The organism is Pseudaminobacter soli (ex Li et al. 2025) (assembly GCF_029892515.1).
Lineage (GTDB): Bacteria > Pseudomonadota > Alphaproteobacteria > Rhizobiales > Rhizobiaceae > Pseudaminobacter > Pseudaminobacter soli_A.
In genome coordinates this window covers 1,355,287-1,468,619 of sequence record NZ_JARXVF010000001.1, presented here as the reverse complement: position 1 = coordinate 1,468,619, position 113,333 = coordinate 1,355,287, and the positions used below count along the sequence as shown (strand labels likewise).

The window sequence follows — 113,333 nt, the reverse complement described above, 5'->3', positions numbered from 1 at the left end:
CACCACTGTGACCATGGCGCCCAGGCTTCGCCGCTTGGGCTGAAGGAGATAGATGGCGGCCATGCTCAGCGGCACGATCTGTGCCGTCGCGTAGACCACGTTGCGCGCCACCTGGCTGTCGCGCGCGACGTACATTGCGCAGACCGCAATCGCCGTGAGGCCAAGGCTGAACGTCCACCCGCCTCGTTCTCCGTGAAAGTGCAGCACACCGAGCCGCTCGACGCAAAAGCCGAATATCACCAGCGCATTGCCGCAGAGTCCGAAGAACAGGTACAGCCCGCCACCCTCGAACATCATCATGCCGCCGCCGACGGTCGTCAAAATAGAGGCCGCAAGCCAATAGCGCGCAGTATCGAAGCCGCGATAGACGACGGTGATGGCGCCCCACACCACGGTGAGGGTGAGCGAGTTGAGCAGGATGACCAGATAGAGGGTCAAAAAATCCAGTTTCATGGCGATCCGGATTGAGGGGCGCTGTGAACTTGAAAGTCTGTGCGCGAGACAATTAGCCAGCCATAGGCTGGGAATCTCACCGCGTGATGAAGGTCAAAACTCAAGTTTTAGGAAACATTGCAGCCCAGATGGCACGGAACCGCCAGTATTGCCACCCCATTTGACCGACCAGCTCTGGTCATCCGCATCGAAATTATCTATATCGAGCCCGCGTGGGACGGCCCGCGTCGTAAGACCAACGGGGACGGCCCCATTGTTTCGGAGATCCGAAGTGATGGAGCAGGTGACCTCCCGCTTTCCTGAAAATCACCAATCATCACCGCAGGCGCCTGGGCCTGCCATCGGGCAGATCTGGTCCCGCGACATCGCGCGTCGACCTGTGGTCAGCTGCGTCCAGCATTTGGAATCGTCGCTGCCGTATGCCGGCGCGCAAGCATGAGGATCGCTAAGTAATGGCCTGGATTTATCTTTTCTTTGCCGGCGTCTTTGAAGTCGTCTGGTCGTCGACCATGAAACAGTCGGAGGGCTTCACCAAGCTCATGCCCTCCATCGTCACTGCCGTCACCATGGCGGTCAGCCTGTGGCTTCTGGCGCTTGCCATGCGCACGCTGCCGCTGGGCACGGCTTACGCCATCTGGACCGGCATCGGCGCCGTCGGCGCCTTCATTGTCGGCATCATTGCCTTCGGCGAGGCCGCGACGCTGTTCCGCGTCGCCAGCGTGTGCCTGATCGTGGCGGGACTCATTGGGCTGAAGCTCAGCTCGGGGCACTGATGAAGACGTAAATGGCGGCCGCTCAGGCCGCCATTTACGATGCAGCAACCTTCCTGCAACCTTTAGCGTCTATTTTTGGTCACATGCCGACCGAAAATTGTAATCAATCGAATGCCTGCGTTCTCGACGAGGCTTTTGTCCAGCTCCACAAAGACCTAATGTCGGGCCCTTCTTCGGAAGGGGCGGAGAGCTTAACAGGCGCGCTGACGAGTGCGTGTGACTTGGTCGGCGGCGTGTAGGAGCTTTAGTGAAAGTCATTTCTGCCAGCACGCGGGGGCTTTGCCTGCTTGTCGGACTAAGTCTGGGTGCCGCGCCGGTCGCACCGGCGGCGGCGTTCGACCTGTTCGGCATGCATCTTTGGGGCGCCAAGAAGACTGATTCGTCCGAAGACATCATCGGCGAGCCGCAGAACTACACGGTCGATTTCTCCGTTTCCGGCGGCAACGAGGATGTCGAGAAGAAGCTGCAGGGCGTCTCGACCCTGTGGGCGGACCGCGAAAAGCCGGCCTCCGGTGCTGCAGGCCTTTTGGCCAAGGCTCGGGGCGACTACCGGCGCCTGCTGGCCGCGCTTTACAGCGAAGGCCGCTATGGCGGCAGCATCAGCATTCTCGTCGGCGGACGCGAGGCGGCCGACCTGCCTCCCGATACCGAGCTCCCCGACCCGGTGGCCGTGCGGGTGGTGGTCAATCCCGGCCCGATCTTCCTGTTCGGCGAAACCAGCATCATCAACCGTGCGCCGCCGCTGATCGAGCGCAACGACAAGATCAGGCTGCCCGAGGACCAGGGTTTCAGGCCGGGCGAGGTGGCTCGTTCGGGCGCCATTCTCAGCGCAGAGCGGCTTTCGGTCGAAGCCTGGCGCCAGCAGGGCTATGCCAAGGCAAAAGTAGCCGAGCGCAATGTCGTCGCCGAGCACGACCGTGACATCGTCGATGCGACACTGACCATGGATCCGGGCCGCAAGGCCTATTTCGGCCCTGTCGGTGTCGAGGGCACCGAGCGGATCGACCCGAAATTCCTGGCCTGGATGACCGGTATCGAGCCGGGCAAGGAATACGATCCCGACGATCTCGCCCGCGCCAGCAAGCGGCTGGCGCGCCTCGAAGTCTTCCGCGCCATGCGCTTCCAGGAAGCCGACGAGATCGGCAAGGACGGCTCGTTGCCCGTCAGCCTTATCGTGCAGGAGCGCCTGCCGCGCCGTTTCGGCGTCGGCGGCAGCTATTCCACGCTCGATGGTGCTGGACTCGAGGCCTACTGGCTGCACCGCAATCTTTTCGGCCATGCCGAGCGGCTGCGCCTGGAAGGCAAGGTCTCCGGGCTGGTGAATACCTTCAAGCCGGACGAGCTGACCTATCGGCTCGGCGCAACCTTCGTCAGGCCCGGCGTCTATACGCCCGACACCGACTTCATCGCCTCGGTCATCGGCGAGCGCGAGGTGCTCGACGCCTATACCCGCAATGGCGGGACCGTGCAGGCCGGCTTCAACCGCATCTTCAGCGACGAGCTGTCCGGCCGCATCCTTCTCGAGTCGAGTGCGGCGCGCTTCAAGGACGATGTCTTCGGCACGCGCAACTTCATCGACGTCGGCCTGCTCGGTGGCATCGTCTATGACAGCCGTGACAACAAGACCGACGCCACCGAAGGCTACTACGCCGAGGCGACACTGGAGCCCTATTACGAGTTCAACTACGGCAACCCGACCGTGCGCGCCACGGCCGAGGGCCGCGCCTATTACGGCTTCGGTGCTGAAAAGCGCGTCGTCGCGGCCGGCCGCATCAAGGTGGGCAGCATCGCCGGGCCATCGGCTTCCGAGATCGCGCCCGACAAACTGTTCTTCGCCGGTGGCGGCGGCTCGGTGCGTGGCTATGCCTACCGCAACATCGGCGTTCCGGTGGGCGATGGCCGCATCATCGGCGGCCGCTCGCTGATCGAAGGTTCGGCAGAACTGCGCGTCCGCGCGACTGACAGCATCGGCGTGGTGGGCTTCGTCGATGCCGGCTATGTCGGCGGCGATTCCATCCCGAACTTCAACGACCATCTGCGCGTCGGCGTTGGTGGCGGCCTGCGCTACATCACCGGCCTCGGCCCCATCCGCCTCGACGCCGCCGTGCCGCTCAACCGGGGACCGGGCGATCCGACCTTCGGTTTCTACGTCGGAATAGGACAAGCGTTTTGACCCGAATCTTTCTGGCCATCGCCCTTTTCGTCTGCGCGCTTCCGGCATTTGCGCTGTCGGCGCTTGCGCAGGAAACGGCCGATGCCGAGCGCTCTTATTTCGTCGGTTTCGTCGAGAACCAGCTTTCGACGCCGGACCGCCAGATCCGCCTCAACAACATCCAGGGCGCGCTGTCGTCTGACGCCACCGTCGGCGAGATCACCATTGCCGACCGCGAGGGCGTGTGGCTGCGCATCACCAATGCGCGCATCGTCTGGACGCGTTCGGCGCTGCTGCTGGGCCGTCTGGTCGTCGACAGGCTGGCCGCCGACCGCATCGATGTCATCCGCAAGCCGCTGCCGGCGGCTGGCGCGCCAGCGCCCGAGGCAAGCAGCTTCCAGATACCCGAGCTGCCGATCTCGGTCTCGCTCGGCGCGCTCGACGTGCCGCACGTCACTTTCGGCCAAGGCATCTTCGGCCTCGCGGCCGATGTGGCGATCACCGGCAACCTGCAGCTCGCCGACGGTTCGCTCGATACCACGCTGAACGTCAACCGCCTCGACGGACCTGGCGGCAAGCTGGCGCTCAGGGCGGCCTATGCCAACTCCACCCAGCTGCTCGACCTTGACCTGAAGCTCGATGAGCCGGCCAACGGTATCGTGGCCAACCTTCTCAATGTCGACGGCCGGCCGCCGATGGCGCTGGCGCTGAATGGCAAGGGGCCGCTCTCCGAGCTCGACCTCAATCTTTCGCTTGATGCCGATGGCTTGCGCGCGCTGACCGGCACGGCCGAGGTGCGCCACCGGGCCGACGGCTACGGCTTCAACGCCGACGTCCATGGGCCGATCGCCCTGCTTATTTCGCCGCGCTTCCGCGATTTCTTCGGTGCCGAGACGAAGCTCCAGACCTCCGGCCTCGTGCGTGACGGCGGTGGCGTGTTGCTTGAGAAGCTCGATCTGCGGAGCGCAGCGCTCACCCTGAAAGCGGCCGCCGAGACGGCAAGCGACGGTTTTCTGCAGCGCCTCACGCTCGATGCCGACATTGCTGATCCGGCCGGCAAGCCGGTGCTGCTGCCCGTGCCGGGCCAGAACACCGTGCAGCGCGCCAGCCTGAAGCTCGGCTTCGGCGACAAGCCGGGCGACGAATGGTCGGGCGCGCTCACCATAAACGACCTTGCAACCGAGAGCTTCTCGTCCAAGTCTGTCGAGGTTCTGCTGTCGGGCCTCGTTCAGAACATTTCGGACCCGGCCGCGCGCCACCTGACCTTCGCCGCCACCGGCGGTGTGTCGGGCATCGTCGCCAAGCAGGCCGATATGCGCAAGGCGCTCGGCGACCGCGTCACGCTCGACATCGGCGGTAAATGGACTGCCGGTTCGCCGGTCAGGCTCGCCAAGGCGCAGGTCGGCGCCAACGGTTTTGCGCTGTCGCTGACGGGCGACATTTCGGAATTCGCCTTCAAGGGCGACATTGGCCTCAAGGCAAAGTCGCTATCGCCATTCTCTGGTCTCGCCGGGCGTCAGCTTACGGGCGGCGCGGATCTCGTGGCCAAGGGCGAAGTGAAGCCGCTGACCGACGCCTTCGACTTGACACTCGACGGCACGGCCGAAGGGCTGGGCATCGGCACGCCCGCCGCCGACCATCTGCTGCAGGGACAGACCCGTATCACGGGCGGAGTCGCGCGCGGCGAAACCGGCCTGGTGGCGCGGCAGCTGCGCATCTTCAACGACCAGGTCGAGGCGAAGGCCGACGGCCGCTTTGCCACCGGCGCTGCCGATTTCGGTTTCGATGTTTCGGTGTCTGATCTCGCGCTCGTGTCCGACAAGGCCGCTGGCCGTCTCACCGCCAAGGGCCGCGCATCTGGCTCCGAAGGACTGATCGGGCTGACCTTCGACGCGGAAGTTCCGACCGGCGTACTCGTCGGCAAGACGCTGAAGAATGCGGCGCTTGGCTTCGAGGGCACGCTGCAGAAGGGCGATCTCAAAGGCAATGTCACGGGCAATGCCTTCCTCGATGGAGTGAAGATCGATCTCGCCTCGGCAGTCGCCCTCAATGACAATGAAAAGCGCCTCGGCGGCCTGAAATTCACTGCGGGCGGCGCGCACCTGACGGGCGACGTGACGCAGAACAAGGACGGCCTGCTCGACGGCAAGCTGTCGCTTGCCGCGCCCGACGTCTCGACTGCCGCAGCACTTCTGCTGAAGCAGGCGACCGGCGCGGTCAATGCCGACATTGCCCTTACCCATCAGGACGGCAAGCAGAACGCCACCCTTCGCGCCGACATCAATAAGCTGACCGTCGACACCATCCGCGTCGGAAAGGCCGATCTCAACGCAACGATCGCCGACCTGTTCGGCGTGCCGATTGCCGACGGCTCGCTGAACGCCAGCAAGGTTGCCGCAGGCGGGGTGGACGTTTCGACCCTTGAGGCCACCGCGCGGCAGGAAGGCCAGACCACGAATTTCCAGGCCAACGCGAAGCTCGACAACGGTGCGGTCGCCGCTGCCTCCGGCGCGCTGTCGCCTGTCGAGGGTGGCTATCGGCTCGCCCTGCAGCAGGCGCAACTGACCCAGGGCAATCTGGCGGCGAAGCTCGCTGAGCCGGCGGCCCTGCAGATGCGTGGCCAGCGGATTTCCATCGACAATCTCGTGCTCGATGTCGGCGGCGGACGCGTCAGCGCGCGCGGCGAGGTCGACGACAAGCTGGATATCGCGATCAATATTGCAAACCTGCCGCTGGCGATCGCCAATGCGATCCGCCCGGACCTGGCACTGGGCGGCACCGTCAACGGCACCGCCAATGTCGGCGGCACGCGCGAAAGCCCCGACGTGCGCTTCTCGCTCAAGGGCAATTCGCTTGCTGCCGCGGCGCTGCGCGAAGCCGGGCTTGCCTCGATCAATCTCGATGCCGAGGGCAACTCCACCTCAAGCCGGCTCAACATCAAGGCGGCCGTGACCAGCCCCGACGGCCTCCGCGCCACGGCAAATGGCGCCGTGCCGCTCGACAAGGGCGCGCTGGCACTCGATATCGGGCTCGAATCCTTCCCGCTCGCGGTGCTCAATGCCGCTGCTCCCGGCCAGCGGCTCGGCGGCAATATCTCCGGCACCGCAAAGGTTTCCGGCCAGCTCGCCAATCCGGCAGCGGCGTTCAACCTGCGCGGCACGGGTATCCGCGCTGCAGCCTTGGAAGAAGCAGGCGCAGCCCCGCTCGAAATCGCCGCCGCCGGCAGTTTTGCCGACAAGGTGCTGACGTTGTCGTCGGCCGCCGCCAACGGCCCGCAGGGCCTGTCGATCACGGCCAGCGGCCGCGTTCCGGTTTCCGGCGAGGGCGTGGACCTGACGGTACGCGGCGAGGCGCCTCTGGCACTCGCTAACCGCTTCCTGGCCGAGCGCGGCGCGGAGGCCGGCGGCACGCTTACGGCCAACGCCACCATTTCCGGCAGCCTGAAGAAGCCGTCGATCCGGGGCATGTTCTCCACCCAGGGCGCGGAATTCGTCGACCCGGAAAGCAATGTCCGCCTGCGCTCCATCGCCGTCATGGGCACCATCGACGGCGACCAGGTCACGATCCGCAACGCTTCGGCCAATCTCGCCGCCGGCGGCTCGGTCAGCGCCACGGGCACCGTCTCGCTCGATGCCGCAGCCGCTCTTCCGGCAAATATCAGTGTCACGCTCAACGATGCCCGCTATACCGACGGCGCGCTGGTGGTGGCCACGGTGGGCGGCAGCCTTGCCGTCACCGGCCCGCTCACGCGCGATCCGGTTTTGTCCGGCAACATCAGCGTCAGCCGCGCCGAGATCACCGTGCCCGACAGCTTCGCCGGCGGTTCGGCCGCGCTCGACGTCAAGCATGTCAGGCCCTCGCAGGCCGTGGCCGAGACGCTGAAGCGCGCGCGCGCCAATGACGGCACGCCGACCCCGACCGCCCGGCCCAGCGTCATGCGGCTCGACGTCAGCGTGAACGCGCCCGCCCGCATTTTCGTGCGCGGTCGCGGGCTCGACGCGGAGCTCGGCGGCCAGGTCAGGCTCACCGGCCCGGTGTCCGACATCCAGCCAGTGGGCGGCTTCCAGCTCATCCGCGGCCGGCTCAGCATTCTCAGCCAACGCATCACCTTCGATGAAGGCACGGTGACGCTGGTGGGCGACCTCAATCCGTTCCTCAATTTCGTCGCCCGTTCACAGGGCAGCGACATCACCGTCTTTGTCACGGTCAGTGGCCGCGCCAACGACATCAGCGTGACCTTCTCCTCGCAGCCGGAACTGCCGCAGGATGAAGTGCTGGCGCGGCTGATCTTCAATCGCGGCCTCAACGAATTGTCAGCCTTCCAGATCGCGCAGCTTGCCGCCGCCGCAGCCGAGCTGGCCGGCGGCTCCAACGCCTCGCTGCTGGGCAATCTGCGCAGTGCCACGGGGCTGGACGATCTCGACGTGATCACCGACAGCAAGGGCAATGCGGCAGTCCGCGCCGGCCGCTATATCCGCGACAACATCTATCTTGGCGTCGAGGCGGGCGCGCAGGGCTCGACGCGCGGCACCGTCAATCTCGACATCACCAAGGACCTCAAGGCAAAGGGCGCGGTGGGGTCCGATGGCGATTCCAGCCTCGGCGTGTTCTACGAAAAGGACTACTGACCGGCGCGGGGAGCGACCCGCGCCTAGGCTTGATCGAGATCAACGACGAGGGGCTGCAACCGGTATTTCTTCCGGGCGACAGGAATACCGGAGCCCCGAAAATGCAGCCAGATCTGATCCGCAAGCACGCAGCACCCGTGCCGCGCTACACCAGCTATCCGACCGCGCCGCATTTCCATGCCGGCATCAATGCCGGTACCTATCGCGAATGGCTCGGCGCTATCGCACCAGGCACCGCCCTGTCGCTCTATGCCCATATTCCGTTCTGCGACCGCCTGTGCTGGTTCTGCGCCTGCAACACCAAGCAGACGCGCCGCTACCAGCCGCTCGCGGACTACCTCACCTATCTTTACCGCGAAATCGCCACGGTCGCGGGCGCCGTCGACGGCCGGGTCGAGGTCGGAGCGCTGCATTTCGGCGGCGGCTCGCCCACCATGCTCGCACCGGACGACATGCGCGCGCTGAACGACGTGCTGCGCTCCGCCTTCAAGTTCCGCCCGGATGCGGAGATCAGCGTCGAGATCGACCCCAACGACATGGACGAGGCGCGCTTCGACGCGCTGGCCGAAATCGGCATGACCCGCGTGAGCCTCGGCGTGCAGGATTTCGACCCCAGGGTTCAGCAGGCGATCAACCGCGAGCAGACCTTCGACCAGACGCGCGCGGTGGTGGATGGCGCCCGCATGCGTGGCGTCTCGTCGGTCAATATCGACCTGCTCTATGGCCTGCCGCACCAGACGCGCGAGAGCGTCGAGGCGACGGTGGAGCAGGCGCTGCTCCTCAATCCCGATCGCATCGCGCTCTTCGGCTATGCGCATGTGCCTTGGATGCGCAAGCACCAGACGATGATCGACGAAGCCGCACTTCCCGATGCGCTGGAGCGTTTTTCGCAGTCCAGCCGCGCCGCTGAAATCCTTCTTTCCTGTGGCTACCAGGCCATCGGCATCGACCATTTCGCACGGCCCGACGAAACCATGGCGATAGCCCATCGCGAGGGGCGGCTGCGCCGCAATTTCCAGGGCTATACGGTGGATGACCTCGACACGCTGATCGGCCTGGGTGCCTCGGCCATCGGCAAGCTGCCACAGGGCTATGTCCAGAACAACACCGCGACCAGTGAGTATCAGCGGCTGGTGTCCGAGACCGGGCTGGGCGTGACGAAGGGCTTTGCGCTGTCGGAAGAAGACCGCATGCGCGCCTGGGTGATCGAGCGGCTGATGTGCGATTTCTCGTTCTCGAAGTCGGAGTTCGCGCGCTGCTTCGGCGCGCAGGGCACGCCGGTGATCGAGATCGCCGAGAAACTCTTGCAGGAGGACGAGGACGGCCTGATCGCTTCGAGCGGCGACCGCTTCGTCGTCACCAGTCGCGGCCGCCCCGTCGTGCGCTCGGTGGTGGCCGCCTTCGACGCCTATTTCGGCACGAACGGCGCACGGCATTCGATAGCGGTGTGACCACTTGGGGAAGGGCGCGCGGAAGTAACCCCCACCCCTAACCCCTCCCCACAAGGGGGAGGGGAACTTTGCTTTATTGCCGTTCGGCACCCTTTCACCGGTTATGGCGGCTGAGGTCGACGAAATCGTCCCCCTCCCCCTTGTGGGGAGGGGCTAGGGGTGGGGGTATAAGCCTGTAGCTTAGCGAAACATGCGTAGCCGAGGCCGCCCTAAGTCTCGATCGTCAACTCCACCAGGTCGGCCGAGAAATGCGTCTCGGAAAACTGGATCGGCCGACCGTCGAGATCGTCATTGATGGCGATCGTCACCAGCACGATGGCGCCGGGCGAGAGTTTCAGGGTCTCGAGGTCTTCGGCATCCGCATGCCGGGCCGACACCAGCGTCGAGCGGCGCACGTAGTCGTCCACGCCGAAGCGGGCGAAGGACGCGGTGATCGATCCGGTCTCGACAAAGACATCGGCAAAGCCCGGAAAGCGGCTGGCATCGATCCAGCCCGTGCCGCGTGAGACGCTGCGGCCGTCGGCTTCGCTGAGCGTCTCCAGTCGATGCACCGGCGCGCCGGCTTCCAGTTGCAGGGCCTCGGCGACGCGCGCGGGGGCAGGCTCCACAACATGTCTCAGCAGGTTCACCCGCCGTGCGCGCGTCTGGTCCTTGAGGCCGGTCGAAAAGCGCGTGCGGGTGGTGATCGGATAGGCCAGTCGCTTACGGCTCTCGACAAAGGTGCCGCGCCCTTGCTCGGCGCGCAGCACGCCTTCCTGTACCAGCGCCGAGATCGCCGCGCGCACCGTGTGGCGGTTCACGCCGAACTGCTGCGACAGCGTGATTTCCGGCGGCAGCTTTCCGCCTTCTCCCAGCGTTCCGTTGCTGATGCCAAGCCGAATGCGGTCGGCCACCTGTCGCCAAAGCGCCACGCCGCTGCGGCGTTCCATCAGGTCTTCGCCGGTCTGTTCCATTTTTTCAGCTCCGTCATCCAGCCGTCATGGACAGCAATTAGAAAGGGAGTATAATTTGTTCGGTTGTATAGAGCAATAGACAAATCTACGGAAGTCAATGGAGCGTCCATGAAGACCGATAGGCGGCACGAAAAGGAAGAGGCGCTGGCGCGCAAGGCGGCAATGGCTGCCCTCGCCAATGCGCCGGGCGAAACGCTGAAGGCGCTGTGGGACGAAGCCGGCCTGCCGCGCGAGGCGCAGCGGCTGCGCGGACCCGAGACCGGGCTCGTCACGGTGCGCGGACGCATCGGCGGCGGCGGCGCGCCGTTCAACTTCGGCGAGGCGACCGTCACCCGCGCCACAGTGCGAGTGGACGGCGGCACGGTGGGCCATGCCTATGCGCTCGGCCGCGACAAGGACAAGGCGCTGCTTTCGGCCATAGCCGATGCGCTGTGGCAGGACGCGTCGCGCCGCGACGACATCGAAACCAAGATCATTGCGCCGCTGCGTGCGGCGCAGGCCGAGGCCGACGACCGTCGCCGCGCCGAGACGGCGGCGACCAAGGTCGACTTCTTCACCATGGTACGCGGAGAGGACTGATGGAAACTGAGGCAATAGAAGGCGGCTACGCCAATCCGGTCTTCGACGCGCAGACGATGTTCCGCGCGGTGATGGACGCCATGGCGCGTCCCGGCACCATCCAGCCCTGCGGCGAGCTCACCGCTCCGCCCGCGCCGCTGTCGCCGGTTGCGGCTGCCGTCGCGCTGTCGCTTTGCGATGCCGACACGCCGGTCTGGCTCGATCCGGCCGTGCAGGCGTCGCCCGCTGCCAAGCACTGGCTCGGCTTCCACACCGGCGCGCCATTGGCCTACACCCCCGCGGACGCGCATTTCGCCATCGTGTCGGACCCGGCCGAGCTGATTGCGCTCGAGAATTTTTCGCAGGGCACGCAAGAATATCCCGACCGTTCCACCACGCTCATCCTGCAGGTGCCCAGCCTTTCCGGCGGCGAGATACTTCACCTCGAAGGCCCCGGCATCGAAACATCGGCCGCCTTCGCGCCGGTTTCCCTGCCGCGCCACTTTGTCGAGCAGTGGAAGCAGAACCGCGCCCGCTTCCCGCGCGGCGTCGACGTCATCCTGGCCGCGCCCGAAGGGGTCGCCTGCCTGCCGCGCACCACGCGCATCAAGACCACGGAGGCCTGACCCATGTATGTGGCCGTTAAGGGCGGCGATGCCGCCATTTCCAACGCGCACAAGCTGCTTGCCGACCGCCGCCGTGGCGACCGTTCGGTGCCGGCGCTGCGCATCGACCAGATCGTCGAGCAGCTTGCGCTAGGCGTCGATCGCGTCATGGCCGAGGGCTCGCTCTACGATCGCGAGCTGGCCGCGCTCGCCATCGCCCAGGCGCGTGGCGACCTGATCGAGGCGGTCTTCCTGGTGCGTGCCTATCGCACCACGCTGCCGCGCTTCGGCTACACCAACGCCATCGACACCGGCGCCATGCTGGTCGAGCGTCGCGTCTCGGCGACCTACAAGGATCTGCCTGGCGGCCAGCTGCTTGGGCCCACCTTCGACTACACGCACCGTCTGCTGGATCCCGAGATTGCCGCCGGCTCGCCGGTCGACGAGCCCGAGCAGCGCGACGTCGAGAGCGGGCGCATGCCGCGCGTTTCGGAAATCCTGGCGCATGAGGGCCTGATCGAAGGCGATGGCGACATGCCGCTGGATCACGTCACCGGCGACCTGACGCGCGAGCCGCTGGACTTCCCCATCGAGCGCGACCTGCGTTTGCAGGCGCTGGCCCGCGGCGACGAAGGTTTTCTGCTTGCGCTCGGCTATTCGACCCAGCGCGGCTATGGCCGCAACCATCCCTTCGTCGGTGAAATCCGCATCGGCGAGGTGGAGTTGGAGCTTGAAGTGCCGGAGCTGCCCTTTGCCGTGCCGCTCGGACACATCCGCGTCACCGAGTGCCAGATGGTCACCCAGTTCAAGGGTTCGGCCAAGGTGCCGCCGCAGTTTACGCGCGGCTACGGGCTCGTCTTCGGCCAGTCCGAGCGCAAGGCCATGTCCATGTCGCTGTGCGACCGCGCGCTCCGCGCCCGCGAATTCGGCGAGGATGTCGTTGCGCCCGCGCAGGACGAGGAATTCGTCATCTCGCATTCCGACAACGTCCAGGCCACCGGCTTCGTCGAGCACCTGAAGCTGCCGCACTATGTCGACTTCCAGGCCGAGCTGGACCTCATCCGCCGCATGCGTGCCGAACACGATGCCCGCCGCACCGACCATGTCGAGCAGCAGCGCGAGGCAGCCGAATGATCGAGGGCCTCTCGCACATCACCTTCATCGCGCGCGATGTCGAGCGCATGACAGCGATCCTCACGGGCGTCTTCGACGCGCGCGAGGTCTATGCCAGCGGCGACGACCGCTTCTCGCTGTCGCGCGAAAAATTCTTCCTGATCGGCGATCTCTGGATCGCGGTCATGGAGGGCGAGCCGCTGCCTTCGCGCAGCTACAACCACGTCGCCTTCAAGATCGATGAGGCCGACTTCGACCGCTACGTCGCCCGCGTCGAAGCGCTTGGCCTCGACATGCGTCCGCCGCGTCCGCGCGTCGAGGGCGAGGGGCGGTCGATCTACTTTTACGACGACGACAATCATCTGTTCGAACTGCACACCGGCACGCTGACCGAGCGTCTGGCGCGGTATGCGAAAGGTCTGGAGCCCGCGCAATGAACATAGCCGACTACAACTTCGCCTATCTGGATGAGCAGACCAAGCGGATGATCCGCCGCGCCATCCTGAAGGGCATCGCCATTCCCGGCTACCAGGTGCCGTTCGCCAGCCGCGAAATGCCCATGCCCTATGGCTGGGGCACCGGCGGCGTGCAGATCACCGCTTCCATCATCGGCCCCGACGACGTGCTGAAGGTCATCGACCAGGGCGCCGACGACACCACCAATGCGGTCTCCATCCGCGCCTTCTTCCGCAAGGTTGCCGATGTCGCCGTCACCACCGAGACGGTCAAGGCCACCATCATCCAGACCCGCCACCGCATCCCGGAATATCCGCTGCAGGCAGGGCAGACGCTGGTCTACCAGGTGCCGATCCCCGAGCCGTTGCGCTTCCTCGAGCCGCGTGAGACCGAAACGCGCAAGATGCATGCGCTTGAAGAATACGGCCTCATGCATGTGAAGCTCTACGAGGACATCGCCAAGCACGGCCGCATCGCCACGACCTATGCCTATCCGGTCAAGGTCGAGGGGCGCTATGTGATGGACCCGTCGCCAACGCCGAAGTTCGACAATCCCAAGATGCACATGTCGCCGGCGCTGCAGCTGTTTGGCGCGGGCCGCGAAAAGCGCATCTACGCCATTCCGCCCTTCACGGAAGTCGTCAGCCTGGACTTCGAGGACCATCCCTTCGAGATCCAGACCTTCGATCAGCCCTGCGCGCTGTGCGGCGCTGAAAACGTCTACCTCGACGAAGTCATCCTCGATGACAAGGGTGGACACATGTTCGTCTGCTCCGACACCGACCACTGCGAAAAGCGCCAGGCGGAAGGCCATCGCGGCCATCTCGCCCCTGAAGCCATGGAGCCTGCCGAATGACCGACGAACCGCTTCTGCGCGTCAATGCGCTGTCCAAATATTACGGCGCGCGGCTGGGCTGCGAGGACGTCTCCTTCGACCTGTGGCCGGGTGAGGTTCTGGCCGTGGTCGGCGAATCCGGCTCGGGCAAGACCACGCTGCTCAACTGCCTGTCGACCCGGCTGACGCCGAGTTCCGGCGGAGTTAGCTATCGCATGCGCGATGGTAGCTGGCGCGACCTCTACCGCATGAGCGAGGCCGAACGCCGCTTGCTCATGCGCACCGACTGGGGCTTTGTCCATCAGAACCCGGCCGACGGCCTGCGCATGACCGTCTCGGCCGGCGCCAATGTCGGCGAGCGGCTGATGGCCGTCGGCGACCGCCATTACGGCAATATCCGCTCCACGGCGATCGACTGGCTGTCCCGCGTCGAGATCGGCAAGGACCGCATCGACGACGAGCCGCGCTCCTTCTCCGGCGGCATGCGCCAGCGCCTGCAGATCGCGCGAAACCTCGTCACGGGTCCGCGCCTGGTGTTCATGGACGAGCCCACCGGCGGCCTCGACGTGTCGGTGCAGGCGCGCCTGCTCGACCTTCTGCGCGGGCTGGTCACCGACCTTGGCCTCGCGGCCATCGTCGTTACCCACGACCTTGCCGTCGCGCGCCTGCTTTCCCAGCGCATGATGGTGATGAAGGACGGCTATGTCGTTGAAACCGGTCTCACCGACCGCGTGCTCGACGATCCGCGCGCGCCCTACACCCAGCTTCTCGTCTCCTCCATTCTCCAGGTGTGACCATGGCAACTCCTCTCGTCGTTTCAGAAGTCGCCAAGAGCTTCACCATGCATCTGCGTGACGGCATCAAGCTGCCGGTGGTGGGCGATGTTTCCTTCTCGCTGGCCAGCGGTGAATGCGCCGTGCTGGGCGGGCCCTCGGGCGCCGGCAAGAGCTCGATCCTGAAAATGCTCTACGGCAACTATTCCGTCGACTACGGCCAGATCATCGTCAATCACAACGGCCAACTGGTCGATCTCGCCTCGGCAAGCCCGCGCACAGTGCTTGCCATCCGCCGCGACACCATCGGCTATGTCAGCCAGTTCCTGCGCACCGTGCCGCGCGTCTCCGCACTCGACGTGGTCGCCGAGCCGCTGGTGGCTATCGGCGAAGACAGGGAACTGGCGCGTGACAAGGCGCGCGAGCTGCTGTCGCTCCTTAACCTGCCCGAAAGGCTGTGGCTCCTGCCGCCGGCGACCTTCTCGGGCGGCGAGCAGCAGCGCGTCAACATCGCCCGCGGCTTCATCACCAGCCATCCGGTCCTGCTGCTCGACGAGCCGACTGCCTCGCTCGACGCGGTCAACCGCGAAGTCGTGGTGGGCATGATCGCGCAGAAGAAGAAGGAGGGCGTGGCCCTGCTCGGCATCTTCCACGATCAGGATGTGCGCGAGGCCGTGGCCGACTGCATCATCGACGTCACCCAGTTCGCACCCGGGAGGATTGCCGCATGAGGACAAAACTTTCCGAGCAGCCGCTGATCCATCCGACGGCGGAAGTCAGCCAATCGACGCTCGGCCGCTACACCGAGGTCGCCGACCGCAGCCGCGTGCATGAAAGCACGCTCGGCGACTATTCCTACGTCATGCAGGATTGCGGCGTCTGGTGCGCCGAGATCGGCAAGTTCTCCAACATCGCGGCGGCCGTGCGCATCAACGCCACCAACCACCCGACCTGGCGGCCGACGCTGCACCACTTCACCTACCGCGCCTCCGACTATTGGGAGGATGCCGGCCACGAGGAAGAATTCTTCGAGTGGCGGCGGTCCAATGCCGTCCGCGTCGGCCACGACACCTGGCTCGGCCACGGCGTGACGGTTCTGCCGGGCGTGACGATCGGCGACGGCGCCGTCGTCGGCTCGGGCGCGGTGGTGACTAAGGATGTCGCACCCTACACAATCGTCGCCGGCGTGTCGGCGAAGCCGATCCGCGAGCGCTTCGACCGCCGCACCGCCGAGCGCTACCAGGCCCTTGCCTGGTGGGACTGGGACCATGCCCGCCTACGCGCCGCGCTCGACGATTTTCGCGAGCTTTCGGCCGAGGCGTTTTTGGAAAAGCACGGCGGGTAAGCAGTCCGCTAAAGCCACAACCCGGGTAGCCGAAGCGTTCGCGGCGGCTGTCCGGGTTTTGTTTTGGGTAGCTGTACCAACGGGCAGCCCCTTTGACCGATTTGCTCGGCAAACCATGTCTCTCCGACGATCAAGGGGAGGAGATTCGCACGTCACCTCGCCCTCGTGGTTCGAGGCTCGCCCTGCGGGCTCACACCTCACCATGAGGGCTTCTGTCTGCGCTCACCTTCGTCTCTTGAGTTGAGGGCTGCGGTAGCACCAACCTCTTGAGAGTGGTCTCGTAGCGCCAACCTCCCTCATCCTGAGGTGCGAGCGCAGCGAGCCTCGAAGGACGCACCTATTCATCGCCACGCCCTGTTGCCGGTCTGGCTATTGTCAAAGAACCTGGGAAGACGGGCGGTCGGGAAACGCGCTCATCTAGTAATTTATCTGCGGTCTCCACGACCGCCCGTTCGATGCGCTTGCCCCGCTCAGTCGCCTCCACATTCGCGTGGCCAGCCGCCGCAAAGGCCCGGACTTGGGGGTTCATCACCCAGCAGCGCCACCGTTAGCGCCACCAGCCCGGACATCGTCGGCCTCCACGCTCATCCGGTTCATGACCCGTGTTCCCGGTGAGGCCGATGCGGGTGATTATGCGGGAGGCGGGAAAGTGGGGGATGAAAAAGGCGGTGACTTTATTTCATAGCCAATAGTTTCAATGGCTTGGGGGTGGTCGGCCGCTGAATTTATCCACGAACCGAGTTGGGATCGGATGCGGCTGCGGCGGGCATTGGCCGACCGGCATGGATCCTCGGGTCAAGCCCGTGTTTTTACCGAAGCCGACAAACGGCATGAAGCGGCATCGGGCGTGGGCTTGTAGCCGGGTCTTCCGGTGCGGTCGATCCAGTCGAGGATGGTGCCAAGCTCGCCTTGCAGGGTGATGCTGTAGCTGCCGCGGGTCTCGCTGGGGGTGACGACGACGCGGTCGATGATTTCGCGCAGCGCGTCGGCCGCCTCGACGGCGTCGTCGGGATGACTGAGCGCGGCGGTCAGGCGCTCGATCCGGCGCCGATAGGTTTCGGCGATGCCGGGGTGGATGTCGAGCGTGTCCTGCGGCGCGTCCGACAGGCGGGCGGTGAGGCTGTCCTGCTTCGTCTCCAATTCGGTCAGGCGCGCGGACAGGGTGCGATGCCAGCCGCCTTGCTCGATGACGCGCACGATCTCGGCCATGGCCTTGATCGTCTCGGCCAGCTCGCAGCGGGTGGCGTCCTCGGTTTGGCGGCGCTCACGGTTGAGCCGGTTGGTTTCCTCGGCGTAGGCGCGCATGGCTTCCGCCGCCATGTCCGGGGTCATCATGCGCTTGCGCAGGCCGGCCAGCACGCGGGCTTCCAGCGCCGTGCGGGCGATGGTGCGGGCATTGTCGCAGCCATTGCCGAGCACATGGTTTGTACAGGCGAAGCGGTCCTGCCCGCGCCGCGCGTAGGTGCCGCCGCAACAGCCGCACAACACGAGACCGGACAGCAGGGTGCGCGGCCGATGGGTGGCGTTGAGGCCGCCGTTCTTCGCCATCATCGTCCGCGTGGCGGCGCGCGAACTGTCGATCTGTTTTTGGTAGAGCGCGGTCAACGCGTCCTGCCGCGCCTTGGCGGCGTCCCAAAGCTCCTGCGGCACGATGCGCAGCGCGGGCGCCTTCGAGCGTATCCATTCGCTTTCAGGATTGAGCCGATAGGCAAAGCGGCCGGTGTCGGGGTTCTTCAGCTTCTTCTGCCGGTTCCAGCGGATGACGCCGATGTAAAGCTCGCAATTGAGGATGCCGGAGCCGACGATGCGATTGCCCCGGATGGTGGCGTCGTTCCAGCGCTTGCCGGTCGGGCTGGCGATGCCGTCGCGGTTGAGGTCGGCGGCGATGCGCTGCGGTCCCTTGCCGGCGACGTACTCGCGGAAGATGCGCCGCACGATCTCGGCCTGTGCCGCGATGATCTCGCGCTCGCCCCGGATCGGCGCGCCGCGTGCGTCGAGCTGGTGGACGACACGATAGCCATAGGCGTTGCCGCCGCCGATCTTGCCGGCCTCGACGCGGCCCCGGATGCCGCGATGGGTCTTGAGGGCAAGGTCTTTCAGGAACAGCGCGTTCATGGTGCCTTTGAGGCCGACATGAAGCTCGTTGATCTCGCCCTCGGACAAGGTGACGATGGAGACGCCCGCGAAGCGCAGGCGCTTGAAGACGCCCGCCACGTCTTCCTGATCGCGGCTGATGCGGTCGAGCGCCTCGGACAGCACCAAGTCGAAGCGGCCGGCCTGCGCATCGGTCAGCAGCGACTGGATACCGGAGCGGATGAGCGACGCGCCGGAGATGGCGCGGTCGGAATAGGTTTCCGCGACGGTCCAGCCCTCGCGGGCGGCGCGTTCGCGGCATTGGCGCAACTGGTCCTCGATGGACGCGTCACGTTGGTTGTCGGAAGAATAACGGGCATAGAGCGCAACGCGCGTCATCGGGGCGATCCTTTCACTCCTGGTCGGCCCCGTCCTCCGTGCTTTCGGAAAGATCGGGCCTGTTGTCGTTGGCGGCGCTGAATCGCTCGAAATCCTCACGCGCCATGCGGCGGCCAATGATGCGGGCCAGCGTCAGCGCCGCCCGGTCGATCTTGAGCCAGGTCTCCGCGTTCGGCTTCCCGGCGTCCGGCTCGCCAAGCGGGCCGCTATTGTCGTTGGCCGGCCTGAACCGTTCCGGCCCTGCATCGGTGTCGTCCGCCATGCTGCTTCCTGGCTTGCGTTCGGGGCAAACAGGCATGAAGCGGCACGGAGTTCAGGCTGGGAAGACATATATCCTCATCGGGCGGCATTGGCGTAGCTGCGGCGGCACAAAGGCCGGGTTGTTCACGGCAAGTGGCCTGACCAAGCCGCTTGCAAAGCCTTCTGGTCGATCACCAGACGCTGAACGCGGTTCGCTCGTTCCGGCTGGCGCGACCTCTGTTGCCAATGGCGCAGCGTGGTCACCGAAAAGCCGAACCTGCCCGCAACTGAGCGCATGGCATTCTCCTCCTGAATGCGTCCACCAGCAGCGCCCGCGCGTCATCGCGCATGAGCCTGCGGGTCGCCGCCATGTCCCAAATAGATTGGGAAGCAGGCCCCCGTCCTGCTTCCCGGAGCCGCGCGAGCGGTGGGTTGGAAGGGGAAAACAGGCTTCGCGGGGACCCGCCTGCACGGAACGGCGCGTGAGCGCCGTGGAGGAAGGTGGGCGGAAGCCTGTTTGGGGAAGAGAAGGGCGAAGCCCTCGGTCCCCTCTACAAATCGGAAAGTCGCGCGAATGCGCGTCACGTCCCGGCTGAAAGCCGGTTGCACGAAGGATCGTCGCGCCTTACGTGCGGAAAACCCGAAAACATCATTACGGTCCACACCACCTACTTCTGCGGCAGCGTGACAGCCATACCCACTTCCGAGGGGCTGGTTCTGATTGACACCGCCAAGCCGGAAACCGCCAGGCAGACCCTCGATGTCGTGCGCTCTTGGGACAACAGCCCGATCCACACCGTTATCTTCACCCACGGTCATATCGACCACACGAGCGGCATCACCGTCATTGACGAGGAGGCCAATGCGCGAGGGGTTGCTCGCCCACGCATCATCGCGCACCGCAACGTGAAACGGCGGATGGATCGGTACGAGGCATCGCGCGGCTTCAACAGCATCGTGCAGGGCCAGCAGTTCAATATGCCCGGCTACGTCTACCCAATCGGCCAGCGGCGCCCTGATGAGGTCTACGACGACACCTTGGCCCTCTCCATCGGTGGAGAGCGGATCGATCTCTTCCATGGTCGCGGAGAAACGGACGACGCCACCTTCGTTTGGCTACCTGAACGGCGCGTTCTGGCAAGTGGTGATTTCGTGATCTGGGTATTCCCCAACGCCGGCAATCCGCGCAAGGTACAGCGCTACGCGGCGGAATGGGCTATCGCGCTGCGGCAGATGGAGCAACTCAAGCCGCAATCCTTATTCCCGGCCATGGTCCGGTCGTTTTTGGTGAGGAGCGAGCAACGCAGATGTTGCGGGATGGCGCCGAAGCGCTTGAGCATCTGGTGCGCGAGACGCTCGCGCTGATGAACAAGGGCGCCACGCTCGACGATGTTCTGCGATCGGTGAAGGTGCCGGCCGAAGTTCTCGCAAAGGCCTACCTGCTCCCGAAATATGATGACCCGGAATTCCTGGTCCGGAGCATCTATCATTTTTACGCCGGCTGGTTTGATGGCAACCCGGTGCATCTCAAGCCTGCCCCGGCAACCGATCTCGCTTTGGAACTCGCCGGTCTCGTAGGCGGCGCAAGAAAGCTGGCCGAACGAGCAGCCGCCTTGTCCGAGGCCGGGCAATCTCGCCTTGCTGTTCAGCTCGTCGAGTTCGCGAGTGCGGCGGCCCCGGACGACCCGGGCATTCAAGTCGCGCGTGCCGCAGTTCTCCGAACGTGCATCGACTGCGAGAGCTCACTGATGGGCAAGGCTTTCCTCGCCGTCTACGAACGCGAGGCGGAGCAGCGAGCCAAGCGCTAAGCGTCGCCTTCCCGCCCCTGAGCGGCTGTTCGCTCTCTGCTAGACGGGATCTGCAATAAGCCGATTTCGTTCTCTAATGGGTCAAAGGCGGCGGCTCGGTTATGAGCGTTGTCGATGCTTTCGGGTGCCTGCGTTCTCTACGTGCTCAGGTGGCACTTGATGGGGTAAGCTGGGTATGGCGCGGCTTGGTTGAAAGCGCAGTCGGCCGATCTAGTTGGCCGCGTGCTACAGAATCGGCGCCGTCATCCATTCCCTCCCTGGGCGTTGCTCCGCTCGCGAGCTCGTTTCGGTCTCCTATCTGGGCGATCGTCGGCTATGCGGCCTTGAATTCGGTGCCGTGTCGCAGCATCGCATGCATGATGATGGCCAGCCGCCGTGCGAGAGCAACCCGCGCCTTTCGCATCGTCGACCGCAGCTTCAGTGACCCCTTGTAGCGCGTCAGCATGACGTTCGCGGCCTCGTAGAGCAGAGTTCGCATCCGCCGGTCTCCGCATTTTGAGATGCTGCCGGTATAATCGACCTCGCCCGATTGATAGCGACGCGGCACAAGGCCGAGATAGGCGCCGGTCGCGAGACCGGCGGAAGCGTTCGGGTTCATCAACGGCGGCTGTGAAGGCGAGCGCGGTGAGCTGGCCAACGCCGGGAATAGTCATTAGTCGGCGGCAGGCGCCGGAGACCTTGGCCATCCGTTTCATGTCGGCGTCGATCGCCGCGACAGCCGACAACACAGCGGTTCGGGCTGCGATGAGGCCTTCCATCGCTGCCGACAGGCCATTGATCCCCTCACTGGCCCGCAGCGCCTGTTTGATGAAGGCGGGACTCAAGGCCCGCGGCAGGCGGACACCGAACACCACGGCGAGACCACGAATCTGGTACTCTAGCATGACCCGCTGACCGACCAGCTTCTTGCGGGCAATGATCAGCGCGCGAACGGCATGCGCCGGGAGCGACTTCACGTGCACGGGCTTGAAGAATCCGGTGCGCGCCAGGTGCGCCAAACCACAGGCATCGTTGCGATCGGTCTTGTGGGTCGCAAGCGACTTCAGCGCCTAGTACGCCTGCCGGCTTTCGATGCAGACGATCGGCAGACCGAAGGCCGCTAGCCCATGGTAGAGCATCGGCGCCATCCGACCGGTCTCGAACACGATGCGCCGGCAAGCGGGCGCTCTTGCCAGCAAGGCTGCGATCGCCTCGGGCGTCGATGCCGCCTTCTCCTCCTGAACGACTGTTCCCTCGCGGTCGACAACGCAGACGTGCGTCTCTTCCATCGAGATGTCCAAGCCCGCAAAATATTCCATGGTCAGTCTCCTCTCTCAATGATGGAGCCGATCTTAGCGGTCTCCGAGAAGAACTGCCGCCCATTACCCCATGTTGAAAAACTCGACGGTGAGATCGTTCACAGCGCTGGGGCCGCCGAGGCGTCCTACAATTTTGCCGAATGTGCGATCGCTCGATGCGGCGCGCGGGCGTTCGACGCGCTCCTCACAGGGCTGCTGCCGCGGCCAAGCGGCACTGCGGCCTGAGCTTTGCCAGTCTCCTGAGGTTTTGGGCGGTGGCTGCGCCTTGGTGCCCAGACGATCTTCCTTCTCAATATCGACAAGTCGCCCGTTGGCACTCGGCCAAGCGCGATACTGTACTCCGATTTGAAAGGAAACCTCATGGCCACCGGAACAGTAAAGTTTTTCAACTCAACCAAGGGCTTCGGCTTTATCGAGCAAGGCAACGGACAACCCGACGTTTTTGTTCACATTTCCGCTGTCGAGCGTGCTGGAATGAGGACCCTCGTGGAAGGTCAAAAGCTCACTTTCGACGTCGTTGCGGATCCGCGCAAAGGCAAGAGTTCGGCCGAGAACCTGCAGAGCGCATGAATACCGCTTCCGGTCTTTGACCGGGAATTTGTTGGCCGTCGGGCCACCAGCAGAAGGTCGGGTAGCCCCCGGCCTTTTTCGTTTCAAGGATGACCGCGATGAAAGTTTCCAGACGGGCTAAGCGGGACAAGACCGAGACAACGACCAGGATAGCCCGTGAGATCGTCGACGCTGAGGTTGAAAAGCGCGAAGCGAAGACATTGCGCCTTCGACTGGCCCGCATGGCAATGAAGGCCGCAGATCCCGCCAAGGGATCGAGGAAGAAGTAGTGCGGTGCCCCGTCGAAGGGTGGGAAGCCCAGTGCCACAAGTCCCCGATTTGAAATGCAGGAATGAAGCCCGCCGCCTCGGGTGAGACGACGGGCTCATGAGTAAATGTACGCCCGCGAGGGGATCAGGAGCGCAGATGCTCAACGCGGCAACTGTGTCGTTGTCCCCGTCTAGGCGAAAAAGCCCGTCGGCAGGAAGAACGGCGGCGGGCAAGGGAGACGGCGGCGTGATGGGTCGCCGCCGATCATGGTCACCGAACAATATGGCGCGCCCTCGCCGGGGTTCCATAGTCATCCGGAAATTGTGAGCCTGCGAAAGCTCTGGACGCGTCGCGTCGATGGGAGCATTTTACCCAGCAGGGCATCGTGGCCCTCGGGGGACAATAACAAAACAGCCCGGGAGGAAAGATGTGCCAACAAGTCATCAGTATTTGTCCTCGTCCGACCTCGCAAAGATCAAGCGCGTTCTCGCCGACGCCCGCCTGTCAACACACACCGACGAAGCTGCGCGCTTTCTAATGCGCAAATACCAGGAGGATGTGACGGAGGAGACCTCTTTGGCCGAGGAACTCGCCCGCTATGTCGAACAGCGCAGTGGCTGGCGGCACATGCTTGGCGGCGATCTGTGACAAGAGCCAACGGCGCGCGCCCGAGAGATGAGCACACCGCCCCCGGTTCAGTGAGTGAACTGGGAGCGGACAGAGGCTCGGTGATTTCCTGGGAGGAGCGATCACCGGGCCTCGCTCGACGAAGAAAAGTGCCCGCCCTGGGACCAAGGCGGGCAGGGTTTCCATTGGCGAAGATGGTCCGTCTCTCCCAGACCATGGATCCAATCTAGGCGATATCGTGGTGATGGACAATTTGCCTGCCCACAAGATCGCCGGCGTTCGCGACGCGATCGAGACGGCGGGCGCAACGCTCCTGTTCCTGCCGCCCTACAGCCCAGACTTCAACCCTATCGAAAACGCCTTCTCAAAACTCAAGGCGCTGCTGCGCGCAAAGGCTGAAAGGACGATCGCCGCTCTGTGGGATGCCGTCGGCGCGGCTCTCCACCTGTTCAGCCCAGCCGAATGCGCAAACTACTTTAGAGCCGCTGGATATGAACCCGATTAAACAGGACGTGCTCGACAGAGTTGGAACCAACACCTGCTCGACATAGGCGAGGAACACGTTGCCGTTCATGGCGCCGTCGTAGACGAACGGCGCCGTCATGCCCGTCAGCCGCAGCGCGCCGGTGAAGGTCGTGGTCTTCCAATGGCCGTGCGGCACGCCGGCCCGGCAGCGCTCGCCGCGTGGCGCCCGTCCTCGCAGGCGGGCCATCTTGGTCGACAGCCCGGTCTCGTCGATGAAGACGAGCTTGGCCGGATCGAGATCGGGCTGGCCGTCGAACCAGGCACGTCTGCGCTTCAGGATGTCGGGGCGGTCCTGCTCCAGTGCGTGCGCGGACTTTTTTTGAACGTCCAGCCGTGGCTGCGCAGCCAGGCGCTCAGGGCGCTGCGGCTGATCCGCACCGACTGCTCGGCCGCCAGCCGTTCCACCATCTCGTTCAACGTGATGTCTTTTCGCTTCTCGATCAGCCCGACGATGAAGGCTTCATGCGCATCGAGGCTGGAGGCGTGGCGACGGCCCTGCGGGCGTGGCGCCAACTCGCCGATCTTCGCCCGCGCAATCCAGCGGATCGCGCTCGACACGCCCACTCCAAACCGCGCCGCCGCTTGCCGCGCCGACATGCCATCGTCCACGGCCTTCAAGACCCGCGACCGAAGATCCCCGCTCAGTGCCTTTCCCATCGTCCACCTCCATCAAGGGGGACGTTGAATCAGCCCAACAGGCCGTTGTCACATCACAATCGATTCATAAATCACAGGACGCGCTCTAGCTCCGACGGAATTGCCGGTCAGGTCGGGGAAAACGGCCCCGTGAAACGGGAAAAGCCCGTCCCGGAGACCGAGACGGGCCGTTCAGGTGGGCGAAAGTGGCTCATCTTTCGCGAGGGACAGTTTAGCTCTAGCTGAACGGCCAGTCATGTCGGGGGAAACGATATGAACCTGAGCCTGGGAATCGCCTACAAGTTCTGATCTGCGTCTACCCTTGTGATTTTAGCCCGGCGAAAACTGGGGTTTTTTCCTTGGGGTGAACGCAAAAAGAAGCTCGCCGCCTCGGTTGAGACGACGGGCCAGTGCTTGGCGGAAAAATGGCCCGAACCGCTAGGAGCGGTCGACCTAACTGGACGCGCTTAATATCCCCAACGATATGCTGGATAGCAGGGGCCGTAATAGGGGTTGCAGTAAGGGCGCGATTACCGGCCGAACCCAAAGAAGCCGTCACCTACGCCGCGGACGAGCTGTAGGGTCCTAGAACGACAGGCTCGACGTGACGATGGAGCCGCGCTCGTGGCGCTGGCTGAAGGTTTTGAACAGCAATTCGGCGCCGGTTTGGGAGAGCGGCACATAGCCGAGTTCATCTACGGTCAGCGTGCGAGCCATTTCCTGCGCCAGAACTGAGTTATCATGGCGCCTCGTGCGGCGACGGTCTTTGATGCTTGAGCCCTGACATGAAACAGCGCGACTTCATCACACTCCTTGGCGGCCCGGCCGCGTCATACAGTGCACGGCCCCAGTGGGTTCTCCTGATCTGGTATCAACCGGCTTTGTGCAAAAGAGCCCGCCGCCTCGAAGTGGTGACGGGCGCTCTCTGGCGTCGAAGGAGAAGGAGTAGGACCCCAGAACCGTAGCAGGAACGCAGATCAAACTCATAATGACCTTTGATGTTCCATTGGCCAAGAAAGAAAATCCGTCGTCCCGGATGAGACGACGGGTAGGTGCGATGCGCAACGCTTGGGAGTCAAAGCGTACAGCATTCGACGCAGTGTCAGAACTATTGTTCCTGCCTGACCGTCGGTAGAAACGACGAAAGAAAAATGCCCGCCCCGGAGACCGAGGCGGGCTGTTTTCGGCCAGTCCTGATAGGCGCACGCAGATAGGATAGTGGCCGAGTGTGCCGAGTTGCGTTATTCGCCGTAGCCTTCCTCTGCCATCCAATCTCTGGCCTCGTGCACGGTAGCCATCGTCACGAAGCGCAGCCGCGCCTTTTGCTTGTCGTCGAGGGTCTTATAGAGCGGCTCCCAGGCGTCGGCGTATTGCTTCAGATGGGCGGCCCGCTGCGCCATGTTGGTGGCGCGGTTGCGCAGGATATCGAAGAAATCGGGCTGATCGCTTTGCATCTTTTGCATGTTTTCGATGCGTTCACGCCGGGCTTCGGCCCGCGCCCTTATGGCCGTCTCCACTGCCGGCCACAACTTCTGCTGCTCCGGCGTCAGTTGTAACGCCGCCTTCACCAGGTCGACCCGCACATTGGTTAATTCCTTCCAGTCGTTTGAAGCTCCCTGCGTATCCGTGGGAGCAGCGGTTTGCGCATAGGCTAACGTGGACGAACTGATAAGAAGGGCCATAACCCCTACAATTGCTGTTCTAAGCATCGTGATCTCCATTTTGCTAAGCAATGCAGGCAGCGCTCAACGCTTGGTTGGGTCACCTGTTCCGGGGCGGCGCCAAATTTTCGCCCTGCCCGAGGCTGCCCGTGGAAAATCCAATCAGAACGCTTAAGCAAACGGCGCCGCGAGCGGCGCCGCCTCTGTTCCGTTGAACCGTCAAGCCCCTACATCAGAATGGCGAAACGCACTGAACACGCGGTCCATTGAAGGGCTGGAAGGTGTTGTCGATAGCGGTATAGGTCCGATAGCGGCCGAAGCACCAAGCGACATGCGCAGTCGTCATCACCGGGGTCGTCGCAGCCGGGACCGCCGCAGCCGGGATCGTCGCACCATAAGCGGTGCTGGACGCGCCCCATCCGAATTTGTCGAAGAGCGGCAGGCCAAAGCCGAAGAAGCCACTGCCCCAGTTGTTGTTGTTCCAGTAATTGTTGCCCCAGCCGGTACCGATACCGAACGCGCCACCGCGCCAGTAGTTGCCGCGCCAGCCTACACCACGCCAGCCGAGGGGACGCCAGCCGGTACCGATGCCGTACGCGCCACCGCGCCAGTAGTTGCCGCGCCAGCCGACCCCACGCCAGCCACCGATGCCGTACCGACCGCCGCGCCAGTAGTTGCCGCGCCAGCCGACCCCACGCCAACCACCGATGCCGTACCGACCGCCGCGCCAGTAGGCTCCACGCCAGCCGACACCGCGCCAGCCACCGATGCCGTACCGACCGCCGCGCCAGTAGTTGCCACGCCAGCCGACACCGCGCCAGCCACCGATGCCATACCGGCCGCCACGCCAGTAGTTGCCGCGCCAGCCGACGCCACCGATACCGTACCGGCGGCCGCCACCTATGTAGTGGGCACGATCGCCGCCGTCGCGGATAAGCTGCACCCCAGCACCCAGATCCCCGGGCTTACGCAACAAAACGGCCGACTGCAGGGCACCCTGGTCGCAACTTGCAGCGGTGCAGGTGAGATTCCAAATGGTGCCATCGGTCGTCGGTTGCGCTGGAAGCGTACGCGCTTCGTCGGCCACAGCGACTTTCGGAGCAATGTTTGGAATGAAGGCTGGAGTGGCCATCGCCGACGCTGACAATACCGACAGCGCGCCAATGGTTAGCATCCCCGAACATGCAAGTGTTGAGAGATAGCGTCTCATTGTTCTTCTCCAACGGAAAATCGTCCGCTCGGCCTAGGCCTGCGATGATCGTGGGGAAGATGGGCCTCAACGCGATAACCGTGAGGGCTGGCCCCAAATCGGACGTTCGAAGGGAACGCACCGCGAACGGGATAGTTCCCCCGAACTGGATTTTCCGGAGGCGCATCAATGGGGGCGCCGTCCGCCCCGAAAATCGAGGCGGGCGGCTTCAGGTGAGCGAAATTGGCTCATTCGCAAATGCAGTTTAGCTTTGACAGAACTGTCGGTCATGTCAGGCGAAACAGAGGGCCCAGCACGAGGAAAACCCGCTCCGGAGACCGAGGCAGGCCGCTTGACTGCAGATTTTGGAATGCGGATTAGACTCGGTCTGAATAGGAGATGCGGCCGTGTTAAAGGGGTCGCCTGATCGCGAAGACCAGCGCAAAAAGCAGCGGATGTGGCTCTATTGGACCCTGTTCGCCATCGTGGCCGCATTCGTCCTATGGGCCATTGCCTTTACGGGCAGAGACGACATGTCGGCTCAAGCCTCAACAAGGAATGAGCCAATGACGGTCCAGCCTTTAGGCGCGCATGCCGAAACGTTCGCCGTATAATCCTGCGGACATCACAGGCCCCCACCTCGTTCTTTGTGCCATTTCACCCACCACGGCCCCGGGAGCCCTTCCCAGATATCGCCGTCGTGTCCCGCGTTTACACCCGGTGACGACAGGCGATTGTCTAGATGTTTAGCAAGGAGTAAAATCGTCGCCCGTCGTGATACGGACCCATGGCGCCTGTGATCAGCGCCAAGCGTTTGGGGCGCGGACGCAGCGATGACCGAACAATCGCATAATGCTGCCCGACTCACACCAATCGTCAAACGACAACTGTTGCCCATCGCCGCGTGGCTCCCAGGCTATCAACGTGATTGGTTGGTGCCAGACATCCTTGCTGGGCTGGCTGTCTGGGCCGTGATGGTGCCGGAAAGCATGGCCTATTCGGGTATCGTCGGTGTGCCGCCTATTATGGGCCTCTACACGATCGTGCCGCCTCTCGTCGCCTACGCGATTCTGGGTACCTCGCGCCTGCTTGTCGTCGGCCCAGACACTGCAACCGGGCTGATTTCTGCGCTCACCGTGGGTGCCATCGTCTCTCAGGGAACGGCAGACTACAATTCCCTCACCTCCACCCTCGCCGTATTGATTGGATTCTTCTTCCTCCTCTTTGGCGTCTGTCGCATGGGGTGGATGGCAGCCTTCATCCCAACACCGGTGATGCGCGGCTTTATCGAAGGCCTGGTCTGTGTCACGATCATCGGACAGGTGCCGCACTTGCTTGGTATCGGCGGCGGGTCCGGCAATTTCTTTTCCAAGCTATGGTACTTACTGCAGCATCTGCGAGAGGTGTCATTCGCACCAGCGTTGACCGGTCTGCTGAGCCTCGGTGCGATGCTGTGGCTTCGTCACTCGGCCCCCCGCCTGCCCGCGGCGCTGGTTGTTGCGGCCGTCGCTACGATTGTCGTGGGCCTTTTGGGCGGCGAAGCGACAGGGATCAGCGTGGTTGGTCCCCTCCCGTCTGGCCTTCCCCACTTCACCCTACCCAATTTTGACCCCACTATCCTCTCAGAGCTTGCACCCGGCGCTCTCGCCATCGTGCTGGTTGGCTATGCAGAGGCGCTTGGTGCGGCCAAGGCGGCGGCCGCGCAGGGCGGTGGCGACGTCGATCCGAACCAGGAACTCGTCGCCCATGGCGGTTGCAACGTCTTGAGCGGCTTATTCGGGGGGTTTCTCGTCGTCGGAAGTCTATCCAAGACTTCGGTGGCGATGGCTGCAGGCGCCCATACCCAGATTGCCAACTTGGTTGCTGCCGCCCTCAGCTTTCTCACGCTCGTCCTGCTCACGCCGCTGTTTCGGGACTTGCCACACCCCGCACTTGCCGCGATCGTGATCGCGGCAATGCTCCACCTCTCCAAACCCGACTACCTACGTGCCCTTTACCACCGGAACGGCTGGGAATTCCTAGTCGCCGTAATCGTCATAGCGGCCGAGCTGACCCTTGGCGTGCTGCAGGGCATCGCCCTCGGCGTTGTACTCGCCCTTATCTTGCTCATCTATCGCACCAGCCACCCTCAGGTCGCGGTGCTCGGCCAGATACCGGGCGTCGAAATCTATCGCGACATCAATCTGCATCCGGATTCAATTACCTTTCCGGGCTTGCTGATCTGGAGGCCGGGTGGCGATTTGTTCTTCGCAAGCGTCGGGCGCGCCATTTCCGGCTTGAGAACGAGCCTGGCCGCAAGCGATCCGCCCGCGACACACGTCCTATTCGTCGCCGATTCGGTTGATCTGATTGACACCAGTAGCTGCGATGAGCTGCTGAATTGCATCAAGGATCTGCGGAGCCGAGGCATTACGTTTGCCTTCGCGCGGGTGCGCGATCCGGTACGGGATCGGATGAGGGCGGCCGGCATCGAAGATGTCGTAGGCGCTGAAAACATATTCGACCGGGTGGGAGACGGTGTGCGCGCGTGGCAAAAGGCGGGCTCATCCGGTGGTTCAAATTAAGGTCGATCGAGACGCAGCGCACTCGCCGTTCGGGATGTCATTGCCATGAAAGGCACAGTTGGCGTTATCCAAACCACCACCCCTGAAAGGTTCTGCCCATGACGACATGGCGCGACAGGACGGCGGCGGGCAAGGCGTTGCGCGCCACGATCCCCCGCAAACAGCATGCGCTATGGAACGCAGAAGAGGCACGACCGGATCCCGTCGACCTTCTACAGGACTCGGACGCGGGTCGAATGAGGGAGCTAATAGCGATCCGGTACGGCCGGATGTTGCAGTCACCGTTCGCCTTCTATCGCGGGGCCGCCGGAGTGATGGCCGCCGACTTGGCGCGAACGCCAATCACCGGCCTGAAGGTACAGGCGTGCGGTGATTGTCATCTCGTCAATTTTGGTGGATTTGCGACGCCCGAACGCAACATCATCTTCGATATCAATGACTTCGACGAAACGCTGCCTGCTCCATGGGAGTGGGATGTCAAGCGGCTCGTCGCATCGATCGTACTTGCGGCCAGATCAAATGGATTGACCGACAGTCATGGTCGCGAGTCTGCCGTCAATTGCGCGCGCAAATATCGCCTGCACATGCGTGAATTCTCGAGCATGGACCCGCTCAGAGTTTGGTACACCGAAACCCGTTCCACGGATTTTCTCGACTCGCTGCCCAAGCACGTTCGAAAACATGTCCGGAAGCGGATCGAGCAGACGGCTGCTCATAGTGGTTCGGAGTTCGATTTTCCAAAGCTCGCGGGCTCGGTAGGAGGACAGGTCCGCATTATCGACCAACCGCCACTCATTTTCCATCGGGAAGCCACCCCCGATGCTGTGGCCTCACTCGTCCAGCTTTTCCACCGTTACAAGGAGACCCTATCTGACGACCGACGGATACTGTTCGGTCGGTATCGGCTCGTTGATGTGGCCATCAAGGTAGTCGGTGTCGGCAGCGTTGGTAGAAGGTGTTGGATCGCCCTAATGATGTCAGAAGGCAACGACCCCCTTTTTCTCCAATTCAAGGAAGTAGTTGGATCGGTGCTCGAGGTCTACGCCGGAAAAAGTGCGTACAGTCATCAAGGTCATCGTGTCGTGATGGGCCAGCGCTTGATGCAGCCAACATCGGACATCTTTCTTGGATGGACGACGGCTGCCGACGGCCGACAATACTATGTTCGACAATTGCATGACGCCAAGATCAAGCCGTTGATCGGGGCTTTCGACGCGGAGATGCTGGATGCCTATGCTCAAGCTTGCGGCTGGGTGCTCGCTCGCGCTCATGCAAAGGCTAGTGAGGCATCCGCGACCATCAGCGGATACCTGGGTTCGTCAAGCGACGAATTCGATACGGCCATGGGAAAGTTCGCGGTAGCATACGCGGATCAGACCGAGCGGGACTACGCTGCGCTGAAAGCCTCGGTGCGACAAGGCAAGATTGTTGCCTCCGAGACGTCGCATGTTTGACTGTCGAATGTGATGTTCCATTTGGCATTGAGCAAACGGGCGAATGGCCCCTTTGCCTGACACCGCCTATTCAATACGCCCCCGTCAGGCGGGTTGGCTTGGGCCAAGGTTGACTACGCTTCTATTCGGCTTGATCGCGAACCGCTGCGCCAAGCGCATGCACGCTGACGGCGACAATCAGGCCGGTCAGCACAATTCCAGAAAGGCCGATCAACAAGGCCAGTATCCGCGCTATCGCATGTTTGGGCACGAGGTCTCCATATCCGATGGTAAGTCCCGTGACGAAGGTGAAATACAGGGCTTCACCCATGCGCCAGCCTTCGATGCGTCCGATCACAACTCCCAAGCCCGTCATGATGACGAGGATCCAGGAAAAGATTGGCCATAGGATGCGAACGTTCTGGAATAGCGAACTGAAGAAAAGTCGCCTCATTCGCCTCGAAGGAGACTTCGAACCCGCCATGGAATTCGCCTTTCGATTTGCGAGGCGTGCCCGCGATCTTGCAAATATCTTCACCCATTTCGATAGAAGATGTCGAATTTCGACATGAACATTGCCCCGATCAAATCGGTATCAATGAACCTTGACGCAAGTCAACGCGAAGATCATCCTAACATTTCCTGGATCAATGAGGAGTCCGCTATCGCGGGCAACCGACACCCCATACGGGCCTCGCTGGGAGTTGGCACTGTGCGTCGCTTGGAGTTTGGCGAGGGACAGAGCAATGATCGACAAGATTGGCGATCCGTTTCTGAACAATTTTGCCTTGGGATTGTTGCTGTTCATAGGAGCAATGCTCTTCTACGGCATCATTGCTATCCACGACATCCCGCACAAGATCGCCGAAAAGCGAAACCATCCCCATCAAGACGCAATTCACGCCGCTGGTTGGGTTAGCCTATTCACCCTGCACGTTCTTTGGCCATTCCTTTGGATCTGGGCGATGGCTTATCGTCCAGATCGCGGTTGGGGATTCTCGCAATCGCAGGGAGAGACCGGAGGCCATGAACTAGATTCACTCCGCGCCCGCGTGGAAGCGCTCGAAAAGCGATACGTTCCAGAGCCCAAGGTGGTCAGCATCAATTCAAAATCCAAGGAAAGCTCAGAACCCGAACTCAAGCGCTCACTCAACGTCGCGGAGAAGGAGGAATAATGGAACTTCTGCTAATCCTCCTTTATGCGGCGATCTGCATCGCCATTTTCAAGATATTCCGAATACCAGTCAACGAGTGGACGCTCTCAACCGCCGTTCTAGGTGGCATCGTTGGGTTATTCGCATTGTTGCTGACGATGAATTATAACCATCCATACAGCGCGAACGCGCGCATTTATTACGCGGTTACCCCGATATTGCCATCAGTCTCTGGAAGGGTTGTGGAGGTTCCGGTCGAAACGAACGTGCCCCTCAAGCAAGGAGATGTCCTGTTCAAGATCGATCCGGCACCATATCAATATGCGGTCGACGACAAGAGCGCGCAACTTGTTGACGCAAAGCAAAGCGTAAAGGAACTGAAGGCCGCTCTTGATCATGCCAAAGCAGAAACCAAGCGCACCAAATCCCAAGCCCAGTTGGCGCAGAATAACTACGACCGTCAGGTCGCGCTGTATCATCAAAATGTGATCGCCAAGGCAGCGCTGGACACTTATGAGCGCAATTTGGACAGCGCCAACCAAGGAGTGGTGGCTGCCCAAGCAACGGAGCAAGAGGCTGACCTTGCCTACTCAGCGAATGTGGGCGGGGTTAATACGTCGGTGGCGCGGCTCACCGCAGAACTCGGCGATGCCAAATATAACCTTGAACAGACGACCGTCCGGGCGCCTGGCCCCGGGTTTGTTACGCAGGTCGGCCTTCGGCCAGGAATGTATGTGATGCCTGTGCCGTTGCGTCCCGCGATGACGTTTGTAAATATCGGAGAGAAAAATGCGACGCTGACTGCTGCTTTTCAGGAGAACTACCTGCAACGCATCCATATAGGCGACGACGCCGAGGTGGCCTTTGCCGCTGTACCTGGCCGAGTATTCAAGGCCAAGGTTCGCTCTGTTGTGAATGCAATTCCTGCCGGAGAACTTCTACCGAGTGGCACACTTGCCGATCCGAGCAGCCTGCCAGCCGGAGGTGGCCGCGCGCTCGTTATTTTCGACCTCGTCGAGTCCGTAGCAGATTACCAAATACCACTTGGATCAACTGCTGAGGTTGCCGTCTATACGCAATATGTTCATGATTTGTCCCTGCTAAGGAAGATACTTCTTCGCATCAAAAGTTGGGAAAACTATATCTTCTCTGAAGAGCATGTTGAACGCAGAGAGCACTGAGCTCGGCCGTACCGTCGGCACCCTTGCTCGGGTTCGTGGGGCTGCAAATTCGGCAGTAGAACTCGAAACTGAACGCGCGGAGAAACGCGATGAGATTTTCGCAACCAGCCACGTTCTGGATTGCGGTCTCTGCTGTCGCTTTGGTTGCGCTGGTGTTGTTGCACCAGATCCTCTTGCCGTTCGTCGTCGGCGCAATGCTCGCCTATCTGTTCGTTCCGGCGGTCGACAGTTTGGAGCGATTTGGGATTGGTCGTTCCTTTGCAGCGCTCGCCGTCTTCCTGCCGCTGGTTGCGGGTATTATCGCCTTTGGCTTGGTGATACTCCCGATTATCATTGGCGAACTCAGATTCTTCATAGAGGAGTTTCCCCGCTATATCGCACGGCTCCAGTCGCTCATGACCGATGCAAGCCACCCCTGGCTGCATCGTGTCATAGGTGATGTTCATATCGAGCCATCCTCCGTCAATGTCGCGGGCGCGATGGGCAGCGCTTGGCTCGATGGCTTCCTTCGCTCGGCATGGTCGGGCGGACTGGCCTTGATCCACCTTCTTTCACTGCTCGTCGTCACACCGATCATCGCCATTTATTTGGCAATTGACTGGCAACGAATGATTGCGACCGTCGATGGCTGGTTTCCCCCGGCGCATCGCGACCATGTTCGGGCGCTTGCGCGCGAAATCCACGAGACGGTTGCCGGCTTTGTGCGGGGGCAGGCCGTTATCTGTCTCGTTCTCGCCGTGCTTTACGCAACAGCTCTCAAGATGATCGGCCTCAACCATGCCATTTTGATAGGTATCACTGCGGGCCTCATCAGTTTTGTTCCTTATCTCGGGGCCGCCACCGGCTTCTTCGTGTCCGTGTGCGTTGCGATGACCCAGTTCTGGCCGAACTGGGTACCCGTCGCTGTTGTGGGGGGCATCTTCATCGTCGGAGAAATGCTTGCCGATTATGTACTCTCGCCGCGCATTATCGGTAGTCGCGTCAAACTCAACCCAGTCTGGATGATGTTTGCGCTGTTCGCCTTTGGATGGCTGTTCGGCTTCATCGGTTTGCTGTTGGCGACGCCGGTCGCGGCGGCGTTGGGCGTGATCCTGCGGTTCGCGAAGCCGCAGTCTCTAGCAAGTTCGGGTGACGACGTCGATGACCGCCTGCCCGGCCCTGAATGATGGAGAGGCACTGAACCGGACTGAACCAATGCCGTTGGTGAATGCGCCCCCGACCTCTAGCGTTACGCCAGCAATGCAAGCTTCCAGGAAGTGGCGAAGTCGATGCGAATGGCAGACTTGGGCGCGAAGCCGTCACGCACAGCTTCCACCGCGAGAATCCGCTTCTGGCCGACTGCGTCCATGGCTCGATTTCGGTTTTTTCACCTTTCGAGGGTCGATATGCAGATCTATGTCCCGCGCCGGCGCGACGGCTTTCGGTCGCTCGCGTGGATCGGGCGCGCCATTCCCACGTGCAAATTCATCGTACTTCAACGAGGTTCACCTTTCGGGGAGCAGACCAGCTGCCAGCCGGCGGGGTTGGCGATCCATCGATTGATGTCGGACTCATGCCAGCCGGCGCCGTTGGTGCTGATCTTGAGCTGGGCGGGAAAGGTGCCCTCGGCGATCTTGCGGTAGATGGTGGAGCGGGACAGCCCGGTGCGGGCAAGAACGGTTTTGAGACGGATGATACGGTCCGGTTCGCGCATGGCTAGCCTGCCTCCTGTTGGCTGTTTCTGACAATTGGTGAGACCACTCAGGACAGGCGGTTGCCGACGCGCAAGACGCAAAATCTCGCCGCGCGGCCATAGCGCAGAGACGGCGGCACATGGGACGGGTTCAGAGTCCGATGCCCCGACCCCTGCCAAGGTCGATGCCGTGCGTGAAGGCGAGTTCCGCGCCAAGGCGACGGCCCGATTCGAACGTGATGCCAAGCTGCCGCTTGCGGTTGGCGAGCAAGGATTCAAGCTGCGGGTCGCGTTCGAGACGCTTCGCCATGTCGGCCATCTGCGCCCGCGTGGCCTTGTGGCCGGACATGTCGCCGTCCCTGTACTGGCGCTGGCTGGTGTGGTCGAGTTTCTGCCAGCGTTCTACGAAGCGGTCGGCGCGGCGGCTGGGATTGTCGGCCGGATCGGCATCCCGCCCGGTACGGATTGCGGTTTCGAGCTGGAGCGCGCGGACGGCGCGGTTAACCTGTCCGTCGGCGGTCTCACGGACGAGCTCCGGGTTCTTGACGTACGCCGCTTCCGCATCGCGCCAGCCGTGCGGGCGTGTCTCCTCGAACGCTTTGCGGGCGTCGTTCAGTTCGCGCATCTGTTCGGGGCTGCCCTTGCCGTCGGGATGACCGCCGCTGAGGATCGCGTCCACCGCACGAGCATGGCGCACAAGCGCGCGCGTCCGGGCCTGACGCAATGCGGCTTCCGGGTCTTCCGCCAAAGTCCTTTCCGGCGCGTCGGCTGTGCGCAGCGCGGCAATTTGGGCATCGTCGCCGGGCGCGGCCTCTGCGGGCAGACGCGGGCCGTCGAACATGCCGCGCACCTTCTCCGGCACGATTTTTTTGACGATCGCGGCGACCCGCTCGCGGAAGCTGATGCCGCGCCGCTCGGCGTAGTTCTGAGCCGGATCGCGCTGTTCGTAGTCCGTCGCCATGTCCTTGGCTCGGTCGCGCGACAGCGTACGGACAAGCCGGTCCTGGCTGGCAAAATCGTCGCGGCCATAATGCAGGTCGGTGCCGTCGCGGTGTCGCGACAAAGCGACATAGCTGCCGTGCGCGTCCATGCCCGGCGTCGCCAGCACATGGGTGCGGTCCACCGTCATCCCCTGCGCCTTGTGGATCGTGGCCGCATAGCCGTGGTCGATGCGGTCGTAATCCTTGAGGTCGAAGGCGACGAAGCGGCCGTCGTCGGTGCGCACCGTCATGCTCTGCGCGCTGACCTCAACGATGGTCCCGAGCGTGCCGTTCTTGACGCCGAGGCCGCGCTCGTTTTGCAGGAACATGACCCGATCCCCGCAGGCGAAGTTTCTCAGCCCCCGCTCGACCGTGACACGCGCCTCGTCCCCCAGATCGCCCGCCGTCCGCATCTTCGCGCGCGCCGCCTCGTTGAGGGCACGCACTTCGTCGTTGGTGTGGGTGAGGATGATGCGGCTCTTGTCGGGCGCTGCCCGCCGCTCGCGGTCCCAGCGCTCGATCAGATCACCGCGTGCCTGGTCGCGGGTTTCGGCGACATGCACCATGCCGTCTCTGTCATAGGCATGGATCGCAGCGCCGCTCCTGCCGGTCGCCAGATCGCGGGTGGCATCCCGCTGCCAGGCCTCGCGCTGGCGGCGGACCTCACCGATTTCCACCCCGCCGTGACGCTCGTGGAGTGAGCGGAAGGCCGCGCCCGCCTCGATTGCTTGCAACTGCTGCGGATCGCCGACCAGCACCACCTTGGCCCCCACCTCGGCGGCGTGCGACAGCACGGGTTCCAACTGCCGCGTGCCGACCATGCCCGCCTCATCGATGACAAGCACATCGCGCGAAGTCAGCAGGTCGCGGCCCTGTCCCCATTGATGTTCCAGGCTGGCGATGGTGCGCGCGGCGATGCCCGAACCGCTTTCGAGATTTTCCGCCGCGATGCCGGACAGCGCCACACCCCGGACCGCGTAGCCCGCCGCCTGCCAGGCCGCCCGCGCCACGCCCAGCATCGCGCTCTTGCCCGTGCCGGCGTAGCCGACGACGAGCGAAAGATCACGCCCGTCGGTGACATGTGCCAGCGCATCGGCCTGCTCGCCGGAGAGAACGAGGCCGCGCTGTTCGGCACGCGCCAAGGCGGCCCTGCGATCAACGTCAGCAACGTCATGGCGTTCTCTGCCGGCCATGCGTTCCGCCGCGCGGTGCAGGCGCTGTTCGGCCTCGATCATGGCGCCGGTGGTGAAGCGGTCCTGCCCAAGTCCGTCCTTGCCGAGTTCGACCAGATCGGGCGCATTGCGCACCGCGCCCATCACCGCGTTGAACTGATCGATGCCGTCGCTGTGCCGGTGCGCGAACTTCGCCATGTCGCGCCGTGTGAAGGTCGATTGCTGCTGGGTGATCGCGTCCAGCGCGAGGGAAGGAGCGGCGATGATCCTGTCACCATTGTTGCGGGCGATCTCACGGTGCAATTCGGCCCGATCGGCGACATTGGCGGCGGCTTCGATGCCGTCGCCCTCGATCCGCTGCGCCGGCGCACCGATCTGGCTTTGCGGCTCCAGCCCGATGCCCTGCGCCTCCAGGCTGCGATGGTCGATGCGCGCGTCAATGTCGAGTTCGGTCAGCCGCTCATTGGCAAGCTCGGCCCAGCGTTCGCGCCAGCGCTCGACAAGTTCGGTGCGGTTCCAGTCCCGCACCTTCGGGCCGAACCCGGTCTCGTCCACCGCCCGCATGGTCAGCATGACATGGGCATGGGGTTTCGGCATGCCGTCCTCGCCGATATCCCAATGCACGTTGAGATCGGCGACCATGCCCTGGTCGACGAACTCGGCCTGCACGAAGTCGCGGGCCAGCGCGATGCCCGGCGCCTGACCCATCTCGCGCGGCAGGGCGAATTCGACCTCGCGGGCCAGCTGCGCGTCCTTGCGCACTTCGCAGGCTTCGACATCGTTCCAGAGCCGTTCGCGGTCGCGCCATCGCTCCGGCGCGTTCTCCGGCAGCAGCACCTCGGAATGGACGACGCCGCGTTTGGCGGCGAAGTCGTGGCTGCGGTCAAGCCGCTCGTCGCGCAGCCGCGCGGCCGAGCGATAGGCGGCAGATGCCACGGCGCTGGAGCCAGCCTTGCGGCCAATGACCTTGACGTGAAGATGATAGATCGCCATCGCGACCGGATCATCTACACGGCAAAGCGCACGTCGGAACGACGTATAAGCGCGCCCTCCCTCGAAAAATTCTCGGGACGGACCAAAGCGTCCCGCACCGTCCCGGCAACATGTGAGCCTTCCGCAAGGCGCTCAACTATCATCGCTGCATCAGACAACTTGAGAACGATTGGATACGGCGATGCGCAAGCCACGCGACTACGATGCGGAACTGAAGGCGCTCGAAGACAAGGCGCGGGAGCTGAAAACCCGCAAGGTGCAGCAGTTGGGCGAACTGGTGATCGCTACCGGAGCCGACAGCCTCAGCGCGGACGAACTGGCCGGCGCGCTGCTCGTGCTGGCCGAGACGAAAGACGCCGGAAAGAGGGAGGCTTGGGCCAAGCGCGGCGCGGCATTCTTTCAAGGACGGTGGCGGCGATCTGCATCGACAACTGACCGCAACAGCGACAGCGCTCAAGCGCAACCGGGCAGCGCGCAACCGCTATCAGGTGGCGCGGGCACGACATGACATGCGTACATGGCAGGTTGAGCGCCGCAAACGGACGCGGCACCTCATCGAACTCGGCGGTCTCGTCATCAAGGCAGGCATCGTTGACTTGACCGGCGATGATCGGACCATGATCTACGGCGCGCTCATCTGGATCGCCGAAAAGCTCCAGACCGAGGACGACGAAGATGCGCGCGGCGTCTGGACAAAGCTGGGGAAGATGGCATTCGAGGCGGATAGTCCAGCAGGCGCGCACAACAGGTCGCTGCGGCAGCACGATGGAGCATGACCGATGGCGGGCGGCGCCGAGACCTCAAAAATCGCAGCGCTGCCGCGCCATCGCGCGGCTTGTCGCACGGATGCGGTCATCCATCCAGAAGCCACTCGCCGCCGATATTCAATCGGTTACCTCTGACAGCTTCTTGATCGCTGATGAAGCATCAAAACCGAGAATTTCAGCGAGTTTCATGAACTCCACAACGTCGACACGACGCTGCCCGCTTTCGAGGCGAGCTACGAACGATTGATACTGTCCGAGCCTCGTTGCCAACTCATTTTGAGTAAGGCCCGCCGCTTCACGTTTTTTGATAAGTAGTGCGATCAGAGCTTTATGCCGATCCGTCCCAAGTGTTTCGACCACTTCTTACCCCCCACCCGATTGTAGATAGGGGCTTCCCTTATATCTGTTTTTCAGTTATCTTAAATTCAGATATTGAGCTGACGCCTTCAATCGTTGGCGGCACTGACTAACCACAACCTAAGCTGTTTGGGAGCTCGGATCATGGCTGATTCCGATCATAGTACGAGTCTGTTGTGCATCACGCGGCGGATGGCGCTTGCGAGCTGGGCTGTTGGCGCGGGTGGGTGGGCGTTTGCCGGCGCGGCGTCGGCATGCGCCGGTGCGTCGGATGCGACCCCCGACCCGACGCTGAGGCTGTGGCACGACTGGGCGGCGGCGCATACGCGGGCGCAGCAGCTGTGTCGGCGGCAGCAGGCGCTGGAGTGCGCGCTTGCCGAGCGGGTGGACTTTGTCGGCGCCGTGGTCAGGGTACCCGGCGGCGCAGAGACGGAGATCTGCTCGGTCGAAGCGCTCGACCGCCTCATCGGGACGCGAACGGACATGGCGGCGATCCGCGCGCAGGCGGCGGCCGAGCTTGCAGCGCGGCAGGCGTCTTTCGACGCCGCCGCGACCGAGATCGGTTACTTTGAAGGGCTCAGAGCCGAGCGTGCGGCGTTCACGCGCATCGAGGCGCTGCTGGAGGCGCTGGCGACGACGCCGGCCGCCTCGCTCGCCGGCATCGCCGGCAAGCTCGATGCCGTCCTCCGCGAGGGCGAGGCGTGGGAAGATTGCGCGGCCTTTCCCTGGCCGCAGATCCGCGCGGCCCACGACGACCTCATTCGGATCGGCCGCCAGCTGACGCCGGGTGCGGTTTTCCCCGACGATTAGGCGGCGTCGCCGCCTCTGCCCTGCGACGACAGACAGACGGCAGGATCGAACAGTTTCGTCGGACGGCTTCATTGCAGGGGAGCCATCCGGCGCGGGCCGATCGAGGTCAAGGCGGAGTGGCGCCGCGACCTTGATCGGCTTGCCAGGGGTCCGGCCTGAACCCCGGACCGGCGAGCCGCTCAAGGCCAGAGTTTGCCTGGAAGCGGCCTCGCCGGCGTCGCGACCCTTGCGAGCGGCCGCTTCGCCACGACGACGGGCTCGGCTTTCAGCTTGTGTCCCGGCATCCGGTTCTCGACAAGCGCCAATGCGCGACAACGGTGGCATCGAATGGAGCCTGGGCAGAGAGCGGGGCTCGGTTTGTGAACCCGTGGATGCTGCAGGTCGGAGATGGCCCGGAACCCATATTGGCGTTGAAGCCAGAAAGCGGACCTTCCGCTTTGCGCCCATCTCGGTCAAACAAGCTGGATTGAACATCTCCTGAAAGCGGACATTCGCCAACCGCAGATCACGCATCAGCCGCAGCAGCAATAGATTGTCTTACGGGCATGTCTGGTGGCGAAAGGAAGCAGCGTAGGTTCCGTCCTGGCCCTTTGCCGCTGTCCGCTGTATGAGCGGCCATGGAAAACAACAGATTTGAGAACCCGATCACCGTCAGGGCCGATGCAATTGGCACGCTGCTCACGCTTCGCACTGCTCGCGAGGCTTCCGACTTTCTTCTTAACCGATGGCCTGGCAAGCGAAGTGAGAAGCACCGAGCGGCTCTCCAAGCATGCTCGGACGTCAATCTGGGGAATAAACCAGTGATCGGCGCCCGACGCGCCTTTGTAGCGGCGGCCCGTGAGGCCGGCATCTTTTTTGACGAGAAGGTTTAGCGATCAACCGACTAATCGTCCGATAGCTCCGTAGGCTCCGTCTCGCTTTTGGTGTCGACCGATTGTCGCTCTCTGGCCGCTGCCTTGGCGGCGAGTTTCTCGGCCTTCTTGCTGGCCTTTGCGCGGTCGCGTTCTTTGCGTTCTTGACTGTAATTCGGTGGTCGGGGCAATCCGGATCCTTCCTTGGTTGGGGTCTACGTAGGGCGGTGTGCTGCGCAACGCAACTTTTTTGGGCGCTGCCTTTCGGACGGTCATGGTGGCCGGGGCGCCGGCGCCCCCTTTTGGACAACCAGTCGGCGATAAATGAAGGAGCCCAAAACCAAAAGTTGACTTACATTCAAAGATGGCGTACGAAAGTAACATCGATGTTTGCTTGTCTGATTTGTTCTGCGCGCTATTGGCGCCTCCTCGACGAACCTCCCTTCAAAAATCGACCCAACTGCCACCGTGCAAGCGCGCGGGGGAACTTCATATGCTACAGAAAGGGTTCGTCATGAACACCGGCACAGTTAAATGGTTCAACGCCACCAAGGGCTTCGGCTTCATCCAGCCTGACAATGGCGGCCAGGACGTTTTCGTCCACATCTCCGCCGTCGAGCGCGCCGGCCTGCGCACTATCGCCGAAGGCCAGAAACTCAGCTACGAGATGGTCCGCGACAACAAGTCGGGCAAGATGTCGGCCGACAAGCTTCAGGCCGCGTAATTATCATCCATTCGGCCGGTGACCACGGATGTACTGGCACCAGTGGCTGAACGGATGACAAGGAAGGGTCAGGCGAATGCCTGGCCTTTTTTGTTTGGATGGCTTGCTGAACAAGGAGACAGATGATGGCTCGAGATCCCCAGAGCGCACGCGAACGGGCTGAAATCAACTTCGGCAAGACGCAGACGCAGTCCCTCGCCCGCAATCGCATTGTCGAAGAGAGTGAGGCGATTGCCAGAGAACGCGACGCGAAGACTGCGCGATTGAAAGAAATGCGCCTGCAGAAGGAAGCAGAAGAGATGCGTGCAGGAACAGCCCCCCCGCACTTCCAAACCGACGGCCAAGAACTGATGGCAAGACGCGCAGTTCTGGTGAAAACTCCCGCGGACGCCACCATCGCCGACGTGGTGGAGAACCTCGATCATCCCATCGAATACGTCCGGCGCGTCCTTGAGAAGCTGGAGCGCTGCCGCCGCGCCCATGGCGATGCGCAGATGCGCATTGGCGTGCTTGGACGAGCCGAATGTCCGAACTACCTGATCGAGTACATTATCGAAGACCTTAAATCCGGCCACAAATCCATCCATCCGGATGCTGCCTATAGTGGCAGCACGCATCGCGAACTCGCCCCCAGACATATCGAGGAGGCCAGGAACTGGTCTTCCGAAGAAATGAACATCACTGCTGTTTCGGCGTTGATCGGCCGGCTTCGCAGCCAAGCCGGCTGACACGGAGAAAACCTCGATGGCCATCAGGTTTGCCCCAAAATCTCAAGAGAAGGGCGCAGTGACCATCACTGCCAAGGCGCCTGACAAGCGCTGCAATTATCGCGATGCCGCCGCTCCGAACGACTTGGGCGACCCAGCGACGATCGAGACCGACCTTTTCAACTCCATCCTCAAGGCGCCAAAGCGGAAGCGGAAGTCGAGATAGCGTTGTCTTGAAAGCCCCGCCTACAGGAAGCCGATCGGCTTTGAGATTTACATGACCGTACCAATTCCCGGTGAAGACTTCGACTGCAAGTCCTGCGGCGCCTGTTGCTCCTGCTCGTCGGAGTGGCCACGATTTTCCACCGAAGACGAAGCCCAACTCGACCGGATCCCCGCCCCATATGTCGCCGGCGACGAAAGCGGCATGCTGTGCCATGGCGCGCGCTGCGCGGCGCTTGTCGGCGTGGTGGGCAAATCGACCTCATGCGAGATCTATGAAATCCGCCCGGACGTTTGTCGCGCCTGCATGCCAGGCGGCAATGACTGCCTGATGGCACGGCAAAAACTCCTCCGGCCGGATGCGACGCTCGCCTTCTGAAAGACAACGGGGCAGCAGAGTGCCGGCGTCGGGAAGACAATCACGCCGGCGGTCGGCTTAAGCTAGCGGCCCATCCCGCTTCTTCTTATGAATGACGAGGTGCAGAGCTGCCGTGCACCTCGCGAAAAGCATAAATCGGCTTCGGCTCAGATCATGGCGATGCCCGCCGGGGGCCTGAAGGTCTGCTTCTGAAAATCCGTGCCTCGAAGTTGCCAGTCCGCAAACGGCCCCAATCCTGCCGGCCCGCTTCGCGCCCCATGTCGGCCGTTCTGCGTCGCCACGGACGCCCCCGAAAGCAGCCGTTAGCTCACGCGCCGCCCGCTATGGTGACCATTACCAGCAGATCGAAACCCCACGGGGGTCGGTCGGAACGAAGCGGAGATAAAGCGTCGGTCGCGAAAGGAAGCGCCAACCTACTTATCTTCTTATGTCTGGCGGAGAAGTGTTCTACAAAGATTCTCGTTTCCAAGAGGGGGCGAATTTGGCCGAAGTTGTGACGGATGCGCATGCGATCGAGGCGGGCGAGAACTACATTGCTGTTTACGTCGATTGCTCCAGGCGTGTTGGGCAATCCATCGTCGCCGAAATGGAGATGGATCTTACCGGCCCCGTGACGGCCGATGTTGCGCAACCGCGAAAATTGAGCGGTTTTGAACTCCCCGCCCTGGAACTCCTGCATCTGGCGCAGGAGCGCGCCGGGGAGAAGGGGATGAAAAAGATTCTGCTCGTTGATCCCCAAGGGTTTCTGAGGCTGGCGCGAGCCAATCGCTACGCGCGCCGTTGAGTGCCCAACGGAGAGGTGTCGAATACATGTCAGATCGGCAAAGTTGGGTCTCGGCGATAAGTAGCTTTTCACGCAGATTGCAGCCATGGGGGTAAAGAAAAGAAAGCGCGCGAAAAACGCGAAAGCGGACGATAGTAGTGCGGCCAGGAAAGAGTTGCTACGAGACGCTGGTGGCTTCGATTGGGGCTGGCCCGCCCTTGAAATGGTCATGGCGAACAATGAGCTCACGCGCCGCCTCATGACCGGCGGCTTCTCGGGCTGTGGCTATGGTGTCATCCCCGATGGTCCGCCCTTCATCTCGCTATTCGGCGACAATCTCCCGGGCATGAAGTCGGCGCTCGCGCTCATGAAGGAATGGACGTCCATGTCCGGGCCGAACGCCATTCGCATCGAGATCGCTTATGATGGCCCAGGCTATGTGCTCGCCATCTCGCAGCAGATCGATCTACTTCGCTGGCGCCTATCTGGCATCGATACCGTCCGCCAGCCGCTCATCATGGTGACAAGCCACATCAAGCGCATGGACTCGCGGCACCCAAACCTCGATCTGCTCGCGGATTATGCGCAACAGCCAGTCGCGCCGCTGTGGCTGGTGGTCGGTGAACTTCCCCGCAGTGTCGCGCGCGCAGGCGGCAGCCGCAGCCATGCCTTCACACCGCAATGGGACAACGCCATCCTTCTGTCCGGCATCGACATATATCGACAGCTTAGCGACCGACCAGCGGATACGATGGCGAGAACCGCCGCCGAGTTCGAATCCAGGGCGAAGGCCGGGGCAGGCGCCAACTGGCCTCCGGAGCCAGACCTGAATCCCGCGAGCGTTGCGGCGACGCGCGAGCGGCGTCTTGCAGCGTCGGTGCCGAAGACACTGCATGTGTTGCGCAACACCGATCGTGGCGCCGCGCTCTTGGCGCACGGCCAGACTTTGGGATGCGCGAAATGGCAGGTGGAGCAGGCGATCTGCAATCTTCGATCGGCCGATTTCCTCGCCTATCAGCCGAGCAGTGTCGGAAAGCGGCTCGCCATGATCGAAGCGGTACGCAACCGGGTGCTGGAAACCGCCTCGATGGATGTCGATTTCGGGAAGATCACGAACGATCAGCTTACCACGCAGATCGCGCTCGACGCTGCTTATTTGTTGCGGCGCCTCGAGCCCGACGGGGAGATGCCGGAGGCGATCGGCGATCGAATCCGGCGTGTGCAGGAGCTCGGCTATGGCTGACATGCTCTCGCAACGTGCGACGGCCGACCGCCTGCGTGTCTTTATCAGCTCGACGATCGGTGAGTGTGCGAAGGAACGCGAGGCCGCGCGCAGCGCCATCAGGGGTCTAAACTTCGACCCGGTCCAGTTTGAGCGGGAGGGAGCGCGGGCGGAGACCCCACGCGACTTCTACCTGCGTAAACTCCAGGACTCGCACGTCGTACTCGCCATTTACCGCGACTCCTATGGCTGGACCGACGAGACCAAAGGGATGACGATTTCGGGTCTCGAGGACGAGTTCCGCGAGGCCCAGCGGCTTGGCAAGGACTTCCTCGCTTATGTGTTGAAATCCGCGCCCAATCGTGACCCGCGGCTCGAAGCCTTGGTTCAAGAAATGATGGGCGGTCCCCATGTCCTCTATTTCTTCGAGGAGGGAGAAAATCTCGAGGCGCGGTTTCGCGACGATCTGACGGCGTTGGTTACCGCTCGCGTCACGCGGGCGCAGGCGCCATCGCCGAGCGTCGGCACGGCGGGCGCGACACTCGCCGCCATCTTCCGCGACGGCGCGCTGCGGGTGCGTCGCAACGGCCTGCTCGATCAGTTGTCGCGGTCGGCGGCACAAGCGCGCATCGTTTGGGTGACCGGGGCATCCGGCGCCGGCAAGACCGCACTCGTCGCGGAATGGTCGCAAGAGCGCGAGGCTGCCTATGTCAACGCGCGTGGTATGGATGCGCGCACAGCGCTTTTGGCGGTGGCCGAGAGACTGGGACTCGCGAATGGCCCGGAGCTTGCGACGCCGTTATTTGACGATGTCCGCTCGATGCTGTTCGCCCGCTGGCGAAATGGCAGTGGCTGGCCGTTGATCCTCGACGACCCAGACGATGCCGATGCAGTCTGGTCAGTGCTCGGCGCCTGCCTGGCGCAGAGCGGGACAGGCTCCGTCCTGATCGTCACCCGGGAGCGCCCCGAGGGGGCTTCCGGTGAGACATTGGCGGTGCCGGGCTTCAGCAGTGACGAGTTGGAGGCATTGCGCGTCATCGCGGGAGCGGCCGTCCCGGCCGACCCCGGCGACCTGCCAGTTCTGCTCCGCAAGAACACGGCAGCGATGCCCGGCAGCCAGCGGTTCGAAGGCCTGGATGCAACCTCGCGCGAAATGCTCGGCTACCTTTCGCTGGCGCCAGTCATCCTGACCTTGTCCGACATGCAGACCCTGCTTGGTGGCGCAGTAAGAACGGCGACCGAGATCACCGAGCGTGTCGCGGCGATGGACGATCTTCTGTTGGAGACTGCGGCCGGCTATGGCTTCATCCACGAGAGTCTGCGCGAGGAGATCGAGCAGCATGTGGCCGGCCGCCCGCAACTGCATGGCCTGCTCGTAGATCGGTTGTCGAACCGGTTGGCCCGAACGGGACGGTCCTGGGCCGCCTTCAGCCTACGCCGAGCCGAGATGACCGAGCGGCGCGCGCGGCTTGCCAACCGCGCCGTCTCGGAGGCCGTGTTCAATGGATCGACACGGCACTTGACCGAAGTGCTCGACTATCTCGTCGACTATTATCGGTCGCGCTCGGAGAAGGGGCGGCTTGTGTCCGTTCTCATGGCGCTCGGGGAGGCGCGCGCGAACCAAGGCCGAGCGAGCGCGGCGAACCTGCTGTTGCGGGAGGCCCGCGAGGTCGCAGGGCAAATCGGCGATCGCGAAGCCGAGCAAATGATCGAGATACTGCAGGCGTCGATCGAACTCAGACGTTCGGCATCAGCCGCCGCGCTCGCGCGTGTCCGCGCGCTCCGCGAGGCCGCCAAGGCGGATGGGCGTGGCGATCGTGAAGGGCGGCTATTGCTCGATGAGGGCGTCGCCTACCTCAGCGTGAACGACACGGACTCAGCCGCGCCGCTCTTTCGACGCGCACGGGAGATTTTTGGAGAACTCCAGGACGGATACGGTTTCGACGTCGCGAGCCGCAATCTGATCGCGGCGCTATCGATGTCGAAAGTTGGACGAGCCGAGGCGGAGGCACTGAGAGCTGAGCTTGACGTCGAGGAGCCGGATTCTCCGCGTCATCGCGCTTGGCTGTGCAATCTGGACGTGCCGCGCTTGCGGGTCGAGAAGAGGTACGAGGAAGCCGAGGCGCTGGCGCGCGAGGCGATCGCCATTGGCGAGGAGCTGGGCGACGGCTATCTTGTCGCGATCAACCAGATCATGCTTGGCAACGTTCTGCGTGATGCCGGCGATCTCGCTGGCGCGCGGACAGCCTATGCCGAAGGCGGCAATCTTGGACAGTCGGTTGGCAGGCCAGACATCGAAGGGCGCAGCTCGCGCCTCATGGCGGCCGTCGACAATCAGGCGGCCGATGCCGCCGAGGGTTCCGAGAAGCGCGCTCTCGCAGCCCGCGCCGAGCAATATGCAACCCATGCGGCCGGGCTCCTGGCCGACAGCTTCGCCTGGGTCGAGCAGGCGTTCGCACTGGAAGAGCGTGGCGATGCGCGCCGGCTGCAAGGCCAAGATCGCAAGGCGATGGCTGATTATGCGCTCGCCATCGCAGGATATTTGCGCGGCGGCGATGTGTCCGAAGGCGAACGCCTGCTGCGTTTCTTCGTGCCTTACATCGCGGATGAGAAGGATACAGCGACGCTGATCGCGCAAGCTTTCGATGGTCGCAGCGATCTTACGGCCTCCAGCGCCTGGGTTGAGGCGATGACGGTGGCGCTGTCGCGCTGCCCGAGCGCGGTCGCGCCGAGCGTGCTCGGGTGCCTCGTCCGCGCATTCCTACCTCGGCAATCGGATGCCTTTTGGTTCGATTGCTTGGTCAGATGCCTATTTGCTGTCGATGACAAGCGGGGACGCAGCAAGCATGGGACGCTCGGCTCGGTGTTGCTGCTGGCGATCCTCGGCTTCAGTCGTCATCGGGCGTTCACCACCTCGGAACTCCTGACGTTGGCCGGAATCTGCGCGAGCGGGTCGGACCATATGGTCGTTCGTCACAGGCCTGGCGACGATCTGGACCTCGTCATCCACCTGGGGGCAACGCAACGCCTGCTCTTCACCGTGCGAACCGAGTCCAAGAAACCGGAGGCGGTGTTCGTCGCGCTGGTGATCGGCTCCTTCCTCGAGGCCTTTGCTGATGAGCTTTCCGAAATTCTCTCGCCTGATCTGTTGGAGGAAGGCGCCGCGATCGACGTCCAAGTCTTTCCCCAAGCGGTCGAAAGCGAGGCGGTCGCGGACTTCTTCCGCGAGGGTCTCAAGGACAAGCCCGTCGCCACCGCCAGGATCGTCGCGGAGGATGGGGAGGAACCGCCGATCGTGATCATTGCGCGATCCGATGCGATTGAGGCGCTGAAGGCGAGTGAGGAGCGGGGTGGAGAGCTTGAAATCATGCTCGCGCGCTTCCTCGACGAAGTCATCTTTGTAACCACGGGCCGAAGTGTTGACGACGCGATATTCTCAACGAAGATACGAGACCTGCTAATCTCTGTGTTGCGATAGGTGAGCAAATAACGTCTGTTTTTATAGCCCTGGCTATCCAAACCCGACATTCCGCTGACGGCCCGGACTGGACACGCCGCCGAGCGGCAGTGCGCCGCAACGCCGGCCATTGAAGTTCGCTCTGTCACTGCCTTAATACGGACTTTATCAGCGGCCGCGCTGGAGGTCGCAGTCGCGCTCGGAGCGGTCGTTGACGGCATTTTTCCGCCTGTGAACTCAGGAACGACGCATTCAAATGCGCCGTCCTGCTCGAACTAAAGTCCGTCTTGTGGCGGCCTCATTCGGACGACAACAGGATATCGGCCATGCGCTCGCCGATGAAGACGCAGCTTGCCATCGTGGCGCAGCTCGCGATCTTCGGCATGATCGAACCGTCAGCTACCCGCAGCCCCTCCACCCCACGCAGCTTCAGCTTGGCGTCTACCACGGCCGCATCGTCGGCACCCATGCGGCACGTCCCGACCTGATGGAAGAATGTCGTCGCGCCATTTCGCACGAAGTCCGCCTTCGCCTTGCTGTCCAGATCGCGTCCCGGTGCCACCTCTCGCTTCACCCAGGGGGCAAGAGCAGGTGAATTGCCGATCTGGCGGCACAGGTCGATGCCCTTCATCAGCGCGGCCACGTCGTCGGGGTGGCTGAGGAAGTTGGCTGTGACGACCGGTGCATCCGCAGGCCGCGCCGAGGCCAGGCGCACGCTACCGCGGCTCTTCGGTCCGACAAGGCCGGCGCAGAGAGCCCAGGACGTGGCAGGAGGAGAATAGTCCTTTGCCACGACCTCCGAGGCGTAGGGAAGCTCGATCTGCACTATGTTCAGGTCGGGCGTGTCGAGTGCCGCATCACTCTTCCAAAAGCCCGAGGCATTGGCGCCGCTGTTGGCATATTCCATCTGCTGCGGCGCTTCCCAGAGGCACCCGCCGTGCAGGATATGGTCGTGGAAGTTCTGTCCGACCTCGGGAGAATGCAGCCTGGCCTTGATGCCATGCTCGGCCAGATGGGCACGGTCGCCGATGCCCGACAGCATGAGCAGCTTTGGAGACCGGATGGCACCGAGCGACACGACGACTTCCCGCGACGCGTGCAACGTAAGCGGCGCGCCGTCGCGGGTGATTTCGACACCGACGACGCGTCCGCCTTCGATGACCAGACGGTCAGCATGCGCCCTGGTCAGTACGGTCAGGTTCGGGCGGGCCAGGACGGGATAGAGATAGGCTTGGGCCATGTTGGCCCGGCGCCCATCCTTGATGATCTGGTTCATCAGGGCAAATCCGCCCTTGCTTTCCTCGCGCGCCCCGTTCAGGTCGTCAAAGACAGGCATGCCGAGACCCTTGACCGCCTCGAGCATGGCCGGCGCGATCGGCAGCGGGTTCTGCGAAGGTTGGACCCAGACCTTGCCCCCGGCGCCACGATATTTGGGATCGGGAGTGCCCTGCCAGTTCTCGACGCGCTTGAATATTTCCAGGGCATTGTCATAACCCCATGCCGGGTCGCCGGCCGCCTCGGCCCAGCCATCGTAGTCGTTCCGATGTCCGCGCACCCAGATGGTGGCGTTGATGGAGCTCCCTCCGCCCAGAACCTTGGCCATGTGAGACGGGATGGCGCGCCCGTTCACGCTTTCCGACGGCGCGGCAATATCGCCCCAATCGAGCTTCGTACCCAGGTTCATGAACCACTGCCGCGGATCGAGAACCGACGGCGCCGTGTCCCAGTCGCCGGCCTCGATCAAAAGAGTGCTGACACCGGCCTCGGCGAGACGCCCAGCCAGCGAGCAGCCGGCGGTCCCGCCGCCGCAGACGATGACCTCGTACTCTGTGGCGAGATTTGCCGCCCGCGCGTCCTGGTTGCTGCGGGCATCGTCGAGTTCGTCGGCCGATGCGCGGACAGCTGCCAGGGACACGCCAAGTGCTACCGACCACTGCATGAACTGGCGCCGACCGATGCGTCCGGTGAGCAGCGCGCGATCCAGCGTGTCGAGCATGTCATCACGCCAGGATCCTGTCGGAAATTGACGGTTCCTCATTTCAGCTCCTCCCCATCTCGCTCAAAAGAAACCAAGCGGCCGCGTGCTGTAGGAATGCACAATGCTCTTGGTGTGCCTGTAGTTGTTCAGCGCGACCTTATGCATTTCGCGGCCGAAGCCAGATTCCTTGTAGCCGCCGAATGACGTGTGTGCCGGCCAGAGATAGTAGCAATTGCACCACACCTTGCCGACTTCGAGCCCGCGCGCAAAGCGCTGCATCTGGTGATAGTCGCGTGTCCAAACACCGGCGGTGAGCCCATAGGGGCTGTCGTTGGCGATCCGCAGCGCTTCGGCTTCATCCTTGAAGCGGATCGCGGTGGTCACCGGACCAAAGATCTCCTCACGCGAGGTCCGCAGGTCGTTGGTGCCCTCGAGGATGGTCGGCGCGATGTAGTAGCCGCCCTCGCAGCCGGGTACCTTGTAGCCGCCGCCGCCGGCGAGGACCTTCGCGCCTTCCTCGCGTCCGATATCGAGATAGCCCATCACCGTGTCGTATTGAGCTTTGGAGGTTATCGCTCCCAGGCCTGTGGACATCTCGAGCGGATGACCAAGCCCGACCTTGGCAAGACGCTCCTGGACCCTGGCCATGAAAGGTTCATAGATCTCATCGGCCACCAGCGCTCTCGTCGGGGAGGCGCAGACCTCTCCCTGGTCGTAGAGATAGATCAGGAAGCCTTCGATCGCCTTGTCCAGCAATTCGTCGTCGGCAGCCATGATCGACGGCAGGAAGATGTTGGGGGACTTACCACCCAGTTCGAGCGTTACCGGCGTCAGGTTCTCGGCCGCCGCCCTCATGATGCCCTTACCGATCTCGGCCGATCCTGTGAAGGCGATCTTCTTCACGCCCCGGTTTACCACGAGCGCTTGGCCGGCCTCGGCTCCCGAGCCCTGGACGATGTTGAGAACGCCCGGCGGCAAGAGGTCGCCAATCATCTCCATCATCCGGGTAATCGAATAGGGCGTGTTTTGCGCCGGCTTGAGAATGACTGCGTTGCCGGCAGCGAGTGCAGGAGCGATCTTCATCGCGGCCATCAGCAACGGAGCATTCCACGGAATGATGCACGCAACCACGCCGTAGGGCTCATAGACCTCGAGATTGAGCGTTTGCGCGTCGATGGCGGCGGATTCGCCGCTGTCGGCGCGAAGTGCCGCGGCAAAGTACCTGATCTGGTCAATCGTGCCGGGAACATCGACGAAGACACATTCGCGGATCGGCTTGCCGTTGCCCCAGCACTCGATCCTGGCCAGTTCCTGCGCATTGGCCTCGAGGCGGTCGGCGACGCGCAAGAGGATATGGGATCGCTCCGCAGGTGCCGTCGCGCCCCAGGCCGGTGCCGCGGCCCACGCAGCCTGACACGCAAGCTCGACGTCGGCGGCCTTGGACCTGGGAAACTCCGCGACGACGGACCCGTCGATCGGAGACTTGTTGGTAAAATATTCGCCGCCCACGGGCGCGACCCATTTGCCGCCGATGTAGTTGTCGTAGCGGCGCTTCATTTCGGGTTTCTGGTAGGTCATCTGTTCCTCCGCACCCTCGATTGAAATTCGAATGAGGATGTCGGCGACAGCCTAGTGCGAGCGGCGGGCCGAACTATCCATCCTTGCCGGTCCGGAGCGCGAAACTATCCTTTTCTTCCGGTAATCGGCCGCGAGGCATCCGTCCCAAGAACGGCGCCGGCGATTTCCGGCCGAACATCCATTCCCAATATGAGCACTTGCCGCACACGACATGGGATGCCAAGGTCTGGCCAGCGACGGCGTGACGGGGGGGCTTTGGCGGCAGCCGTTTCGGAAAGCCCGAGACATCGGCCGAAGCCTGCCGGAGGACCAGATGCGGCGCGCATGAAACATTTCAGTCTCTGGGTGATTGACGAACGTAGATGGAAGCCAATCATAGGCCATTGTCGCCCCTGAGGCGCCTGGATCTGTCGCCTCTCTACAGAAACTGTGTGCTGCGGTCAGACATTCGCAGGGAAACGTACGACTGTATTGCAACCGAGCTTTGCGACTACGGCTTGGCCTGGAGCGGCGGGGCCGTGGAGGCGCGAGCGTACAAGGCCCAGGCGGGCAGCCTCTCCATTCACGAGATTCAGTACGGCGACGAGGTCATGATCAAGCCCGACCTCTATCATGACTTCATCCTGGCGCATGTCTCGCTCAAAAACGGGATCGAAGTGGAGGCCGACGGTAACATCACCCACGTTCCCGAGGGCGCCTGCTTCTTCAGTGCACCCCAGAAATATGTCCGGCTCCGCTGGCAGGAGCAATGCCGCCAGCTACTGCTGCGTATACCAGTCGACTTCGTTTGGCCGAAGGGGGCTGATGGACGTCGATCGGCGGCGCGACCGGGTCGTCTCCTTCCAACGGCGCTTGCTCCGGTTTTTGTCGATCAGTTGAACCTGACGCTGAACATCGCCGACCGCGGTATTGAACTCGAGAACTACAGCGAATGGGTCGAGCAGGTCGAACTCGGCATGGCCCGCTTCGTCAAATTGCTGCTCCTTGAGAAGACCGCGCAGCCGACCGAAGCCAAGGGCGCGCGCGCCTCGCGGAACTGGCATGAGAAGCTGGAAAGCTTCATTCACGCGCGCCTGAAATCACCCTTGATGCTGGATGATCTCACCGCTGCCGTCGGCATCGGTCGCAGTCAGCTCAACAACGCGTGTCGCGAGGCCTTCGGCTGTTCGCCAATGGAATTGGTGCGCCGCATTCGATTGGAGGCCGCACGGGCGGATCTGGAGGGATTGCCGGACCAGGACCTGACGATGCTGGCCTTGCGATATGGCTTCGAGCACCAGAGTCGTTTCGCCCAATATTATCGAAACCAGTTCGGCGAGTTGCCGCGTGAGACGCGCCGCCGCCTGAGCCGCTGATTACTTCCCATTGCTAGGCAATCCCGTCACCGCGACGGGCATACTCCATCGGAAGATCTGGATATTTGGCATCGGCTGATCGCAACGGCCGGATATCCCGGCCGCGCATTGTCCAGCATTCTTTCGTATCAGGCCCGTGCCCGACAAAGACACCGCGAGGCCGGGGCCGCTCGGGAAGCTAGGGCGATCTCGGGACGTCAACCGAAACCGCCGGACGCGACATGCGTAAGTGCTGAGCAGGCGCCTCCGGTTGCGATTATAGGCAAGGGAGGGCCTAGACATGACAACGATGCTGTATCGCGCTTACCGAACCGGAGCCTGCATCCTGGCCTTGGCGACAGCGCTGAGCACGGGTTTTGCGAAGGCTCAGACCCCGGGCAACGATGCGGAGCCGGCAACCCGCAGTACCCAGGAGACTGTAGCGCGGAGCCTGGATTTCAACGACAAGGCGGATTTCGAGGACGCGAACTACGGTTTCATCGGAACGCTGCCCGACGCGGAGGTGAAGACACCGGAAGGGCGTGTCGTCTGGAGCGTCGCCCCATACAGCTTCATCAAGGGTAAGGCACCTGCCACGGTCAACCCGAGCCTGTGGCGACAATCACAGCTGAACAACATTCATGGCCTGTTCAAAGTGGTCGATCGCGTCTACCAGGTGCGGGGCCTCGATTCAGCGAACATGACCATCGTCGAGGGCGATCACTCCTTGATCGTCATCGACTCCCTGTTTACCGCGGAGACCGCTCGGGCAGCTCTGGATCTCTACTTTCAGCATAGGCCCCGCAAGCCTGTGGGCGCGCTCATCTACACTCACGGGCATGTGGACCATTTTGGCGGGTCGCGCGGCGTCGTCAGCGACGCGGATGTGAGCTCCGGCCTGGTTCAGGTGATCGCCCCCAAGGGCTTCATGGAGACAGCGATCGCCGAGAACGTGATCGCAGGCAACGCAATGAGCCGGCGCGGGCAATACCAGTTCGGCGGCATGCTTCCCGTCGGTCCGCGGGCCGCCGTCGGGATCGGTTGCTGCACGGGGCTTTCGCGCGGCACGGTGACATTGGTGCCGCCGACGGCAACCGTCGACCTGCCGATTGAGCGCCGGACCATCGACGGCGTGGAGCTCGAATTCCATCTCGTGCCGGGTGCCGAGGCACCGACCGAGATGATCATCTACCTTCCCCAGTTCCGCATCCTCAACATGGCCGAGATTGTAACGCACATGATGCACAATCTCTATGCGATGCGGGGCGCCGAAGTGCGGGATGCAAATGCCTGGTCCCACTACATCAGTGGCGCGCTGGAGAAGTTTGGCGACAAAACCGACATCCTGATTGCCCAGCATCAATGGCCGACGCGCGGACGCGATCGCATCGTCAATCTGCTCGAGAAGCATCGCGACCTCTACAAGTTCGTCAACGACCAGTCGCTGCGGATGATCAACCAGGGCTACACGCCAGGCGAAATCTCCGAGAAACTACGACTGCCGGCGAGCCTGTCGAAGGAATGGGCCAACCGCGACTACTATGGCGTGCTGAGCCAGAACGCGCGCGCGGTCTACCAGAAGTACATGGGCTGGTACGACGGCAATCCCGCCAACCTCAATCCGCTGCCGCCGGTCGAGGCCAGCAGCAAGGCCGTCGAATATATGGGCGGGGGCGATGCGGTGATTGCACGTGCCCGTCAAGACTTCGAGCAAGGCAACTACCGCTGGGTCGCGTCCGTCATGAACCAGGTCGTGTTCGCCGATCCATCCAACAAGGCAGCACGTAGTCTCGGGGCCGACGCGCTCGAGCAACTTGCGTACCAGGCTGAATCAGGCCTATGGCGCAGCGCCTACCTCGTCGGCGCCATGGAGCTGCGCGACGGCGTACCGAAGTTGCGGGGATCGTTCAAAACACTGACGCCTGACGCGCTGCGCGCCGTGCCTACCGCAATGTATTTCGACTTGCTCGGCGTCCAGCTCAACGCCGCCAGGGCCGAGGGCAAGCACCTGGTCCTGAACTGGAACTTGACCGACGAATTGAAGAAATACACACTCAACCTCGAAAACTCGGCGCTGACCTGGGTAGAAGACAAGCAGGACGCCAATGCCGACGCGTCGCTGACCTTGGCCCGCTCGACGCTTGACGCGATCCTGCTCGGCGAAACAACCTTCCCCGAGGCGATAAAGTCGGGCGCCATTAACGTCGGCGGACAACCGGAGAAGCTGATGGAACTGCTCGGCATGCTCGACAAGTTCAACCCCTCCTTCCCCATCGTTGAACCGGATGCAGCCCGGCAGTAGCGCGCTGCACTTTCCGCGCCGCGCGCGGGGACAATAAAGCCTTTGGGACGGCCAGTTCGTGATTGAGTTGGCCGCTCCACCGCCAGGCTTCCAAAAGAAGCACAACCTGGAAGATGATTGGTACTGATGATGAACCCCCAAGAACTCGACGCGATTGTCGATCGCGTGTGGAACGGCGAAGCCCCCATGGAGGAGTGGACGGCGGCCGTCAGCGGGGGCTCCATCAAGGAAGTTTCGAGCGACGTCATCGTCGTCTCGACAGGCTACCTTTTCGGTAACGTCACAGTCATCCGTACCGAGGCCGGGCTGGTCATGATCGATACCGGCAGCCGGGAGACCGCACGTGATACGCTGAGGGCGATGCGGACCTGGGACAAGCGCCCGATCCACACGGTGATCTATACCCACGGCCACATCGACCACACCTGGGGTGCCAGACTTCTCGACAAGGAGGCCGACGAAAATGGCGCTGCGCGGCCGCGCATCATCGCGCACCGCAACGTGCTCAATCGCTTCCAGCGCTACGACGAAACCCAAGATCTAAACACGATCATCATGGGTCGTCAGTTCAACCAGGCCGACTACACCTTCCCGGGCGAGCATCGACGCCCCGATGAGGTATATGACGAAGAACTGACCTTAACCGTAGGCGGGGTGCGGCTGCAGTTACGCCATGGCCGCGGCGAGACGGATGACGCAACCTTCGTCTGGCTTCCGGAACAGAAGGTTCTGGTCAGCGGCGATTTCGTTATCTGGGTCTTCCCTAACGCTGGCAATCCGCGCAAGGTCCAGCGATTTGCCAATGATTGGGCTGGGGTGCTGCGTTACATGCATGGCCTGGCGCCCGCCGTGTTGGTGCCGGGTCATGGTCCCGTCATTCCGGACGCCCGGCGCGCCGCCCAGTTGCTGGACGACGGCGCGAGCGCGCTGGAGAGCCTGGTCAGGCAGACACTCGACCTGATGAATGGAGGGCATTCCCTGAATTCTATCCTGCATCGAGTGAAACCGTCGGCCGAACTGCTAGCCAAGCCGTATCTGCTCCCGAAATACGACGATCCCGAATTCGTGGTCCGTGGCATCTGGCACCTGTATGCTGGGTGGTTCGACGGCAACCCGGCGCATCTGAAGCCCGCGGCAGATCACGAGCTGGGAGCCGAGATCGCCGACCTCGCCGGCGGCGTGGAAGCGCTGGCCAAACGCGTCGAAGCGCTGTGCGCGCAAGGCCGCATCCGGCTTGCCGCCAGCCTGATCGAATTCGCGGTGGCCGCAGCACCAGATGACAAGCAGGTGCATCGCGTTCGCGCAGCCGTCTATCGCGCCTGCGTCGAAGCGGAGACGTCGCTGATCGGAAAGGCGATCATGGCGATTACGCTGCACGAGTCCGGCAAGCGCTCCTAAGAATAGCGGGAGCGACGTATCAGCCGCATTCGAGCGTCTGCTTTCAAGCAATTGCCATCGACGTCGTCGCGGGCGAGAGAAGGTCGATTGCATACGGCAGCTATTGCAGGTGGCCGCTGCAAACCGAACCGGCAACTTCCGGCCCTGTGCTGCCTTAGAATATTCCAAACCCCACACGGTGCGGCGCGCCGCACCGGGCGATGATGAGAACTACATCTACGCCATAGCCCTCTAAATTCGGAGGCCGCAACCGTACTAGAAGTCGCTGAAATTGCGCCAACTTCAAGTCTTCTCCCTCACCCAAATGTGCATTCTCACGATTGCCGTCGTTCCGTTCCTGTCGAACTGTGCGTCATGCGCCCGGTGACGGCTCGGCCGCCGCGATTGCATCTTTCAGTCGTGAAGTGCTCCCCGAATTTGGTCCACGAGGCTGGGAGAATTTCCGAATGCGGATCACGGCTATGGCCGCGGTCCAGCGGCCGCCGCATTGCGCACCCTGTTCCGCCCGAGCGCCTTCGCTTCATAGAGTGAGGCGTCCGCGCGCATAAGCAGTTCTCGCATGTCCCTGGCATCCGCCGGGAACGTCGCGATTCCCACACTGATGGTGACCGGCCGGTCCAGACCGGGATGCGGTGCGGTCGCCACCGCGGCGCGGATGCGCTCGGCCAGTGCCGTCGCGCCCGGCGGTGCTTCCGGGCAGAGCAGCGCGAATTCCTCGCCGCCGTAGCGGAACAATTCATCTGCCCCGCGCTTGGTGCGCATGATGATGTCGGCCACCAGCCGAATGACCTTGTCACCCTGAGGATGACCGTACCGGTCATTGATCGACTTGAAGTGGTCGATGTCGATCATCATCAGGCTCAGCGACACCTCCGATCGCATGGCGGCCTGCAACATGACCGGCCCTTTTGCATCGAAACGCCCCCGGTCCTGCAACCCTGTCAGCGCGTCCTTGCCGATTTGCTCGACCAGCTTCTCATAGCGATGGCGGTAGGTGAGACGGTCGAACACGTCGATGGTACCGTGCGCGCTGGCTCGTATGGCGGCTGCCTCGACGAATCGCAAATAGAGCGCCAGCATGATGCTGAAGAATCCTGCCGCCCCGAGCTTGGCGATCCAGCCGCCATAGAAGGCCGAGATCGGGACGCCGGACAACAGATGCAGGCCAACATAGAAAAACACCTGGTCGAAGCTCAGCACGATTGCCAGGCTCAAGAATATCCGACCAGCAGGTGTATTGGTCACCAGCTCGCTAAGCCGCTCGTAGATGATCACAAGCGCAATCAGGTCGACAAAGAGAAGTACGGTGCCCCAGACCATGAGGAAACCTATCTGGTCGAGGAAGCGCAGGTCCGGATTGTATCCCGGCAAGCTGACCGGATCGTTATAGGCCCGCAGGATCATAGCCAGCACCACCATGAGCATGTTGCCGATCAGCAGCCCGTAAATGGGCTGGCGCATGCTCTCCGCGTCTTCCTTGATGTAGAGCAGCAGGAAGAAGGCGAGCTTTCCGGCAAACATCACGGTCGAACCCGGTGAGATCAGCCCGAAGGGCAGCTCGATGAAGAAGACGGCCGCAAGATAGGTCTCCAGGAAATGCATCGCACCGAGAACGCAATAGAAGGTCCCGATCCCGATCACTCTTCTGAAGTTGAAGATAATCGCCATTGCGGCAAAATAGATGACAGCCTGCGCAAGCAGGACAAGAAAACCCGACATTTAGTAAGTAAGCCCCAGCCTCAATCCTTGTTAATCGCGCTCCGCCCGTTTCAGTGGTTGTTCCCTCATGGTTGCTGCCCTGTCCCTATCCGCGAAATCCTCCTTCGCGCAGGAACGCTGCCTCTTCCGGCGTAGTCTCTCGCCCCAGCATCGGGTTGCGATGTGGAAACCGCCCGAAACGGCGAATGATGTCGCGGTGCCCCTGCGCGTGGGAGACCCAGGGCTCGCCCAGCCCTGCATTGAGCCTGACCGAGACATCCTGATCGGCGATATCTTCCGAATGCGCGAAGGGCAGGCAGAAGAACAGCTGCAGAGCCGGCTCGACATGGTCCATGTGCCCTGCGTCGCGCGCCTGCCGGGCATAGTGCCGCGCCAGCAGATCGGTCGCGTACATTTGCCCGGTCCCGCGAAACGCGTTGCGCGGGAACTGGTCGGTCATGATCAGCAGCGCCAGCGCGCCTTCGGCCGACGCCATCCAGTGATCGTGCCGGCGAGCGGCGACATCCATGTGGAGGCTGAGAAAAGCTTCACGAAACCTTCGATCGAACCCGTCATCCTTATCGAACCACCGACCTTGCGCACCGGCTTTTCTCCAGAAGCCGACAACATCCGAGATCAGAGACCCGTCTTCCGGCTGACATATTTTCAGCTTCGCGTGCATGTCGCCTCCGAAACGGCCGGTCTGTTCCTGCGCGGCCCACAAATTCGCCGGTGCCCCCGTTGACGGATCGAGGGCGGATTGACGTTCGGGGCGGCCCCTCGAACAGGACTGCTCCAATCGACGATCAACCCCCTGCCTTGCCAGGCCAGCACGGCGGCGATCACAGCGGGGACAGCGAAGACCACGAGCAGGATCGGCAACTCTTGCGCGAAGGTGTATCCGGCCTTCGTGACGCCGACCCACATGTTGATGAATGCGACGACCAGCCAGACCGGGACGAACAACTTCAGGCCGGTGACGACACCCGTCATGTCACCATCCCAAAGCTTGCCGAACAGCGCAAAGACCCCGCACAGGAGCAATCCGCCGGTGATGACAAGTAGCATGTGCATGGTTGCCCCCGATCCGCTGAACCTCGGCACGAATGACCCGCCTTCACATCGGCAGGTCACCTATGACGTCACTTGGTCGTGTAGCCGCCGTTGACGAGGATGGTCTGGCCGGTCATCCACCAGCCCTCCGAGACCATGAAACGGACATAAGGGACGATGTCCTCGATGTCGGTGAGACCGGTCTCGGAGAAGTTCGAGAGAGCTGCCGCCGTCTTGTGGTAGGCGACGGCATCCTCGCCTTCTGCCGGATAGAAAAACGGCGTGTCCATCGGGCCGGGGCCGATGGCGGTCACCGAGATGCCGCGCTCGCCGAATTCCTTCGATGCCGCCCGCGTAAAATGCTCCACCGGCGCCTTGGTGCCGGCATAGGCCGCATAAAGCGGCGTGTAGGCGCCCAGCAGCGATGTCACCAGCGTACAGATCTTGCCATTGTCGCCGAGATGCTTGCCCGCCTCCTTCAGGAAGAAGAAGGCGGACTTTGCGTTCACCGCGCTCATCTCGTCATATTCGGCTTCGGATATCTCGACGATCGGCTTCTTCAGCACCTTGCCGACAGTGTTGATGGCAATGTCCGGACGACCGATAGCGGCAACGGTGTCGGTGAACAGCTTCTCCATCGCACCGGCGGTGGTGAGGTCGGCCTGGAAGGCGACGGCCTCAGCGCCGGCGACCTTGACAGCGGCCACGGTCGCATCGGCCTCAGCCTTGGAGGAAGCGCTGTTGTAGTGAATGGCAATTGCTTTCGCGCCGTGTTCGGCGAGATCGCGCGCGATCAGTCCGCCAAGGTTCTTCGCACCGCCGGCGATGATGACGGTCTTACCCTTGATGCTGTGGTCGGTCATGGCGTCAGCCTCCATTGCTGATGCGACCGCGCTATGCAGTCGCTTTTGATTGGCAGAATATCATCTACAATTGAGCTATAAAGGCTGCTATTCTGAACATCATATGTTAGAAAAAACGAACAATAAGAAGGCCAGACTCGCTTGGATCGCATTGATCTCTTCCGCATATTTGCGCGTGTCGTCGAATGCTCGAGCTTTACCCGCGCCGCCGATACGCTCGGTATGCCGCGTTCCTCCGTTTCCGCCGCGGTTCTCGAACTGGAGGGCCGCCTCGGCGCAAGGCTCCTCCATCGAACCACAAGAAAAGTGTCGACGACACAGGATGGCGCTGCCTTCTATGAGCGATGCCTGGGCCTGATCGGCGATGTGGAGGAAGCGGAAAGCCTGTTCCGCCAGACCGCGACGCCAACAGGCACGCTGAGGATCGACGTTCCCGGCCGTATCGGGCGCCTGATCATTGCGCCGTCTCTGCCTGAGTTTCTGGATGCCCATCCGGGAATCGATATCCATCTCGGCGTAACAGACCGCGCCGTCAATCTTGTCGAGGAGGGTGTCGATTGCGTTTTGCGCGTCGGGCCCCTGACTGATTCCGGCCTGATCGCGCGACCAATCGGAGAGCTTCCACTGATCAATGTCGCAAGCCCTGCCTATCTTGAACGGCACGGCGTTCCCGAAACGCCGGATGAGCTTTCCGCTCATTGGGCTGTCAACTATGCCTCGCCGTCGAGCGGGCGGGTGGAGGCCTGGGAATGGATCGAGGATGGCGTCTTGCGTTGCATCCCCGTGCGTGGCCGTGTCACCGTCAACAGCGCCGAAGCCTACATTGCCTGCTGCCTCGCCGGGCTTGGTCTCATTCAGATACCCGCCTACGACGTCAAACGTCACCTCGAAGCGAGCGAACTGGTTGAGGTGATGGCAGGCCAGCGTGCGGCGCCGATGCGCATGACGCTCCTGTATTCACACCGCCAGCATCTCTCCCGTCGCCTCCAGGTCTTCGGGGACTGGCTGGAAAAACTGCTGAAACACGAATTGCTCTGAATCTACATGGCCGACCGCTTGGGGGCTCTGCCCCCTGGCGTGGCGCAAGGGATCGCTGACGCTCGGCCGGGACGGTCTCCCATCCTTCCGCGCGAATACGTGTTTCCCACTCTCGCCAATAGCCTCGATCCACTTGTGCAGGCCGGGTGATCCCCCTCCGTCCCGGCCGCCCTTGCACCTTGCACCCCCCGGTCTCGCCGACGGGCAGGGTTGCAGCGCAGCGCTGCGCTCCAACCCAAGCCCATGAAGATCAAGACCATGACCACGAATGCGAACACCCTCCCGACCGTCGAAAATGGCGCGACGGTTTTCATCCCGCTCAACAAGCTCAAAAAGCACCCGAAGAACGCCCGCAAGACCCCACACAGCGAGGCATCTATCGAGGCGAAGGCCGCGAGTATCGCTGCCAAGGGCATCCTGCAAAATCTGGTGGTGGAGCCGGAGCTTGACGCAGGCGGCGAGGTGCGGATCGGAAGCGCTCGACCTGCTCAAAGCCTGGGGCACGGGCCATCCCGGCGGCATCGGCACCATCCATGCCGGCACCGGCATCGGCGCACTGCGCCGTCTCGAACAGCTCATTCAGGAGGCCGTCGGCGCGCGCTGATCGCCGAGACCATCGACCTCGTTGCCGTTCTTTCCGGACGCGGCTCCGCGCGCCGGCTGTCCGAGCGCGCCCGTGTCGAAGGGCTCGGCCCTGATGGCGGCTATCGCATCACCCCCGCAACCAGCCAGCGAGGAGACCCTTCCGTCTCGGTTCCTGCTGGAGCATCTTTGTCGAGGCGCAGCGCAGCGGGGCAGCGACCTATCCCGACAGCCTCTTTCCCGACGCGGCGTCGGCGCTGGTCGATGCCGAGCGCAAGGCCGGGTTCGAGGAAGCCTGCACGCACTTCGTGTCCGGCTACTTCCTGACCTTCCTCTATCTACCGCCCGCCGAGGACGTGGCCCGCGCCGAAACCTGGCTCTACGAGGGCCGCGAGCAATCCGGGGTCAATCCATGGGAGGCTCTGCGCGGTTTTGTGGATCGCACCGCGCCTGGTCGAGAAGATTGTTCAGGGCCGCGATTTCACGGCCATGCCCGAAACCGTCAATGCCGTCGATGCCTGGCTCGGCTCTCTGCCCGGACCCGCTTGGCGATATGGTCATGGTAGGTCGACGGGGCGATCGGCAGCACCTTGCAGATCGGCTCGACCTCGTGGACCTCGCGGTGTTCGTCGATGAACGCGATTATGGCTTGAACCGGCGGTCGAGCTCCGCCTGGGCAAAATATGCGCTCGCCTTGCGCAGGATCTCATTGGCCTGTCGAAGCTCCCGGTTCTCCCGCTCAAGAGCCTTCAGCTTCGCCGCCATGTCCGACGGCACACCGGCCCTGTTGCCGGAATCGACCTCCGCCTTCTTCACCCACTCGTTCAGCGTCTGGCCCGCGCAGCCGATCTTGGCCGAGATCGACATGATCGCCGCCCAGGGCGAGGCATGTTCATGCTTGATCCAGAACCAGCCGCACCGCACGCTGGCGCACTTCCGGAGAGAACTTATTCGTTGTCTTGCTCATATCGGCCCACAGCGGGGCGAACTCCCGCTCCAGCGTCGAAAGCCCCAGTTCACTATCGTCCGGATCGCCCGGAGCGGATGATCGCGCCGAACCCGCGCCTCGAGATCGACATAGCTGAACAGTTCGCCACTTCGTTCGTCGCCGCCGCGCACCCATCACCTCCGAATCCCTTCGGAGCCAATGAATCACCCTTGCGGTCCGGTGACGAGCGCCTTTTTTCAACAGCCTGCTAAAGCCCTCGTTTCGCGAGAGTTGCGACATAGCCGCGGGAATTGCCGATTGATGGCATCAAAGCCGGGTCGTTAGCTGCGTCAGCCATGTGGGCGAAACATCGACGAGGAACGACTCCAGCCGCTTGTCGGCTCCCGAGAGGACAAGCAGGCCGATCGCGAACAGGATCGCCCCGAGTATGGTCTTTCCACCTTGGCCGGCGCGATGAAGCCTGTCGCGCCATCGCATCACGACCTCTCGTGACAGCACGCCAAGGGCAAGGAGTGGCAATGCGGCGCCGATGCCGAAGGTGATCATCACGGCCGCGACATGCCAGAGATCTTTCCCCTGCGCAGCCAGCAGGGAGGCAGCCCCCAATGTTGGGCCAACGCAGGGGCTCCATACCGCACCGAGCAGAAGCCCGACGGCGAATTGCCCCCGGAGCCCAGTTGCCGCGAAGTCGCCGAAGCGACGGCCCGTCCACCCGCCGACAGGTCCAGCAGCGACCGCCAGTTGCGCCTGCAGCCTTGGCGCCATCAACACCGCGCCGAATGCAACCAGGAGAACGGCCGCAACGATGCGGAAAAGTCCGCTGTCCAGACCGATCGAGAATCCGATCGTTGCGACGAACAACCCGATAGCCACAAACGAACTGGCCAGGCCCGACGCGAGTGCGAACGGGCCGAAGCGGTGCGCGGAGACGGCCGCGCCCAGCAACAACGGCAAAAGTGGCAGGACGCAGGGCGATAACGTCGACAGGACACCCGCCAGGAACGCAAGTGCAATGCTGCCAACTTCCATCGCGGCAGTCCTATTTCGTCAGAGTCGACTGGACGAGGGCAGCGATGGAGCTCGGATTGGTGTCGCCCACCGAGCGCCCGGTCTCGGTCCTGCCCCTGAATGCGATCAGGGTGCTTTGACGCTGCGCGCCGAACCGGCGAACGACCGGCTTCTGGCTGTCGAAATCAACTGCGAAGATGACAAGGTCCGAATTCGCCGGCTGCTCGGCAAGATGATCGATAATCGGCTTCTGGGCCCTGCAAGTCGGGCACCAGCTTGCCCAGATATCGACGAGGATGCGAGCGCCCTGTTGTTGCGCGGCCTCAAAAGCGGCCGCATCGAATGTCTTGCGCTCAGCCGCGCTTGCGATCGGAATTGCCAGGATGGCAGCCAATGGCATTGCAACCATCGTGGCAAGGAACAGGCGTCTTTGCATGGGATTCTCCTTTGAAGGGGGCGAAAATCCGTATCTGGATGGAGCAAGGCTTCATCTTACCGCGCCCTAATTAGCTGCCACGCTCGGCTGCGGCGCGAGCCTCCGGAGCATCCCTCTGCCGAACACGGTGCCGAGGCCGAGGAAGAGAGCTGCGGTGCCGAGGTTCCATATCAGGATCATCGCGCTGGCGTCCATCACATGAAACAGCGCCAGCGCCGTCGCGGTGATCGCGGCGACCGCGAGGCTGCCCATCAAGGTCGCCGCAGTCGGGTGGAGCAGTACGGTGTAGCGCAGCATCACCATCATCATGAGGGAAAGCGGCAATCCGGTCAGAACGAGAGTGGCGAAGCAGCGTGCCGCCTCTCCCAGCGTGACGCCCTCGGGGCCGATCCACTGCGTCAAGCACTGATAGCCGATGTTCGACAACCACACGACAAGCGCCGGAAGCGGAAGCAGGAGCCAGAGCCGCGATCGATCGGGGAGGCTCACCTGAAAGGCTGCCAGCGCCGCCAACGCACCGGTCAGGAGCGAGGACGCCATGCTCAGGGCAAAAGCGGGATCGTGCAGCCGTGACACGAGATCCTGACGAATCCCTTGGCTGATGGCGAGGAGCGCCAGTACGAGGAAGGCGACCGCCAGCCAGCAGGCGGCGCGAACTAGAGGCGGCCTCAGACGCCTGACCGGCGGCAAGTCCTTGGCAAGAGCGGCAATGAGATCGGAGGTCTTCATCGGCGTCCTCCATCGTTCCGCTCGGATAACATTCTGCGCAGGCTCCGCAAGGCACGATGCGTCGCCACTTTGAGCGATGCGACCGACACGCCGCTTACGCTTGCTGCTTCCTTCAATGACATTTCCTTGAGCTTGAGCAGTTCTATCGCTTGCTTTTGCATGGGCGGCAGATTGTCGATGGCTCCTTCCAGGCCATGCCGATCGGTTCTCTCTTCAAGGTTCGCTGTTCCATCGGCAAAGGTTTCGTGCTCGGTCGTGAGCGGCGTTTCGCGCGCCCGCAGCCTGCCCTGGCGACGGAGCCGATCGATGAACCGGCGGTTGGCGATCGCGACCAGCCAGGGGCCGAACGGCCTGGCAGGGTCGAAGGTCTGCCGGATCGCATGAACGGTCAGAAGGACATCCTGGACCGCGTCCTCGACATCCTGAGGCTCGCGATAGCGCCGTGCTGCAAGAGCGCGCAAATAGGGAGTAACCTCCTGCAGCAAACGCAGATAGGCCGTGCCATCCCCGTCCTGCGCCCGGGCCATGAGAATGGTCCAGTCTACGTCCGGAATGGAGGATATGTCGCCGTCTGCAGACGCCCGACGAGGATCCATCGGGCTTTGAGGGCGGTCGCGTCCCCCGACAATCCTCAACGGTGCTGCCTGCCTTCGCGGATCGTCGATCATCGCCCGCGCCTTTGCCGTCCAGCCGCGGCTATGCGGCCAAGCGCATGATCGAGCGACAGCGGACCCGGACCAAGCGCCATGATGCCGAGCGCCATCGCCGCCCACGGCAAATGGAAGTTCGCCCATCCGTCCGTGACGACGAGCTGGATGACGCCGGTCATGATGAGCACGCCGAGAGCGGCAAACCGCGTTCCGAGCCCGAGCACGAGCAGGACCGGCAGGACGATCTCGGCGATGCCGGTGATATAGGCGATGACAAGCGGCATGGGAAAGTCATAGGTCCCGCCGAGAATGTGGAGCTTGAACTCTTCCTCGAAGAGATAGGCCGCACCTGGCGAGAGCGACAGGAAGCCGTCCCAGCGTGTGAGGCCCGACCGGAAAAACGGAACCGCGAGCGCAATGCGCAGGACCGGCGGCGCGATCACAAGAGCCAGCCGCTCCAAGCCGCTCAAGGCGCGGTTTGCCGCCCGATTGATAAGACCCATGTTGATCAGCGCGTTCGCCATCGTCATGTCCGCCACGCTGAGGCCTGCGCTTTCTCCTCGGCCCTCGTCTCAAAGCCGACGACCGCGCCTGCCTGCAGAAGCCCGATGAGGCTGGCCGAAAGGTCGAACCGGCTGTCGGTCGCCAACGCCGCCTTGGTGGCTTCCAGTACGGAGTATCCCGCGCGAAGCGCCTTAACGAACGCTGCGCCTCCATCGGGAAGCGAGCGGACTTCCACATCGGCTTCTGGCCGGACAATGATAGCATTCTCGCCACCCCTATCGAGATCGACAGGCCCCGGAACAACATCGCCGACATTCATCTGCCAAATGGTCAGGGCGGGGAAGCAAGACTGTACGATTCGAACCGAGGGATGAAGGATGAGGCGCGTTGCCGGCAGCACGTCCGGCACGACGGCGGCAAGTGCGGCGGGATCGAACGGTTCAGCCACGGCGGCATGGTAGGCTTCCGTCCAGGCTCGCTCGATGCGGGCGACATCCGCGAGATACGGCAAGGTGACCGCGGGCTCAAAGCCACTGACGAAATCGGGAAAGCCACCGCCATAGCCGAGCATGATCGGCGAATCCGACGGTTCGCGCGCAACGTAGACACGCGCAATGGCACGGAAGAAGTCTTGACCGACGATGCGGCAGACCGCCGGAAACGCTGCCTGCAGCGCGTCGATGAGGCCAACCACGACATTGTTGCGATAGACGGCGAAGCGCCGCGCGCTCGGCGCCCCGTCAGGACCAACCAGGCCAGATGGCGCTGGCCGCTCGGGATCAAGCAGCGCTTCGGCGAATTCTCTCTGCCGTTCAGCGAGCCGAAGCATGGCGCAACTCACGATGCCGGGCCGCGGCCATGATGGCTTCGGCCCGATCGGCCTCGGCCTTCAGTTCCGGCCATGTGGGGACATCGGCGTCCCATTCGATCAGGGTCGGTTTCGGGCCGATCCGCTGGACCACGTGAGCGAAGAGGTCCCAGACGATTTCGTCGACAGGGCGATTGTGCGTGTCGATGAGAAGCGGCCGGCCGGCCTCGTCGGCTTCGCGGGTGTAGCCGGCGAGATGGATTTCCTGCACGTGGGCGAGCGGATAGGCGTCGATGTAAGCCTCTGCGTCCCATTGCTGGTTGGTCGAGGCGACATGCACATTGTTGACGTCGAGCAGCAGGCCACACCCCGTGCGCCGCACCACCTCGGCGATGAAATCGGTCTCCGAAAAAGTGCTTTCTGCGAAGGCGAGATAGGTCGACGGGTTCTCGAGGAGCATCTGGCGGCCGAGCATTTCCTCAATCGCGTCTATATGCTCGCAGACGCGATCCAACGTTTCACGAGTATAGGGAAGCGGCAGGAGGTCGTTGAGGAAACCGGCATCGTGCGACGACCAGGCGAGATGCTCGGAAAAGAGCCCCGGCTCGTAGCGCGCGATCAAGCCCTGCAGGCGCCGCAAATGATCCCGATCGAGCGGCCGATCCGCTCCGATCGACAGTCCGACGCCATGGAGCGACAGTGGATAGCGTTCTCGGATCGCGGTGAGATAGCGATGCGGAGGGCCTCCGGCACCCATGTAGTTTTCCGCGTGAACCTCGAAGAAGCCGATGTCGGGGTTGGTCTCGACAATTTCGCGATAGTGCTCGGCCTTGAGCCCGACGCCGGCGCGCGGCGGAACGGGTGCTTGCGGATCATGCGATGCAGCCATCATGACCTCCGGACCTTGGGAGCGCGGCGTGGGCGGGGATAGGCCCGCCCGCAGGGGAGGCGCTCAGGCTTTCGGCGTCAGGCTGCCGGTCCCATTTGGCGTCTTCATCGCGGTGCATGTCCCCTTGGGCACGAGCTTGAAAGCATTGCCCTGATAATTGACCATGCTCGTGCCGGCACAACTGGTTCCGGCGCCGGCGTAGCAGTCGTTCTGGCCCTTCAGCGCCACCCCGAAGCACTTCTCCACCTTGCCGCCTTTGAGGGCCTTCATGGTTTTGGCCTGGTTCTCCTTGATCATTTTTTCCATGTCGGAATGGCTCATCTGAGCGGAAGCCGGCATTGCGGTTATTGAGCCCAGGGCGGCGACGAAAGCGCCGGCGACCAGCGCCGGTAGCATGCGATTGAACATTTCTGTTCCTCCGATTGAGATTGGCGTCGCGGGTTGGCATAGCCATCCGCCCAGCGGGTCGGTCACGACACGCCTGTAAGAATGTTCGCTGCAGAAGGAGAAAGGTTACGTCCTGGTCGCGGCCGATCGACCACCCAAACCACGGGGTACTTGGCTGGGCCATAGGTGAACAACAGATCGCCAGAAGGCACGCCCGTGGAAGCCGTATTGCGCTATACTTGATTGTTGATGCTGGAGTGCACTTGCTTCAGCAAGGATAGCGATGTCGGGCAACGCACCCATTCTGGAATCCACCATCACATGCCCGCATTGCGGACATCGTGAGGTGGAAATCATGCCGACCGATGCCTGCCTGTTCTTTTACGATTGCAAGGCATGCGGCGCTCACCTGAAGCCCAAGCTAGGCGATTGCTGCGTTTTTTGCTCCTACGGAACCGTGCCGTGCCCGCCGGTTCAAGCCAGTCGGCGAGAATCGACTTGCTGCGCCGGAGGTGATTGAGCCCACAACTGGATTTGCGATTTACCTTGCTCGACGATCGCTACAGACGGGCCGACCCGTTCCGGGTGTCTGTGATTGCTCGACGCAAAAATCCGCCATTCGACCGTAAGCGATTCGAACTTTTTTCACCGCCGAACGCCGCCATTTCTACGCTTTTCCCTACGCGGGCTATCTCCCGCTCTTTGCGCGGGGCGTAGTTTCGGCGGGTATCGATGGCTGTAGCGTACTATGGAGGGCAATCGGCGGTATTTGACGCGCCGGGAGGGATTCGAACTTCACTTATCAAATCTCCACAGCCAACAAATGTCGGTCTCGGTAAAAACCTGCCCGAGGATGACGAAGTGAGGGGCAGTCGGCGCGACTTACCCCCACTCCGCCTCGCTACGCTCGGCACCTCTCCCCCGTCGATCGGGGGAGAGGTGGTTTGCGAAGCAAACCGGAGTGGGGGTCGATATGCGATCGCCCTGCCTAGGAGAGGTCGCCGTGAAGCGGCCGGTGAGGGGGTATTATCCGTACCAGCCCGAAACCCGAGCCCGATGCCGTGCCCCGAGAAACTACCGTCCCGCGCTGCCTTCCATTAGACGGCGGCGCAGCGCGTTGGAGATGTTGTCGAAGATGAACACGACGATCAGGATCAGCAGCACCATGTAGGCCACGTTGGACCAGTTCGAATTGGTGCGCATGGCTTCCCAGAGTTTTAGGCCGATGCCGCCCGCGCCCACCGCGCCGATGATGGTGGCCGAGCGCGTGTTGGATTCCCAGAAATAGAGTGCCTGGCTGAGGAACACCGGCATGACCTGCGGTGCAACGCCATAGCGCTGCACCAGCACGGGCGAGGCGCCCACCGAGCGAACGCCTTCGCGCTGCTTGTCGTCGATGTTCTCCAGCGTTTCGGAATAGACTTTTCCGAGCGTGCCGGTGTCGGTGAAGAAGATCGCCGAGATGCCGGCCAGCGGTCCCGGGCCGAAGGCGCGGGTGAAGAACAGCGCCCAGATCAGCATGTCCACCGAACGCAGGAAGTCGAAGAAGCGCTTCGTCAACTGGTTGGCGAAGAAGTTCGGCGTGATGTTGCGCGCAGCCAGGAAGGCTAGCGGCAGCGCCACGAAGGAGGCGAACAGCGTGCCCACGAAGGCCATCACGATGGTCTGCAACAGCTTCGTCCAGACGTCGCCATGCTGCCATTGCGAGTTGTTCCAGATGTTGTCGAAGGCGAGTGCCGCGTTCGACATCTCCGGCTTGATGCGTTCGCCAGAGACGATCAGGCCCGCCACTTCGGAGAGCGGCTTGCCCCAGAAGGGCGAGTGCGGATCGAACAGGAAGTTCGGCCAGCCCAGGAAGCGGCGGCTGAGCGACACGCGCTCGGGCATGATGCGCACTTCGCCGGCAAAGCCGAAATCGGCCTTCACCTCGTCTTCGCGCAGCGTTGCCCAGCTGGGCAGCTCGCCCTGCGGCCTGGCGCCTGTCGGTTCGACAAGCACTGTCAGCTTCTCGCCGCGATGCTCGACCTCGACCTGCTTGGCATCGGCGACGATGCGACCGGCGGAGCCGAAGTCCACCGTGATCCTGGCGCCGTCCTGAACCACCCAATCGGGCTTGGGATTGTCGCCGAGCGGCGAGAAGCGGGGCCAGGTTACTTTGGCCTCGTCCCCGGAGAAGCGGATCGTGGGCCTGAGGTCATAGGAATACCACTGCCGCGCATAGATCTCGGCGCGCTCCCACTGGCCGCCGGCAATCACAGTGCCGATGGAGAAGAACCACCAGCAATAGGCGACGTAGAGAACAGTGCCGAGCAGGATCAGCAGGGGCAGCGAGCGCTTGAGCAGCGGCCGGTGGAACACGTCCGGATGACGGCTTTCGATCTCGGACAGTTGGGCGGCGGAAAGGAGCGTCATGGTCAGCGTCCGAAGTCGAAGGATTGTGCGCCCACCAGCTTGGCGCGCAGCCAGGCGGATAGCTGGTCGACCGCGACGATGGTGGTGAACAACAGAAGGATGATGGCGAGCGTCTTGGCCTCATGGCCGCGCCCGATCGACAGGCGCAGCTCCTCGCCGATGCCGCCGCCGCCGACCGCGCCGATGATGGTGGAGGCGCGCACATTGATCTCGAAGCGCAGCAGCGCATAGGACATGAAGTTGGGCATCACCTGCGGCACGATGGCGTAGCCCACGCGCTCGAACCAGTTGGCGCCCACCGCGCGCAAGCCTTCCTCGGCCTTCATGTCGGCGTTCTCGACCACCTCGTAGAACAGTTTGCCCAGCGCGCCGATGGTGTGGATGCCCACCGCGAAGATCGCCGGAATGGCGCCCAGCGACAGCACGGCGGCAAAGAAACCGGCAATGACGATCTCCGGGAAGGCGCGCAGGATTTCCATGTAGCGCCGCACCACGAAGCGCAGCAGCCAGTTGGCCACCAGGTTCTTGGCGGACAGGAAGCAGAGCATGAAGCCGAAGACGAAGCCGATCAGCGTCGACAGCGCTGCGATGTTCAGCGTCTCCAGCATCTTGTAGAAATATTCGGGGACGTAGAAGCCCGAGCCGAACAGATAGACGCGGCCTTCGGGGTAGTCGTATTTCAGGCTGCCGTCGAAATAGGGCGAGGGCCGGTCGAACAGCGCGCGCCACATCTCCCAGCCGTCACGGGGCAGCATGTCGCCGGCGAAGTCGAAGAAATGCGGCAGCCGGTCGAGGAATTTGCCGGCGTTGGATTCGTTGGCGAACCAGAGCGAACTGCCAAGTGCGATCGCCAGCACGCCGACGATGAGGGCAGTGTAGAGACGGCGCCGTGCCGCCAGTTCATGCCAGTGCCGCTCGATGGCGAGGCCTTCGGCGGACAGGGTGTGGGCAGTCTGGCTCATGCCGTCTCCACTTTGAAAACTCAGTTATGAAAATGGCCGGGCGCTGTTCGCACCCGGCCATCGTCTTGGGAGGACTATTAGCCGCCGATCTGCGCCTTACGGGCGTCGATGATCGGCTGGTAGAATTCCGGCGTCACTTCGGTGTAGCTGGTGAAGTCGCCACCGGCGATCGCCGAGAAGCAGGCCGGGTCGGACTTCGGCAGGTCGGCCATGAACTGCTTGAACTTGGCCTTGAGGTCGGCGTCGAGAGCGGAACGGATGACGATCGGGCCGTTCGGGATCAGCGGCGACTTCCAGAGCTCGACGAAGTCCTTCATGTCGATCATGCCCTTGGCGACCATCTTGTGCAGGTTGCCGGAGGTGTAGCCCTCGTCGAAGTTGCCTACGCCCGAGCCGAAGGTGGTGCCGGCGTCGAACTTGCCGTCCTTGACGGCGAGGACGAGGTTCTCATGGCCGCCGCCGAAGCCGGTCTCGCCGAAGAAGTCCTTGACCGCAACGTTGTTGAGGTCCTTCGGCAGCGAGGTGACGGGGATCAGGTAGCCCGAGGTCGAGTCCGGATCGGCAAAGCCGAGCTTCTTGCCCTTCATGTCGGCGAGCGTCTTGATGCCCGAGTCCTTGCGGGCGACCATGATCGAGTAATAGCCCTTGGAGCCGTCGGTCTGAACGGTGGTCAGGATCGGCTCGACCGCCTTGGGGTTGGCCAGGTAGATCTTGGCGTAGCCGGAGGCACCGAGCTCGGCGTAGTCGAGCGTGCCACCCAGCAGGCCCTGGATGACGCCGTCATAGTCGGTGGCCGGGAACAGCTTCACTTCCTTCACGCCGATGGCGGCCGGAAGCTTGTCGGCGACGCACTGGTAGTTGCGCAGGCTGTCGGCTTCGTTCTCGCCGCCGAGGATGCCGACGCGGAAGGTTTCCACGGTTTCGGCGCGGGCGGCAGTGCCGCACGAGAGGGCGAGAGCAAGCGCGCCCAGAAGGGCTTTCTTGAGCGACATGGTGTACTCCTGTTGGGTCGAAGTGTCGTTGCGGTTGGCAGCTAGTGGCCCTTTACGCGGGCGAGACGATCACGGTCGTTCAGTGCCCGGCAAAGGCGGGCACGAGGCTTCCGGCGGATTCTATTCTGGGCAGCCGCTCGGCGCGGATGCTGGTAGAGGTGATGGCTTCGGAGATTTCCTCGCCATTGGCGTCGGCGCCGTAAACCAGGCGCACCGCTTCGCGGGTCAGCTCCTCCGGCGGGCCGTCGAACACCACCTTGCCGCCCGCCATGCCGATGATGCGGTTGCAATAGGCGCGCGCGGTGTCGAGCGTGTGCAGGTTGGTGATGACGGTGATGCCTTCGCGCAGGTTGATGTCGCGCAGCGAGTCCATCACCACCTTGGCGTTCATCGGGTCGAGCGAGGCGATCGGCTCGTCGGCGAGGATCAGCTTGGGCTGCTGCATCAGGGCGCGGGCGATCGCCACGCGCTGCTGCTGGCCGCCCGAAAGCGTGCCGGCGCGCTGCAGCGCGGTCTGGGCAATGTCCAGCCGCTCGAGTGCTGCAAGCGCCATCGCGCGTTCCTCGCGGGAGAAGATGCCCATCAGGTTGAGCGCGGTGGAGCGGTGGTTGAGGCGTCCGAGCAGGACGTTGGTCAGCACGTCGATGCGCGGCACCAGGTTGAACTGCTGGAACACCATGGCGCAGTCGCGCTGCCAGCGGCGCAGAGTGGAGCCGCGATGGGCCGACACTTCCTTGCCGTCAAAAAAAATCGCCCCGTCGGTGGGATCGATGAGGCGATTGATCATGCGCAGAAGGGTCGACTTGCCGGCGCCGGAGCGACCGATGATGCCGACCATCTGGCCCTGTTCGATTTCGAGCGCGACGCTGTCTACGGCGGTCTTCTTGCCAAAGCGGCGCGAGACATTGCGGATTTCGAGCATAGCGGCTTCCCTGTTTGGCTGTACCAGCCTCTTGGGAAGACTCCGCTAATGGACCAACATGAAACCGCCGTGTCAGTTACATGTCAGTTTTGTTACATCGCACAGCCTGAACGGCCCGTTTGCGGTGTGAAACGGGCCGAAATCGAGCTTTGACGGCTACTGTTCCAGCGCGCCGGAGCGTGCATCGGCGCTGCGTGTCACGCCGGCCAGCTTGACCAGATCGTCGCCTGCACGGGTAGCGCGGGTGGCGCGGCGGGTGAGAATGAAGCCGTCCTGCGGGGCAAGCACCTCGACGCGGCCGCCTTCCTCGCCGGGGGCCGACACGATCGTCGCCAGCCGCTGACCGGCCTTCACGCGGTCGCCGGGCTTGACGTCATAGAGGACGGCGCCGGCCGCCGGAGCGGGCATCATATCTATGTGATCGATCGGCACGATCTCGCCCTTGAACTCCTTCGGCGTCTCGACCGATTTGTCCTCGATCACGCCGCGGGCCACCAGCAGCCGGTAGATGCCCTCGGCATCGGCTTCGGCAAAGCGCGTCTCGACGTCGAGAATGCCGCGATATTCCACCGTGGTGACGACGCGGCGATCAAGCTGCGCTTCTGCCGCCGGCAGCTTCAGATAGGGGCGCAGCGACGCCTCGTCGAAGGATGCGCCCGACTCGTCGCTCCACAGTACCACTGCCTCCACGCCCATGCAGGCCGCGCAGTCGGCCATGGCCGGCCACAGGTCGCTCTGGATATAGAGGTAAGGAAGGCCCTCGTCGTCGCAGTGCAGGTCGAGCACGATCTCGTGGCCGAGCGAAAGCTTGATCAGGCGCGCCTTCAGCCGGTCGTCTGCGTTGAGCGGCTGGTCGTCGCCGGGCAGAAGCTTCGCATCGGGCCGGTCGAGCCGCGGGAAGTCGCGGTTGAAATTGGTGCGCGAGCCGAGGTGGTAGCGTCCTTGCGCAGCACCGAAGAACTGCTGTGCACGGCCCACAGGGTTGGCGCGCGGCACGATGGTGAGGTTGCCGCGCACGCGGCCTTCGGCCTCGGCCTTGCGCAGCTTGGGCATCAGCACGTCGATGGCCACCACGCCGGGCAGCTCGTCGCTGTGAAGTGCTGCCTGGATATAGGCGTTCGGCGCATCGGGCGAGGAGCCGGCGATGCGGAGGACGGGGAATTCATAGGTTACGCCGTCGCTGTTGCCCCGGATCGTCTCGATCGTTTTCTGCATCTTTCTCCCCTTGCGTGCTCTGTGCTTGACCGACTCTCCGAAAAGTGGGAACCGGTTCTTCCGAAAAATCGTGATTGATTAGATGGATAGCGTCCTTTCACGGAACGCAGCGCTCCTTTTACCCAATCGCGCCGGTTCGAAGCAAGTTGGGGGAGAGCCATGCAGTCAAGCCGTGATCGTCTAGAAGCCGTCCTTACCCGCCTGGCAGCCCGGGCAGCCGAGGAACGCGTCTTCACTTCCGTCTATGCCGATGCCGCGCGCGCTGCGGCCGACGCAGCGGACGCCCGCCGCAAGGCCGGCGTTTCGCTGGGCGCGCTGGACGGCAGGATCGTCTCGATCAAGGACCTGTTCGACGTCGCCGGCGAAACCACGCTGGCCGGCTCGGCGATCCGCCGCACGGCCGCGCCGGCCGAGCGCGACGCAACGATCGTGCGCCGCCTGCGCCAGGCGGGCGCCGTCATCGTCGGCAAGACGGCCATGACCGAGTATGCCTTCACCGCGGTCGGCACCAATCCGAATTTCGGCACGCCGGGCAATGCGGCCGATCCGGCGCGCATCCCCGGCGGCTCGTCCTCGGGCGCCGGCGTTTCCGCAGGCGAAGGCACCAGCGAGATCGCCATCGGCTCGGATACGGGCGGCTCCATCCGCGTTCCGGCGGCACTCAACGGCGTGGTCGGCTTCAAACCCACGGCCCGGCGCGTGCCGCGCGACGGCGTGTTCCCGCTGTCGTTTACGCTGGATTCGATCGGCCCGCTCGCCAAAAGCGTGGCCGATTGCGCGCTGGCCGATGCCATCATGGCCGGCGAGGAAGTTGCCGAGCTGCGCGCCATGCCGCTCGCGGGCCTGCGCGTCGGCCTGCCGCAGGGCCGCCTGCTCGAAGGCATGGAGCCGGCGGTCGAAGCCGCCTTCCAGCGCAGCCTGCGCCTGCTCGAAGCGGCGGGCGCTCGCATCGTCGATCATCGCATCGACGATCTTGTCGACGCCATGGTCGAGGCCACGAGCAAAGGCTCCATCGCCGGCATCGAGGCCGCCGCGCTGCATGCCGACTGGCTGGCCGACGACGCACTGTGCGCGCAGGTCGATCCCCGCGTTACCCGCACGCTCAAGCGGCGGGCCACCGTCTCGGCCACAGGCTACATCAAGCTGATCGAACGCCGCACAGCACTTGCCCGCGCCATGGACGAGCGTCTTGCGCCGCTCGACGTGCTCGCGCTGCCCACCGCGCCGATCCTCGCGCCGCTCATTGCTTCGGTGGAAAACGACCTCGACGCGCAGGACCAGACGGACGACATCGTGCTGCGCAACCCGCAGGTCGGCAACCAGTTCGATCTCAGCGCCATTTCGCTGCCAATGCCCGGCATGGAGCTTCCGGCGGGGCTCATGCTGTTTGCCCGCAACGGCCACGACCATCGCCTGCTCGCCATCTCGGCGGCCGTGGAAGCCGAACTGGCCAAGGGATAACTCGGCGCGGGACGGGGTGTTTGATTGCCGGCCCGCGAGAGATCGCGGGCTGGATCAGGGCTTCACGTTCCGGTCAAAGCTCCCCCTAAGGTGGCAATTTTGCCCGCCAATCGCTATTTGAAGTCGGGAGGTGACAATCCTGCCGTTTCGGGCCAAGTTTCGACGGCAGGCAAGGAGATTGAGAGCAACATCATGGCGGCAAGGGATACGCTGACGAAAAACCAGCTTCGCGTACTCGAGAAACTCGAGGCGTCCAGCGGGCCGCTCAGCGCCTATATGCTGCTCGATCAGCTGCGCGATCAGGGTTTTCGCGCGCCTTTACAGGTCTATCGGGCGCTCGACGGGCTGATGAATGCCGGCTTCGTCCATCGCCTCGAGAGCATGAACGCCTTCGTTGCCTGCTCTGAGCCGCACGACCACAGCCACCGCATGATCGCCTTCGCCATCTGCGATAAATGCGGCCAGGTCGCCGAATTTTCCGATGAGGCCGTCGGCAAGCAGCTCGACGCCTGGGTCTGCTCCACCGGCTTTGCAGCCAAGAAGGCGGTCATCGAGTTTCGCGGCACCTGCGCCAAATGCGCGGCGCTGGCGGCATAAGCCGCCGCTCCCTCCTCAGGTGATGCGGCCGCGCGCCACCACCGGCCAGGACTCAATAAACTCTTCCCCGCGAATGATCTGAACCTCGTCGACCATGTTGACGACGACGCAGGCGTGGTTTGGCACGATGCGGATGCGTTGGCCGACCGTCAGTCCGATCTCGCCTTGCGAGACCAGCCGGCCGTGCTCTTCCGAAAGCATGTCGATGGCGATGTGCGGGCGCCCAAGCACGTGGCCGTATCCGGTGAGGCCGAACAGGTCGGAGGTCAGTGCCTTGCTGCCGGCGTCGACGATGGCGCGGTTGGGCGCGGGCACCGAGACCACGGTGGCGAGCACCGTCAACGCGCAGTCTTCCCAAGCACAGGCGCCGCGCTCCACCAGCGACCGGTCGTTGTAGATGTAGGTGCCGGGCCGGTATTCGGTGACGATCGGGGCTTCCGCCGCGTCCATCATGCTGGGCGTGCCGCCCGACGTGATGACCGGCACCGCGATGCCGTTCGCCTCGATGAGATCGCGCGCCTTGGTCATGAAATCCTGCACCGCGGCGGCTGCGCCGACCGGCGGATAGGTCATCAACCCGCCGAAGACGAGACGGGGTGCGGCCGCGATGCGCTGTGCAAGGGCGGCTGCCTCTTCCGGCGTCGAGACGCCGCAGCGATTGGCGCCGGTGTTGCATTCCACCAGCACCGCCAGCGGCTTTTCTAGTTTCGCGAAGAAGGCCGAGAGCCCGTCGACGACGACGGCATTGTCGGCGACCACGCTGAGCCTGACCTTGTCGTTGAGCCCTGCCAGGCGCGCGAGCTTGGCTTCGCCGATGATGTTGTAGGTGATCAGGACGTCGGTGATGCGGTCGCTGGCAGCGATCATCGCCTCCGCTTCCGAAACCTTCTGGCAGGTGATGCCGATGGCGCCGGCGTCGAGCTGCATCTCGGCCATCTGCGGCAGCTTGTGCGTCTTGATGTGCGGGCGCACGGCAAGACCGCTCCGGTCGGCATAGGCCTGGAACTTCTCGACATTGCGGCGCGCCAGATCGAGATCGACGAGCACGGCAGGGGTTTCGATGCGCGAGGTCATTTTTGTCCATTCCTTCCGCGAGATGCAGGCAGGTTCACGGTTTCGGTCATGCATGGCGGTCGTGTCAACGGTTTGGGTATCGTCTCCGTGCTGTTGACGTTCGATGCCCGCGTAGATACCTATCGATTCGGAATTGGTTCCGCTTCGCGGCGGATGAAAAGGGAACACGGTGAGACCTTCGGGTCGAAGCCGAGACTGCCCCCGCAACTGTAACCGGCGAGCTTTCCTTCAACAGGCCACTAAGAGCGCATCGCGCGATTGGGAAGGCGAAGGACAAGCGACGACCCGGAAGTCAGGAGACCTGCCTGTTCCGGTCACCCATGCTTGAATACGGGGTGTGTTCAGGCGCGGTCGTCCGTGGCGGTGACATTTGAAAAAGTGTTGCCGCAGCCGGATACGGCCGAGGGTGGAACGATTCCGTTCCTAGGCCCATCGATCTTTCCCCTGCGGTTTGGAGACAAACCTTCGGGCGCCCTTGCGCGTCCGCCAGATGCCTTTGGGGGGCAGACGTGCAGAAATGGAAAATTTGCGCTGGCGCATTCGCGCTGGTGATTTCGGGGCATGCCAACGCGCAGGACGTCGAGAGCGGATCTGACGAGACGATCAAGCTCGACCGCATCATCGTCACCACGCCGCTCCGGCGCGAAACCGCGCTCGAGCGGTCGACATCCTCGGTCACCGTCATCGACGAGCAGGAGATCGCCCAGTCTGCGGCGCCGGACCTGCCCTCCCTGCTGAAACGCTATACCGGCGTTTCCATCGTTTCCTATGGCGGGCAGGGCGCGTCTTCCAACGTCTATCTGCGCGGCATGTCGGCCACGCAGACGCTGGTGCTCATCAACGGCGTGCGGGCAAGCTCGGCCACGTCCGGCACCACCTCCGTCTTCAACATTCCGCTGGCCGCCATCGAGCGCATCGAGATCGCCAAGGGCGCACATTCGGCGCAATACGGCGCGGACGCCATGGGTGGTGTGGTCAACATCATCACCAAGCAGGGCGGCCCTTGCGGGGAAGCGCGCGACCACTGCGCCTCCGTCACCGCAGGCGTCACCTATCCCTGGGGTGGGTCGCTTTCGGGCAGTGCCCAGGGCCGCGGGGCCAATGGCGTCAACTATGCGGTCGGCGGCAGCATCCTCGGCACGCGCGGTTATGATTTCACCACGCCGCAGGCCTGGGGCCACGAGCCGGGCGATGACGGTTTTCTGCAGGGCTCGGCTAACCTTTCCTTGTCGAAGGATTTCGAATGGGGCCAGCTCTACACTGACGGCCTGTTTGCGCGCGGCCGCAGCCAGTACGACAACACTTATCCTTCGGCAAACGAGGTCGACACCACGACCTTCGCTGGCAAGCTCGGCGCGCATATTCTGCATGCCGAAGACTGGTCCTCGACCATCGAGCTAAGCTCGGGGCTCGATTACTCGACGAACTTCCGCAAGGATGTGCCGGGCAACAGCAAGTTCGATACCCAGCGTTACGGCATCTTCGCCTCGACCGAGAAGGGCTTTCAGACCGGCAACGTGGCACACATCCTGACCGGTGGCTTCGAGGCCTATAGCGAGCGCGTCGATTCCAGCGTTGATTTCGACGTCACCTCGCGCACGCTGGCGGCGGTGTTCAGCCAGTACTCGCTGGAATACGAGGCGCTGCGCGTGGACAGCGGCATCCGCTACGATCACAACCAACAGTTCGGCGGCGCGACCACCTACAATATCGGGGCCAGCTACGAGCTGCGGCCCGATCTGGTGCTGCGCTCGTCCTATTCCACCGGCTTCCGTGCGCCGAACTTCAACGAGCTCTACTATCCGGGCTATTCCAACCCGAACCTCAAGCCGGAAAAGTCGCGTTCCTATGAGGTCGGCCTGAACTGGCAGACGTCCTCTGGCACCAGCCTCGACCTTGCCTTCTACCAGACATGGCTGACCGACGCGATCGCCTCCAACCCGCCGACCTATCTCCCCTTCAACGTCGCGCGTGCCCGCATCACCGGCTTTGAAGCGGTGCTGGGGCAGCAGTTCAGCGAGGAATGGAGCGGCAAGGTGAGCGTCGATGTCCGCCAGCCGCTCAACCTGGACAATGGCAACTACATTCCCTATCGCGACCGCTTCAAGGCAACCGCCGAGCTGGGCTACAGCCCGACCGAGCAACTCGCCCTGTCGGCCAAGCTGCTCTATGGCGCGGCCCGCTATGCCAATGCCGCCAATACGGTCGAACTGCCGGACTATGTGACGGTAGACTTCACCGCGCTTTATGCTCTCGACGCGCAGTCACAGGTCAAGTTCTCCATCGAGAATGCCTTCAACGCACAGTATTCCAACGTTACCGACTATCTGGCGCCGGGGCGTACAATCGGTCTTAGCTTCACCCGGAATTTCTAGGTTCGGGGCGCAGCTTGGATGAACAGGCGTCGGGCGCTCGATAATGGGAGCCCGACGCGGCATGCCGATCTATCGAAGGACAGCGATGCGACAGGGAAGGGCGATACGGCAAAGGCCGGCGAGCGGGGCACGCAGCTTCGCGCGCCGGTTGGCCTTGGCTGCAGCGGTCGTCTTCACGCTGGCGGATGCGGCACCAGCGATTGCCGCCCAGCCGCCGCATCGCGTGGTGTCGATGAATGTCTGCACCGACCAGCTTGCCATGCTGCTGGCGGGCGAGGGGCAGCTTTATTCGGTGTCCTATCTGGCCTCCGACCCGTCCGCCTCGGTGCTGGCCGGGGAGGCGGGGCGCTATGTCGTCAACCACGGCCTGGCGGAAGAGGTCTTCCTCATGTCGCCGGATTTGGTGATTGCCGGCACCTACACCACTCGCACCACGGTGGCGCTGCTGCGCCGGCTGGGCTTTCGCGTGGAAGAGTTCGCGCCGGTAAACTCCTTTGCGGACATTCGCGAGCACATCACGCGCATGGGCGAGATTTTGGGCCGGCAGGAGAAAGCCGCGGAGCTGATTGCGCAGATGGATGCCGAGCTTGCCGGCCTCAGCGCGCAGCCGCCATCGCGCAAGACCGTCGCGCTCTACTATGCCAACAACTACACTTCCGGCGCGGGCACGCTGGTGGACGAGACGGTGAAGGCCGCCGGGCTCGTCAACATCGCCGACAAGCTCGACCTGCAGGGCACGAACCAGTTGCCGCTTGAATTGCTGGTGTTGAACAATCCCGATCTTATCGTCACCAGCGAGGGTGAATATGCCGCGCCGGCGCTGGCCGAGCAGGGCTATGTCCACCCTGCGTTCAAGGCGCTGACGGCGGGCCGCAAGGCGGTGAACGTGCCGGCCAAATACACCATCTGCGGCGCGCCCTTCACGCTGGAAGCCGCGCGGATCATGCGAGATGCGGCGCAGGAGGGGAAAGCCCAATGAGTGACACCGCACGCTACCGGCTGCTGTTGATACTGCTCGCAGCGGGGGCGATGATCCTCTTCGTGCTGTCGCTGACGGTGGGGCCGGCCGCAATCGGCTTCGGCGACAGCATTGCCGCGCTGTTCGACCGCAAGGAGGCCGGGCCGCTGGCGCTGATTATGCAGGAGATCCGCCTGCCGCGCGCCATCCTCGGGCTGATGATCGGTGCAACGCTGGGGCTTTCCGGCGCCGTGTTGCAAGGCTATCTGCGCAATCCGCTGGCGGAGCCAGCGCTGCTCGGCATCAGCGCCACTGCTTCGCTGGGCGCGGTGCTGGCTATCTATACCGGCTTTTCCCTCGTCTTCCCGCTCGGCCTGCCGCTGGCAGCACTTGCCGGCGCGGTGGTAGCCGTCATCGTGGTTCAGGCCATGGCCGGCATGCGCGGCGGCGCGCTCACCATCATCCTGGCAGGCGTCGCGCTGTCGAGCCTTGCCGCGGCCATGACTTCGCTGGCGCTCAACCTGTCGCCCAATCCCTTCGCAGCGCTCGAAATCATGTTCTGGATGCTGGGCTCGCTGACCGATCGCTCCATGACCCATGTGTGGCTTGCCGCGCCCTTCATGGTCGTCGGCTGGGCGATGCTGGCGAACGTGGGGCGCTCGCTCGACACGCTGACGCTCGGCCGCGATGCCGCCGCCAGCATGGGCGTCGACCTGCGCCGCGTTCAGCTTCTGGCCGTGCTCGGCACTGCCGCCTCGGTTGGCGCGGCGACCGCCGTGGCCGGCGCCATTGGCTTCGTCGGCCTGGTCGTGCCGCATCTGCTGCGGCCGTTCGTCGGCGCGCGCCCTTCGCGGCTGTTGCCGGCAAGTGCGCTCGGCGGCGCCTCCGTGCTTCTGGCGGCCGATATTCTCGTGCGCGTCATCGCACCGGGCAAGGACCTGAAGCTCGGCGTGCTCACCGCAATCGTCGGCGCCCCCTTCTTCCTTTGGCTCGTCTACCGCACGCGGAGGAACCTGCTGTGACCCTGCTTTCGGTAAAGGGGCTGCATGCCTCGCTCGGCGGCAAGCCGGTGCTGAACGGTGTTTCCTTCAGCGTTGGCGAGGGCGAGTTCGTCGGCCTCATTGGGCCTAATGGCGCCGGAAAATCCACGCTGCTGCGCGCCGCACTCGGCCTTGTCGGCGCGCGTGGCGAGGTTGCCATCGCGGGGCAGGATGCCGCTGCGATGACGGCGCGCGAGCGGGCCCGCCGCATCGCCTATCTGCCGCAGGAGCGCGAGATCGGCTGGCCGGTTTCGGTGGAGATGGTCGTGTCGCTGGGCCGTGCGCCGCACCGGCCCGCCTTTGCCGGCCTCGATGCCGCCGACCGTGCGCGGATCGAGGAAGCGATGGGGCGCATGGAACTGGAAGAATTCCGCCGCCGGCCTGCGACCGAGCTTTCGGGCGGCGAAAAGGCGAGGGTGCTGATCGCACGGGCGCTAGCGCAGGACGCACCGCTGCTACTGGCCGACGAGCCGACCGCCGGCCTCGATCCGTCGCACCAGATCACCTTGATGCGGTTGTTTGCCGAGCTTGCCCGCGAGGGGCGCGGCGTGGTCGCCTCCCTGCACGACCTCAGCCTCGCGGCGCGCTGGTGCACCCGGCTGATCCTGCTCGACAGGGGCACCATCGTTGCCGATGGTCCGCCCCGCGAAGTGCTGACGCGGGAGCGCCTGCGCTCTGTCTATGGCGTCGAGGCGCATCTCGCCGAAGCCGAAGGCGGCATGCTGGTGGTGCCGCTCGACATGGCCGCGCCCGAACTGCTGGTACGAGGAAAACCATGATCACCTTGCAGGATCTCATTCGCGACCATCTGCGCCTCTGGCAGTCGGGCTGGAGCATGGGCACCTTCGGCGCGATTGCCGAATTCCATCAGGATCGTAACGAAAAGCCGGTGATCAACGACGGCTACACGCTGTCGCGGGCGACCCGGCGCGGGGCGGTCCATATCGACCACAAGCGGGTCGACCAGATCGTGCCGGTCGCCTACGAGGCGCTCAGTCCGCGCCCGGATCGCTGGAGCCAGGCGGTGGCGCTGTGCATGCCCGAAGCGCTGGCGCGCCGCGCCGAACGCCTGGCGCTGACTGAACTCGGCCCCGACGACGATGCAGTGCGCGGCATCGACCGCACCGGCATCCTGTTCGACATGGGCCTGTCGCTTCCGCAATGCGATTTCTGCATCCGCACCAGCGACCCCAAGCTGCTTGCGGTGCTGCGCGCCAATCTCGGCCGTTCGCTATTCGAGCCTGGCAACGACACGATGCATGCGATATTGGCCGCGCACCCGCACCGCGTGGCGCTCACCAATATCGGCCGCATCGAGGTGTTCCAGAAGATCGGTGGGCCCGACACGGGCGGCGTTTCGCCGGCCGGGCCGCACACCCATGTCCTGCCGAAGCTTCTGAAGACCAGGCGCACGCACTCGGCCAATACGCCGATCCCGGCAGGGCTGATGCCGCTCGCCTCGCTGCATCCCGGCAATCCGGTGGTCGGCCCGATGGGCGAGGACACCGGCTTCGATCCGGCTCTCTACCGACAGTTCCAGGATCTGCTTGCCGCCTACGGCCAGCCGGAATTCGTGCGCCTGAAGGCCGCGGTTCTTGCCGCATTGAGGCACAGCGAAAAGCCGGAAAGCTTCGTCGTGCCGGATGGCCGCTTCGAGCGCAGCGTGGTGCGCCTTGCCTTGCGCCAGCAAGCGAGGCTGGCCGAGCATCTGCACGACGTCGAATTCATGCGCCAGGTGGCGGACTGGCGGCGCGTCCACGACCTGCGCTTTGAAGGCGAGGGCGAGGACGACGATTCACCCGGCCATTGACGGCCGGGTAGCGTCGCTACCTGCGTTCAGCCTGCTCGAACTCGTTGCGAAAAATCTCGTAGACGACAAAGCGTGTCGAACCGGACGCCAGGTGCTCGACGAAGAGTGGCTTGATCTCTTCTTCCCAGGAGAGTTTGCCCAGGCCTGCTCCGATTTTCGGCAGCGCAACGGATTCGATACCGTTTTTCTCGGCCCATTTTGCAAGCTTGCGAAGGGCCTTGCGAAGATAAGGCAGCGTCGCATGGTACATGTCGGGCTGGGTGGCCAAATAGGCGAACCCAGGACGTCCATTCGCCGGCTCAATCGACCAAATGTCACCGCCGTCGAAGTTGCCTGACCGGGCGTGCTTCTTGAACGCTGCCTGCACCTCCGGCCATTTCTTCGAAATCTTCAGAGCCAGACCGGTGCCAAGGCCCTCCTGGTTCCCCTCGGCGACGCCTTGAGCGATGTACTGCTCGCCCGAAGTCAGCAGATCGCCGGCGATAAAGTCGATCATCGCTCCCGCGCCTGCATCAATGCGCCTCGTCCCAATTGTCGGCGGCGCGGGCTTCGACCTGCAGCGGCACCTTCAGCGAGACGGCGGGCATGGCCGCACCCTCCATCACCGAGCGCACCACCGGCAGGGTCGCCTCGACCTCTGCGTCGGGCACTTCGAAGATCAGTTCGTCGTGCACCTGCAAAAGCATGCGGGCGTTGAGCCCTGCCTCCGGCAGCGCCTTTTCCATCCGCACCATGGCGCGGCGGATGATGTCGGCGGCCGAGCCCTGGATAGGCGCGTTGATGGCCGCGCGCTCGTTGAAGGAGCGCACCTGCGGGTTGGACGAGCGGATTTCCGGATAGTGCGCGCGGCGCCCGAAGATCGTTTCGACAAAGCCGTTTTCGCGGGCGAAGGCCTTGGTGCCATCCATGTAGTCGCGAATGCCGGGGAAGCGCTCGAAATAGCGCCGGATGTAGTCGCCGGCTTCCTCGCGCGCGATGGAGAGCTGGTTGGCGAGGCCAAAGGCCGAGATGCCGTAGATGATGCCGAAATTGATCGCCTTGGCGCGCCGGCGCACGTCGGAGGGCATGCCCTCGACCGGTACGCCGAACATCTCCGACGCCGTCATGGCGTGGATGTCGATGCCGTCGGCAAAGGCCTGCCTGAGCTGCGGAATATCGGCGACATGGGCCAGCACGCGCAGCTCGATCTGGCTGTAGTCGGCCGACACCAACTTGTGGCCCTTGTCGGCGATGAAGGCGGTGCGGATCCTGCGGCCTTCCGCCGTGCGGATCGGGATGTTCTGCAGGTTCGGCTCGGACGACGACAGGCGGCCCGTCGACGTGGCGGCCATCGCGTAATTGGTGTGGACGCGCTTGGTCTCGGGATGGATGTAGCCGGGCAGGGCGTCCGTATAGGTCGACTTGAGCTTGGTGAGCTGGCGCCAGTCGACGATCTTGCGCGGCAATTCGTGGCCCGTCGCGGCCAGGTCTTCGAGCACCTGGGCCGAGGTCGACCACTGGCCGGTCTTGGTCTTGGAGCCACCGGGCAGGCCCATCCTGCCGAACAATATGTCGCCCAGCTGCTTGGGCGAGCCGATGGTGAAACGCTCTCCGGCGAGCCGGTAGATCTCGTCCTCGAGTGCGGCAGCACCTTGCGCGAGCTCCCCCGAAAGGCGGCTCAGGATCTGCCGGTCGACGGAAATGCCGCGCTGCTCCATCTGCGAAAGCACCGGCACCAGCGGCCGCTCCAGTCGTTCGTAGACCGACATCAGGCCCTTCGATGCCAGGCGCGGTTTCAGCACGCGCCACAGGCGGAGCGTCACGTCCGCATCCTCGCCGGCGTAACGGGTCGCCTTGTCGATATCGACGAAATCGAAGGTGGTCGCAGCCTTGCCGTTGCCGGCGATGTCCTTGAAGGCGATCGTCTTGTGGCCGAGCCAGCGCTCGGACAGCGCGTCCATGCCGTGGCCGCCATTTGAGCCGCCGTCCAGCACATAGGAGATCAGCATCGTGTCGTCGTAGGAGACGATGTCGATGCCGTACCGGTTCATCACGACAAGGTCGTATTTCATGTTCTGCGCGATCTTGAGGACCGAAGGATCCTCAAGTAGCGGCTTGATGAGGGCCAGCGCATCGCGGACGGCAATCTGGTTTTCGACAAGGCCGCCGCCAAGCAGGTCGCCGCGCCCGCTCTTGTGGAGCAGCGGCACATAGGCGGCCCGGCCCGGCCGGGTGGCGAGCGAAAAGCCGCATAGTTCGGCCAGCATCGGGTCAAGCGAGGTCGTTTCCGTGTCGAAGGCGACAACGCCCGCCTCGGTCGCCTCGGCTACCCAGTCGGCCAGGGTCCTGAGGTCGCGGATGCAGACATAGGCATCGGTGTCGATCTTTTCGGCGACGGCGGCATGGGCACGCGCGTCGGCGAGGGTGGATGGCGTGAGCCCGTCTCCGCTGCGGCTCGAAACGGCTTCCGCGGAGGGCGGCGTCGCTCCGATCGTCGCGGCAGCGGCGGCTTGAGGTGCTGGCGCCTGAGCAGGGGCGGCGCCAACATCAAGGTCGGGGCCGTGGGCCTCTCCCAGCCGCTGGACGACGATGGTCGCCGGCTCGATTTCCGCCGCTTCGGTGCCGGTGGTTTCGGCCACGCGGCGGGTGAGCGAGGAAAATTCCATCGCCTTGAGGAAGGAGATCAGCTTCGGCCCGTTCGGCGGCTGCAGCTGGAAATCGTCAAGGCCTTCGGTCACGGGCACGTCCGACCGCAGCTTCACCAGTTCGCGTGAAATGCGGGCTTTCTCGGTATTGTCGATGATCGACTGGCGGCGCTTGTCCTGCTTGATCTCGCCGGCACGCGCCAGCAGCGTATCGAGGTCGCCGAACTGTTCCAGAAGCTGCGCTGCCGTCTTGGGGCCGATGCCGGGCACGCCGGGCACGTTGTCGACGGAGTCGCCGGTCAGCGCCTGCAGGTCGATCATCTTCTCGGGCGGCACGCCCCATTTCTCGACCACTTCCGGAATGCCGATCTGGCGATCCTTCATCGGGTCGTACATCGACACCGACGGCCCGACGAGTTGCATCAGGTCCTTGTCGGACGAGATGATGGTCGTGTCGCTGCCGGCCTCGCGGGCCATCCGCGCATAGGTGGCGATCAGGTCGTCGGCCTCAAAGCCTTCCATCTCGATGCAGGGCACGTCGAAGGCCCGGGTCGCCTGGCGGATCAGCCCGAATTGCGGGATCAGGTCCTCCGGCGGCGCCGAACGGTTGGCCTTGTATTCCGCATAGAGTTCGTGGCGGAAATTTCGCGAAGAATGGTCGAAGATCACCGCAAAGTGCGTAGGCACGATACCGACATCGGTATTGCGCGCATCCTTCATCAGCTTCCACAGCATGTTGCAGAAACCCGACACCGCACCCACCGGAAGACTATCCGATTTTCGGGTGAGCGGGGGGAGCGCGTGATAGGCGCGAAAGATGTAGCCGGAGCCGTCGATGAGGAAGAGGTGATCACCTTTTTTCATGGGGTTAGCCCTACCTTGGAGGGCTGAAACTGTCCATTGCAAAGCGCGGAAATGGGCCTGCGTCTTGCCGGTCCCTGACAGTTTTTGCGGATCACGTCTATGTTACAAACTTGTAATGTGCGTGCCCTTGAATTGCCACGTTCACCGCTCCAAATACCTCGCATCGGCAATCTTAGCCGAGTCCGGAATAAGGCCCGTCCCCCGCCTGGACCGGACGTTGCGGCAGCCTAATCCCCCCTCTCCGGGCTGCCGCACCCTTTTTTAAAGCGCCGCCGTGGTTCCCCTCCACCACGGCGGCATTTTTTTGGCCTCAGGAAAATTGTTGTCGACTGGCTCAACGAAGGCGGGCTTTCCGTTTTTGCCCGAGAGTTCTAGTTTGGCGCCAAAGAATCGAAAGGCCAGGAAAAATGCTCGCCATCGCACCCGTTCTCGATCATCTCGACGCCAATCTTAACCAGAGCCTCGAGCGCCTCTACGAACTCCTCCGCATCCGCTCCATCTCGACGGACCCGGCTTTCGCCGCCGACTGCCGCAAGGCGGCAGAGTGGCTGGTGGCGGATCTGAAGTCGATCGGCTTCGAGGCGAGCGTGCGCGATACGGCCGGTCATCCCATGGTGGTCGCCCATCACGAAGGCCCGTCGCCCGATGCGCCGCATGTGCTGTTCTACGGTCACTATGACGTGCAGCCGGTCGATCCGCTCAATCTCTGGGAAGACGATCCGTTCGACCCCAAGCTGAAGGAGCTGAGCCCGGGCCGCAAGGTCATCACCGGCCGCGGTTCCTCCGACGACAAGGGCCAGCTGATGCTCTTCGTCGAAGCTTGCCGCGCCTACAAGGCGGTGCATGGCAAGCTGCCCTGCAAGGTCAGCATCCTGTTCGAGGGCGAGGAGGAATCCGGCTCGCCGTCGCTGAAACCGTTCCTCGAGGCGAATGCCGCGGAGCTGAAGGCCGACTTCGCCATGGTCTGCGACACCGGCATGTGGGACAAGACAACGCCGGCAATCTGCGTGGGTCTGCGTGGCCTCGTGGGCGAGGAGATCGTGGTCCATGCCGCCAATCGCGACCTGCATTCGGGCGAATTCGGCGGCGCGGCCGCCAATCCGATCCGCATCCTGGCCAAGGTGCTGGCCGACATGCATGACGACACCGGCCGGGTGACCATCCCCGGCTTCTATGACGGCGTCGAAGAGACGCCTACGCAGGTGCTGAAGTCGTGGGAAACGCTGGGCGAGACCACCGAAAGCTTCCTCGGCGAGGTCGGCCTTTCCATCCCGTCGGGCGAAAAGGGCCGCTCGGTGCTGGAGCTGACCTGGGCGCGGCCGACGGCCGAGTTCAACGGCATCACCGGCGGCTATACGGGCGACGGCTTCAAGACCGTGATCGCGGCCCAGGCTTCCGCGAAGGTCTCGTTCAGGCTGGTGCACAAGCAGGACCCGGACAAGGTCCGCGCGGCCTTCCGCGAATTCGTGCAGGCGCGCATTCCGGCCGACTGCTCGGTGGAGTTCCACGAGCATGGCGGCTCGCCGGCCATCCAGCTCTCCTATGACTCGCCCTTCCTCATTCAGGCGCAGCAGGCGCTGACCGACGAATGGAACAAGCCGGCGGTCACGATCGCCATGGGCGGCTCGATCCCGATCGTCGGCGACTTCCAGACCTTCCTCGGCATGGAGTCGCTGCTGGTGGGCTTTGCGCTGGTCGACGACCGCATCCATTCGCCGAACGAGAAGTATGACCTCTCCTCGTTCCGTGGCGGCCAGCGCTCCTGGGCGCGCATCCTCGACGCCCTGACCCGCTGAATCTGGAAAGACCCAATATGACCATTCGCTTCCACAAGAACGACCTGCCGGACCTTTCGCACTACAATGTCGATTCAGTCGCCATCGACACCGAGACGCTCGGCCTCAATCCACATCGCGACCGCCTCTGCGTGGTGCAGATCTCGCCCGGCGACGGCACGGCAGACGTCATCCAGATCGCACAGGGCCAGAAGACCGCGCCGAACCTCGCCACCCTGCTTGGCGACAAGAACATCACCAAGCTGTTCCACTTCGGCCGCTTCGATCTCGCCGTGCTCTACAATGCCTTCGGCGTCATGCCCGAGCCGGTGTTCTGCACCAAGATCGCCTCGCGTCTGACGCGCACCTACACCGATCGGCATGGCCTGAAGGACATCTGCTCCGAGCTTCTCGGCGTCAGCATCTCGAAGGTGCAGCAGTCGTCCGATTGGGCCGCCGAAACGCTGAGCCCCGAGCAGCTCGAATATGCCGCGTCGGACGTGCTCTATCTGCACCGCTTGCGCGATGTGCTGGTGGGCAGGCTGAAGCGCGAAAGCCGTCTCGAAGTTGCTGAAGCCTGCTTCCGCTTCCTGCCGTCGCGGTCGAAACTCGACCTGATGGGTTGGGACGAGGACGATATCTTCGCCCACAGCTGAGACGGGTCTGCACCCGCAAATAATCTCGCAGTTCCCGGACTGTCGACTGCGGCCACGGATTGTGGCCGCGGCGTCGAGAAATTTTGGAACAAAATCGAAGAATGCGTAGTTATTGAAACTGACGCGTGACGACGTTTTGTCGTTCACCATTTTGAGATTTGTCCGTGGGGGAAAACTTGCCTGTAATGTGTGATTGAGTGAATATGATTATACGGGGGCTTGGAGGTGAGTATGGTTTTCCTTGCACTCTGGATAATATCCACTGGAGTTACGCTGGTTATTTCCTCAAGCAACGGTTATAATACGGTTAACTGGGTTATAATTGGATTATTTCTAGGACCTCTCGGTTTACTTCTATCCATATTGATGCCTCCGGCGAGAAATATGCATGGAGTTTGGAGGCAATATTCTGATTATCGTTGATACGCATGGCAGGGGGCCGCGACGCTGAACACGAACGCCTGGACGGGCATTCTCGGTCAGCTGCGCGGCTTCCTGATGGTCTGGATTTGCGGATCTGACCCTTCGCGGCGCTCCCCTGAAACCCTGCGTCAAACGCCCCAAGCGGCTGATCTGACGATCCGGCGCTCGGCGGGTTTTACCTGACTTGAGATTGCCGGGGTTCCTGTCAGGATTGGCCCATCCGCGGGAGCTATTTGGCAGTGAGTGTGAGGGAACTGCCGAAACGTCCCGTCCCTCCTGAGAGCGTTCCAAACCTAGCCCGCTTCGGCGGGCTTTTTTCGCCGCGGCGCCGTCGCGTATGCGCTCGCTAGATGACTGTTCTTCCATGACTTTTTCGAAAATTGTCTTAAACCCTCCTTAAATCGCCTCAATTACTGTCCACTCGACCCCACAGGTAATGGGGCGGGCAGCGAGCGGCATGGCACGGAAAGACACACGTATCGAACCGACCTTCGGCGATCCCGCCGAAGAAGAGGACGAGTCCGGCCTGTCGGTCAGCGAGGACGATCGTGTGATCCCCACTTCGCGACGCGGCCGGGAGCCTGCGCCGCGCCGCAGGCCGGCCCGGGCCGAGAGGGCGGACAGGGAAGATAGGGAAGAAGCGTTCGAAAGGCCTGAGCCGAGGGCGCGCCGCGGCAAGGTCAAGAAACGTCGCGGTCTTTTTGGCGGCTTGATGCGCCTTGTCTACTGGGCCTTTGTGCTGGCGATCTGGGGCGGCATCGCCGCCGCAGGCGTCGCGATCTATTACGGCGCCAAGATGCCGTCCGCCACCTCATGGGCCATTCCGGACCGGCCGCCGAATGTGAAGATCGTCGACGTCGACGGAAAGCTACTCGCCAACCGGGGCATGACCGGCGGCGAGGCCGTCGGCCTGCACGAGATGTCGCCATACATCCCGCAGGCCGTCATCGCCATCGAGGACCGGCGCTTCTACTCGCATTTCGGCGTCGACCCGCTCGGCCTCGCCCGCGCACTGGTCGGGAACCTGACCCGCGGCCGCGTCTCGCAGGGCGGCTCGACGCTCACCCAGCAGCTGGCCAAGAACCTGTTCCTCAAGCCCGACCGCACGCTTGAGCGCAAGGTGCAGGAAGTCTTGCTGGCGCTTTGGCTGGAGCAGAAGCACACCAAGGACCAGATCCTCGAAATGTACCTGAACCGGGTCTATTTCGGCTCAGGCGCCTATGGCGTGGAGGCAGCTTCGCGGCGCTATTTCGGCAAGTCGGCGCGCGATGTCAGCCTGTCGGAAGCGGCATTGCTGGCCGGGCTGCTGAAGGCGCCTTCCAAGCTATCGCCGGCCCGTGATCCCAAGGCCGCAGAGGCGCGCTCGCAGCTTGTGCTCGCCGCCATGCGCGACGAAAACATGATCACGGACAAGGAGCTGGCGAGCGCCATGAGCGCGCCCGCGACGCGCGCCGCGTCCTACTGGACCGGCTCGGAGCACTATGTCGCCGACCGCATCATGGAAGAGCTGCCGGGGCTGATCGGCGAGGTGCGCTCCGACGTCGTCATCGATACTACCATCGATCTGACCCTGCAGGATCTCGCGGAAAAATCGATCCGCCGCCTGATCGACGAGAACGGCCAGAAGCTGAGCGTCAGCCAGGGCGCGCTGGTGTCGATCGACAATTCGGGCGCCGTGCGTGCCATGGTGGGCGGCTATGACTATGCCAACAGCCAGTTCGACCGCGCTGCCGAAGCACGTCGCCAGCCGGGCTCGGCATTCAAGCCCTTCGTCTACATGGCGGCGCTCGAGCATGGCCGCACGCCGGACAGCGTGCGCAACGACGCGCCGATCAAGATCGGCAAGTGGGCGCCGGAGAACTACAACGGCAAATATTTTGGCCAGGTCACGCTTGCCACCGCACTTGCCAAGTCGCTGAACTCGGTCGCCGCGCAGCTCACCATGGAGGTGGGCCCCGAAGCGGTTGTCGAGGCGGCGCACCGCATGGGTATAGAGTCGCCGCTGCAGGCCAACACCTCGATCGCGCTGGGCACGTCGGAGGTGACGCCACTCGAACTGACAGCCTCCTATGTGCCCTTCGCCAATGGCGGCTATCGCCCGGAAATCCATTTCATCCAGCGCGTGACGAGCGCCTCGGGCGAGATCCTCTACGAGCACACCAACACCAATGCGCCGCGCGTCATACGGCCCGAGATCGTCGGCATGATGAATGCGATGATGACCGGCACGGTCGAGGTCGGAACCGCCAAGAAGGCGGCGTTCAACTGGCCGTCCGCTGGCAAGACCGGCACCAGCCAGAACTCGCGTGACGCCTGGTTCGTCGGCTACACCTCCAACCTGACCACCGGCGTCTGGTTCGGCAATGACGACGGCAAGCCGATGAAGAAGGTCACCGGCGGCGCACTGCCTGCCCAGGCCTGGCATGAGTTCATGGTGGCCGCGCATCAGGGCGTGCCGGTGGCGCCGCTGCCCGGCAACTGGAAGCCCGCGCCGCCTGAAGAGCTTACCGATCCGGGTGCAATGCCTTCGGTGCCGATTGCCGGCGACCAGCCTCAGGCCATGCCGCCGGTGGGCCAGAACCAGCAGCCGGTCGACGTTACGACCGCAATCGACGCAGCCGACCAGGAGGAGGGCGGCTTCGTGCCGATGCCGCAACCGGTGCCGACCGGTTCCGTCGGGCGGCCGGTTCCGCAGGCCGATGTCGGCGGCCCGGTCGTGAAGCGTCAGGGCTCCATTCTCGACGTGATCTTCGGGAACTGAGCATTTTGCAGCCGAGCGGGACCCGCTCGGCGTCGCACAAATGCGGCTAGGACCTGGAGCATTTTGCGGCCGAGCGGACCGCTCGGCGTTGCACAAATGCGGCTAAGACAACAAGGTGGCTGCGGCCAACCGCCTCTCGCCAGTGGGCGTTCCATCGTCTACATAGCTGGCGGGAGATCGCATCATGACCGAAGCCGACACTCGAAAGACCATCGTCCTGACCGGCGCCAGCCGTGGTATCGGGCACGCCACCGTCAAGCGCTTTTCGCGCGAGGGCTGGCGCGTCATCACCTGCTCACGCCAGGATTTTGCCGAGAATTGTCCGTGGCCGGCGGGGCCTGAGGATCACATCAAGGTGGATCTCGCCGATCCGGAGGATGTCGGCCGCGCCGTCGCCGAAATCCGCCACCGGCTACTGGATCAGGGCGGCAAGCTGCATGCGCTGGTCAATAATGCGGGCATTTCGCCCAAGCTCAAGGACGGCAGCCGCATGAACTCGCTCGACACGCCGATGCATGTCTGGCGCGACGTGTTCCAGGTGAATTTCTTTGCGCCGATCATGCTGGCGCGCGGCCTGTTCAAGGAGCTTGTCGCCGCGCAGGGTTCGATCGTGAACGTCACCTCGATTGCCGGTACGCGCGTCCATCCCTTCGCCGGCACGTCCTATGCGACGTCCAAGGCCGCACTCGGCTCGCTGACCCGCGAGATGGCGCATGACTTCGGCCCGCACGGCATCCGCGTCAATGCGATCGCGCCGGGCGAGATCGACACCGCCATCCTGTCGCCCGGCACCGACAAGATCGTCGAGACCATCCCGCTCCGCCGCCTTGGGGCGACGTCGGAAGTTGCCGACATCATCTACTTCCTGTGCTCGGGTCAGGCGTCCTATGTGACCGGGTCCGAAATCCACATCAACGGCGGCCAGCACGTCTGACCGCCGGTCGGCAATAGGCTCTTTACTTTGCCGCGATCTGCTGGGGCTCTTCGTCCGGCTTCGCCTCCTGCCTGGCAGCAGGTGAAGCATCGACATCGGTCTCGAGCACCTGCTCGACGATGCCGCGCGCGATTTCACGCTCGCCCATGATTACCATGTCGGCGCCAAGGTTTTTGAGGTGCTCGACCTCAGCGTCCGAATGCGCGCGCGCAATAATCTTGATCGACGGGTTGGCTGCCTTGGCCCGCTGGATGATCTGGCCTGCCTCGAAGGCATTCGGGATGGCTAGGATGAGGCGCTTCGCGCCCGCGGGATTGGCCAAGGCGAAGATGTCGCTGTTGGCGGCGTTGCCGGCCACGGTCTCGATCCCGTCGGCATTCAAGCGCGCCAGCGTCTTGTCGGCATCCTCGATCACCAGGAAGGGCAGGCCCGTTTCCTTGAGCGATTTGCCCACCAGGCTGCCGACTCGGCCATAGCCGATCAGGATCGTGTGGTCCGTGAGCTTGGTGGGCACCGGCCCATCCTCTTCGCTCGCCTCGACCGCCACGGGTGCTTCGGTGGCGACCGCGCCCGCCTCGGTGGCGGGTCCGACCGGCTTCTTCACTTCCGGGGCAGGGGTGGCCTTGCCGAAGCGCTTTTCGAGGCGTGGCGAGAGGCGCCCCAAGATGGCAAAGACCACCGGATTGAGCAGGATCGACAAGATCGCGCCGGCCAGGATCAGGTCGCGCCCCTGCTCGGGCAAGAGGTCGAGCCCCACACCGAGCTCGGCGAGAATGAAGGAGAATTCGCCGATCTGCGCCAGGCTTGCTGAAATCACCAGCGCCGTGGCAATCGGATAGCCGAAGGCCATAACGATCATGAAGGCCGCCACTGACTTGCCGATGATGATGATGAACAGCGTCGCCAGGATCGGCCAGGTGTTCTCGATCAGGCTGCTGGCATCGAACAGCATGCCGACCGACACGAAGAACAGCACCGAGAAGGCATCGCGCAGCGGCAGGGATTCTTCCGCCGCCTGATGGCTGAGCTCGGACTCGCTCATGATCATGCCGGCGAAGAAGGCGCCCAGCGCCAGCGACACGCCGAAAAGCTTGGCCGCGCCGAAGGCGACGCCGAGCGCAATTGCCAGCACGGCCAGCCGGAACAGCTCGCGCGAGCCGGTATGCGCCACATAGTGCAGGATCCACGGGATGACGCGGCGGCCGACCACGATCATCAGCAGCACGAAGACCGCCACCTTGGCGAGCGTGAAGCCGACGACGCCCCAAATGCCGAGATCGAATTGCAGCGCAAGCGGGCCGCCCACGGGCGCTGCCACCTGCTGCTCGCCGCCGAGCACGCCCGAAAGCGCGGGCAGAAGCACCAGCGCCAGCACCATGGCAAGATCCTCGACGATCAGCCAGCCGACAGCGATGCGCCCCTTCTCCGTCTCGATCATGCGCCGCTCCTGCAGCGCGCGTAGCAGGACAACGGTACTGGCGACCGAAAGGGCAAGGCCGAACACCAGGCCGGCGCCCAAGGACCAGCCCATCATCCAGGCAAGGCCGGCGCCAAGGGCAGTGGCAAAGGCGATCTGCACGATGGCGCCGGGCAGCGCGATGGCGCGCACGGAAAAGAGATCCTTGGCCGAGAAATGCAGGCCCACGCCGAACATGAGCAGGATCACGCCGAGTTCGGCGAGTTCGGGCGCAAGGTGCTGGTCGGCAACGAAGCCGGGCGTGTTGGGGCCTACCAGAACGCCCGCGAGCAGGTAGCCCACGAGAGGCGGTATGCGAAACCGGTTGGCCAGAGCACCGAAAACGAATGCCAGCCCCAGACCGGCGACGATTGTTGCGATAAGGGGCGTATCATGCGGCATTGTTCGTGTGTCGCCTTCCCATAAAGTTGTTGCGTCGGGTGTTGGGGATGGGCGGCGGAGGGCCGCTCCATTTGCAATATGGGTTACGGGCTTGCGGTTGTGCAACCCCGCAAGCCTATGGATTTGATCTGAAATTCAACTTTTCTGGAAAATTTCCGCATTCGCCGGGAAGTGGCGGAAGGCTCAATCAGCCTTCCTTCAGGATCTTCTCGATCTCGCCTACGGTGTGGTTCGTCAGCGTTTTTTGCACCTCGGCCACCACGCGCGCATCCACTTCCTTGTGCAGCTTCTTGCGCAGTTCGCCGATGACGGTCGGCGGCGCGACGAGCACGATGTGCTCGAACTCGTTGCGGTGAGCCATGGCATAGAGCTGTGCGGCGATTTCGTCGGCAAACCGCTCTTTTTCGATGCGGTGCCAGTCGGTGACTTCGATGGAACTGCGCGGCGTGCTCGGGGTGTCCATGCGGCCGGGCCGATCGCTGCCTTGTTCGCGGGTCGGTGGGTTGAGGTCCTGCATACCGCCCACCACTTCCAGGTCGGGATATTCCGCGTCCCCTCGGTTCCTCAGATACAGCGCCTTCTCACCATCCGCTACCAGCACCCAGATGTTGTGTTTCAGCCTGACGCTCATATCTCCTCCTTCGCTGCCAAACGATGCGGCAGCGCCCATTTGCTGTCCCCGAGATCAAACGCGGCTCTATCCGTGATGTTCCGTCTGCGCGGACGCCACGACGGGCAAACGGCTTTAATTCTATAAATTCAGTAGAAATTGAAAATGGAAGTTTTTTCCTCTTTTGGGCGAGCCTTCTTCTTCGGCCCCGAATTTGGGGCTAAGGGCGGTCTTTCACCGCGCCGGAAAAGCCTGCCGGGAAGGAGCCGCTCAGCCTGGCCAGCCGCGCTGCGGATGGCGCCAGAATTATTTTTCTCTTTGCTTTGATGCGGAAGGAAAAGCGATTGCGTCCGCTGTTTGGCGGCGCGAGTGGGTTTCTTCTGGTTCCGAAGGGCGGGCGGTACAAATTCCGGGCAATGTGGAAACCTCCTTGCCATGACGCAGTCGCCCGCCAAGCTCAACGCCTTCCCCGTCTTCATGCGGGTAGAGGGCGAAGCCGTGGTCATCGTTGGCGGCGGCGACGAGGCTTTCGCCAAGGCGCGGCTGCTTGCCCAGTCGAGCGCCAGGCTCGTCGTCGTCGCAAGTGAGATCGCGCCGGAATTCGCGGCCTGGATCGCGGACGGCGCCGCCACTCATATCGCCGCCGCTTACGAGGCATCGCAGTTGGAGGGTGCGGCTCTGGTCTTCGCCGCCACCGGCAACGCTGAGCAGGATCGTGCCATCTCCGAAGACGCGCGGCGGCTGGGCATCCCCGTCAATGCCGTCGACCGGCCTGAACTCTGCGATTTCTTCACGCCAGCGCTCGTAAATCGCGCGCCGCTCGCCATAGCGATCGGCACAGAGGGCGCAGGTCCGGTGCTCGCCCAAATGGTGCGGGCCAAGATCGACCGCATGCTGTCGCCATCGCTCGGCTCACTTGCCGCACTTGCCAGTTCCTTCCGGGAAGTCGCCGAGGCGCTGTTGCCGAAAGGCAATGCGCGTCGGCGCTTCTGGCGGGAGTTTTTTGCGGGTGCGCCGGCGCGCGCCATGGAGCGTGGCGAGGCTGAAGCCGCTCGCCGCGCGGCGGCCGATCTTCTCGGCGACACCGGCGCCGGTGCCGGCCACGTCGTGCTGGTCGGTGCCGGTCCCGGCGCGGAGGACCTTCTGACGCTGCGCGCCCATCGGCACCTGATGGAGGCGGATGTCATCGTCTATGACGCCCTGGTGCCCGAGGCGGTGGTTGCCATGGGCCGGCGCGATGCCGAGCGCCTGCCGGTCGGCAAGCGTAAGGGCTGCCATTCGAAATCCCAGGCCGAGATCAACGAACTGCTGGTCAGGCTGGCGCGCGAGGACAAGCGCGTGGTGCGGCTGAAGTCCGGCGATCCGCTGGTATATGGCCGGGCAGGGGAAGAGAAGCAGGCGCTGCGCGATGCCGGGATTTCCTACGAGGTCGTTCCGGGCGTCACCGCCGCCTTCGCCGCCGCGGCCGATTTCGAACTGCCGCTGACCTTGCGCGGCGTGACCTCGTCGATGGTCTTCACGACCGGTCATGACCTCAAGGGCAAGTCGCTGCCGGACTGGGCCAAGCTCGCGATCTCGGGCGCGACCGTTGCGGTCTATATGGGCCGCTCGGTGGCCGCTGATGTCGCAACGCGCCTGATCGAGGCGGGGCTTGCCGCCGACACGGCCGTTGCCGTGGTCGAAAACGCCAGCCTTGCCGGCCGCCGCAAGTTCCACGGAACGCTGGCCGACCTGCCCTCTCTGGAAGAGCGTATCGATCTGACCGGCCCGGTCATGACCATCATCGGCGACGCCGTTGCCGGCGCCAATTTCGCAGGCTCCGAGCCGCTGGCCCGGCGCCGCGGCACCACTGGAAACAAGAAGTTCGAGGAACGCGTGGCATGAAGATTTTGACCGCCAATCGCCTGACCGATGGCGAAGCCGTGTGGTTTTCGACCGACCACCGCTGGATCGAGTCCATCGAGGGCTCGGAGATCGCTGCCGACAAGGCCGCCGAAGAGCGCCTGGAGGCAGTCGGCAAGGCTGCGCTGGATAACAACCAGGTGGTCGACGTGAACCTGATCGACATTCAGCTGGTCGACGGCGAAATCCGCCCGCTGCGGCTGCGCGAACAGATCCGCGCCGCCGGCCCCACCAATCGCACGGATCTCGGCAAGCAGGCCCGCCCGGAAGTTTCGCGGGCGGCGTAGTTACCCATTCCGGCTCTGAAAGACAAAGACGATGTACCGTTACGACGAGTTCGACCATGTTTTCGTGAAGGCCCGCGTCGGCGAGTTCGCCGACCAGGTCGAGCGGCGCCTCGCTGGCGAGATCACCGAAGAGCAGTTCCGGCCGCTGCGGCTGATGAACGGCGTCTATCTGCAGCTGCACGCCTACATGCTGCGCGTGGCGATCCCCTACGGTACGCTGAACTCGCGGCAGCTGCGCATGCTGGCCCACATCGCCCGCAAATACGACAAGGGCTACGGGCATTTCACGACGCGCCAGAACATCCAGTACAACTGGCCGGCGCTGTCCGACATCCCCGCGATCCTGGCTGATCTCGCCAGCGTCGAGATGCATGCGATCCAGACCTCGGGCAACTGCATTCGCAACGTGACTGCCGACCATTTCGCCGGCGCTGCCGCCGACGAAGTCGCCGACCCGCGGCCCTATGCCGAAATCCTGCGCCAGTGGTCGACGGTGCATCCGGAGTTTTCCTACCTGCCGCGCAAGTTCAAGATCGCGGTGACGGGTGCCGAGCGCGACCGCGCCGCCATCCAGACTCATGACATCGGCCTGCATCTCAAGAAGAACGGGAAGGGCGAGCTCGGCTTTGCCGTCTATATTGGCGGCGGGCAGGGCCGCACGCCGATCGTGGCCAAGAAGATCCGCGATTTCCTCCCCGAGGCCGACCTTCTGTCCTATGTCACGGCGATTCTGCGCGTGTACAATCTGCACGGCCGCCGCGACAACAAGTACAAGGCGCGCATCAAGATCCTGGTGCACGAGACCGGCGTCGAGGAAGTCACGCGTCAGGTCGAGGCCGAGTGGCAGGAACTGAAGGACAGCGAGCTGAAGCTGCCGGAGGCGGATGTGCAGGCGATCACTGCCTATTTCGCGCCGCCCGTGTTCGTCGCGCGTCCCGAAGGCGACGAGGCGGTCAAGCAGGCACGGCTCGACAGCCGCGGCTTCTCCGAATGGCTGGCGCAGAACGTCACCACCCACAAGCACCCCGACTATGCCGCCGTCACGATCTCGCTGAAGGGTATTGGCGAAGCGCCCGGTGACGCCAGCGACAGCCAGATGGAAGCGGTCGCCGACATTGCCGAGAAATACGGCTTCGATGAGCTGCGCGTGAGCCACGAGCAGAACCTGATCCTGCCGCATGTCGCACGCGCCGATCTGAAAGCCGTCTACGACGCGCTGGTGGAGATCGATCTGGCAACCGCCAATTCGGGCCTGATCACCGACATCATCGCCTGCCCGGGCCTCGACTATTGCGCGCTGGCCAATGCCCGCTCCATTCCCGTCGCGCAGGAGATTTCGCGCCGCTTCGCCTCGCTGGAGCGCCAGCGCGACATCGGCGAGCTGAAGCTCAAGATCTCCGGCTGCATCAACGCCTGTGGCCATCACCATGTCGGCCACATTGGCATTCTCGGCGTCGAGAAGAAGGGCACGGAGCTCTATCAGGTGACGCTGGGCGGCTCGGCCGACGAAAACACCTCCATCGGCGAGATCGTCGGTCGCGGCTTCGGACCGGAGGAGATCACCGACGCGATCGAAACCGTGGTCGAAACCTATCTCAAGGTGCGGCTGGACCGTTCGGAGAAATTCATCGACACCTATCGCCGTCTCGGCGCCGCTCCCTTCAAGGAGGCGCTCTATGGCAGCGAAGCAAAGGCCGCTTGACGCCGAGGCCGAAGCAGCCGAACTCGACGGCCTCTACGCCGAAAAGTCGCCGCTCGAGATCATCGAGCAGGCGGTGAGGCGGCATTTCGTGGGTGAGATCGCCGCGGTTTCGTCCTTCGGGGCGGATTCGGCGGTGCTCTTGCACATGATCGCGACGGTCGATCGCTCGGTGCCCATCGTCTTCCTCGACACCGGCAAGCACTTTGGCGAGACGCTGGACTATCGCGATACGCTGATCGCCGACTTCGGCCTGACCGATCTGCGCATCGTCACGCCCGAGCAGGCCGCGTTGGACCGCGACGACCCGGATGGCAAGCTGCATCTGTCGGACACCGACGCCTGCTGTGCCATCCGCAAGGTCGAGCCGATGGCGCGCGGCGTTGAGCCGTTCCGTGCCTGGTTCACCGGGCGCAAGCGCTTCCAGGCTGCGACACGCGCTGCGCTGCCGGCCTTCGAGGCTGTCGGCCCGCGCATCCGCATCAATCCGCTGGCGCGGTGGAGCGCCGTCGAGTTGGGGGACTATATGCGCGCCAACGGCCTTCGCGAGAACCCGCTGGTCGCCTATGGCTATCTGTCCATCGGTTGCTTTCCCTGCACGCAGCCGGTCAGGCCGGGCGAGGATGCTCGCAGTGGCCGCTGGGCCGGGCAGGCAAAGACCGAGTGCGGCATCCATCTGTCCGGCCTCGACCGGTCGCTGAACAATTCTTCGATCTAGGAAAAACTGATGTCTGAAACCAAAGCGCAGCCGCGCCTCTGGACGCCCGAAGGATTTCGCGAGGACGACTGGACGCATGCCGAAAGCGCGGAGGCGCTGGCGGGCAACGGCCGCTTCATCCTGCCGCTGCAGGCCTTTCTCGATCTCGATCCGCAGGTGAGGGAAGGGGCCAAGGAACGGCTTGGCGTGTTGCTGCAGCCGGGCGAGCAGCTCGAGAAGATCGAAGGGCTGCTGGATCAGCTGTCGCTGGTGGCGTTGGCCTTCCCGGCCTTCAACGATGGCCGCAGCTTCTCCAAGGCGGAACTGCTACGCCGCCGGCATAGTTTTGCCGGTGCGGTGCGCGCAACGGGTCAGGTGCTGGTCGACCAGCTTCCGCACATGCTGCGCGTCGGCTTCGATCAGTTCGAAGTGTCGCATCCGACTCTTCTGGCTCGGCTCGAAGCTGGCCGTGCCGGCGGCTTGCCGCTGCACTACCAGCCGGCGGCCAAGCCGGCGGAGAAGGGCGCAAAATACTCCTGGCGTCGAGTCGCTGCTGAATGAAAGGTCTCGGCCCGACCGTAATTGCAGGCGCTATCGGCGTCTGCGCGGGTGGCCTTGCGAACCTTCCTCTTCATCCAGTCTTCCCAGAAGGTCGAGAAGACTGCGCGGCAATTCCGGATCAGGCTTGAAGGCGGGAAGCGCACGCACAAAACGCGTCAGCGTTTCGCTGCCAAACTGGCGCATGATCTCGGTCGCCAGAGTATTGGGTATGTTTTCACTGCCTCGGGCCATTGCCCCAAACCTTTCAATTGGCCTGAAAACTCCTACTGTCCCAAATGGTTCCTTCTGCACTCCGCCTGTGCAACTATTCGTGAATGCTATAGTAAAGATTCAACTAAAAAGGAATCAATCGGATGGGCGATGAACCAAGATCAGAATCTAATAATCTGATCGATATCATATGGGGAAATCTACCTCGGCCATGAGCGGCTGTGGGCAGGAAATACTCGCCATCCACAAGTCTTTCGCTTTCAGATAGCGATGAAACCATCCGGCAATGGAATCTCGTCGCACCGTTCTGCGTACGGGTTTATGATGCCTCAAGCATCCTCCGGATAGGATGTCTGGCACCTGGCCCGGGTCACCTAAGCTTGCCGACCCCTTGATTTTTGGCGGCCGAACCTCGATATCGGGCCCAACTTTTCCAATCTTCAGACAATGACGGGATAAGCGATGAGCGATCAGGAAAAACACGAACGCGCGCCCGAGGAGAACGAGGCCATGGAAGCTGCAGCCGAAGCCAAGGCCGGCAACGAAAGCGACTATGAAGCGCTTGTGCGTTTGATGAAGGAAAACGAAGAGCTCAAGGAGCGTGCCCTGCGCGTTGCCGCGGACATGGAAAACCTGCGCCGTCGCACCGCTCGCGACGTGCAGGATGCGCGGGCCTACTCGGTGGCGAACTTCGCCCGCGACATGCTGGGCGTTTCCGACAATCTGCGCCGCGCCATCGATGCGGTGCCGGCCGACGCGCGCTCTTCCGGCGATTCCGGCCTCTCTTCTCTCCTCGAGGGCGTCGAGATGACCGAGCGTTCGATGCTTTCGGCGCTCGAGCGTCATGGCGTGAAGAAGCTCGAGCCGGAAGGGCAGAAGTTCGACCCGCATTTCCATCAGGCGATGTTCGAGGTTCCCAACCCCAATGTGCCGGCCAACACGGTCGTGCAGGTGGTGCAGCCGGGCTACTCGATCGGCGAGCGCGTGCTGCGCCCGGCCATGGTGGGCGTGTCCAAGGGTGGGCCCAAGCAGAATGCGGCCGATGCGCCGGCCGAACCGGGTCCGATCAACGAGCAGGCCGAGAAGGACGCCTGACAGGCTCCTCCATTCTTCGAGATCGATCCCGGACATTGCGTGAGGCTCCGGGATCGCGCATCTTCGCCGTCAGCGCATAACCCCAAAAATCGGAATCGATTTTTGGACAGGATTATGCGCAGATCCGAAAGTGTTACAGCGTCCTTTGCGCGGCCGATTGGGCGCGCGGCGCTGTAAAGGCGGCGTCGCATCAATAGGTGCCGCCCAGAAGGTCGGGCGGACGCGATGACAATACTCCAGCTTCTCGATTATGCCGGCGTGGCCGTATTTGCGGCCACCGGCGCGCTGGCGGCCTCGCGCAAGCAGCTCGACATCATCGGCTTCCTGTTCCTGGGCAGCATTACTGGGATCGGCGGTGGCACATTCCGCGACCTGATCCTGGGCAAGCCCGTGTTCTGGGTCGGCAATCCGGCCTATGTGCTGGTCTGCGCCTGCATTGCGGTGCTGGTCTTCTTCACCGCCCATCTGGTGGAATCGCGCTACAAGCTCCTGCTCTGGCTGGATGCCGTCGGCCTGTCGGCTTATGCGGCCATGGGCGCGGCGAAGGGGCTGGATGCGTCGGGTTCGCCCACGGTCGCCATCGTCATGGGCATGCTCACCGCCACATTCGGCGGCATTTTGCGCGACCTGCTGGCCGGCGAGCCTTCGGTGCTGCTACGCCCGGAGGTCTATGTCTCGGCGGCGCTGATCGGTGCCAGCGTTTTCACCTTCGCCGATCTTCTTGGGGCTCCCGTGTCGGTTTCTGCGCCGCTGGCATTTGCGGCCGCGTTCCTGGTCAGGGGTGGTGCACTGAAATTCGGGTGGTCGTTTCCAACTTATAGGAGCCGGCCGGGCCGCAGGCCGGAGGATATTCCCTGAGAGCAGGGCGCCTAGAGGGCGTGCCGCGCCTTCCAGGCTTTCACCAGCTTCGCGGGTGCCTGGCGTAGCCAGGCCTGCTCCAGCCTGAGGTGCAGTTCATCGAGCGATACCGCATCCAGACGCACCAGTATTTCCGGCCATCCGAAGTAATGCTCGGTTTCGAAATAGATTTCCGGTGCGGCTTCGAGCAGGATCTGCTTGTCTTCAAGAGAGCAGCTTAGCACTGCCGTTTCGGCGTCCTTGATCCGGCAAAGCAATTTGTTGCCGATCTTCAGTGCCGGTGTCCCGTAGGACACCCCTTCGACCACCTCCGGCAAACCTTCGGCTGCTTTGTGCAGTTTTTCGAAGGCTCGGGAGAGATCGTTGCTCACGCCGTTCAGGCAGCGAACCGCTGCGCCTCGCTGCCGTAGTAGTTGATGTAGCGGCTGCTGATTTCCTTGACCGGCAGCACGACGAAGACGTCCACGGTGCCGAAATCATGGTCGATCACGCAGCCATCGCCGATCCGAGCGCCGATGCGCAGATAGCCCTTGATGAGCGGGGGCATGGCAACGATCGCCGACTTGGCGCTGATCGCCTCCTTCGGCATCAGGTCCATGCTGCTGTAGCGTCCCGGCACGGCCCGGACGTCCCAGGCGCCCTCGGTGCGGCAGTGATGGTGCAGGTAGGAAAGCGCCTCGGCATGCGCCGCCGGCACCGTTCCGTGGAAGGAAGCGCAACCCGCCATCACGTCGACGTCGTGGCGGTTCACATAGGCCCAGATGCCCTGCCAGAGCACCTCAATGGTTCGCTTGGAGCGGTATTCGGCCAGCACGCAGGAGCGGCCCAGTTCCAGGAAGCGGCGGCCGGGATGCCGCGCCACCAGGCTATTCAGCTCGAATTCGTCCTCGGAATAGAAGCCGCCGGCGGCAATCGCGCGCTCCTGGCTCAACAGGCGATAGGTGCCGACGATACGCTTGTGCTCTGGGCCGGGGAGTGCGGTGTCGATCACCAGAAGATGGTCGCAGATCGCATCGAAGCGGTCCGCATCGCGGCGTTCGGGGGCAAGGCTGGTGTCATGCTTGGCGCCGAGTTCGTCATAGAACACGCGGTAGCGGACTTCCTGGGCGGCGGCGATCTCGTCGTCATGGCGCGCCAGGCGCACTTCGAGCGTGCCGATGCGGCCAAGAGGCTCGTTCACGAAGGATTGGGCGGCAAGTGCAGCACCGCTGACATCCACAAATGCGTCTCGCTTCGACAGAACTGTCTGCACGGAAGATTCTCCTTCGAGGCCGTCCACATGCAGCGGAATAGATTGAAAGTACAACAGGATTGTGACTGTACCTCGCCCATTCCGTCCGGGCAATGATTGCCGGCCAACGATGTGGCAGCCGGCTAAGAGCTGTTGAAAAGGTAGGGCTGGCCGCGGCTTTCGCAAGCTGCCCCGCGCGGGAATGTCACGCCGCGGTCAGGCGGAGGCCTGCTCCACGACGGCGCGCACGAGCGCCTCGGGGTCGAGCGGCTTGGTGACGAAGCCGGTGGCACCGTGGGCCAGGACCGCATGGCGGGTCTTTTCCTGGCTGTCGGCCGAAAGCACCATGATCGGCACGGCCATGCTTCCGGTCTCTTCCTCATGCCTGCGAATGGCCGCGATGGCGTCGAGCCCGTCCATCACTGGCATGTGCAGATCCATCAGCACGACGTCATAGCGCGTGGGGCTGATGGCAGCTTCCACGGCAGCCTTGCCGTTGCCGACCACCTCGACCTTGTGTCCGGCCTTGGTGAGGGTCGCCTTGGCGAGCAGCGCGTTGATGTCATTGTCCTCGGCAATCAGGATGGACAGGCTGGGCATCCGATCCCGGGCGATGTCGGCAGGCAGGCGCCATTTCGGCGTGGCCATCGGGGCCGTAGACGAGGCCACCGCCGACAGAAGGATGCGCAGCAGGGTTTCGCCACGCACCGGGCGGGCCAGGAATGTCGAATAGCCGTTGCGGCGGAACTCGCCCAGCATGCCGCGGTCGGTCGGCGCAATCAGCGTGATCGCCTCGCAGCCGGCAAAGCCCGAGCGGCGCAGCCGCTTGAGCGTGCCGCCTTCGGCGTTTTCCAGCGCGGCATCGATCAGCAGCGTGTCGCAGTTTTGGGCCAACGTGGCGGCCTGCGCCACGGTTTCGGCGATCTCCATCGTGCCGCCATGCGCGGCGATGGTGCGAGCGATGGCTTCGGCTTCGACCCTGTTGGTGGAGAGCATCACCGCGTGGCGCCCGGCCAGAACTTGCCCACGCACATTGTCGCCCTGCACGGCCTCGGCGGCGGGGATGGTAAAGGAGAATTCCGAGCCCTTGCCCAGGTCGCTCTTGACGCTGATCTCGCCGCCCATCGACTGGACGATGCGCCTTGAGATCGCAAGGCCGAGACCGGCGCCGCCATGGGTCCGGGTCGAGGTGCCGTCGGCCTGCTCGAACTCTTCGAAAATGCGCTCCAGATCCTTCTCGCGAAGGCCTTCGCCGGTATCGATGATCGAAAAGCGCAGCATGTTCGATCTTTCGCCGGCAGCGCAGGTCACCGTCATCAGCACGCCGCCGGTGTCGGTGAACTTGATCGCGTTGCCGATCAGGTTGAGCAGCACCTGGCGCAGCCGGCCCGGATCGGCGGTGATCATCTGCGGCACGTCGGGCGCGACATGGCAGCCCAGCCCGATGCCCTTGGCGTAGGCGCGCGAAGCCAGCAGCTCCACGACATTGTCGGCGATCTCGCGTGGCGACATCGGCTGCGGCTCCGGCTCGAACCGCCCGGCCTCGATCTTGGAATAGTCGAGCAGGTCCTCGATCAGCGCCAGAAGCGCGCTGGCCGAGGTCGAGACCGCACCCACGTAGGTGCGCTGTTCCGGCGAAAGCTCGGTGTCGGCCAGAAGCTTGGCCATGCCCATGATGCCGTTCATGGGCGTGCGGATTTCATGGCTGACGGCGGCCAGGAAGCGCGACTTGGCCTGACTGGCATGCTCGGCCCGCTCGCGCGCATGGATGAGCGCGTTTTCCGCCCGCTTGCGCGCGGTGATGTCACGGGCAATGGCGCGATGCGAGACGGAGTTGCTTTCCTTGTCGCGCACCGACAGCTCGATCCAGGAGAACCAGCGCGGGCCCCCGGGCGCGCGGATGGCCACGTCGGTGGAACTCAGGCATTCGCCATCGGCAAAGGCGGCATCCGGGACGATGCCCACCTCGACGCCGAGCTCGGAAAGGGTGCGACCGGCCAGCGTGCGCCCGTCCATGCTGACGAGATCGGCGAAGACGCGGTTGACATAGACGATGCGCCCATCGCGGTCGCGATGGACGACGAGATCGCCGAGCGCGTCGATCAGGCCGTGAAAGCGCTCCTCGCTTTCCTGCAACTCCCACATCCGGTCGGCCAAGGTTTCGATCTCGGCGTGGCTGGGAGCGACTGCGTTGCGCGCCGCGCTCACGGCGGCCCTGGCGCCGGCCCGAAAGGCCAACAGCAGGCCGAGCCCGAAGGCTCCTGTCACCAGAAGGCTGAGGCTGATGGCATGCGGAGCGCCCGCCAGCCAGGAGAGGCCGGAAAAGGCCAGGATGGCTATGATCAGCGAATGGAAAAGGTCTGCCGCGGGCGGGTTCGGCAGGGTCGGCGTCACCTCCGGGCGCGGCAACAGATGCGGCCCGGCCGGGAGAAGCGGCTGCTCGGCGCTGTTCGGCTCGACCTTGATGGCTTCCGTTTGCATGCCGCCACCCTAGGGAACAAGCCTTAGGGAAGCTTTTGGCCGATCGCTCGAATTTTATCCGTTGTCCGAGATAGCCGGTCAGACGGCTACATCTCGACGACCACGCGGCCCCTGATCTTGCCTTCGACGATGTCGTGGGCGGCCTGGATGATGTCCTCGAAGCCGATCGAGGTCGAAAGCGCGTCGAGCTTGGCGTGGTCGAGATCGGTGCCGAGCCGCTGCCAGGCTTCCAGCCTGAGCGTCTTGGGCGCCATGACCGAATCGATGCCGAGCAGCGAGACGCCGCGCAGGATGAAGGGCGCCACGGTGGCGGGCAGGTCCATACCCTGGGCAAGACCGCAGGCGGCGATGGCGCCACCATAGGAGGTCATCGAAAGCACATTGGCCAGCGTGTGGCTGCCGACCGAATCGACGCCGCCCGCCCAGCGCTCCTTGTTGAGCGGCTTGGCCGGGCCGGAAAGCTCTTCGCGGGCGATGATTTCGGCAGCGCCGAGATCATGCAGATAACCGCTCTCGGCAGGCCGGCCGGTCGAGGCGATGACGTGGTAGCCGAGCTTGGAGAGCAGCGAGATCGCCACCGAGCCGACGCCGCCGGCCGCGCCGGTCACGATCATCGGGCCGCGATCGGGCGTGATGCCGTGGCGCTCCAGCGCCATCACCGCGAGCATTGCGGTGTAGCCGGCGGTGCCGATTGCCATGGCGGTGCGCGCGCTCATGCCTTCGGGCAGCGGCACCAGCCAGTCGCCCTTCACGCGCGCCTTGCCGGCATAGGCGCCGAGGTGCGTTTCGCCCACGCCCCAGCCGTTGAGGACGACCTTGTCGCCTTCCTTCCAGTCGGGATGCGAGGAGGACAGGACCGTGCCGGCGAAATCGACGCCCGGCACCATGGGGAAGCGCCTGACGACCGGCGACTTGCCGGTGATGGCGAGACCGTCCTTGTAGTTCACCGTGGTGGCGTCGACGGCAACAGTCACATCGCCTTCCATCAGGTCGGTGTCGGAAATCTCGGTCACGGCGACGGACTGCTTCTTGTCCTCGTCGCGGGTGATGAGGATCGCGTTGAAGGTGTCGGACATGAGGCTCCCCGTCGTTTTATCTTATCGTCAATTGTCACCGACTTTGAGGTGGCCGGCAGGCGAAATCAACTGTTCGATGGTGGCACGGCCTTGCCGCGGCGCCAGACAAAGAGCTCGTCGATCAACACCAGCCCGGCACCGACCGAAATGAAGGCGTCGGCCAGGTTGAAGATGGCAAACGACCAGACCGGCGTGTGAAAAAGGATGTAGTCGATCACATAGCCATAGAGCGTGCGGTCGATGAGATTGCCTATCGCCCCCCCGATGATCATCGCAAAGCCGATGCGCGACAGCACCTGCTTGGGCCCCGACCGGAACGCCAGGTAGAGCACGAAGGCCACCACGGCGAGCGAGACCAGGATCAGCCCCTTGTCGCCGAACGACGAGAACATCGAGAAGGCGACGCCGGTGTTGTAGGTGCGATAAAGCGCCAGGAACGGCAGGATATCGACCATGTCGTGCATGAAGAGGTTGGTTTCGACCAGGTATTTCACCCACTGGTCGATGGCGACGACGAGTGCCGCCAACAGGGCATAGGGCCAGAGCGATTTCCAGCTCACGAGCCGCCTCCTGCATCGAGGCTCAGGGCACCGCGCCGGATCTCGTATAGCATGACGCCGGTGGCGACGGCCAGGTTGAGCGAGTCGGCCCGTCCTGCCTGCGGGATGCGCAGCAGGCGATCGCAGCTTTCGGCCAGCGTGTCGGGCAGGCCCTGCTGCTCGTTGCCCATCATGAGCACGACCGGTTTTCCCGAGAAATCGACAGTGCGGTAGTCGACCGAGCCCTTGAGATGCGTGCCGGCGACGAGGCCGGGAAAATGCTTGCGCCAGGCCAGAAACGCCTCGGCCGTGGTTTTAGCCACCGGAACGGCGAATATCGAGCCCATGGTGGCGCGCACCGTCTCCAGCGAGAACGGATCGGTGGTCTCGCCCACCAGGATCACGCCCTTGGCGCCCACCGCATCGACGGTGCGGATGACGGTGCCGAGATTGCCGGGGTCGCGCACGCGGTCGAGCGCAACCCACACGTCGCCACCCTTCGGCCGAACATCCTTGAGCGGCGTGTAGCGCTGCGCGAACACGCCGACGACCATCTGCGGATTGTCGCGACGGGTGATCGAGGTCAGCACTTTTTCGGAGACTTCGAGCACCGTGCCACCGGCCGCCACCGTGCGGGCGGCCACCTTCTCGATGGTCGCGTTGCCGAGGCCTGCCTTGGCGAAGATCAGCGTCTTGATCGACCAGCCGAGATCGAGCGCGTCGATCACCAGCTTCAGCCCCTCGGCCATGAAGGCGTTCTGCTGGTCGCGGAATTTCTTCAGCGCCAGCGCCTTGATGTCCTTGACCAGTGGATTGGCCAGGCTGGTGACTTCCTTGACCCGTCCGGGTGCGCGTTGCTCGCTCATTTTGCCAGCCATCGTGAGAAGAGGGATGTGGAAAGCGCCCGGCCGGCGGACTTTTCGCGGATGATGAGTTCGCCCGATTCCACCACTCCGCCCATGCCGGCGAAGGTATCGCGCATCAGCGCGTGGATGGCGAAGAAGGAGGAACGGATGGAATAGGCCGTCAGCACCACCGCGAGCGGCTTGGGCGTCAGGATCGAGCGGCAGATGTCGGTCAGTGCCGGCAGGTCCTCGAACAACTGCCACACCTCGCCCTTCGGCCCGCGCCCATAGGCGGGCGGATCGAACAGAATGATGTCATAGGCATTGCCGCGCCGTTCCTCGCGCTCGGCGAACTTCATCGCGTCCTCGCAGATCCAGCGGATCGGCTTGTCGGTGAGGCGGGCGATCTCCTGGTTCTCGCGCGCCCAGCCGATGGCCTTCTTGGAGGCGTCGACATGGGTCACTTCCGCACCGGCGCGGGCGGCGACCAGCGAGGCAAGGCCAGTATAGCCGAACAGGTTCAGCACCTTCACCGGGCGTTTTGCGTCGTGGATCAGTCCGGCCATGTGGTCCCAGTGGGAAGCCTGCTCGGGAAACACGCCGACATGGCGGAAGGAGGTGAAGCGGCCGAGATAGTCGATGCCGTCATGGCGCATCGGCCAGGTCTCGCCGAGTGGCGTCTTGGGAAAACGCCAGCGGCCCATGCCTTCCTCGTCGGTGTCGCCGGTGAAGACGGCATCGACATTGTTCCATTCCTTGGCCGGCAGTGCGCGCTGCCAGATCGCCTGACCCTCGGGACGCACGATGCGATAGGGGCCGTATTGCTCCAGCTTTTCGCCGCTGCCGCTGTCAAGCAGCGCATAGTCGTCGTTTGGCGCGACCTCGAGGATGACCGGCAAGCGTTCAGCGGGCAGAGCGCCTTCGCGGCGTACGAGCTTGCGGGGAGGGGTTTGGGGCTCGGGCGTCGATTCGGCCTTCGCAACGGGGCGCGGCTCTTCGCGCGGGCGTGCGGGCGTCGACACATTGCTGCCCTTGCGAGGGGGCTGAGGCCGGCTGTCGCGGCGTTTTTCACGCGGGTTTTTCAAGAAGTGACGTCTCCAGGCGGTTCAGCCGCTTTTGACACAGGCCCCGGCGCTCCGCAACCGGACGGGAGGTCGCTCGTTGGGAGGAACCCTCTGCTCATCTAGAGCGATCTCTCCTGACAGGATCTGGCAAAGCGGCATCGTATTGTTCGGGTGTTGAAATATTCGGAGACTTGAAAATGCCCACCCCCAATTTCGCTATTCTCTATGTCGACCAGCCGCAAGCGAGCGGTGCGTTCTACAGCGCGCTGCTTGGCCGGGAGCCGGTGGAATCGTCCCCGACCTTCGTGCTGTTCGTGCTGGAGAACGGCTTCAAGCTTGGCCTCTGGTCGCGCCACACGGTCGAGCCGGCTGCGGCTGCCGCGGGCGGCGGCGCTGAGCTTGTCCTGGCGCTCGAAAGCCCCGAAGCGGTCGACGCGGCCCATGCCGACTGGTCCGGACGCGGCTTGAAGATCCTTCAGGCGCCGACGGAAATGGATTTCGGCCGCACCTTCGTTGCGCTCGACCCCGACAATCATCGCCTGCGGGTCTACTGCCTGGCGGAAGACATGATCGCGCAGCCATGAAAGCCTGCTGGCTCGCGGTCGCGTCAGCCGATCACGTCCAGCGCGGGAAGGCCGATAGCTTCATGCAGGTCTGCCATGGCAAGGCAGGCCCGCTCCGGCGCATCGGCGCGGGTGACGGCATCGTCTATTACTCGCCATCGAACGCATTCGGCGGCCGGGACGGCCTGAAATCCTTCACCGCATTGGGTCGGGTTCGGTCGGGCGATCCTTATCAGGTCGATATGGGTGGCGGCTTTCGCCCGTTCCGCCGCGACGTCGATTGGGACGCGGCAGCGCAAACGTCGATAGGCCTGTTGTTCGACCGACTGGAATTGACCGCGGACCGCCGCAACTGGGGTTATCAGCTCCGCTTCGGGCTTCTTCAGCTTAGCCTCCGCGATTTCTGCGTCATCGCGGAGGCGATGAATGCCGATATGGTCGCGGCTCCCCGATCTATCGCTTCAGCGCCTCGTACACCGAAATCCCCGCAGCAAGATCTTCCAGCGCAGCTCCAACTGATTTGAACAGCGTGATTTCGTTGGCACTTCCGCGGCCGGGTTTTTGGCCGCGGGCCAGTTCGTGCAGGTCGGCAACGATGTCCTCGTGTCTGAGGATGCCCGAAGCCAGCGGCTGGACGATGTCGCCCGCCTCCTTCAGCGCGCCCGCACGGGTGTCGACATAGACGCGGGCGCGGCGGACCGCGTCGTCGTCGCTTTCGCGCATTTCGGGCGTGAAGGCGCCGACGAGGTCAAGATGGGCGCCGGGCTTGAGCAGCGCGCCCTTGACCAGCGGCGTGGTCGAAATGGTGGCGCATGAGACGATGTCGGCTTCCGCGACCGCCGCGTCGAGATCGTGCACAGCGCTCGCGTCGAAGCCGTCGGCGCCAAGCTCAGCCGCGACCGTCTCGGCATTGGCAGGCGTGCGATTCCAGATGCTGATC

The 113,333-nt window shown here is 63.4% G+C and carries 99 protein-coding genes, 10 pseudogenes, 1 riboswitch and 1 other annotated feature (2 of these 111 only partly in view); of the genes and pseudogenes, 62 read left to right on the top strand and 47 right to left on the bottom strand.

Annotated elements, in window-relative coordinates; translation table 11 throughout:
- On the bottom strand, positions 1 to 453 hold the 5' end (the start) of the coding sequence (locus M2281_RS07030; RefSeq protein WP_280820348.1) for a GGDEF domain-containing protein. 765 nt of this gene lie to the left of the window's left edge; 453 of the gene's 1,218 nt are visible here — the first part of the coding sequence; its start codon is at positions 451 to 453; its stop codon lies beyond the left edge, outside the window.
- Between the two features lie 452 nt (positions 454 to 905).
- Here M2281_RS07030 and sugE point away from each other — a divergent pair, with 452 nt between their 5' ends.
- From sugE to hemN, 5 genes are all read left to right on the top strand, one after another.
- Positions 906 to 1,226, top strand: a complete 321-nt coding sequence (sugE, locus tag M2281_RS07025) for a quaternary ammonium compound efflux SMR transporter SugE (RefSeq protein WP_280820347.1) — start codon at positions 906 to 908, stop codon at positions 1,224 to 1,226.
- Positions 1,227 to 1,237: 11 nt separating this feature from the next.
- Positions 1,238 to 1,465, top strand: coding sequence for a hypothetical protein (locus tag M2281_RS07020; protein WP_280820346.1), 228 nt, complete (start codon positions 1,238 to 1,240; stop codon positions 1,463 to 1,465).
- Positions 1,466 to 1,473: 8 nt separating this feature from the next.
- Entirely contained in the window at positions 1,474 to 3,399 is a 1,926-nt protein-coding gene (locus M2281_RS07015) for an autotransporter assembly complex protein TamA (protein WP_425537681.1), read from the top strand.
- Positions 3,396 to 8,006: a translocation/assembly module TamB domain-containing protein gene (locus tag M2281_RS07010; RefSeq protein ID WP_280820345.1), complete on the top strand. Its 4,611-nt coding sequence runs from the start codon at positions 3,396 to 3,398 to the stop codon at positions 8,004 to 8,006. The genes M2281_RS07015 and M2281_RS07010 overlap by 4 nt, the downstream gene beginning before the upstream one ends.
- A 101-nt stretch (positions 8,007 to 8,107) precedes the next feature.
- Complete coding sequence (gene hemN / locus M2281_RS07005) at positions 8,108 to 9,457, top strand: oxygen-independent coproporphyrinogen III oxidase (protein ID WP_280820344.1); 1,350 nt, start codon at positions 8,108 to 8,110, stop codon at positions 9,455 to 9,457.
- Between the two features lie 209 nt (positions 9,458 to 9,666).
- Here the strand turns inward: hemN and phnF are convergent, their stop codons facing one another.
- Positions 9,667 to 10,410, bottom strand: coding sequence for a phosphonate metabolism transcriptional regulator PhnF (gene phnF / locus M2281_RS07000; protein ID WP_280820343.1), 744 nt, complete (start codon positions 10,408 to 10,410; stop codon positions 9,667 to 9,669).
- A 108-nt stretch (positions 10,411 to 10,518) separates the two neighbouring features.
- Between phnF and phnG the strand changes: the two genes are divergently transcribed.
- From phnG to M2281_RS06960, 8 genes are read left to right on the top strand one after another with little or no spacing between them, the layout of a single operon-like run.
- Positions 10,519 to 10,989: a phosphonate C-P lyase system protein PhnG gene (phnG, locus tag M2281_RS06995; RefSeq protein ID WP_280820342.1), complete on the top strand. Its 471-nt coding sequence runs from the start codon at positions 10,519 to 10,521 to the stop codon at positions 10,987 to 10,989.
- The gene (gene phnH, locus M2281_RS06990) at positions 10,989 to 11,594 is read left to right on the top strand and encodes a phosphonate C-P lyase system protein PhnH (RefSeq protein ID WP_280820341.1); all 606 of its coding nucleotides are present in this window, start codon (positions 10,989 to 10,991) and stop codon (positions 11,592 to 11,594) included. Before phnG ends, phnH begins: the two co-directional genes overlap by 1 nt.
- A gap of 3 nt (positions 11,595 to 11,597) precedes the next feature.
- Complete coding sequence (locus M2281_RS06985) at positions 11,598 to 12,707, top strand: carbon-phosphorus lyase complex subunit PhnI (RefSeq protein WP_280820340.1); 1,110 nt, start codon at positions 11,598 to 11,600, stop codon at positions 12,705 to 12,707.
- Entirely contained in the window at positions 12,704 to 13,123 is a 420-nt protein-coding gene (gene fosX / locus M2281_RS06980; protein WP_280820339.1) for a FosX/FosE/FosI family fosfomycin resistance hydrolase, read from the top strand. The genes M2281_RS06985 and fosX overlap by 4 nt, the downstream gene beginning before the upstream one ends.
- On the top strand, positions 13,120 to 13,998 hold the full coding sequence (locus tag M2281_RS06975) for an alpha-D-ribose 1-methylphosphonate 5-phosphate C-P-lyase PhnJ (protein ID WP_280820338.1): 879 nt from the start codon (positions 13,120 to 13,122) through the stop codon (positions 13,996 to 13,998). The genes fosX and M2281_RS06975 overlap by 4 nt, the downstream gene beginning before the upstream one ends.
- Positions 13,995 to 14,771 (top strand): phosphonate C-P lyase system protein PhnK, encoded by a 777-nt coding sequence (gene phnK, locus M2281_RS06970; protein WP_280820337.1) that lies wholly within the window; start codon positions 13,995 to 13,997, stop codon positions 14,769 to 14,771. Before M2281_RS06975 ends, phnK begins: the two co-directional genes overlap by 4 nt.
- Before the next feature lie 2 nt (positions 14,772 to 14,773).
- Positions 14,774 to 15,481, top strand: a complete 708-nt coding sequence (phnL, locus tag M2281_RS06965; RefSeq protein ID WP_280820336.1) for a phosphonate C-P lyase system protein PhnL — start codon at positions 14,774 to 14,776, stop codon at positions 15,479 to 15,481.
- Entirely contained in the window at positions 15,478 to 16,095 is a 618-nt protein-coding gene (locus M2281_RS06960) for a DapH/DapD/GlmU-related protein (protein WP_280820335.1), read from the top strand. The genes phnL and M2281_RS06960 overlap by 4 nt, the downstream gene beginning before the upstream one ends.
- 795 nt (positions 16,096 to 16,890) lie before the next feature.
- On the opposite strand, the gene M2281_RS06955 is transcribed toward M2281_RS06960, so the two are convergent.
- Positions 16,891 to 18,567: a recombinase family protein gene (locus tag M2281_RS06955; protein ID WP_280820334.1), complete on the bottom strand. Its 1,677-nt coding sequence runs from the start codon at positions 18,565 to 18,567 to the stop codon at positions 16,891 to 16,893.
- Positions 18,568 to 18,580: 13 nt separating this feature from the next.
- Positions 18,581 to 18,829, bottom strand: a complete 249-nt coding sequence (locus M2281_RS06950) for a hypothetical protein (protein ID WP_280820333.1) — start codon at positions 18,827 to 18,829, stop codon at positions 18,581 to 18,583.
- A 479-nt stretch (positions 18,830 to 19,308) separates the two neighbouring features.
- On the opposite strand from M2281_RS06950, the gene M2281_RS06945 reads away from it, so the two are divergent.
- Together M2281_RS06945 and M2281_RS06940 are read left to right on the top strand one after the other, a co-directional pair.
- Complete coding sequence (locus tag M2281_RS06945; RefSeq protein ID WP_280820332.1) at positions 19,309 to 20,172, top strand: MBL fold metallo-hydrolase; 864 nt, start codon at positions 19,309 to 19,311, stop codon at positions 20,170 to 20,172.
- Positions 20,172 to 20,615, top strand: coding sequence for an alkyl sulfatase dimerization domain-containing protein (locus M2281_RS06940; protein ID WP_280820331.1), 444 nt, complete (start codon positions 20,172 to 20,174; stop codon positions 20,613 to 20,615). Before M2281_RS06945 ends, M2281_RS06940 begins: the two co-directional genes overlap by 1 nt.
- A 313-nt stretch (positions 20,616 to 20,928) precedes the next feature.
- Here M2281_RS06940 and M2281_RS06935 read toward each other — a convergent pair.
- Positions 20,929 to 21,913, bottom strand: a pseudogene (locus tag M2281_RS06935) (IS110 family transposase).
- Between the two features lie 360 nt (positions 21,914 to 22,273).
- Here M2281_RS06935 and M2281_RS06930 point away from each other — a divergent pair.
- From M2281_RS06930 to M2281_RS06920, 3 genes and pseudogenes are all read left to right on the top strand, one after another.
- Entirely contained in the window at positions 22,274 to 22,483 is a 210-nt protein-coding gene (locus M2281_RS06930; protein WP_280820330.1) for a cold-shock protein, read from the top strand.
- 678 nt (positions 22,484 to 23,161) lie between these two features.
- Positions 23,162 to 23,380, top strand: a complete 219-nt coding sequence (locus tag M2281_RS06925) for a hypothetical protein (RefSeq protein WP_280820329.1) — start codon at positions 23,162 to 23,164, stop codon at positions 23,378 to 23,380.
- A 208-nt stretch (positions 23,381 to 23,588) separates the two neighbouring features.
- Positions 23,589 to 23,864 (top strand): annotated as a pseudogene (locus M2281_RS06920) (transposase); the annotation flags it as partial.
- On the opposite strand, the pseudogene M2281_RS06915 reads toward M2281_RS06920, so the two are convergent.
- The 4 genes and pseudogenes from M2281_RS06915 to M2281_RS06900 form a co-directional block, all read right to left on the bottom strand.
- Positions 23,859 to 24,541, bottom strand: a pseudogene (locus M2281_RS06915) (IS630 family transposase); the annotation flags it as partial. The pseudogenes M2281_RS06920 and M2281_RS06915 overlap by 6 nt on opposite strands.
- A 564-nt stretch (positions 24,542 to 25,105) precedes the next feature.
- Entirely contained in the window at positions 25,106 to 25,237 is a 132-nt protein-coding gene (locus tag M2281_RS06910) for an ATP-binding protein (RefSeq protein ID WP_425537680.1), read from the bottom strand.
- A 524-nt stretch (positions 25,238 to 25,761) separates the two neighbouring features.
- On the bottom strand, positions 25,762 to 26,229 hold the full coding sequence (locus M2281_RS06905; RefSeq protein WP_280820328.1) for a Spy/CpxP family protein refolding chaperone: 468 nt from the start codon (positions 26,227 to 26,229) through the stop codon (positions 25,762 to 25,764).
- A gap of 184 nt (positions 26,230 to 26,413) precedes the next feature.
- On the bottom strand, positions 26,414 to 27,391 hold the full coding sequence (locus M2281_RS06900; RefSeq protein WP_280820327.1) for a BA14K family protein: 978 nt from the start codon (positions 27,389 to 27,391) through the stop codon (positions 26,414 to 26,416).
- 812 nt (positions 27,392 to 28,203) lie between these two features.
- On the opposite strand from M2281_RS06900, the gene M2281_RS06895 reads away from it, so the two are divergent.
- On the top strand, positions 28,204 to 29,934 hold the full coding sequence (locus M2281_RS06895) for a SulP family inorganic anion transporter (protein ID WP_280820326.1): 1,731 nt from the start codon (positions 28,204 to 28,206) through the stop codon (positions 29,932 to 29,934).
- Between the two features lie 98 nt (positions 29,935 to 30,032).
- Positions 30,033 to 31,388, top strand: coding sequence for a DUF2252 domain-containing protein (locus M2281_RS06890; RefSeq protein ID WP_280820325.1), 1,356 nt, complete (start codon positions 30,033 to 30,035; stop codon positions 31,386 to 31,388).
- A 121-nt stretch (positions 31,389 to 31,509) separates the two neighbouring features.
- On the opposite strand, the gene M2281_RS06885 is transcribed toward M2281_RS06890, so the two are convergent.
- Positions 31,510 to 31,821 (bottom strand): potassium channel family protein, encoded by a 312-nt coding sequence (locus M2281_RS06885; RefSeq protein ID WP_280821143.1) that lies wholly within the window; start codon positions 31,819 to 31,821, stop codon positions 31,510 to 31,512.
- A gap of 292 nt (positions 31,822 to 32,113) precedes the next feature.
- Between M2281_RS06885 and M2281_RS06880 the strand changes: the two are divergent.
- The 3 genes and pseudogenes from M2281_RS06880 to M2281_RS06870 form a co-directional block, all read left to right on the top strand.
- Positions 32,114 to 32,434: pseudogene (locus tag M2281_RS06880) on the top strand (DUF3302 domain-containing protein); the annotation flags it as partial.
- Positions 32,435 to 32,541: 107 nt separating this feature from the next.
- Positions 32,542 to 33,702 carry an HlyD family secretion protein gene (locus M2281_RS06875; RefSeq protein ID WP_280820323.1) on the top strand — a complete coding sequence of 387 codons (1,161 nt, stop codon included), beginning with the start codon at positions 32,542 to 32,544 and terminating at the stop codon, positions 33,700 to 33,702.
- Positions 33,703 to 33,791: 89 nt separating this feature from the next.
- Positions 33,792 to 34,868, top strand: a complete 1,077-nt coding sequence (locus M2281_RS06870; RefSeq protein ID WP_280820322.1) for an AI-2E family transporter — start codon at positions 33,792 to 33,794, stop codon at positions 34,866 to 34,868.
- A gap of 308 nt (positions 34,869 to 35,176) precedes the next feature.
- On the opposite strand, the gene M2281_RS06865 is transcribed toward M2281_RS06870, so the two are convergent.
- Both M2281_RS06865 and traA read right to left on the bottom strand, forming a co-directional pair.
- The gene (locus M2281_RS06865) at positions 35,177 to 35,395 is read right to left on the bottom strand and encodes a helix-turn-helix transcriptional regulator (protein WP_280820320.1); all 219 of its coding nucleotides are present in this window, start codon (positions 35,393 to 35,395) and stop codon (positions 35,177 to 35,179) included.
- A 130-nt stretch (positions 35,396 to 35,525) separates the two neighbouring features.
- The gene (gene traA, locus M2281_RS06860; RefSeq protein WP_280820319.1) at positions 35,526 to 38,519 is read right to left on the bottom strand and encodes a Ti-type conjugative transfer relaxase TraA; all 2,994 of its coding nucleotides are present in this window, start codon (positions 38,517 to 38,519) and stop codon (positions 35,526 to 35,528) included.
- Between the two features lie 181 nt (positions 38,520 to 38,700).
- Here traA and M2281_RS06855 point away from each other — a divergent pair, with 181 nt between their 5' ends.
- Both M2281_RS06855 and M2281_RS06850 read left to right on the top strand, forming a co-directional pair.
- Entirely contained in the window at positions 38,701 to 39,027 is a 327-nt protein-coding gene (locus M2281_RS06855) for a conjugal transfer protein TraD (RefSeq protein WP_280820318.1), read from the top strand.
- 1 nt (position 39,028) lies between these two features.
- Complete coding sequence (locus M2281_RS06850; protein ID WP_280820317.1) at positions 39,029 to 39,295, top strand: conjugal transfer protein TraD; 267 nt, start codon at positions 39,029 to 39,031, stop codon at positions 39,293 to 39,295.
- Positions 39,296 to 39,403: 108 nt separating this feature from the next.
- Here the strand turns inward: M2281_RS06850 and M2281_RS06845 are convergent, their stop codons facing one another.
- The gene (locus M2281_RS06845) at positions 39,404 to 39,646 is read right to left on the bottom strand and encodes a helix-turn-helix domain-containing protein (RefSeq protein WP_106726894.1); all 243 of its coding nucleotides are present in this window, start codon (positions 39,644 to 39,646) and stop codon (positions 39,404 to 39,406) included.
- 141 nt (positions 39,647 to 39,787) lie between these two features.
- Here M2281_RS06845 and M2281_RS06840 point away from each other — a divergent pair, with 141 nt between their 5' ends.
- The 9 genes from M2281_RS06840 (at position 39,788) to M2281_RS06800 (ending at position 48,799) form a co-directional block, all read left to right on the top strand.
- The gene (locus tag M2281_RS06840) at positions 39,788 to 40,453 is read left to right on the top strand and encodes a hypothetical protein (RefSeq protein WP_280820316.1); all 666 of its coding nucleotides are present in this window, start codon (positions 39,788 to 39,790) and stop codon (positions 40,451 to 40,453) included.
- A 617-nt stretch (positions 40,454 to 41,070) separates the two neighbouring features.
- On the top strand, positions 41,071 to 41,325 hold the full coding sequence (locus tag M2281_RS06835; RefSeq protein WP_280820315.1) for a DUF982 domain-containing protein: 255 nt from the start codon (positions 41,071 to 41,073) through the stop codon (positions 41,323 to 41,325).
- A 493-nt stretch (positions 41,326 to 41,818) separates the two neighbouring features.
- Positions 41,819 to 42,028, top strand: a complete 210-nt coding sequence (locus M2281_RS06830) for a cold-shock protein (protein WP_106725360.1) — start codon at positions 41,819 to 41,821, stop codon at positions 42,026 to 42,028.
- 122 nt (positions 42,029 to 42,150) lie between these two features.
- A complete protein-coding gene (locus M2281_RS06825; protein WP_280821184.1) occupies positions 42,151 to 42,756 on the top strand; it encodes a hypothetical protein in 606 nt (201 codons plus the stop codon).
- Between the two features lie 16 nt (positions 42,757 to 42,772).
- Positions 42,773 to 42,961, top strand: coding sequence for a hypothetical protein (locus M2281_RS06820; protein WP_280820314.1), 189 nt, complete (start codon positions 42,773 to 42,775; stop codon positions 42,959 to 42,961).
- Between the two features lie 51 nt (positions 42,962 to 43,012).
- Positions 43,013 to 43,336 carry a YkgJ family cysteine cluster protein gene (locus tag M2281_RS06815; protein WP_280820313.1) on the top strand — a complete coding sequence of 108 codons (324 nt, stop codon included), beginning with the start codon at positions 43,013 to 43,015 and terminating at the stop codon, positions 43,334 to 43,336.
- A 442-nt stretch (positions 43,337 to 43,778) separates the two neighbouring features.
- Complete coding sequence (locus tag M2281_RS06810) at positions 43,779 to 44,120, top strand: hypothetical protein (RefSeq protein WP_280820312.1); 342 nt, start codon at positions 43,779 to 43,781, stop codon at positions 44,118 to 44,120.
- A gap of 85 nt (positions 44,121 to 44,205) precedes the next feature.
- Positions 44,206 to 45,342: a hypothetical protein gene (locus M2281_RS06805; protein ID WP_280820311.1), complete on the top strand. Its 1,137-nt coding sequence runs from the start codon at positions 44,206 to 44,208 to the stop codon at positions 45,340 to 45,342.
- Positions 45,335 to 48,799, top strand: a complete 3,465-nt coding sequence (locus M2281_RS06800) for a DUF4062 domain-containing protein (protein ID WP_280820310.1) — start codon at positions 45,335 to 45,337, stop codon at positions 48,797 to 48,799. Before M2281_RS06805 ends, M2281_RS06800 begins: the two co-directional genes overlap by 8 nt.
- Before the next feature lie 277 nt (positions 48,800 to 49,076).
- Here M2281_RS06800 and M2281_RS06795 read toward each other — a convergent pair whose 3' ends face one another.
- A complete protein-coding gene (locus M2281_RS06795; protein WP_280820309.1) occupies positions 49,077 to 50,816 on the bottom strand; it encodes a GMC family oxidoreductase in 1,740 nt (579 codons plus the stop codon).
- Positions 50,817 to 50,837: 21 nt separating this feature from the next.
- Complete coding sequence (locus M2281_RS06790; protein ID WP_280820308.1) at positions 50,838 to 52,334, bottom strand: aldehyde dehydrogenase family protein; 1,497 nt, start codon at positions 52,332 to 52,334, stop codon at positions 50,838 to 50,840.
- A 362-nt stretch (positions 52,335 to 52,696) separates the two neighbouring features.
- Here M2281_RS06790 and M2281_RS06785 point away from each other — a divergent pair, with 362 nt between their 5' ends.
- From M2281_RS06785 to M2281_RS06775, 3 genes are all read left to right on the top strand, one after another.
- Entirely contained in the window at positions 52,697 to 53,689 is a 993-nt protein-coding gene (locus M2281_RS06785) for an AraC family transcriptional regulator (protein ID WP_280820307.1), read from the top strand.
- A 280-nt stretch (positions 53,690 to 53,969) separates the two neighbouring features.
- On the top strand, positions 53,970 to 55,970 hold the full coding sequence (locus tag M2281_RS06780) for an alkyl/aryl-sulfatase (RefSeq protein ID WP_280820306.1): 2,001 nt from the start codon (positions 53,970 to 53,972) through the stop codon (positions 55,968 to 55,970).
- 126 nt (positions 55,971 to 56,096) lie between these two features.
- Positions 56,097 to 57,368 carry an alkyl sulfatase dimerization domain-containing protein gene (locus M2281_RS06775; RefSeq protein WP_280820305.1) on the top strand — a complete coding sequence of 424 codons (1,272 nt, stop codon included), beginning with the start codon at positions 56,097 to 56,099 and terminating at the stop codon, positions 57,366 to 57,368.
- A 459-nt stretch (positions 57,369 to 57,827) separates the two neighbouring features.
- On the opposite strand, the gene M2281_RS06770 is transcribed toward M2281_RS06775, so the two are convergent.
- The 4 genes from M2281_RS06770 to M2281_RS06755 form a co-directional block, all read right to left on the bottom strand.
- Complete coding sequence (locus tag M2281_RS06770; protein WP_280820304.1) at positions 57,828 to 59,087, bottom strand: GGDEF domain-containing protein; 1,260 nt, start codon at positions 59,085 to 59,087, stop codon at positions 57,828 to 57,830.
- A gap of 85 nt (positions 59,088 to 59,172) precedes the next feature.
- Positions 59,173 to 59,748: a DUF924 family protein gene (locus M2281_RS06765; protein ID WP_280820303.1), complete on the bottom strand. Its 576-nt coding sequence runs from the start codon at positions 59,746 to 59,748 to the stop codon at positions 59,173 to 59,175.
- Positions 59,733 to 60,140 carry a hypothetical protein gene (locus M2281_RS06760; RefSeq protein WP_280820302.1) on the bottom strand — a complete coding sequence of 136 codons (408 nt, stop codon included), beginning with the start codon at positions 60,138 to 60,140 and terminating at the stop codon, positions 59,733 to 59,735. Before M2281_RS06760 ends, M2281_RS06765 begins: the two co-directional genes overlap by 16 nt.
- 68 nt (positions 60,141 to 60,208) lie before the next feature.
- Positions 60,209 to 60,982 (bottom strand): SDR family oxidoreductase, encoded by a 774-nt coding sequence (locus tag M2281_RS06755; RefSeq protein WP_280820301.1) that lies wholly within the window; start codon positions 60,980 to 60,982, stop codon positions 60,209 to 60,211.
- 141 nt (positions 60,983 to 61,123) lie between these two features.
- Between M2281_RS06755 and M2281_RS06750 the strand changes: the two genes are divergently transcribed.
- The 4 genes and pseudogenes from M2281_RS06750 to M2281_RS06735 all read left to right on the top strand — a co-directional run.
- Positions 61,124 to 62,020, top strand: a complete 897-nt coding sequence (locus M2281_RS06750; RefSeq protein WP_280820300.1) for a LysR family transcriptional regulator — start codon at positions 61,124 to 61,126, stop codon at positions 62,018 to 62,020.
- Between the two features lie 258 nt (positions 62,021 to 62,278).
- Positions 62,279 to 62,482: pseudogene (locus tag M2281_RS06745) on the top strand (ParB N-terminal domain-containing protein); the annotation flags it as partial.
- Between the two features lie 4 nt (positions 62,483 to 62,486).
- Positions 62,487 to 62,767 (top strand): annotated as a pseudogene (locus tag M2281_RS06740) (ATPase, T2SS/T4P/T4SS family); the annotation flags it as partial.
- Positions 62,767 to 63,048: pseudogene (locus M2281_RS06735) on the top strand (conjugal transfer protein TrbE); the annotation flags it as partial. The pseudogenes M2281_RS06740 and M2281_RS06735, both read left to right, overlap by 1 nt.
- Before the next feature lie 125 nt (positions 63,049 to 63,173).
- Positions 63,174 to 63,290, bottom strand: a sequence feature (AL1L pseudoknot).
- On the opposite strand, the pseudogene M2281_RS29180 reads toward M2281_RS06735, so the two are convergent.
- The 10 genes and pseudogenes from M2281_RS29180 to M2281_RS06685 all read right to left on the bottom strand — a co-directional run.
- Positions 63,274 to 63,521 (bottom strand): annotated as a pseudogene (locus tag M2281_RS29180) (transposase); the annotation flags it as partial. (Overlaps the previous feature by 17 nt.)
- Positions 63,513 to 63,721: pseudogene (locus M2281_RS06725) on the bottom strand (IS5/IS1182 family transposase); the annotation flags it as partial. The pseudogenes M2281_RS29180 and M2281_RS06725, both read right to left, overlap by 9 nt.
- Positions 63,722 to 63,857: 136 nt before the next feature.
- Positions 63,858 to 64,580, bottom strand: a complete 723-nt coding sequence (locus tag M2281_RS06720; RefSeq protein ID WP_280820299.1) for a cytochrome c biogenesis CcdA family protein — start codon at positions 64,578 to 64,580, stop codon at positions 63,858 to 63,860.
- 10 nt (positions 64,581 to 64,590) lie between these two features.
- On the bottom strand, positions 64,591 to 64,995 hold the full coding sequence (locus tag M2281_RS06715; protein WP_280820298.1) for a thioredoxin family protein: 405 nt from the start codon (positions 64,993 to 64,995) through the stop codon (positions 64,591 to 64,593).
- 66 nt (positions 64,996 to 65,061) lie between these two features.
- On the bottom strand, positions 65,062 to 65,724 hold the full coding sequence (locus tag M2281_RS06710) for an NrsF family protein (protein WP_280820297.1): 663 nt from the start codon (positions 65,722 to 65,724) through the stop codon (positions 65,062 to 65,064).
- Complete coding sequence (locus M2281_RS06705; protein ID WP_280820296.1) at positions 65,721 to 66,392, bottom strand: sigma-70 family RNA polymerase sigma factor; 672 nt, start codon at positions 66,390 to 66,392, stop codon at positions 65,721 to 65,723. Before M2281_RS06705 ends, M2281_RS06710 begins: the two co-directional genes overlap by 4 nt.
- A complete protein-coding gene (locus M2281_RS06700) occupies positions 66,389 to 66,898 on the bottom strand; it encodes a DoxX family protein (RefSeq protein ID WP_425537679.1) in 510 nt (169 codons plus the stop codon). The genes M2281_RS06705 and M2281_RS06700 overlap by 4 nt, the downstream gene beginning before the upstream one ends.
- A gap of 2 nt (positions 66,899 to 66,900) precedes the next feature.
- Positions 66,901 to 67,707, bottom strand: a complete 807-nt coding sequence (locus tag M2281_RS06695) for a DNA-binding domain-containing protein (protein ID WP_280820295.1) — start codon at positions 67,705 to 67,707, stop codon at positions 66,901 to 66,903.
- Positions 67,691 to 68,575 (bottom strand): DUF692 domain-containing protein, encoded by an 885-nt coding sequence (locus M2281_RS06690; protein ID WP_280820294.1) that lies wholly within the window; start codon positions 68,573 to 68,575, stop codon positions 67,691 to 67,693. The genes M2281_RS06695 and M2281_RS06690 overlap by 17 nt, the downstream gene beginning before the upstream one ends.
- Positions 68,576 to 68,638: 63 nt before the next feature.
- Entirely contained in the window at positions 68,639 to 68,983 is a 345-nt protein-coding gene (locus M2281_RS06685) for a DUF2282 domain-containing protein (RefSeq protein ID WP_280821141.1), read from the bottom strand.
- A 262-nt stretch (positions 68,984 to 69,245) separates the two neighbouring features.
- Here M2281_RS06685 and M2281_RS06680 point away from each other — a divergent pair, with 262 nt between their 5' ends.
- Complete coding sequence (locus M2281_RS06680) at positions 69,246 to 69,482, top strand: GDCCVxC domain-containing (seleno)protein (protein ID WP_280820293.1); 237 nt, start codon at positions 69,246 to 69,248, stop codon at positions 69,480 to 69,482.
- A 554-nt stretch (positions 69,483 to 70,036) separates the two neighbouring features.
- Here M2281_RS06680 and phnE (M2281_RS06675) read toward each other — a convergent pair.
- The 5 genes from phnE (M2281_RS06675) to M2281_RS06655 form a co-directional block, all read right to left on the bottom strand.
- Complete coding sequence (gene phnE / locus M2281_RS06675) at positions 70,037 to 71,374, bottom strand: phosphonate ABC transporter, permease protein PhnE (RefSeq protein ID WP_280820292.1); 1,338 nt, start codon at positions 71,372 to 71,374, stop codon at positions 70,037 to 70,039.
- Positions 71,375 to 71,376: 2 nt separating this feature from the next.
- Positions 71,377 to 72,336 (bottom strand): phosphonate ABC transporter, permease protein PhnE, encoded by a 960-nt coding sequence (phnE, locus tag M2281_RS06670; RefSeq protein WP_280820291.1) that lies wholly within the window; start codon positions 72,334 to 72,336, stop codon positions 71,377 to 71,379.
- Positions 72,337 to 72,413: 77 nt separating this feature from the next.
- A complete protein-coding gene (gene phnD, locus M2281_RS06665) occupies positions 72,414 to 73,328 on the bottom strand; it encodes a phosphonate ABC transporter substrate-binding protein (protein WP_280820290.1) in 915 nt (304 codons plus the stop codon).
- 79 nt (positions 73,329 to 73,407) lie between these two features.
- Positions 73,408 to 74,250, bottom strand: a complete 843-nt coding sequence (gene phnC / locus M2281_RS06660; protein WP_280820289.1) for a phosphonate ABC transporter ATP-binding protein — start codon at positions 74,248 to 74,250, stop codon at positions 73,408 to 73,410.
- Positions 74,251 to 74,406: 156 nt separating this feature from the next.
- The gene (locus M2281_RS06655; protein WP_280820288.1) at positions 74,407 to 75,465 is read right to left on the bottom strand and encodes a succinylglutamate desuccinylase/aspartoacylase domain-containing protein; all 1,059 of its coding nucleotides are present in this window, start codon (positions 75,463 to 75,465) and stop codon (positions 74,407 to 74,409) included.
- Between the two features lie 150 nt (positions 75,466 to 75,615).
- Between M2281_RS06655 and M2281_RS06650 the strand changes: the two are divergent.
- A pseudogene (locus M2281_RS06650) lies at positions 75,616 to 76,926 on the top strand (amidase); the annotation flags it as partial.
- 192 nt (positions 76,927 to 77,118) lie between these two features.
- Entirely contained in the window at positions 77,119 to 77,523 is a 405-nt protein-coding gene (locus M2281_RS06645; protein ID WP_280820287.1) for a Fur family transcriptional regulator, read from the top strand.
- Between the two features lie 15 nt (positions 77,524 to 77,538).
- On the opposite strand, the gene M2281_RS06640 is transcribed toward M2281_RS06645, so the two are convergent.
- On the bottom strand, positions 77,539 to 78,597 hold the full coding sequence (locus M2281_RS06640) for a D-TA family PLP-dependent enzyme (protein ID WP_280820286.1): 1,059 nt from the start codon (positions 78,595 to 78,597) through the stop codon (positions 77,539 to 77,541).
- A 117-nt stretch (positions 78,598 to 78,714) separates the two neighbouring features.
- A riboswitch (cobalamin riboswitch) is annotated at positions 78,715 to 78,920 on the top strand.
- A 186-nt stretch (positions 78,921 to 79,106) separates the two neighbouring features.
- On the opposite strand from M2281_RS06640, the gene M2281_RS06635 reads away from it, so the two are divergent.
- From M2281_RS06635 to M2281_RS06615, 5 genes are all read left to right on the top strand, one after another.
- On the top strand, positions 79,107 to 80,972 hold the full coding sequence (locus tag M2281_RS06635; RefSeq protein WP_425537678.1) for a TonB-dependent receptor domain-containing protein: 1,866 nt from the start codon (positions 79,107 to 79,109) through the stop codon (positions 80,970 to 80,972).
- 85 nt (positions 80,973 to 81,057) lie between these two features.
- Positions 81,058 to 81,951 carry an ABC transporter substrate-binding protein gene (locus M2281_RS06630; RefSeq protein WP_280820285.1) on the top strand — a complete coding sequence of 298 codons (894 nt, stop codon included), beginning with the start codon at positions 81,058 to 81,060 and terminating at the stop codon, positions 81,949 to 81,951.
- Positions 81,948 to 82,952, top strand: a complete 1,005-nt coding sequence (locus tag M2281_RS06625) for a FecCD family ABC transporter permease (protein WP_280820284.1) — start codon at positions 81,948 to 81,950, stop codon at positions 82,950 to 82,952. The genes M2281_RS06630 and M2281_RS06625 overlap by 4 nt, the downstream gene beginning before the upstream one ends.
- Positions 82,949 to 83,749 carry an ABC transporter ATP-binding protein gene (locus M2281_RS06620; protein WP_280820283.1) on the top strand — a complete coding sequence of 267 codons (801 nt, stop codon included), beginning with the start codon at positions 82,949 to 82,951 and terminating at the stop codon, positions 83,747 to 83,749. Before M2281_RS06625 ends, M2281_RS06620 begins: the two co-directional genes overlap by 4 nt.
- Entirely contained in the window at positions 83,746 to 84,780 is a 1,035-nt protein-coding gene (locus M2281_RS06615; protein WP_280820282.1) for a DUF6925 family protein, read from the top strand. The genes M2281_RS06620 and M2281_RS06615 overlap by 4 nt, the downstream gene beginning before the upstream one ends.
- A 16-nt stretch (positions 84,781 to 84,796) precedes the next feature.
- On the opposite strand, the gene M2281_RS06610 is transcribed toward M2281_RS06615, so the two are convergent.
- Both M2281_RS06610 and polA read right to left on the bottom strand, forming a co-directional pair.
- A complete protein-coding gene (locus M2281_RS06610; protein WP_280820281.1) occupies positions 84,797 to 85,276 on the bottom strand; it encodes a macro domain-containing protein in 480 nt (159 codons plus the stop codon).
- A 16-nt stretch (positions 85,277 to 85,292) separates the two neighbouring features.
- On the bottom strand, positions 85,293 to 88,268 hold the full coding sequence (gene polA / locus M2281_RS06605) for a DNA polymerase I (RefSeq protein WP_280820280.1): 2,976 nt from the start codon (positions 88,266 to 88,268) through the stop codon (positions 85,293 to 85,295).
- Positions 88,269 to 88,675: 407 nt separating this feature from the next.
- Between polA and M2281_RS06600 the strand changes: the two genes are divergently transcribed.
- From M2281_RS06600 to M2281_RS06585, 4 genes are all read left to right on the top strand, one after another.
- Positions 88,676 to 90,064, top strand: a complete 1,389-nt coding sequence (locus M2281_RS06600; protein WP_280820279.1) for a M20/M25/M40 family metallo-hydrolase — start codon at positions 88,676 to 88,678, stop codon at positions 90,062 to 90,064.
- Between the two features lie 17 nt (positions 90,065 to 90,081).
- A complete protein-coding gene (locus tag M2281_RS06595) occupies positions 90,082 to 90,699 on the top strand; it encodes a ribonuclease D (protein WP_280820278.1) in 618 nt (205 codons plus the stop codon).
- A gap of 880 nt (positions 90,700 to 91,579) precedes the next feature.
- Positions 91,580 to 93,883 carry a transglycosylase domain-containing protein gene (locus M2281_RS06590; protein WP_280820277.1) on the top strand — a complete coding sequence of 768 codons (2,304 nt, stop codon included), beginning with the start codon at positions 91,580 to 91,582 and terminating at the stop codon, positions 93,881 to 93,883.
- Positions 93,884 to 94,067: 184 nt separating this feature from the next.
- A complete protein-coding gene (locus tag M2281_RS06585; protein ID WP_280820276.1) occupies positions 94,068 to 94,817 on the top strand; it encodes an SDR family NAD(P)-dependent oxidoreductase in 750 nt (249 codons plus the stop codon).
- Between the two features lie 22 nt (positions 94,818 to 94,839).
- Here the strand turns inward: M2281_RS06585 and M2281_RS06580 are convergent, their stop codons facing one another.
- Both M2281_RS06580 and M2281_RS06575 read right to left on the bottom strand, forming a co-directional pair.
- Positions 94,840 to 96,675, bottom strand: coding sequence for a cation:proton antiporter (locus tag M2281_RS06580; RefSeq protein ID WP_280820275.1), 1,836 nt, complete (start codon positions 96,673 to 96,675; stop codon positions 94,840 to 94,842).
- A 187-nt stretch (positions 96,676 to 96,862) separates the two neighbouring features.
- A complete protein-coding gene (locus tag M2281_RS06575; RefSeq protein ID WP_425537677.1) occupies positions 96,863 to 97,345 on the bottom strand; it encodes a host attachment protein in 483 nt (160 codons plus the stop codon).
- Between the two features lie 375 nt (positions 97,346 to 97,720).
- On the opposite strand from M2281_RS06575, the gene cysG reads away from it, so the two are divergent.
- The 7 genes from cysG (at position 97,721) to M2281_RS06540 (ending at position 104,594) form a co-directional block, all read left to right on the top strand.
- Positions 97,721 to 99,169: a siroheme synthase CysG gene (gene cysG / locus M2281_RS06570; protein ID WP_280820274.1), complete on the top strand. Its 1,449-nt coding sequence runs from the start codon at positions 97,721 to 97,723 to the stop codon at positions 99,167 to 99,169.
- Positions 99,166 to 99,474, top strand: coding sequence for a DUF2849 domain-containing protein (locus M2281_RS06565; protein ID WP_280820273.1), 309 nt, complete (start codon positions 99,166 to 99,168; stop codon positions 99,472 to 99,474). The genes cysG and M2281_RS06565 overlap by 4 nt, the downstream gene beginning before the upstream one ends.
- A 31-nt stretch (positions 99,475 to 99,505) precedes the next feature.
- Positions 99,506 to 101,176, top strand: a complete 1,671-nt coding sequence (locus M2281_RS06560; protein ID WP_280820272.1) for a nitrite/sulfite reductase — start codon at positions 99,506 to 99,508, stop codon at positions 101,174 to 101,176.
- The gene (locus M2281_RS06555) at positions 101,151 to 101,891 is read left to right on the top strand and encodes a phosphoadenylyl-sulfate reductase (RefSeq protein WP_280820271.1); all 741 of its coding nucleotides are present in this window, start codon (positions 101,151 to 101,153) and stop codon (positions 101,889 to 101,891) included. Before M2281_RS06560 ends, M2281_RS06555 begins: the two co-directional genes overlap by 26 nt.
- A 9-nt stretch (positions 101,892 to 101,900) precedes the next feature.
- On the top strand, positions 101,901 to 102,431 hold the full coding sequence (locus tag M2281_RS06550; protein WP_280820270.1) for a DUF934 domain-containing protein: 531 nt from the start codon (positions 101,901 to 101,903) through the stop codon (positions 102,429 to 102,431).
- Between the two features lie 672 nt (positions 102,432 to 103,103).
- A complete protein-coding gene (gene grpE, locus M2281_RS06545; protein WP_280820269.1) occupies positions 103,104 to 103,736 on the top strand; it encodes a nucleotide exchange factor GrpE in 633 nt (210 codons plus the stop codon).
- 225 nt (positions 103,737 to 103,961) lie between these two features.
- Positions 103,962 to 104,594, top strand: coding sequence for a trimeric intracellular cation channel family protein (locus tag M2281_RS06540; protein ID WP_280820268.1), 633 nt, complete (start codon positions 103,962 to 103,964; stop codon positions 104,592 to 104,594).
- A gap of 11 nt (positions 104,595 to 104,605) precedes the next feature.
- Here M2281_RS06540 and M2281_RS06535 read toward each other — a convergent pair whose 3' ends face one another.
- The 7 genes from M2281_RS06535 to M2281_RS06505 all read right to left on the bottom strand — a co-directional run bounded on the left by M2281_RS06535 (position 104,606) and on the right by M2281_RS06505 (position 111,851).
- Positions 104,606 to 104,965, bottom strand: coding sequence for an MmcQ/YjbR family DNA-binding protein (locus tag M2281_RS06535; protein WP_280820267.1), 360 nt, complete (start codon positions 104,963 to 104,965; stop codon positions 104,606 to 104,608).
- Between the two features lie 5 nt (positions 104,966 to 104,970).
- On the bottom strand, positions 104,971 to 105,813 hold the full coding sequence (locus M2281_RS06530; RefSeq protein ID WP_280821138.1) for a GNAT family N-acetyltransferase: 843 nt from the start codon (positions 105,811 to 105,813) through the stop codon (positions 104,971 to 104,973).
- A gap of 228 nt (positions 105,814 to 106,041) precedes the next feature.
- A complete protein-coding gene (locus M2281_RS06525; RefSeq protein WP_280820266.1) occupies positions 106,042 to 108,306 on the bottom strand; it encodes a PAS domain-containing hybrid sensor histidine kinase/response regulator in 2,265 nt (754 codons plus the stop codon).
- A gap of 86 nt (positions 108,307 to 108,392) precedes the next feature.
- Entirely contained in the window at positions 108,393 to 109,382 is a 990-nt protein-coding gene (locus M2281_RS06520; protein ID WP_280820265.1) for an MDR family oxidoreductase, read from the bottom strand.
- A 65-nt stretch (positions 109,383 to 109,447) separates the two neighbouring features.
- Positions 109,448 to 109,942: a signal peptidase II gene (gene lspA, locus M2281_RS06515; RefSeq protein ID WP_280820264.1), complete on the bottom strand. Its 495-nt coding sequence runs from the start codon at positions 109,940 to 109,942 to the stop codon at positions 109,448 to 109,450.
- On the bottom strand, positions 109,939 to 110,787 hold the full coding sequence (locus M2281_RS06510; RefSeq protein WP_280820263.1) for a TrmH family RNA methyltransferase: 849 nt from the start codon (positions 110,785 to 110,787) through the stop codon (positions 109,939 to 109,941). The genes lspA and M2281_RS06510 overlap by 4 nt, the downstream gene beginning before the upstream one ends.
- Positions 110,784 to 111,851: a class I SAM-dependent rRNA methyltransferase gene (locus tag M2281_RS06505; RefSeq protein WP_280820262.1), complete on the bottom strand. Its 1,068-nt coding sequence runs from the start codon at positions 111,849 to 111,851 to the stop codon at positions 110,784 to 110,786. The genes M2281_RS06510 and M2281_RS06505 overlap by 4 nt, the downstream gene beginning before the upstream one ends.
- Before the next feature lie 176 nt (positions 111,852 to 112,027).
- Between M2281_RS06505 and M2281_RS06500 the strand changes: the two genes are divergently transcribed.
- Both M2281_RS06500 and M2281_RS06495 read left to right on the top strand, forming a co-directional pair.
- Positions 112,028 to 112,414 (top strand): VOC family protein, encoded by a 387-nt coding sequence (locus M2281_RS06500; protein WP_280820261.1) that lies wholly within the window; start codon positions 112,028 to 112,030, stop codon positions 112,412 to 112,414.
- The gene (locus tag M2281_RS06495; protein WP_280820260.1) at positions 112,411 to 112,917 is read left to right on the top strand and encodes an EVE domain-containing protein; all 507 of its coding nucleotides are present in this window, start codon (positions 112,411 to 112,413) and stop codon (positions 112,915 to 112,917) included. Before M2281_RS06500 ends, M2281_RS06495 begins: the two co-directional genes overlap by 4 nt.
- Here M2281_RS06495 and M2281_RS06490 read toward each other — a convergent pair.
- Positions 112,847 to 113,333, bottom strand: the 3' portion of a protein-coding gene (locus tag M2281_RS06490) for an ornithine cyclodeaminase family protein (protein WP_280820259.1). The gene runs 479 nt beyond the window's last position; 487 of the gene's 966 nt are visible here — the last part of the coding sequence; its start codon lies beyond the right edge, outside the window; the stop codon is at positions 112,847 to 112,849. The genes M2281_RS06495 and M2281_RS06490 overlap by 71 nt on opposite strands.

What these genes read in the sequence shown, in the direction of transcription:
- M2281_RS06495 (WP_280820260.1), top strand. Translation starts at nt 112,411, where the DNA reads ATGAAAGCCTGCTGGCTCGCGGTCGCGTCAGCCGATCACGTCCAGCGC.
- M2281_RS06800 (WP_280820310.1), top strand. Translation starts at nt 45,335, where the DNA reads ATGGCTGACATGCTCTCGCAACGTGCGACGGCCGACCGCCTGCGTGTC.
- phnC (WP_280820289.1), bottom strand. Translation starts at nt 74,250, where the DNA reads ATGCTCGAAATCCGCAATGTCTCGCGCCGCTTTGGCAAGAAGACCGCC.
- M2281_RS06655 (WP_280820288.1), bottom strand. Translation starts at nt 75,465, where the DNA reads ATGCAGAAAACGATCGAGACGATCCGGGGCAACAGCGACGGCGTAACC.
- M2281_RS06960 (WP_280820335.1), top strand. Translation starts at nt 15,478, where the DNA reads ATGAGGACAAAACTTTCCGAGCAGCCGCTGATCCATCCGACGGCGGAA.
- M2281_RS06690 (WP_280820294.1), bottom strand. Translation starts at nt 68,575, where the DNA reads ATGGCTGCATCGCATGATCCGCAAGCACCCGTTCCGCCGCGCGCCGGC.
- M2281_RS06520 (WP_280820265.1), bottom strand. Translation starts at nt 109,382, where the DNA reads ATGTCCGACACCTTCAACGCGATCCTCATCACCCGCGACGAGGACAAG.
- M2281_RS06790 (WP_280820308.1), bottom strand. Translation starts at nt 52,334, where the DNA reads ATGACCTACCAGAAACCCGAAATGAAGCGCCGCTACGACAACTACATC.
- grpE (WP_280820269.1), top strand. Translation starts at nt 103,104, where the DNA reads ATGAGCGATCAGGAAAAACACGAACGCGCGCCCGAGGAGAACGAGGCC.
- M2281_RS06780 (WP_280820306.1), top strand. Translation starts at nt 53,970, where the DNA reads ATGACAACGATGCTGTATCGCGCTTACCGAACCGGAGCCTGCATCCTG.
- M2281_RS06695 (WP_280820295.1), bottom strand. Translation starts at nt 67,707, where the DNA reads ATGCTTCGGCTCGCTGAACGGCAGAGAGAATTCGCCGAAGCGCTGCTT.
- phnF (WP_280820343.1), bottom strand. Translation starts at nt 10,410, where the DNA reads ATGGAACAGACCGGCGAAGACCTGATGGAACGCCGCAGCGGCGTGGCG.
- M2281_RS06840 (WP_280820316.1), top strand. Translation starts at nt 39,788, where the DNA reads ATGGCTGATTCCGATCATAGTACGAGTCTGTTGTGCATCACGCGGCGG.
- M2281_RS06600 (WP_280820279.1), top strand. Translation starts at nt 88,676, where the DNA reads ATGCTCGCCATCGCACCCGTTCTCGATCATCTCGACGCCAATCTTAAC.
- M2281_RS06755 (WP_280820301.1), bottom strand. Translation starts at nt 60,982, where the DNA reads ATGACCGACCACAGCATCAAGGGTAAGACCGTCATCATCGCCGGCGGT.
- M2281_RS06720 (WP_280820299.1), bottom strand. Translation starts at nt 64,580, where the DNA reads ATGGAAGTTGGCAGCATTGCACTTGCGTTCCTGGCGGGTGTCCTGTCG.
- M2281_RS06865 (WP_280820320.1), bottom strand. Translation starts at nt 35,395, where the DNA reads ATGCGCGAACCGGACCGTATCATCCGTCTCAAAACCGTTCTTGCCCGC.
- M2281_RS06895 (WP_280820326.1), top strand. Translation starts at nt 28,204, where the DNA reads ATGACCGAACAATCGCATAATGCTGCCCGACTCACACCAATCGTCAAA.
- M2281_RS06815 (WP_280820313.1), top strand. Translation starts at nt 43,013, where the DNA reads ATGACCGTACCAATTCCCGGTGAAGACTTCGACTGCAAGTCCTGCGGC.
- M2281_RS06705 (WP_280820296.1), bottom strand. Translation starts at nt 66,392, where the DNA reads ATGATCGACGATCCGCGAAGGCAGGCAGCACCGTTGAGGATTGTCGGG.
- phnG (WP_280820342.1), top strand. Translation starts at nt 10,519, where the DNA reads ATGAAGACCGATAGGCGGCACGAAAAGGAAGAGGCGCTGGCGCGCAAG.
- M2281_RS06775 (WP_280820305.1), top strand. Translation starts at nt 56,097, where the DNA reads ATGATGAACCCCCAAGAACTCGACGCGATTGTCGATCGCGTGTGGAAC.
- M2281_RS06680 (WP_280820293.1), top strand. Translation starts at nt 69,246, where the DNA reads ATGTCGGGCAACGCACCCATTCTGGAATCCACCATCACATGCCCGCAT.
- M2281_RS06855 (WP_280820318.1), top strand. Translation starts at nt 38,701, where the DNA reads ATGCGCAAGCCACGCGACTACGATGCGGAACTGAAGGCGCTCGAAGAC.
- M2281_RS06805 (WP_280820311.1), top strand. Translation starts at nt 44,206, where the DNA reads ATGGGGGTAAAGAAAAGAAAGCGCGCGAAAAACGCGAAAGCGGACGAT.
- M2281_RS06595 (WP_280820278.1), top strand. Translation starts at nt 90,082, where the DNA reads ATGACCATTCGCTTCCACAAGAACGACCTGCCGGACCTTTCGCACTAC.
- M2281_RS06540 (WP_280820268.1), top strand. Translation starts at nt 103,962, where the DNA reads ATGACAATACTCCAGCTTCTCGATTATGCCGGCGTGGCCGTATTTGCG.
- M2281_RS06820 (WP_280820314.1), top strand. Translation starts at nt 42,773, where the DNA reads ATGGCCATCAGGTTTGCCCCAAAATCTCAAGAGAAGGGCGCAGTGACC.
- traA (WP_280820319.1), bottom strand. Translation starts at nt 38,519, where the DNA reads ATGGCGATCTATCATCTTCACGTCAAGGTCATTGGCCGCAAGGCTGGC.
- M2281_RS06870 (WP_280820322.1), top strand. Translation starts at nt 33,792, where the DNA reads ATGAGATTTTCGCAACCAGCCACGTTCTGGATTGCGGTCTCTGCTGTC.
- M2281_RS06850 (WP_280820317.1), top strand. Translation starts at nt 39,029, where the DNA reads ATGCGTACATGGCAGGTTGAGCGCCGCAAACGGACGCGGCACCTCATC.
- phnD (WP_280820290.1), bottom strand. Translation starts at nt 73,328, where the DNA reads ATGTCGCTCAAGAAAGCCCTTCTGGGCGCGCTTGCTCTCGCCCTCTCG.
- M2281_RS06765 (WP_280820303.1), bottom strand. Translation starts at nt 59,748, where the DNA reads ATGCACGCGAAGCTGAAAATATGTCAGCCGGAAGACGGGTCTCTGATC.
- M2281_RS06885 (WP_280821143.1), bottom strand. Translation starts at nt 31,821, where the DNA reads ATGAGGCGACTTTTCTTCAGTTCGCTATTCCAGAACGTTCGCATCCTA.
- M2281_RS06580 (WP_280820275.1), bottom strand. Translation starts at nt 96,675, where the DNA reads ATGCCGCATGATACGCCCCTTATCGCAACAATCGTCGCCGGTCTGGGG.
- phnK (WP_280820337.1), top strand. Translation starts at nt 13,995, where the DNA reads ATGACCGACGAACCGCTTCTGCGCGTCAATGCGCTGTCCAAATATTAC.
- M2281_RS06560 (WP_280820272.1), top strand. Translation starts at nt 99,506, where the DNA reads ATGTACCGTTACGACGAGTTCGACCATGTTTTCGTGAAGGCCCGCGTC.
- polA (WP_280820280.1), bottom strand. Translation starts at nt 88,268, where the DNA reads ATGAAAAAAGGTGATCACCTCTTCCTCATCGACGGCTCCGGCTACATC.
- M2281_RS06955 (WP_280820334.1), bottom strand. Translation starts at nt 18,567, where the DNA reads ATGACGCGCGTTGCGCTCTATGCCCGTTATTCTTCCGACAACCAACGT.
- M2281_RS06975 (WP_280820338.1), top strand. Translation starts at nt 13,120, where the DNA reads ATGAACATAGCCGACTACAACTTCGCCTATCTGGATGAGCAGACCAAG.
- M2281_RS06930 (WP_280820330.1), top strand. Translation starts at nt 22,274, where the DNA reads ATGGCCACCGGAACAGTAAAGTTTTTCAACTCAACCAAGGGCTTCGGC.
- M2281_RS06645 (WP_280820287.1), top strand. Translation starts at nt 77,119, where the DNA reads ATGGCGGCAAGGGATACGCTGACGAAAAACCAGCTTCGCGTACTCGAG.
- M2281_RS06565 (WP_280820273.1), top strand. Translation starts at nt 99,166, where the DNA reads ATGAAGATTTTGACCGCCAATCGCCTGACCGATGGCGAAGCCGTGTGG.
- M2281_RS06825 (WP_280821184.1), top strand. Translation starts at nt 42,151, where the DNA reads ATGATGGCTCGAGATCCCCAGAGCGCACGCGAACGGGCTGAAATCAAC.
- M2281_RS06700 (WP_425537679.1), bottom strand. Translation starts at nt 66,898, where the DNA reads ATGGCGAACGCGCTGATCAACATGGGTCTTATCAATCGGGCGGCAAAC.
- M2281_RS07020 (WP_280820346.1), top strand. Translation starts at nt 1,238, where the DNA reads ATGGCGGCCGCTCAGGCCGCCATTTACGATGCAGCAACCTTCCTGCAA.
- M2281_RS06835 (WP_280820315.1), top strand. Translation starts at nt 41,071, where the DNA reads ATGGAAAACAACAGATTTGAGAACCCGATCACCGTCAGGGCCGATGCA.
- M2281_RS06910 (WP_425537680.1), bottom strand. Translation starts at nt 25,237, where the DNA reads ATGGCTCGCACGCTGACCGTAGATGAACTCGGCTATGTGCCGCTCTCC.
- M2281_RS06985 (WP_280820340.1), top strand. Translation starts at nt 11,598, where the DNA reads ATGTATGTGGCCGTTAAGGGCGGCGATGCCGCCATTTCCAACGCGCAC.
- M2281_RS06575 (WP_425537677.1), bottom strand. Translation starts at nt 97,345, where the DNA reads ATGGGCGCTGCCGCATCGTTTGGCAGCGAAGGAGGAGATATGAGCGTC.
- sugE (WP_280820347.1), top strand. Translation starts at nt 906, where the DNA reads ATGGCCTGGATTTATCTTTTCTTTGCCGGCGTCTTTGAAGTCGTCTGG.
- M2281_RS06590 (WP_280820277.1), top strand. Translation starts at nt 91,580, where the DNA reads ATGGCACGGAAAGACACACGTATCGAACCGACCTTCGGCGATCCCGCC.
- M2281_RS06625 (WP_280820284.1), top strand. Translation starts at nt 81,948, where the DNA reads ATGAGTGACACCGCACGCTACCGGCTGCTGTTGATACTGCTCGCAGCG.
- phnH (WP_280820341.1), top strand. Translation starts at nt 10,989, where the DNA reads ATGGAAACTGAGGCAATAGAAGGCGGCTACGCCAATCCGGTCTTCGAC.
- phnE (WP_280820291.1), bottom strand. Translation starts at nt 72,336, where the DNA reads ATGAGCCAGACTGCCCACACCCTGTCCGCCGAAGGCCTCGCCATCGAG.
- M2281_RS06900 (WP_280820327.1), bottom strand. Translation starts at nt 27,391, where the DNA reads ATGAGACGCTATCTCTCAACACTTGCATGTTCGGGGATGCTAACCATT.
- M2281_RS06640 (WP_280820286.1), bottom strand. Translation starts at nt 78,597, where the DNA reads ATGACCTCGCGCATCGAAACCCCTGCCGTGCTCGTCGATCTCGATCTG.
- M2281_RS06610 (WP_280820281.1), bottom strand. Translation starts at nt 85,276, where the DNA reads ATGATCGACTTTATCGCCGGCGATCTGCTGACTTCGGGCGAGCAGTAC.
- M2281_RS06500 (WP_280820261.1), top strand. Translation starts at nt 112,028, where the DNA reads ATGCCCACCCCCAATTTCGCTATTCTCTATGTCGACCAGCCGCAAGCG.
- M2281_RS06770 (WP_280820304.1), bottom strand. Translation starts at nt 59,087, where the DNA reads ATGTCGGGTTTTCTTGTCCTGCTTGCGCAGGCTGTCATCTATTTTGCC.
- hemN (WP_280820344.1), top strand. Translation starts at nt 8,108, where the DNA reads ATGCAGCCAGATCTGATCCGCAAGCACGCAGCACCCGTGCCGCGCTAC.
- M2281_RS06715 (WP_280820298.1), bottom strand. Translation starts at nt 64,995, where the DNA reads ATGCAAAGACGCCTGTTCCTTGCCACGATGGTTGCAATGCCATTGGCT.
- M2281_RS06950 (WP_280820333.1), bottom strand. Translation starts at nt 18,829, where the DNA reads ATGGCGGACGACACCGATGCAGGGCCGGAACGGTTCAGGCCGGCCAAC.
- M2281_RS06760 (WP_280820302.1), bottom strand. Translation starts at nt 60,140, where the DNA reads ATGCACATGCTACTTGTCATCACCGGCGGATTGCTCCTGTGCGGGGTC.
- fosX (WP_280820339.1), top strand. Translation starts at nt 12,704, where the DNA reads ATGATCGAGGGCCTCTCGCACATCACCTTCATCGCGCGCGATGTCGAG.
- M2281_RS06785 (WP_280820307.1), top strand. Translation starts at nt 52,697, where the DNA reads ATGGAAGCCAATCATAGGCCATTGTCGCCCCTGAGGCGCCTGGATCTG.
- M2281_RS06630 (WP_280820285.1), top strand. Translation starts at nt 81,058, where the DNA reads ATGCGACAGGGAAGGGCGATACGGCAAAGGCCGGCGAGCGGGGCACGC.
- cysG (WP_280820274.1), top strand. Translation starts at nt 97,721, where the DNA reads ATGACGCAGTCGCCCGCCAAGCTCAACGCCTTCCCCGTCTTCATGCGG.
- M2281_RS06550 (WP_280820270.1), top strand. Translation starts at nt 101,901, where the DNA reads ATGTCTGAAACCAAAGCGCAGCCGCGCCTCTGGACGCCCGAAGGATTT.
- M2281_RS06875 (WP_280820323.1), top strand. Translation starts at nt 32,542, where the DNA reads ATGGAACTTCTGCTAATCCTCCTTTATGCGGCGATCTGCATCGCCATT.
- M2281_RS06585 (WP_280820276.1), top strand. Translation starts at nt 94,068, where the DNA reads ATGACCGAAGCCGACACTCGAAAGACCATCGTCCTGACCGGCGCCAGC.
- M2281_RS06905 (WP_280820328.1), bottom strand. Translation starts at nt 26,229, where the DNA reads ATGCTTAGAACAGCAATTGTAGGGGTTATGGCCCTTCTTATCAGTTCG.
- M2281_RS06685 (WP_280821141.1), bottom strand. Translation starts at nt 68,983, where the DNA reads ATGTTCAATCGCATGCTACCGGCGCTGGTCGCCGGCGCTTTCGTCGCC.
- phnE (WP_280820292.1), bottom strand. Translation starts at nt 71,374, where the DNA reads ATGACGCTCCTTTCCGCCGCCCAACTGTCCGAGATCGAAAGCCGTCAT.
- M2281_RS06890 (WP_280820325.1), top strand. Translation starts at nt 30,033, where the DNA reads ATGACGACATGGCGCGACAGGACGGCGGCGGGCAAGGCGTTGCGCGCC.
- M2281_RS06510 (WP_280820263.1), bottom strand. Translation starts at nt 110,787, where the DNA reads ATGAGCGAGCAACGCGCACCCGGACGGGTCAAGGAAGTCACCAGCCTG.
- phnL (WP_280820336.1), top strand. Translation starts at nt 14,774, where the DNA reads ATGGCAACTCCTCTCGTCGTTTCAGAAGTCGCCAAGAGCTTCACCATG.
- M2281_RS06525 (WP_280820266.1), bottom strand. Translation starts at nt 108,306, where the DNA reads ATGCAAACGGAAGCCATCAAGGTCGAGCCGAACAGCGCCGAGCAGCCG.
- M2281_RS06795 (WP_280820309.1), bottom strand. Translation starts at nt 50,816, where the DNA reads ATGAGGAACCGTCAATTTCCGACAGGATCCTGGCGTGATGACATGCTC.
- M2281_RS06940 (WP_280820331.1), top strand. Translation starts at nt 20,172, where the DNA reads ATGAACAAGGGCGCCACGCTCGACGATGTTCTGCGATCGGTGAAGGTG.
- M2281_RS06830 (WP_106725360.1), top strand. Translation starts at nt 41,819, where the DNA reads ATGAACACCGGCACAGTTAAATGGTTCAACGCCACCAAGGGCTTCGGC.
- M2281_RS06615 (WP_280820282.1), top strand. Translation starts at nt 83,746, where the DNA reads ATGATCACCTTGCAGGATCTCATTCGCGACCATCTGCGCCTCTGGCAG.
- M2281_RS06710 (WP_280820297.1), bottom strand. Translation starts at nt 65,724, where the DNA reads ATGAAGACCTCCGATCTCATTGCCGCTCTTGCCAAGGACTTGCCGCCG.
- M2281_RS06555 (WP_280820271.1), top strand. Translation starts at nt 101,151, where the DNA reads ATGGCAGCGAAGCAAAGGCCGCTTGACGCCGAGGCCGAAGCAGCCGAA.